The sequence below is a fragment of the Marinobacterium marisflavi genome (assembly GCF_982447095.1).
The window spans coordinates 801,130-914,379 of the sequence record NZ_OZ457898.1; the positions used below are offsets into that span (position 1 = coordinate 801,130).

A 113,250-nucleotide genomic window follows, 5' to 3' on the forward strand; every position below is an offset into this window, starting at 1 on the left:
CGGTTATGGACCCAACGATCAATCATGAAGGCGGCTCCATGTCGATTGAGGCGCGTACTGCGGTGCAGGTTATCCATCGATTTGGTGGGCTGTTCCTGGCGCTGGTATCGTTGGCGGTAATCTTTAAATATTGGTCGCAGGCAAATGCTAGACCGGCACTATTGGCCTTGGCGGCAACACTCAGCCTACAGATCGTGTTGGGCTTTATGAATGTCATTTACATGGTTCCGCTGAATTTGGCTACTGCGCACCATGGTGTTGCGATACTCGTGCTATTGAGCGCACTGAAAGTAAACGGAAAACTCAGAACTGAATCTAAAGAGGTCTACCATGGCAATGTCGCAACCGCATGAGTCATTGAATGCTCGCCCGACATGGAAGGACTTCGTCGGTCTATGTAAGTTAAACGTTGTTGCTGTAATGGTGCTTACCCTGGTTGTGGGTGTCTGTTTGGCCGTGCCGGGTGCTCCGCCGCTTGATACGCTGATCATCGCCTCTTTGGGAGTTGGCTTAGCCTCTTCATCAGCAGCGGCGATTAACCACGTTTTAGATCGGAATATCGATCACAAAATGGCGCGTACCGCTGGCCGTCCATTCCCGCAGAGCCGAATGACGCCGCAAGCTGCGCTTACTTTCGCTGCAATAATCGGTGTGCTAGGAATCGGTATGTTGGCGATCTGGGTCAACCTGCTGACCGCTTGGCTTACGCTGTTCGCGTTGATTGGTTATGCGGTTATCTATACTGCCGTGCTGAAGCGTGCGACTCCACAGAATATTGTTATCGGTGGTGTGGCTGGTGCTGCGCCTCCGTTGCTTGGTTGGACTGCAGTCACTGATTCCGTCGGCGGACAGGGTTTGCTGTTGATGCTGATCATCTTCGCGTGGACGCCACCGCATTTCTGGGCGCTCTGTATCGCGCGCAAAGACGACTACGCCCGTGCAGGTATTCCCATGCTTCCAAACACCCATGGTTTAGCATACACACGCCTGCAGATCTTCCTTTACACGCTGATAATGATCGTCGTCACTCTATTGCCCTTTGTGACGGGTGGGAGTGGATTGATCTACCTCATTGGTGTGACCGTTTTGAATGTGCGCTTCCTCTACTGGGCTGCTAGACTGATGTTTATCAGGGATATGGCTGATTCCATGCGTATGTTCAAGTACAGCATTTATTACATCATGGCACTATTTGTTGTGCTGCTAGTTGATCACTACTGGAGGGTAATGGCCTAAGACTTGGAGAGCGAGGGCAAGGAAAGCTTCATCAAACCGTAAAACAACAATAACAAACCAAAAGTCGACTAAACTTACTTCAAGGCTAGTTGAGGGGAGAGAACAATGTTCCTACAGCATCTAATGGGTGTGATATACAACCCACGTAAAGAGTGGCGAGCAATCGAAAGTGAGAATTACACAAGTAAGCGCATTTTCTTCTCGCAAATTGCGCTTCTGGCGCTCATTCCATGTATCTCGTTCTTCATCGGAACGACGCAGATCGGCTGGAGCATATCCGGTGGAGAGTACGTTAAACTCTCAACCGATAGTGCGCTGGCAGCTGCGGTTGGTTTCTATTTTGCAATTTGGGTGGGTGTTGCTTTCATCGCTGCCACCATCCATTGGATGGAGAGCACCTATGGCGGTAAGGCCGACTTGAACGCCTGTGTTGCGTTGACCACCTTTACTGCAGCTCCACTTTTCCTTGCCGGCCTCTCAGGTCTCTATCCAGTTCTGTGGTTCAACGTGATCGTTGGTCTGATCGCTGTCTGCTATTCGGTTTACTTGCTCTACTCAGGTGTGCCAGAGATCATGCACATTCCTGAAGATCGAGCTTTCTTCTTCTCGACGTCGATTCTCACAGTAGGCCTCTGTGTTCTAGTTGGCGTGATTGCAACCTCTGTAATCGTATGGGTTGAAGTGGCACCGCTGACTTACACTGGCTAAATCTCAAACTCGATCTATACTGAAAACCCCGTTGGCGATCGAGTATCGTTAGCGGGGTTTCTTTTTTCTGTTGTCAGTATTTATTGGCAAGCGTCAAAAGAATTTTTTATCGATGTGTTGACACTCGTTGAGATTGGCGTATTATTCGCGCTCTCGATTCGGGGGTTAACCCAGTAAGAAGTCGAGACAAGAAAGTCTAAGTGGTTGTTTTATAACCAGAATTGGCTTATCGGAGTGCAATCGCAGGTTTTGAATTAAAGTAAAAATACTGCAAATAATGATTGACTTCAAAACTGAGCGCGGTACTATACGCGCCTCGCTTGGGGAGACAGCGGCAACGCGGTCTACCGGATACAAGCAACGCTCTTTAACAAATAGATCAAGTAATGCGTGTGGGCGCTTGTTGGGATTAGGCAACAAAGCTTAATCAAGACAAGCAACCTATATGTGAATTCATTTAGCGTAATGTTTTTCTTGAGCAGATTTAGATGGAAAGCCTTCGGGTTTGAAATCGAAAACTTTTAACTGAAGAGTTTGATCATGGCTCAGATTGAACGCTGGCGGCAGGCCTAACACATGCAAGTCGAGCGGTAACAGGGATAGCTTGCTATCTGCTGACGAGCGGCGGACGGGTGAGTAACGCGTAGGAATCTACCTAGTAGTGGGGGATAAGCCAGAGAAATTTGGTCTAATACCGCATACGTCCTAAGGGAGAAAGGAGGGGATCTTCGGACCTTTCGCTATTAGATGAGCCTGCGTAAGATTAGCTAGTTGGTGAGGTAAGAGCTCACCAAGGCGACGATCTTTAGCTGGTCTGAGAGGATGATCAGCCACACTGGGACTGAGACACGGCCCAGACTCCTACGGGAGGCAGCAGTGGGGAATATTGGACAATGGGGGCAACCCTGATCCAGCCATGCCGCGTGTGTGAAGAAGGCCTTCGGGTTGTAAAGCACTTTCAGATGTGAGGAAAGGTGAGTAGTTAATACCTGCTTACTGTGACGTTAACATCAGAAGAAGGACCGGCTAACTCCGTGCCAGCAGCCGCGGTAATACGGAGGGTCCGAGCGTTAATCGGAATTACTGGGCGTAAAGCGCGCGTAGGTGGTTTCGTCAGTCAGATGTGAAAGCCCAGGGCTCAACCTTGGAACTGCACCTGATACTGCGGAACTAGAGTACGATAGAGGGGAGTGGAATTTCCGGTGTAGCGGTGAAATGCGTAGAGATCGGAAGGAACACCAGTGGCGAAGGCGACTCCCTGGATTGATACTGACACTGAGGTGCGAAAGCGTGGGGAGCAAACAGGATTAGATACCCTGGTAGTCCACGCCGTAAACGATGTCAACTAGCCGTTGGGTAACTTGATTACTTAGTGGCGCAGCTAACGCGATAAGTTGACCGCCTGGGGAGTACGGTCGCAAGATTAAAACTCAAATGAATTGACGGGGGCCCGCACAAGCGGTGGAGCATGTGGTTTAATTCGAAGCAACGCGAAGAACCTTACCTACTCTTGACATCCAGAGAACTTTCCAGAGATGGATTGGTGCCTTCGGGAACTCTGAGACAGGTGCTGCATGGCTGTCGTCAGCTCGTGTTGTGAAATGTTGGGTTAAGTCCCGTAACGAGCGCAACCCTTGTCCTTATTTGCCAGCACTTCGGGTGGGAACTCTAAGGAGACTGCCGGTGACAAACCGGAGGAAGGTGGGGACGACGTCAAGTCATCATGGCCCTTACGAGTAGGGCTACACACGTGCTACAATGGCCGGTACAGAGGGCTGCGAACTTGCGAGAGTAAGCTAATCCCAGAAAACCGGTCGTAGTCCGGATTGCAGTCTGCAACTCGACTGCATGAAGTCGGAATCGCTAGTAATCGCGAATCAGCATGTCGCGGTGAATACGTTCCCGGGCCTTGTACACACCGCCCGTCACACCATGGGAGTGGACTTCACCAGAAGTAGCTAGCTTAACCTTCGGGAGGGCGGTTACCACGGTGGGGTTCATGACTGGGGTGAAGTCGTAACAAGGTAGCCGTTGGGGAACCAGCGGCTGGATCACCTCCTTAAACGATAGCCGAGTCCTGGCAAGCGTTCACACGCATTACTTGATACTGACCTTCTCTTTGAGAGATCAGTATTTTGTCGCTCTTTAAAAATTTGGATCTGAAAAAGTCGTGCTAATTGACCTACTCTAGCCGGGTAGGGAGTTAGCACAAGATTGTCTTGTATTGTTTGATACAAGCGCCAACCGGCGTAATCAATCGTTACGAACCATTCAGTTGATCAGACACCTTCGGGTTATATGGTCAAGTGAATAAGCGTGCACGGTGGATGCCTTGGCAGTCAGAGGCGATGAAGGACGTTGTAACCTGCGAAAAGGTTCGGGGAGCTGGTAAACAAGCTTTGATCCGGACATGTCCGAATGGGGAAACCCACCCGCTTGCGGGTATCTCTTTACTGAATATATAGGTTTAGAGAGGCGAACCTGGGGAACTGAAACATCTAAGTACCCAGAGGAAAAGAAATCAACCGAGATTCCCTTAGTAGCGGCGAGCGAACGGGGACCAGCCCTTAAGCTGTTTAAGTCTTAATAGAACACTCTGGAAAGTGTGGCCATAGTGGGTGATAGCCCCGTATATGAAAAGTCTTTTACAGTGAAATCGAGTAGGACGGGACACGTGTTATCCTGTCTGAATATGGGGGGACCATCCTCCAAGGCTAAATACTCCTGACTGACCGATAGTGAACCAGTACCGTGAGGGAAAGGCGAAAAGAACCCCTGTGAGGGGAGTGAAATAGACCCTGAAACCGTGTACGTACAAGCAGTGGGAGCCGACTTAGTTCGGTGACTGCGTACCTTTTGTATAATGGGTCAACGACTTACTTTCAGTAGCAAGCTTAACCAGTAGGGGAGGCGTAGGGAAACCGAGTCTTAATAGGGCGCATAGTTGCTGGGAGTAGACCCGAAACCGGGCGATCTATCCATGGGCAGGTTGAAGGTTGAGTAACATCAACTGGAGGACCGAACCGACTACCGTTGAAAAGTTAGCGGATGACCTGTGGATCGGAGTGAAAGGCTAATCAAGCCCGGAGATAGCTGGTTCTCCTCGAAAGCTATTTAGGTAGCGCCTCATGTCTCACCTTGGGGGGTAGAGCACTGTTTCGGCTAGGGGGTCATCCCGACTTACCAACCCGATGCAAACTCCGAATACCCAAGAGTGCAATCATGGGAGACACACGGCGGGTGCTAACGTCCGTCGTGAAAAGGGAAACAACCCAGACCGCCAGCTAAGGTCCCAAAGTTCTAGTTAAGTGGGAAACGATGTGGGAAGGCTCAGACAGCTAGGAGGTTGGCTTAGAAGCAGCCACCCTTTAAAGAAAGCGTAATAGCTCACTAGTCGAGTCGGCCTGCGCGGAAGATATAACGGGGCTCAAACTAGACACCGAAGCTGCGGATGCCTTAGGGCATGGTAGAGGAGCGTTCTGTAAGCCGTTGAAGCGGAAGCTGTAAGGCACCGTGGAGGTATCAGAAGTGCGAATGTTGACATAAGTAACGATAAAGGGAGTGAAAAACTCCCTCGCCGGAAGACCAAGGGTTCCTATCCAACGTTAATCGGGGTAGGGTGAGTCGACCCCTAAGGCGAGGCTGAAAAGCGTAGTCGATGGGAAGCAGGTTAATATTCCTGCACCTCGCATAACTGCGATGGAGAGACGGAGAAGGCTAGGCTAGCGCGGCGTTGGTTGTCCGCGTTTAAGGATGTAGGCTGAGGAGCTAGGTAAATCCGGTTCCTCTTAAGGCTGAGATCTGATGACGAGCTTCTATATGAAGTGAAGTAGTTGATGCCCGGCTTCCAGGAAAATCTTCTAAGCTTCAGGTTATGTGGGATCGTACCCCAAACCGACACAGGTGGTCAGGTTGAGAATACCAAGGCGCTTGAGAGAACTCGGGTGAAGGAACTAGGCAAAATGGCACCGTAACTTCGGGAGAAGGTGCGCCGGTTTTGGTGATGGGACTTGCTCCCTAAGCTGAGGCCGGTCGAAGATACCAGGTGGCTGCGACTGTTTATTAAAAACACAGCACTCTGCAAACACGAAAGTGGACGTATAGGGTGTGACGCCTGCCCGGTGCTTGAAGGTTAATTGATGGGGTTAGCTTAGGCGAAGCTCTTGATCGAAGCCCAAGTAAACGGCGGCCGTAACTATAACGGTCCTAAGGTAGCGAAATTCCTTGTCGGGTAAGTTCCGACCTGCACGAATGGCGTAACGATGGCCACACTGTCTCCACCCGAGACTCAGTGAAATTGAACTCGCTGTGAAGATGCAGCGTACCCGCGGCTAGACGGAAAGACCCCGTGAACCTTTACTATAGCTTCACACTGAACTTTGACCTTACTTGTGTAGGATAGCTGGGAGGCTTTGAAGTGGAGACGCCAGTCTTCATGGAGCCAATCTTGAAATACCAGCCTGGTAACGTTGAGGTTCTAACTCAGGTCCCGGAACGGGATCGAGGACAGTGTGTGGTGGGTAGTTTGACTGGGGCGGTCTCCTCCCAAAGAGTAACGGAGGAGCACGAAGGTACCCTCAGGCTGGTCGGAAATCAGCCAATGAGCGCAAGAGTATAAGGGTGCTTGACTGCGACACAGACACGTGGAGCAGGTACGAAAGTAGGTTCTAGTGATCCGGTGGTTCTGTATGGAAGGGCCATCGCTCAACGGATAAAAGGTACTCCGGGGATAACAGGCTGATACCGCCCAAGAGTTCACATCGACGGCGGTGTTTGGCACCTCGATGTCGGCTCATCACATCCTGGGGCTGAAGCCGGTCCCAAGGGTATGGCTGTTCGCCATTTAAAGTGGTACGCGAGCTGGGTTTAGAACGTCGTGAGACAGTTCGGTCCCTATCTGCCGTGGGCGTTTGAGATTTGAGAAGAGTTGCTCCTAGTACGAGAGGACCGGAGTGAACGAACCTCTGGTGTTCCGGTTGTCACGCCAGTGGCATTGCCGGGTAGCTATGTTCGGACGGGATAACCGCTGAAAGCATCTAAGCGGGAAGCCCCCTTCAAGATGAGATCTCACTGGACCTTTAAGGTCCCTAAAGAGCCGTTCAAGACTAGGACGTTGATAGGCTGGGTGTGTAAGCGTTGTGAGGCGTTGAGCTAACCAGTACTAATTGCTCGTGAGGCTTGACCATATAACGCCAAAGTTGTCTGAGGTGTGCTGATTAGAAGCGCATCAAGATGAACAACTGAGTGGTTTAAGATTGATTACGGTTGTAGCTTGTAGCAAACCAATACAACAGAAAGACAAACAGACTTTTTCACTGATCTGACTTAATAGGGTCAGACAGACAAGATCCGAATTAGCTAGTAGCAGTGCAGAGCAGCAGCGAAGCACATAGAAAGCGCAAAACTAGCAACCAGTTTTGCCTGGCAACAATAGAGCCGTGGAACCACCTGATCCCATCTCGAACTCAGTAGTGAAACGCGTCATCGCCGATGGTAGTGTGGGGTTTCCCCATGTGAGAGTAGGTCATTGCCAGGCACCTAATAAAGCAAAAACCCCATCCACGCTGTGGATGGGGTTTTCTGCTTTATAAGCCACTGCAAGCAGTGGCTACACGACAAGTTCAAGGTAGAGTCACATTGAATCTCTACCTCAGCGTACTCTGACTGGCACTCTGAAATAGCAGCCTTGCAGGCTGCAGTAGGTCACCGCTCTCGCGCATCCATGCGCTTCGCGGCATTCGGCCATCCATGGCCATCATTGCCGATCGCTGCGCGATCCCTTATCCCGATACTCCTCGTCTTCAGAAGTTACGCGCCGAGATATAAAACCCAACCGGTAGGTGTCCTGAGACTCTTGATTTACAGGGATGTAAATCACGAAGCGATACATGGACGTCTTGAGCGGGTCTTAGGACATCTGCCGGTTGGGTTACCCAGAACTAAGCTAGTTCAGTTCGTTTCCAGGTATACCACCATCGTATCCGTTCACTACGGCATCGCCTCATCGTGCATCCATGCACCCGGCGATGTAGAACCGTCCAGGTTTTAAGCGGGTCTCAGGATAACTGGTGGCTGGGTTCGTTAGTTACAACCACTCTCATACTCTGTAGGCGGCGAAAATAGTATGAAGTCGGCTACCGGTGTATCGGCGTAACTATCCGGGTAATAGGCTTTTGGATCAGGGTTGTCGTTTGCGGCTACCAGTAAAAGGGTTCGTATATTGAGCTCTTCGGTCCAGTAGGGAATACCGATGTCATAGCGGGTATGAACTGTGCCTGCCAAAAGGATGTTTACGCCACTCTCGTCGGTATTGGCGATCATTGCCTCGCGCATACTGATATCGCGCGCATATTGCACTCTGAGCATGTTAGTTAACTGTGACTTAGGCATCTGACCACAGTGTCCCTCGTACAGAAGCTCAAGCATGAAATCCGTGTAGGCTGAGTCAGCTGGTACTTCTAGATCTTCATCAGCATAAGCAGCCATCTTCGATGAACGTGTTAGGTCTGTTGCGACAACCCGCTTTGCGTGTTTAAGACCGGCTGTTACGGGGCCCTCATACCACTCCCAGGGCCAGCCTCTGTGCCATTCGAGTTGCTCTGGCGTAACCTCTGCTGGATCGTTCTGGGCGCCATCCAGTAGTGGTTGTTGTTCAACGTTTGCCATCTCTAGTGCTAGTGTACCCATTTGACCACGATCAGCGAGCTGTTCGATGAAAAGGGTTTGAATACTATGGTGATCGACGTTTTCGTGGGTTTCCCCGAGAAAAAGCCAGCTTGCGGGTTCGAGTTGTTCGAAGAGAGCAGTTGGGGTTATGAAGGCTTCGGTGTTTAGGTCCCATATTCGGCCCGAGAACGGAGCCTCTGAGAGCTGATACTCCGACAACAGATCTGCGCGGACACCTCCGGATAACAGAAGCCCGCAGAGGCTAATTACCTTTGATGCTGATCGAATCGATATAGTCGCGTTGGATGACAGTCTCCAGTGCGTTTGCCGCTGCAACCAGTTCCTCAAAAGCTTCACGTTTCTGTTTTAACTCCGCTATTCGTTCAGGTTTGGGGGCTTCGTTGCTAGCCTCGTCACCGAAGGCTATCAAGGCTTCAACATAGTCGGCACGTGCATGAGCTACGGCAGTAATGATCGGCTGAAAGCGCTCGATTGTCATGGTATCGATACGCGGTTGTAGGATCTCGCGGTTTACATCGCGGCGTAATTTATCCAGTTCGAGCAAAAAGCGGTTTTGCGGTGCTTTCATCATAAGTCACCTCCAGTGCTTGGATCTCTTTTAACACTATAGTCCATCCCCGTAATTTAACCCTGATATGGCGGTGCATCGGGCGCCCCAAGCTGGCATACTTCAGCTATAAATTGATCCATGAATACCCGTATAAGGATGTGACTCTGTGGAGACTTTGATCGACGAAGGTACCGAAAAGCTCCCTCTCAGGGACTTTACCGAGAAGGCGTACCTCGACTACTCAATGTACGTAATACTGGACCGAGCGCTGCCTCACATTGGCGACGGCATGAAGCCAGTCCAGCGTCGTATTGTCTACGCTATGTCTGAGCTTGGACTTAAGGCGTCGGCGAAATACAAGAAGTCGGCTCGTACCGTTGGTGACGTGCTCGGTAAGTTTCACCCGCATGGTGACTCCGCCTGTTACGAAGCGATGGTGCTTATGGCGCAGTCGTTCAGTTACCGCTACCCGTTGATTGATGGTCAGGGTAACTGGGGCTCGCCGGATGATCCTAAATCGTTCGCGGCGATGCGTTATACCGAGTCACGCTTATCGAAGTATGCTGAGGTGCTACTTAAAGAGGTTGGACAGGGTACCGTTAACTGGACTCCTAACTTTGATGGCACGCTAGATGAGCCTGAAGTCCTGCCGGCACGTCTGCCGAACGTTCTGCTCAACGGCTCTACCGGTATTGCTGTGGGCATGGCAACCGATATCCTGCCGCACAACTTGCGTGAAGTCGCCAGTGCTTGTGTACATCTGCTGGATAACCCCAAAGCAGAGCTTAATGATCTATATCAGTTCGTAGCTGGACCAGATTTTCCGACTGAAGCGGAGATCATCACCCCGGCTACAGACCTGCACAAAATCTATGAGACCGGTCGCGGTTCAGTCAAAGCGCGTGCTATCTACACTAAGGAAGATGGCGAGGTGATAATCACTGCTCTTCCATATCAGGTGTCGGGCGCCAAGGTTTTGGAGCAGATCGCTGCCCAGATGCAGCAGAAGAAGCTGCCCATGGTGAGCGACCTACGCGATGAGTCGGATCACGAAAATCCAACTCGCCTCGTCATCGTGCCCCGCTCGAACCGTATCGACGTTGAGCAATTGATGGCCCACCTGTTTGCCACCACTGATCTTGAGCGTAGCTACCGCGTCAACCTCAATATGATCGGTATTGATGGTCGTCCTCAGGTCAAAGACCTGCGTCAGATTCTGACTGAGTGGCTCACTTGGCGTACGCAAGTCGTTCGCCGTCGCCTTGAACATCGTCTGCAGAAGGTCATTGATCGCCTGCATATTCTTGATGGTTTGATTATCGCCTACCTCAATATTGATGAGGTGATTGCGATTATTCGAAACGAGGATGAGCCTAAAGCGGTCATGATGGAGCGGTTCGGCCTCACACCGGTGCAGGCTGACGCTATTCTCGACCTTAAACTGCGCCACCTGGCGAAGCTTGAAGAGTTCCAGATCCGCTCTGAGCAGTCTGAACTCGACGAGGAGCGCAAAAAGCTAGAAGCGACACTGGGCTCTGATCGCCTGATGCGTAAGCTGATCAAGCAAGAGATTGAAGAGACCGCTGAGGAGTTTGGTGATGAGCGTCGCTCCCCACTGGTAGAGCGCGGGGAGTCTCAGGCCTTCAGTGAGAAAGATCTTCTTACATCGGATCCCGTTACTGTTGTCCTATCCAAGCAGGGTTGGATTCGTGCCGCTAAAGGTCACGATATCGATCCAACGGCTCTGAACTATAAGGCGGGGGATGGTTATCATATCTCACATGCTGGGCGTATGAATCAGCCGACTCTGCTGTTTGATAGCACCGGACGCAGCTATACGCTTGAAACACACACCCTCCCATCTGCACGTGGTCAGGGCGAACCGGTCACCGGTAGCATCAGTTTGCAGAAAGGTACGAGCCTCGAGGCGATGGTAGCCGGTAAGGACTCCGACCAAGTGCTGCTAGCCTCGGATGCAGGTTATGGTTTTGTAACCAAGATTGCGGATCTGACCAGTAAGACGAAGAACGGTAAAGCTGTTCTGACCCTGCCGAAGGGATCTAATGTTGTGACGCCGGCCCGTATCGAAAGTGCTGAGACGGGTTTAATTGCCGCTGTGACGACTGAAGGGCGTATGCTGGTGTTCCCCGTCAGCGAACTGCCTGTGCTCGCTCGCGGTAAGGGCAATAAGATCATCAATATTCCATCTGCGCGTGCGGCGACACGAGAGGAGTTGATGGTCGCCTTGATTGTTATCGAGGAGGGGCAGACGTTGTTGGTGCACTCCGGTAAGCAGTATCTGAAGATGTCTGCTGCGGATCTAGAGCACTATCGTGGTGAGCGTGGGCGACGGGGTAATAAGTTGCCGAGAGGTTATCAGCGGGTTAGTCATCTTTCCGTTGAATAGGACTAGCTAGTTTTAGATAAGGCCCTGATAGCTTTTAGTTATTGGGGTCTTTTGGTTTAGACACCTTTGATAGCGTCCCCGCCCGCGGGGTGGTTTCGCAGACTGTCCTTTACAGCGAAAATACAACATAGGCCTTTCCACTCCAGGAACAAGCTTCAGTCACAGGAGATCGTTCATAGCTGACTACAGGTTGATGAGGGTTTGGCTTCGAGTTTGTCGAGGTCGATGGAGAGGCGTTGCCATTTGCCTAGGAGTTCTAGTAGGAGGAAGGCGCGTTGTTCGCCGTCGTAGCCTTGGAATATTGCTTGGAGGCCTTTGAACGGGCCGTCAGTTATGCTGACAGGGGTGTCCGCGGTGAATTCGGACTCGGCGCTCTGCCCTTTGAGCTGGGCGCGGATGTTGGCGATGGCGTCAGCAGGGACTATCGCTGGGGTATCGCCGAAGCGGACGACTTTGGCGACACCGCGGGTTGAGCGGATAGGGCGCCAGTTGCTCTCTTCTGTCGATAGATAGATAAATAGGTAGCCGGGGAAGAGCGGCTCTAGTTTCTCAGTGCGTTTACCACGGACGATCTTTTCGACACTGATTTCGGGTAGATAGGTGTTGAACTCCTGGTTTTCGAGCTCTTGCTGGGCCTTTTTCGCCTGCCCAGGTTTGGCTTGGATCAGATACCAGTGATACATGCTACTGCCCGGGCTGTTCACTCGAGCCAGCTTGTTTACGCTGGTTAGCGCGGTCGGCTAGCTTGGCCAGCAGGTAGCGTGCTTGCTTCTCGAGCAGTGCTTGATGTCGCCGTTCGACGCTGTTGATGAGGACCTTGTCCTCGTCCTCACGGCGCACATCCGCCTGTGTCAGCAGAGTGGATTTCAGCTCCGGCGCTTCACTCAGTGCAGTATGGCTAATCACGGCACCGCTTTTGGTTGAGCGTGTCAGGAAACGCGCTTCATCAAGCATATGGCCGAAGCGATCGAGCTGACCGCGCACCACAGCGATATGCACATTCAGTAATGGGAGGTTCTGCTTCGAGCGGCTCTGATTGTATGAGCGGTAGAGCAGGTTAAACAGCAGCGCCGAACAGAGTGCGTTCACCCCGTGTGAGTCATCGCTCTTAGGAATCTCAAACCGGATTAGCAGGTCATCACCGAGTGCCTCCACTTTGCCGTAGTAGATGCGTGCAACCGAGTTTGCCAACGTACGGTAGGTACGGCGGATCTGACTGAGCTCTTCGCTGTCCAGATTAGGTGAGTGTGCGCTGGTGGTATCGATCAGGATGAGGTAGCCCGCATTATCTGGAGAGAGTATGAGGTCCAGCTCCTGCTCGAGGCTGTACAGGTCGAGTTGCTCTTCGTTGATGATCGGCAACCTCTTCGAGCGAGGCGGCGTATTCATTGGTACGGGGATTGAAATCTCCAGCTCCTCGGACTCAGGCTCCTCAGAATCGCCCTCATTAACCGGCTGCATTTGTGAGGGTTTGAATTTTGGCATGGACTCAGCGTTATGTTCCGGTTTTAGCAGCCCAACTAGATCAACCTGGTCATCATCTTGACTCTGCGGTAGCTGTGATTTGACAACGGGAACTCTCGCCGGCTCGGGTGCTTTAAGTGTTGCAGAGACATCTAGTGGCTCGTCACCCTCATCGATACCGTCACTCATATCGAGCAAATTAAAACTCGGCTCGATCTTATCTTGCTCCGAAACTAGATCTTCAAAAGAGACAGGTGCATCAGGCTCCTCATCTGATTCAGGGCTACTGAGCTCAGCCTGTTGCGTCTGATAGGTGTGTTCGTCAGTTTCCGATTCGGTTGTGTCACCTGAGCTTAAGCCAGCACCGGACGCCTCACTCTGCGATGCATAGTCGTCGCTGTCGGTCTCCTGCTCCACAGCTTCGCTATCATAAATTGGAGCCAGCTCCTCTTCGAAGCTCGCCTCATCTTCGTCCTCGTCAAAACCAGGGGTTGCAGGCGTGTAGCGGTAGACCAGCCCAGCAACGACGAGAGCAAACAGTAGCGCGATTCCGACATAGAGCAGTTGGGTCTTGAGTAGGCTAATAGCCGGTAGTGGATCGATCCAGAGTGTTAGCTCGCCGAGAAACTCATCATTTGGGCGAATCTCGCGTGTGAGTTTCAATTCAGCAGGCTCGCCAGCAACGGCCAGAGCGAGATTCTGAGGATCCGTCAAACGAATGCCGCGCAGTGTGGGATCGTCGACTAGCTGGTTAACTATAAAGTTAAGACTGACGCGGTCGTCAGAGATCATCAGGGGTGTGACAAGCGTCTCAACCGAGTTGGCCAAACGCTGCGCCTGAACTTCAACCTGTTCTGTCGCTTGAGACTTCGCCAGAAACAGCAGTACGCCGAGGGCAGCAGCCATTAGCAGGCAGAGTGAGACAGCTGCAGCGATAACGGGGCGGGTGCGTGATCCCGCACTCAGATGATCGTTTATGGCCTGTGGGGAAAACATCCTGTCGGTCTAACTCTGCACAGCAATAAAGTAGACGCCATGATACCAGCGCCGTGCGCTACAGGCGAACCCTTTGCCCGTTAGTAACTCACGGTTTATCCGATACGTTGAACCCTGACTGTTGCTCATCCAGTTGCCGGCTTATTTGCTGCGGTGAACGGGTGTGGCGTGCCATCAGATTATAAGTCAGCGGGGTTACAATCAGCGTCAGAAACGTTGCGACAGCGATTCCTGAAAAGACCACGATACCGATTGACTGACGGCTCTCTGCACCAGCACCACTGGCCAGTATCAGTGGTAGAGCGCCGAGAATCGTTGTCAGTGCTGTCATTAAGATTGGTCGCAGACGACGCTCGGAAGCCTGAATAATGGCCTGTTCGAACTCCAGGCCCCGGTCACGCAGCTGATTAGCGAATTCGACAATCAGTATGCCATTCTTGGAGACCAACCCAATCAGCATAATCAGGGCTAGCTGGCTGTAGATGTTCAAACTGTCGCCGGTGTAGAGGATCCCCAAGAGTCCCCCAGCCAGTCCCAGAGGTACGGTCAGCATGACGATCAATGGGTTAATAAAACTCTCAAACTGCGCCGCCAAAACGAGGTATACCACAACCAAGGCAAAAATAAACACGAGTTCAATTGATCCACTGTCACGTTTGTAGTCGAGCGATTCCCCCTGATAGTCGATCACCGCTTCGGCCGGCAGAAGTTGAGCTGCGAGTGAATCGAGATAGTCTATCGCCTCACCCAGTGTATAACCTTCAGCCAATCCACCGCTGATGGTAATTGTGCGTGTGCGGTTATAGTGCGGTAGGCGCGCGGCCTCACCGACGGTGCGAAAGCTCACCAGATTCGCCAGCGGCACTAGCTCCCCGGTTGTAGATGATCGAATCAGTAAACGAGAGAGATCGTCAGGATTGGTAAGTTGCTCCTCAAGCCCTTTTATCCAGACATCATACTGGCGTCCGCGCTCCATAAACTGGCTCACGGCTTGTCCCGCTAGCATCAACTCCAACGTATCGCCGAGTGTTTGCGCTGAGACACCCAGCGCCGCTGCTTTCTCCCGATCGAAGTCCGCTTTTATCTGCGGCTGATTGCGTTCGAAGTCGATCTCTAGATCACGCAACCCCTCATTCTCCTCGGCCCGATCCATGATGAGCGCAGCCCACTCCTCCAGCTGAGCATAGTCGGCACCGCCAATGACAAATTCAACCGGTGTGCGCGAACCCGCACGTATTGCTGAGCGCAGGATAGGGATAACGTTTACGTCAGGTATGTTGGTGAAAAGCCGACGCATCCCGCCCACAAGCTCACTTGCATGCGTGTCGCGCTGATCCCAGGGCTTGAGTCCAAGAATCATAAATCCTGAGTTATCCCCTTGCGTCCCCCAGCCCGGTGAGCGAAGTAGAGTGCTTTCAACACCATTTTTCTCGAGCCAGGGCGCTAACTTACGCTCGACCTCTAGCATCGATTTCTGCATCGCTTGAGCGCTTGCACCCTCTTGGCCGCGCACCAGTACGAAGATTGAACCGCGGTCTTCTGTCGGCATAAGGGTCTTCGGTATCTGTTGCCATGCCTGCCAAATACCCCAGAAACAGGCGCCGATCAGTAGTATTGCCAGCCAACGGTGATGTAGCGCATGTCCCAGCAGCCAACCATAACCGCGTTCTACGGGATGAAGTAGGCGTGAGACGCCGCCCTCGGGGTTCGCTGAGTTGTGCTGTTTGAGGAGCTTAGAACAGAGTGCAGGTGCGAGTGTTAGCGCCACGACGCTGGAGAAGATCACTGCTGCAGTCAGAGTGATTGCGTACTCGCGGAAGAACTGCCCGACGGTGCCCGGCAGAAAAACGATGGGAACAAAGGTGGCGACGAGCACTAAGGTAGTCGCAACGACCGCGAAGCCGACCTCCCGGATTCCATCCCACGCCGCCAGAAGGGGCGGTTTGCCTTGGTCTAGATGGTGGTGAATATTTTCGACAACGACGATGGTGTCATCCACAACCAAGCCTATCGCCAAAACCATCGCCAACAGCGTGAGCAGATTGATAGAGAAGTCGAAACCAAGAATCGCCAGACACGCAGCGATAAGGGATATAGGAACAGTCACCGCTGGAATCAATGTGGCCCGGATATCACCGAGAAATATTAGTATGACCAGGATGACCAAGCCAGCAGCAATCGCGAGTGTGGTGTAGACCTCTGAAATAGCGCTCTTTATGAAGGTGGATACATCATAGGAAGTACGAAGCTCAGTGCCTTCCGGCAGGAAGGGTCGCAACGCCTCAATTTCCACTTTAACGCCGTCAATAACGGTAAGTGGATTGGCGTTCGAGATCGGCTCAATGCCTAAAGCGATGACCTCCTCACCGTCCGCCCGGAACATTTCGTCAGTGTCCAGCGCACCGGTACTGATCTCAGCGATATCACCCAGGCGCACCAGTGGGCCTGGAGCCTGACGGATAACCAGTGAGCGGAATTCGGCGACGCTGTTGTAGCTGCGTGGTATCTGAATTTGCAAAGTACGCTGCGGGCCAGTGAGTTCGCCACCGCGCAACTCAAGGTTTTCGCGCTTGATCGCACTGGCGACCTCTTGAGGCGTGATGCCAAGCGCATTGAGGCGGTCAATGTTTAGCTCGATGCGCAGCACGTAGTCCCGCGCGCCCAAAATCTGCACGGCGCTGACACCATCAACGCGCTCAAGACGCTCTTTGAGCGTGCGTTGCGCATAGTCGGTCAGCTGCACACCATCCAGGCGATCTGAACTTGCGATGATATAGAGGATCAGGTCCCCCCTGGCACCGCTCTTGGATACTGTGGGTGCTGATACCTCATCGGGCAGTGTGCGAGCAGCACGAGCCACGGCTTCACGGACATCGTTAGCCGCATCATCGATGCTGCGTGTTGTTTCAAAGGTGATAGAGATACGCGAGGTGTTGCGTGCGCTAGTGGATTCGATAAAGCGAACGCCTTGGATACCCGAGAGTCGCTCTTCGATCGGTGTGGTTACCCGTAACTCCACCACCTCGGGTGATGCGCCGATATAGCTCGTTGATATGTTTACCTGTGGGCGTGATACGTCAGGATACTCGCGTAGTGGCAAGTTCATCCAAGCGAGCAGGCCGAAAACAACCAATAGTAGACTGATTACCACCGCAAAGACCGGGCGGCGGACCGAAAGTTCACTGAGAATCATGACTTTGGTCTCTGGCGTTGGCCACCTTGGTACTCACCCCCTTGCCCCTTGGCTTTTTCGCCACCACGTGCGTTCTCTGCTGGCTCATCGCCCAAGACTTTCACAGGGCGATTGGGCTTCGCTTTAACTAGACCGCGATCAACGATACGGTCGCCAATAGTGAGCCCGTCTACGACCTCGACCCATTCACTGGTCTCTTGGCCTAGTTGGATCACAGTTGGCTTGGCTTTGGACTCTGAGTCGAGCCGCAAAACGGTTGTTCGATCTCCCTCGTGGATTAGTGTACGCGCCGGTACCACCAATTTCTCCGAGCCATCATCGACTCGCAGGCTGACGCTCACACGCATCCCAGGTAGGAGTAGGCCATTGCTGTTATCTACTAACGCCTGCACGCTGAGGGTTGCGCGCTGTGCGTTCATGCGGGCCTCGATTAATGAGATTTCCCCGATGAAACGTTGCTCAGACCAAGCTGCGCTCTCTAGCTCCACCTCTCTGCCGAGTTCAATAAAGCGCAGGAAACGCTCCGGTATATCAAAATTCACTTTTAACTTTGACGTGTCGTCTAGGGTTGTGAACGGTTCGTTGGTGGTAATCCAGCCACCCTCTACCCAATCGAAATTGCCCAGCACGCCTGAAAAGGGCGCCAACAGCTCATAGCGTTCCAGCGCCAAGCGGGCGATACGCAGGTTGGCCTCTAGTCCGCTAACCTCGGCAGACTGTATATCGACCTTCTCAGCCGCTCCAGCGGCCTTTTTCATGAGCGAGCGTTGCCGTTCCAGTTGCTGGCGCGCCAAACTCAGTTGGCTCTCTAAGCGCTGGATTTCGGCTTGGGCTGAGCGCGAATCAATACTCAGCAGTGGTGTTCCTGCCACCAGACGCTCCCCTGCGCTTACGTGTAGCTTCGAAACTCTACCGCTCACCTCAGTTCGAAGCTCTGCCTGCTGGTTAGCAACTAGGGTTCCGGTGCTGATATAGGTTTGTGGCATTTCTGCCTGTTTGACCTCATATGCAGTCACGGCTGGCGGTGGTCGTTTGGGGCGCTCAGCAGCTAGCGTTGGGGTGAGCTGAGAGGCCAAAATTAGAGCGGTAATCAGGTTGGGCGAGCGCATATTGTTACAGCACCATCTAGGAGTGTTAGTAACGCGAACTATTTCACGCTTTCAGAAAATTTCCTAGCGCATCATCTACGATGATTTCGATGAAATTAGATTTAGCTTAATTCGCATTCTCAGTGGGTTGGCGGTGGGTTATCGTGCGCGCTCAGGCTATAATGGCGCGATTAACTCCACCTTGGTGAAGAACGGATGAATATCGCTGAATACATGCAGGATTTAGGTGCCAAAGCACGCCAGGCGTCACGCGTTATGGCGGCAGCGAGCACTGAGAAAAAAAACCGCGCTCTGCTGGCTATGGCAGAGGCCATAGATACTAGCCGTGATGCGCTAGCAAAAGCCAATGCAGTTGATTTAGAGAAGGGCGCAGCCAACGGGCTAGATGCTGCAATGCTAGATCGTTTGGAGCTGACCCCTGCGCGTATCGACGGCATGATCGAAGGGCTGCGTCAGGTCGCGGCACTGCCGGATCCGGTCGGCGACGTCAGTGATATGCGATACATGCCGTCCGGTATTCAACTCGGCAAAATGCGCGTGCCTCTGGGTGTCATTGGCATCATTTACGAGTCGCGTCCAAATGTGACGGTCGAGGCGGCAAGCCTCTGTCTGAAGTCCGGTAACGCGACGATTCTTCGTGGTGGCTCGGAAGCGATTGAGTCAAACCAGGCGATTGCAGCCTGTGTCACTGCAGGGCTCAAAGCTGCAGGTCTGCCGGAAGCAGGCGTACAGGTTGTTGAGACTACCGATCGTGCCGCTGTGGGCTCGCTGATTACGATGTCTGAGTACGTAGACGTAATTGTTCCGCGTGGTGGCAAGGGGTTGATCGAGCGCATCAGCAATGAGGCACGCGTGCCGGTTATCAAGCACCTCGATGGTATCTGTCATGTTTACATCGATGCTGAGGCTGATATGGCTAAAGCGGTAAATATCGCTATTAACGCTAAGACTCATCGTTACGGCACCTGTAACACCATGGAGACTCTGTTGGTACATGAAGCCGTAGCGCAAGAGGCGCTGTCAGAGCTCTCGACGGCCTACAATAGCGCCGGTGTCGAGCTGCGCGGCTGTGATAAGACTCAGGCGATTCTTGGCGGTGTGAAAGCGGCGACTGAGGAAGATTGGGCGACTGAATACCTGGCGCCGATCCTGTCGATCAAAGTGGTCAGCGGAATCGATGAGGCGATTAGCCATATCAACACCTATGGCTCCCACCACACCGATGCAATCATTACCGAAAATTACACCTTGTCGCGCAAGTTCTTGCGTGAGGTTGATTCAAGCTCGGTGATGGTGAACGCGTCGACTCGATTCGCTGATGGGTTCGAATATGGCTTGGGTGCAGAGATTGGTATCTCCACCGACAAGATTCACGCGCGCGGTCCTGTTGGTCTTGAGGGGCTGACATCACAGAAATACATCGTCTTCGGTGAGGGGCAGGTTCGTCGTTGATTGAGCAGTTACCGGCGCGGGTGATCTTCGGTGGTACCTTTGATCCGGTGCATCACGGTCACCTGCGCTCCGCGCTGGAGCTTACCGAGGCGCTTGAGGTCAATCAGGTTGACCTAATTCCGTCGCGAGATCCTGTGCATCGATCTGGTACTGATGCTCCGGCATTTGATCGCTTGCAGATGCTTGAGCGGGCGACGGCTTCTGAGCCGCGCTTAGTGATTAACCGGATCGAATTGGACGCGGAGCGTGAGAGTTACACCCTCTTTACGTTGCAGGAGCTGCGTGCTCAGATCGGAGCTGACACTGCATTGATTCTGGTGGTCGGTATGGATGCTTTTCAGAGCCTCGAGAGCTGGAAAGGCTGGCAGTCGCTACTTGATTACGCCCATCTACTGGTGCTCAAACGGCCCGGTTATCAGCCCCATTTTAGCGACCGACTTCACGGCCTCTATCAGCAGCACTCAGTACCTCTGCTTGAGGAGTTACGTCAGAGTCCTGCCGGAAAAATTTGCCTATTTGAGCAGACGCCTGTCGAGGTCTCGGCAACGCAGGTGCGTAAACTAATTGCGGCGGGGGCGAGCCCCCGCTATCTGATTCCAGACTCAGTCTGGGATTACATTCAGGAAAAAGAGCTTTATGGATTCCAAAGAACAGAAACAGACTGAACAGCAAGACCAGCAGTTGATCGCCCTAATTGAGGGTGCGCTGGAGGATATGAAAGCAAAAGATATGATCACTATTGATGTGCGTGGCCGTTCGACGGTAACCGACTACATGATGGTTGCGAGCGGTACATCAAAGCGCCACGTCGCTTCTGTTGCTCAGGAGGTTCTGGATAAACTCAAAGCCCAGGGCATTCTGCCCATCGGGGTCGAAGGGCAGGATGTGGGTGAATGGGTACTCGTGGATGTGGGTTCGGTTATCGTCCACGTGATGATGCCGGATGCGCGAGACTTCTACGATATCGAACGTCTCTGGTCGGTTGCTAGTGAGAACCGCAACGACTAATGCGTATTCGTCTTCTCGCCGTCGGCACTAAGATGCCCGCTTGGGTAACCAGCGGCTATCAGGAGTATGCCAAACGCCTACCGCAAGACTTCCAGCTCGAACTGGTTGAGCTTGCGGTTGGTCACCGCGGGAAGGGTGCTGATATGGCGCGCGCAATTCGCTCTGAGGGTGATGCGATGTTGGCAGCGATCCCTAAGGGAGACAAAGTGATCGCGCTCTGTGTCGACGGCAAAAACTGGTCAACCGAGAAGCTGTCGCAGCAGGCGGAAGAGTGGCGTATGGATGGCCACAATCTCACGCTGCTAGTTGGCGGTCCTGACGGTCTTGATCCACGTTGTGTTGCTGTGGCGGATCAACGCTGGTCCCTGTCAGCGTTAACCTTGCCTCATCCGCTGGTTCGTATAGTCTTGGCAGAACAGCTCTACCGTGCGTGGACGCTGCTGCAGGGACACCCATATCATAAGTGAGACCGATGGAATCGAAGCGTTTTAACGACTACTCCAAAGAGAATAGCTTCTTCGCGAGTCGTGCTGTTATCGCCTTTGTTTTCGTGTTGGTTTTGATGGTCGTACTGGTCAGTCGAATCTACTTCCTTCAGGTAGTGGAGCACGAGCGTTTCACCGCAATATCTGAGCGCAACCGTATACAGCTTCAACCTGTGGCACCGCGTCGCGGCCTGATTTACGACCGCAACGGCCAGCTCCTGGCAGATAACCGCCCCAACTTCAGCTTAACGCTTCTAAAAGAGGAGCTAGGGGACCTCGATCAGACGCTGTCTCAGCTCGGTGAGATTGTTGAGTTGAGTGAAGATGAGATCAAACGTTTTAAGCGCCGCCTCAACCAACGTCGACGTCCATTTGAAACGGTGCCACTCAAATTTCGCCTAACCCAAGAGGAGATCGCCAAGATCTCGATTGAGTTCCATCGTCTCTCAGGAGTTCAAGTTGAAGCAGATCTAGTGCGTGCCTACCCGCAGGGACCTGCTTTAGCCCACGCGCTGGGCTATGTCGGTCGAATCAACGAGCGTGAACTGCAACAGGTTGATGCGAACCAATACGCGGCCACACACTACATCGGCAAACTTGGGGTCGAGCGTTACTACGAGTCGCTGCTGCATGGTGAAGTGGGTTGGCGCAAGGTAGAGACCGATGTGCGTGGCCGAGTGCTGCAGACATTGGAGCAGCAGGATCCGGCTCCCGGTGTCGATATCCAGGTGAGTTTGGATGTGAATTTGCAAAAGTTCACGGCCGAGCTGATTGATGGCAAGCGCGCCGCCGTTGTTGCGATTGAACCGAGCACTGGTGAGATCCTTGCGCTAGTTAGCAATCCCGCCTACGACCCTAACGAATTTGTCACCGGTATATCGGTTGCCGACTATAACGCGCTGCGTGAAGATCGTGATCTGCCACTCTATAACCGAGCCATTCGCGGGCTGTATCCACCCGGCTCGACGCTCAAGCCGTTCACGGCGTTGGCGGCGATCGATTCGGGCAGTGTGCCTCTCGACCACAAGGTCTGGGATCCTGGTTTCTACCAGTTGAGTGTCGGCGGCCGCAAGTATCGTGACTGGAAACGTGGCGGCCACGGCCGCGTTGATCTTAACCATGCCCTCGCTGAGTCCTGCGACGTCTGGTTCTACGATATTGCCACTAAAACCGATATCGATATCTTCTCTGACTATCTCGGTCGATTTGGTTTCGGCGCAGTGACCAGCCTCGACCTGCCGGAGGCGGGTGCTGCGATCTTGCCATCTGATGAGTGGAAACGTGGTCGCGAAAAACAGCCCTGGTACCCCGGCGACTCTCTTAATCTGAGTATTGGTCAGGGCTTTATGATCGCGACACCGCTGCAACTGGCGACTGCTACTGCGGTATTGGCCAATCGCGGAAAGTGGGTGCGCCCACAGATGCTCAAACGAGTGGTTGCTGAGAACGGTCTAGATGAGGTGCAACAGGAGCTGCTGGCGCAGTTAGAAGCCAAACCAACCCCGGCAGATGTAAAGCTCAATCGCGAAGCGAACTGGGGCGAAGTGATTCAGGGGATGATTGATGTAGTTCATTCGAGCTACGGTACGGCGAAGAGGGCCGGTGCAGATGCAGAGTATCTGATGGCGGGTAAGACGGGTACAGCGCAGGTAGTCGGTATCGCTCAGGAAGAGGAGTACGATTCAGAAGCACTCTCAGAGCGTAATCGTGACCACGCACTTTTTGTCGCTTTTGCACCGGCTGATGATCCTAAGATTGCTGTCGCCGTTGTCGTTGAAAATGGTGAGGGTGGCTCACGCGCTGCGGCACCAGTTGCACGCGAGGTGATCGATGCCTGGCTGCTGAATGATTACGATAACGGGCTGAGGGATGACTAATGGTACGCGGTGATTTTCAACGCTCGATGGATGCCCAAACGTTGCGCCGTCCCGCGGGATTGTGGAGCTACACACACCTGGATGCGCCACTACTGCTGTTATTGCTGGCGCTCTGTGGGTACGGCCTTTTTGTGTTGTACAGTGCCTCTGGTCAGGATATGGCCTACGTCACGCGCCAGGCGATTCGCATGGGCGCGGGTTTTCTGGCGCTGCTTTTACTCGCACAGGTGCCTCCGCGTGTCCTGATGCGGCTAGGTCCTTGGATCTATCTGGCGGGTGTGGCGTTACTTGTGGCGGTATTGCTTTTCGGTGTGGGTGCAAAAGGTGCCCAGCGCTGGATTGCACTCCCCGGATTCCGATTCCAGCCCTCTGAACTGATGAAGTTGGCACTACCGATCATGATCGCAGGTTATCTCGCGCGTCATCCGCTACCGCCGAGTTTTCGCTCCATCTTCACATCCCTGGTGCTTATCGGTGTCCCCTTTGCACTGATTATGAAACAGCCCGATCTGGGAACCTCGCTGTTGATTGGCGCCTCCGGTATCTTCGTTCTACTTTTCTCCGGTATCTACTGGCGCTGGATTTTTCTAGCTTTCGGTATCGGTGCCGCCTCGCTACCGGGGCTGTGGATGATCATGAAGGATTACCAAAAACAGCGCGTGCTAACCTTCCTAGATCCAGAGAGCGATCCGCTGGGCGCGGGCTGGAATATTATTCAATCCAAGACGGCGATCGGATCGGGCGGCCTTTCGGGTAAGGGGTATCTCGAGGGTACTCAGTCGCAACTTAACTTCCTGCCAGAGTCGCACACCGATTTCATCATCGCGGTGATTGGCGAAGAGCTCGGAATGACTGGCGTGCTAGTGCTGCTGGCGCTGTATATGCTGATTATCGGGCGCGGATTGATTATCGCAGTGCAGGCACAGGACTCCTTCTCGCGTCTGCTTGCCGGCAGTATCACCCTGACCTTTTTTGTCTATGTCTTCGTAAATATCGGTATGGTGACTGGGCTACTGCCAGTGGTTGGCGTACCGCTACCGATGGTAAGTTATGGTGGTACTTCAATAGTGACGTTGATGGTCGGATTTGGCATGCTGATGTCTATTCAGACTCACCGACAGATGGTTCGACGTTAGCGAACTTATAGGGACTCAATAATGGCAAGGTTGGCAAAGCTGTTTACTCTGGTACAAGGCGCAATTCTGACGAGTGCTGCAGCGCTGGCGCTCCCTGCTCAGGCCGGTTACGAGGATCATCCTGATGCCGGAAAACTGATCTCTGAGCTTGAAGCTGATGGCTTCGAACCCGCCTACGTGCGCTCTGTATTGGCGAAAGCTGAGCGTAAGCAGTCCATTCTTGATGCTATCAGCCGTCCAGCAGAAAAACGTCTGGACTGGGGCGAGTACAGGGCCATTTTTATCGAGCCCAAACGTATTGCTCAGGGCGTTGAATTCTGGAAAGAGCATCGTACGACGCTGGAGCGCGCCCAACAGACCTATGGTGTGCCCCCCGAGATCATACTTGCGATCATGGGCGTTGAGACACGCTTTGGGCGGATCACCGGTAATTACCGAGTGCTAGATGCGCTGGCGACCTTAGGGTTTGATTTCCCGCGTCGTGCAGAATTCTTCCGCGGACAGTTAGCTGATTATTTCCGCCTGGTGCGTGCTGAGGGCGTTGACCCTGAATCACTAAAGGGCTCCTACGCGGGTGCTATGGGTTACGGGCAGTTCATCCCCTCGAGCTTCCTCGCTTACGCAGTCGACTTTGACGGCGATGGTCACAAAGATATTTGGGATAACCCGACGGATGCGATCGGTAGTATCGCCAACTACTTCGCCAAGCATAATTGGCGTGAGGGCGAGCCGGTGATTGCCAGCCCCGTTTTTGATGACGCCAATGTCGAGGATCTGGTCAATCAAGATCTTAAGCCTGAACTGACCCTGTTAGAGTGGAGCGAGAAGGGCGTGACCCCACGCGAGGCCCTCAATGGCGAGATGAAAGCGACGCTAATGCGCCTGAGCAGTGGTGAGAAAAATGAGTACGTTCTGGGTCTCCACAACTTCTACGTCATTACCCGTTACAATCACAGCCGCCTTTATGCTGGCGCGGTCTATGAACTGAGTCAGCTCTACGCTGAACAAATTAGATAGAACCAGAGGTGTCGACTACTGTTATGCGTATGTTAATCAATTCTCTGGTTTGTGCCCTCCTTCTGGCAGGCTGCTCCTCCGGGCCTGAGCCTAAATACGAGAGTGACCCGCGCTACACGATGAAACAGGATAAGGCGCCAGTTAATCCGCCTGATGTATCCAACGTGCCAGATGCTGTGCCAGTTGATGTCGCCTATAGTCGGGGCGGTAACAAACCGGAGTATCAGGTCTGGGGTAAAACCTACCGCGTGCTTGATACCCATATCGGCTACAAGGAGCAGGGTATCGCCTCCTGGTACGGTCTGAAGTTCCACGGTCACAAAACCTCGAATGGCGAGATCTACGATATCTATAAAATGTCGGCGGCACATAAAAGCTTGCCTATCCCAAGTTATGCTCGGGTTACCAATCTTGATAACGGCAAGAGTGTCATCGTCCGCGTCAATGACCGCGGGCCATTCCACGAGGATCGCTTGATTGATCTGAGCTACTCAGCTGCTTCACGCCTGGAGATCACTCAAAAAGGAACGGGGCGTGTGCTTGTTGAGGCAATTGATGCTCGCGGTTCTCAAGCACCGCAGGTTGCACAGCAACCGGTGGCCGAGCCCGTTGCTGAACCGAGCTTTCGTGAGGCGGCTGGCAAATTCCTGCAAGTTGGGGCTTTCGGTAATGCCGATAATGCCGAGCGGGCGCAGCTGCGGTTGGCGAGCCTTAGTGGCGAAAACGTGACGGTGGTGCCGATAGAGCGCGGTGGTCGGCAGTTGCATCGGGTTTTGGTGGGGCCGTTGAGTGCCGGTATCTCGGTCGATGGCCTCATTGATCGCTTAGTAGATGCAGGTTATTCATCGCCGATCCTGATAAACTCTCCTCAGAACTGAGTAGGAACCGACTAGAAATCGATTAACTGAATCAACCTTGCTCAAAGCTTGACGACAGGACACCCATGTTTGCCTCTTTACGTACACTGTTTTTTGCCTTTTTCGCGCTGGTCTCACTGCAACTCCATGCCGCACTGGTCCCAGCACCACCGCAGCTTGCTGCAACCGCTTATCTGGCGATGGATGCCGTAACTGGCGATATTCTGGTTGAGTCGGGTGCCGATGGTCGTTTTGCACCGGCAAGTCTGACCAAAATGATGACCAGCTACATTGTTGAGCACGAGATCGCAGAGGGTAACGTCGCCGAGACGGATCTAGTACCGATCAGCGTTAAAGCTTGGAAGACTCCGGGCTCACGTATGTTTGTGCGTGAAGGTACACAGGTATTGCTGGGTGACCTGCTGCGTGGAGTGATCATTCAGTCGGGTAATGATGCTTCGGTTGCCTTAGCCGAGTACATTGCAGGTAGTGAAGAGGCCTTTGCCGATCTGATGAACCAACATGCGCGGCGGTTGGGTCTGAAGAATACCAACTTTGAGAACGCGACGGGCCTGCCTGCTGATAATCACTACTCATCGCCACGAGATCTGGCATTGATCGCCCGTGCACTGATTCAGGATTTTCCTGATCAGTACGCAATCTACGCGGAGAAGTACTTCACCTACAACGATATCAAACAGCCTAACCGTAACCGCCTGTTATGGCGTGACTCCACCGTTGATGGGGTAAAGACGGGGCACACCGAAGAGGCGGGCTTCTGTCTGGTTGCTTCAGCGCTGCGTGATGATATGCGCGTGATTTCGGTTGTGCTTGGAACAACCAGTGATGAGGCCCGTGCCGCAGAGAGTCAGAAGCTGCTCTCGTACGCATTCCGTTTCTTCCGAACCTTTCCGCTCTATAAAGCAGGCGATGCGCTGAACACGGCTGAAATCTGGAAAGGCTCCACTGACCAGGTCGGTTTGGGGCTAGCAGAAGATTTGGCCGTCACCATTCCCCGAGGCAAAGAGGACCAGCTCGCGGCGGTACTTGATCTACCGAATATAATCGAAGCGCCGTTAGCTCAGGGTCAGCAGGTAGGTAGCTTGAAAGTGAGCTTGGCTGGCGAAATGCTGCGGGAAGTGCCGCTGGTTAGCTTGCAGCCTGTCGCCGAAGCCGATTTCGTCACTAAGATTTGGCATTCAATTGTGCTCTTCTTCAAAGGCCTGTTTGACTAGCAGCGTTACTGGTTGAAGTTGCGGTCACCAGAACCCATATAGAGTTCTCATAAAGACGTTGAGGTGAGTATGAGCGAGCCACAAGCTCCAAAAATCGAGTTCCCATGTCCTGATTACAAGATCACCGTGGTGGGAAATAATGCTGACGACTTTCGCAGCTACGTAATTCAGACCGTGCAGAAATATGATCACGATCTTGATCTGACTAAAGTTAACGAGCAGCCCAGCCGTACCGGTAAGTACCTCTCTGTGCGCCTGTTTATCACCGCAACAGGTGAAGAGCAGCTCGATAGAATGCACAAAGACCTGAAATCCTCAGGCCGCGTGCACACCGTTCTCTAATGCCAACTCCGATCGTTCGCTTTCTCGGCAGCCAGCCCTACCAATCGACGTTTGAGCGTATGCAAGCGTTCACCAATGAGCGCACAGCCGACACACCTGATGAGGTCTGGGTGCTCGAGCATGAGCCCGTCTTTACTCAGGGACAAGCAGGGAAAGAGGAGCACCTTCTAAATCCCGGCGATATTCCTGTTGTACAGGTCGACCGAGGTGGTCAGGTTACCTATCACGGACCGGGCCAATTAGTGATCTACTTGCTGTTGGATCTCAAGCGCAACAGTCTGGGTGTTCGCGATCTAGTCACCCTGATGGAGGAGGCTGTGGTGGAGCTGTTAGCCTCTCAAGGCGTTGAAGCCGCTCCTAAGCCTGATGCCCCAGGTGTCTATGTTGAGGGTCGCAAGATCTGCTCGCTGGGGCTGCGCGTACGTCGTGGATGTAGCTTTCACGGGCTGGCGCTCAATATCGATATGGACCTTGAGCCGTTCTTGCGCATAAACCCTTGTGGCTACGCTGGGCTTGAGATGACGCAGTTAGCGCAACTCACCGATAAGGTCGAAATTTCTCAAGTAGCGAAACAGCTTGTGGCGATTCTGAGTCGCAGAATTGGGTATAATGGCGCCCAAGAATTGAATGGATGGGAATAACCAATGGCAGAACACAGCAGTAAACCGGTCGGTGTAGCAGAGCAGGGCGTCAAGTTACGTGGCGCAGAGAAGCTTGCACGTATTCCGGTTAAGGTTATTCCGACTGCCAAAGAGGATATGCCACGTAAGCCTGACTGGCTGCGCGTGCGCATGGGCAACAACGCGGAAGTTAAACGCATCAAAGAGAAGCTGCGTCATCACAAATTGGCCAGTGTCTGTGAAGAGGCTAGCTGCCCTAACCTAGGTGAGTGTTTTAGTCACGGTACTGCCACCTTCATGATTATGGGTGATATCTGCACCCGTCGCTGCCCATTCTGTGATGTCGCCCACGGTCGCCCGAATGCGCTCTCCCCTGACGAGCCGCGCGAACTAGCCGAAGCGATCACCGATATGGGGCTTAAATATGTCGTTATCACATCGGTAGACCGTGACGATCTGCGTGATGGCGGTGCCCAACACTTCGCTGACTGTATTCGTGAGACACGCGAGCGTAGCGACACTATTCAGATTGAAACACTGGTGCCTGACTTCCGTGGTCGCATGGATATCGCACTGGAGATTCTCACGCAGACTCCGCCTGATGTGTTTAACCACAATATGGAGACAGTACCGCGTCTCTACAAGCAGGTGCGCCCGGGCGCTGATTACGCGTGGTCACTTGAGTTGCTCAAACGCTTCAAAGCAGCACGCCCTGAGATTCGCACCAAATCCGGACTAATGGTGGGTTGTGGCGAGACCAACGAAGAGATTATCGAAGTGATGCACGATATGCGTGCGCACGATATCGATATGATCACCATTGGCCAGTACCTGCAGCCCAGCCGTGATCACCTGCCGGTAGATCGCTTTGTCACTCCGGAGGAGTTCAAAGAGTTCGAAACCATCGCCAAAAAGCTAGGCTTTAGCCACGTAGCCAGCGGCCCGCTGGTTCGCTCCTCTTACCACGCAGACCTGCAAGCTAAAGGCGAGAAGGTCGGCTAATGTTGTTCGGGCCGCAGTTCCAACTCTCTCAAGTTGAGACTAGCGGCGCTCGTATTAACTACCGTCAAGGCGGCGAAGGGCCTCCGCTGCTGCTGATTCACGGCTACCCGCAGTCACATGTGATGTGGCACTTAGTCGCTCCAACCCTGGCGCAGCACTTTCATGTTATCTGTCCCGACCTGCGCGGCTACGGCGATAGCTCTAAGCCGGACGGCGTAGAGGACCACTCAAACTACTCTAAGCGTGCGATGGCGCAAGACTTGGTTGAGCTGATGCAGTCGCTCGGCTATAGCCAGTTCAATGTCGCGGGTCATGATCGCGGCGCTCGTGTAACGCATCGTATGATGCTGGACCATCCGCAAGCTGTCCTTAAAGGGTGCGTGATGGATATAGCACCCACTCACCATATGTTCAGCCACACCGATCAAGCCTTTGCTACAGGCTATTACCATTGGTTCTTTCTGATTCAGCCTGGTGGTTTACCGGAGCGCATGATTAGCCAAGATCCAGAGTACTTTCTCAAAGAGAAGTTGCGCCGCTGGGCAGCGGCGGGTGCGCGGTTTAGTTATGAAGCCGTGGATGAGTATCTGCGCTGCTTTGAGGACCCCGATACAATCCACGCCTCGTGTGAAGATTACCGCGCGGCTGCGTCGATCGATATGCAGCATGATGAAGCCGATATGGACGTTAAAGTGCAGGCGCCGCTGCTGGTTTTGTGGGGTTCGAAGGGGTTTGTGAATCGCACCTACGATGTGCTGGATGTATGGCGCGAGCGCGCAGAGAACGTGACTGGCCGAGCCGTTGAATCAGGCCATTTCCTGCCCGAAGAGACGCCCGCAGAAGTCACCGACGAACTCCTAAAATTCTTTCTGTAGGTCGTGTCTCGACACGGCGATTCATATCAAAATGTTATGACGCTTTTTGATGGCGTGAGCTTAGGACCACGACAGCGACAATCAGCAAAGCACCCACAATGTTTGCGACCCAGTGCAGCGGCCAGAAAGAGCCAATAACGCCCCCTATAATCAGCGGCCAGTACCAGAGTTTCAAAGGTCCCTCGGCGTAGTTCTGAATTGTTACATTTAATCCATAGATACCAAAGAGCGCAAAGAATCCGAGCTGACAGATCTCCATCCAGTTCCCGCTAATTAACGGTGTGTAGGCAAACATCAGGGGCACTATGTAGAGGCCTTTAGCCAGTTTCCAAGCCTGAAAACCGGTCGCCATTGGGGGGGATTTCGCGATACCCGCTGCCGTGAATGCCGCTAGACAGACAGGCGGTGTGACGTTTGAGTCCTGACTGAGCCAAAAGATAATCAGGTGCGCGATCAGTAGGAAGGTGGTCAGCGTCTCGGTATCGACCAGCAGTGGGCGTAGAGTGACGGCGACTTCGAACGGAATCGCTGCCATAAGTTGCACCGCCTCGTCATAGGTTAAACCGCTACTGAGCTTGGCCACCAGTGGACTGTCCACCAGTGAGAACATCGCTAATTGCATCGGGTCGCTAATACCTGCAACCAGAAGATCAATAATGACGGTGTCTGCCAGAATACCTGCCAGTGCAGGCGCACAAAGAATTGCCAGAATGATGTAAGCCGCAGTCACCGGGAGCCCCATACCGAGCACCAGTGAAGCCAAAGCGATTAAGAGAATGGCAATAACGACTGAGCCCTGAGACCACTGCGCAATCATGAGGGAAAACCCATTACCAATACCGCTAGTAACGATGGCGTTGTTCATGATACCGATCGCGACTAAGAGCACACCGGTCATAATGGAGGCGGCCATACCCAGCATGAAGGCATTCGCGATTCGCTTGGGTGTCATTACATTGGTTGCCAGCTGTTTTATACCAGTCACTTTAGCGGCGATGTAGGAGCCCCAGGAGACGAGTATCAGAGTCGCAATTGCCCAGCAGGCGGCAAAGCTCGGGGTAACGCCAGACAAGAGCAGCACGATCATAACGGTCAACGGCAGAATAAAGACCAGCCCGCCCGAAACAATTTTGGCTTTGTCGATGGTCATATCGACCCCCTCGCCTACATTGTATTTAATCGCTTCAATACGCACGATGAAGGCGACAGAGAGGAAGTATAGAATCGCCGGTATCACTGAGACGGCAACAATATCTGCATAAGGTATGGCCGTGTAGCTCGCCATTACAAAGGCGCCGGCTCCCATGATGGGTGGCATAATTTGGCCACCCGTTGAGGCAGCTGCTTCAACACCTCCAGCAAAGCGGCCGCGGAAGCCGTTGGATTTCATCAGTGGGATGGTAATAACACCGGTTGAGGCGGTGTTGGCAATCGCGGATCCGCTAATCGTGCCAGTCAGTGCAGAGGAGATCACCGCGACAAAACCGGTCCCACCGCGAATACGTCCAGCAACGACTTTGGAAACCTCTATGACGAAGTCGCTGGCGCCTGAAGCGACGAGGAAACCCCCAAAGACCATAAATAGCGTTATGCTAGATGAAGAGATCAAGGCCAAGATGCCAAACATCCCCTCATCGTTGTATAGGGAGCGGAAGAGTACATCACTGAGTGGCAAGCTTGCAGCGCGGAAAACTCCAGGCAGATGCTCACCCAAGAACAGAATATACGCCAGAGAAAGCAGAATTAGGATCGGTATGACCCATCCCGAGACTCGACGAGAGAGGTCGATTGCTGCGAATAGCAGAAAGAGTCCGGCAATCCAATCGCCCAAGTTAAACTGCCATGATTGGCCGGTTACTGAGAGCGTCTCTTCATAAATACGATCAACAGAGCTGGCGACCCATATACACGCGGCAACTATCAGTAGGCCGTAAACTAGGTCAGCGATGAGCGCGGACTGACTTCTAGACTGTCGCTGAAAACCGGTGTGTACCACACTGGCTAGCAGCGCGAAGCCGCCAAAGTGAATTGCGTTTTGCCAGATGGTCTGTTCGTTGATAAACAGACTGGTAGCGATGTGCCATAAGCCGAAAAGAACAGCGAACACTGCAACCGACCACTCGACTGGTGTTCGTTCAGATCCGTCTAGATCCAGCAGATACTCACGTGTAACTCTGGAGTTAACTACAGGCTTATCCAGTTCGCTCATCGCTGGCTCCTTAGCGCGAGAAATATACAAACAAGGGTCGATCCGTCTGAACGGACCGACCCCGGACTAGAGCGGCTTAGTTACTTCGCGATCAGACGATCAGGAATATTTAGGCCCATCTCTTTGTAGTAGCGCGCTGCACCTGGGTGCAGTGGAGCTGGCAGACCCGCAATTGCGGAATCAATATTCATCGCCTTAGTAGCAGGGTGAATCGCCTGCAGGAAGCCGAGGTTTTCGTACATAGTTTTAGTCAGTTTGTAGACATCTTCCTCAGGTACGGATGCGTTAACCGCTAGGAAGTTTGGCTGCGCTACGGTGCTGATATCGGCAGTCTGGCCTGGGTAAGTGCCAGCTTTGATGGTGTACGGCGTCCACAGATCACGACCGCCATCCATCTTAGCCTGCTCGTCGGTAGTCACATTCAGGATAGTGAATTTGCCTTCGTTAGAGGCCATCAGCTTGGTTACTGCACCTGTAGGAATACCCGAAGGGATACCTGCACCTACGATTTGACCGTTTGCTAGCGCGTCAGCGGTTGGACCGTAGCCACCATACATCAACTCGTAATCCGCCTCTGCATCAACGCCCAGTCCAGAGAGCAGCACTTTATTGGAACCCAAGGTGCCTGAGTTCTTCGCGCCCATACCCATGCCGGAACCCTTAGCTGCAACCATATCCGCCATGGTGCCGCTGCTCACTTTGTCATTCGCGAGGATGAACTGCTCCACGTTCTGCCATAGCATGGTTACCGAACGCAGGTTCTCTTGTGGTGCTGTGACTGGGCCTGTCCCAGTTACCGCGTATGAACCATACAGACCCTGTAAGATGGCGAAGTCTGCAGTACCAGCGCCGAGTGCCTGTACGTTAGCGCCAGAGCCGGCAGAGTTCACTGCTGTCAGGCTGAACTTCTCTTTGGGTAGCAGTTTGATTTTAGAGAGTGTTGAGATCGCTGTACCAACCGGGTGGTAAGTACCGCCGGTAGAGGCGGTGTTGAGGACGTAGTCGCGATCTTCTGCTTGCACGCCGAAGGCCGCGGCCGCGAGCATCATTCCACTTACGAGTTTGGTGATTTTTTTCATTAGTAGGACACCTCTGTATCGTGTTTTTTGTAGTTGTAATGGTCCGGCTAGGCCGGGTTTTGCAATACAATTTGGTTACGCCAGTTCGAACCGATTAGATTCGTACTGGTTTTGTAGCACAGCCAAAGATCAGATCAAACAGAAACCGTCCCGCATACTGATAACGGTGATCTGTGAGTCTGTGGGTGTTGAGTTTGCGATAGCGAGCCTAATTCTCAATAATCAACTCAAGCTTCGGGTCTGGTATGTGCAACTGTGAGAGCCAATAACGATGTGCGGTCGTACCAAAGCGGACCAATGTGTTTAGTAAGTATGTTTTACGAGGAGTAGAGAATGGATCTTGGATTGAAAGGCCGCATTGCCGTGGTGATGGGCGCTTCACAAGGCCTGGGTAAAGCGAGTGCTGTGCAACTCGCCGCTGAAGGGGCGCACGTTGTGTTGGTGTCTCGCTCGGCTGAGAAGTTGGAAGCCGTAAAAAGCGAGATTGAGGCGGCAGGTGGTTCGGCACAGGTGCATACCTGTGATCTATTTGACGCCGGCTCCCGCGCTGAGTTCGTTGAGTTTCTCGGTTCCATGGAACAGCTTGATGTCCTCGTTGCCAACTCAGGCGGTCCAGCGCCGGGTATGGCTCCGGGAATCTCCTCCGATGTCTGGACAAAAGAGTTTGACGCGATGGTTCTGGGCCTGATTCAGATCATTGATGCCTCAGTGGCGCAGATGAAGAGCAAAGGCTTCGGTCGTGTGGTTGTAATCGCCTCTTCCGGGATTGTCGTGCCAATTCCAAAACTGGCGGTCTCTAATACGTTGCGCTCAGCCGTTGCAGGCTATGTGAAAACACTGGCGGAGCAGATGGCACCGCACGGCGTGACCTGCAACCTAGTGCTGCCAGGTCGTATAGAAACTCCGCGTACCCAGGCGATCGACAAGGGTACTGCCGCCAATATGGGGATTAGTGTTGAGGAGGCGCGTGCCGCGTCGGCTGCGACTATTCCGATGGGTCGCTACGGCACGCCGGAGGAGTTTGGTGCGGTTGTTACCTTCCTAGCTAGCGAACCGGCTGCTTACATTACCGGCAGCCAGGTGCGTTGTGATGGTGGAGCGATCAAGTCTATCAACGCCTAGCGGTTGCCGCTCACGTCGCCGGTCGGGGAGCGACGGCGACGTTGGCGCTGAGCCTTAGGTTTGCTTGTAGGGGCGCTTGACGCCCCTGTGCTGTTTTTTGGGCGCGAATTTGAACTAGCGCGAGTCTTTTTATTGCCATCGCGATGTTCACCGTGCCTTTTGTCACGTTGAGTTCTTCGTTCGGGGTTGCCTCGACTCTTCTGTTCGCCTTCAGGTTTAGGCTGTTTCGGTTTTTTCGGTTTGCGCGGCGCCTTAATGGCCACATCAGGCAGCGGATTATTCGGTACGAAACCCTCCATCTCCCTGCGCTCAATCTTCGCTTGGGTCAGGCGCTCTATTTCGATCAGAAGATCGAGCTCGTCCAGCGATACTAGTGATACCGCTTCACCCACGCTACCGGCACGGCCTGTTCGGCCGATGCGGTGTACGTAGTCCTCGGCAATGTTAGGTAGGTCAAAGTTGATTACGTGCGGTAGCTCTTTGATATCGATACCGCGCGCCGCGATATCCGTCGCCACCAGCACCTGAATATCGCCATCCTTGAACTCCTGCAGCGCACGCGTGCGCGCCCCTTGGCTCTTATTTCCGTGGATCGCTGCCGCCTTGATACCGGCTTTATCTAACTGAGCGACTAAGCGGTTCGCACCATGTTTAGTGCGGCTGAAAACGAGCACCTGATACCAGGCGTTACGCTTAATCAGTTCAATCAGTGCGCGAGTCTTAGCACTCTTATCGACAGGAATAATCCACTGCTCAACCGTGTGGGCCGTGGCGTTCTCGGGCGAGACGGAGACCTCAACTGGATTGTGAACTAGATCTTTCGCCAGTGCTTTGATCTCGGCTGAGAAGGTCGCAGAGAAGAGCAGGTTTTGACGCTTTGCGGGTAAGAGGTTCAAGATTTTGCGAATATCGCGAATAAAGCCCATATCCAACATGCGATCCGCTTCATCCAGTACCAAGATCTCCAGCTGATCAAAGCGCACAGCATTTTGGCTATGTAGGTCTAGCAGGCGTCCAGGCGTTGCTACCAGTAGGTCCACACCGCCACGCAGTCGCTGCATCTGCGGATTAATTTTAACGCCACCAAAGACTACCTCGGTCTTCAGTGTGGTGTGGCGCCCGTAATACTCGGCGTTGTCCTCTACCTGGGCAGCGAGTTCGCGCGTCGGTGTCAGCACTAGAGCGCGTACCGAGTTGGCTCGCACTTTCGGACCCTGAGCAAGACGCTGCAACATGGGCAGAACAAAGCCGGCTGTTTTACCGGTGCCGGTCTGTGCTGCGGCCATTACATCGCGCCCCTCAAGCACAGCGGGGATTGCTGCTGCCTGTATTGGCGTCGGTTCTTGGTAGCCCTTTTCTGAGAGAGCTTGGAGGAGGTGGTCGTTAAGACCGAGTTCGGCAAATGACATTCGTGTATGCTCGATTGAGGCGCTACAGCGCCCCTTGAATAAGATGAGCCTCAGCGGAGGCTCTGTGTAAAAAATGTTTCAGTGGCTTATCGCAGCAGCAGAAGCGGAGTGTTACTGCGGCGTACCAGTGTTGAAGTGGTGCTACCAACCAACAGCTGACGGATTCGACTGTGACCATAAGCGCCCATAACGAGGAGATCTGCCTGTTGGGTAGCCAACTGCTCGAGTATCACCTCATCGACCTCTCCGGCGAGCAGCTCTGCGTTCACCTCAAAACCTGCTTCGGCTAACTGCTGCTCGGCACTTTCAAGTTCCTTTCGGGTATCGAAAGTTGAGGGTCCTACCATCACAAGTGAGCATGCAGCTCCTTTGAGCAGTGGGCTGTCGGCTACCATCTGTAGGGCTTTGCGTGAGGTGGCACTGCCATCGAAGGCAAGCAAGAAACGCTTGGGGCTTACCAGTGGTTTGTCGGTCAGCAGGATAGGGCGGTGCAGCGCGCGAATAGTGGGTTCGATATGTACGCCCAGTGCATCGCCGTGCGAACCTTTGCCCAACACCAGTAGGCGTGTTTCGCCTTGCAGCTCCTGTAGACTGGTGACGAAGTCGTCGTGTCGCTGCATTGTGCTCGGTTCGAAAGCACCATCTTGTTGTGCGCGCTCGAGCGCTGCGGCAAGCATGACACGGCCCTGCTCGCGAGCCAGCTTGGCCCGTTTCGCATCAAGTTCCGCCAGCTCTTCCAGTAGTGCTTCACGCGCGCCCAAACCGATTGTACCGCTCAGTGGTGCTTCGTCCTCGGTTGGAAATTCACGACGATCGAGTACATGCAGCAGCGACAAGGGCGCCTGCAGTTGCGAACTAGCCCAAGCAGCGGTATCGCAGACTGCTTCGGATAACGCTCCCATGCCGTCGATACAGGCAACTACCTTACTCATAACTTTCTCCTCAGAGCGTCCAGGCCTTAGTGACCCATCAATTCATCGATCGCATCAGGCTTATCGTGCACGGCAAAGCGGTCAACAATCGTTGCGCTTGCTTCGTTCATACCGATTACCTCGACCTCTATACCTTCACGACGGAACTTCAGCACCACCTTATCGAGCGCGCTGACCGCAGTGATATCCCAAAAATGGGCGCGAGATAGGTCAATGACGACTCGGTCCAGATCCGCTTTAAAGTCGAACGCGCCGATAAACTTATCGCTGGAGCTGAAGAAGACCTGACCTACGACAGTGTAGGTCATTTCGTTCTCAGCAGTATCGCTCTTGCCGATGAAGAGGAACTGTCCAATCTTATTGGCAAAGAAGAGCGCAGCGAGCAGTACGCCGGCGAATACGCCGAACGCGAGGTTGTGTGTCGCAACCACCACGGCAACAGTCACTAACATGACTATGTTGGTAGAGAGCGGGTATTTGCGCATATTGATCAGGGATTCCCAGCTAAATGTGCCGATCGATACCATGATCATCACGGCTACCAGTGCGGCCATCGGAATCTGCGAAACCCACTCGTCTAAGAAGACGACGAGAATCAGCAGCACGACACCTGCAATTAGCGTCGACAGGCGAGTACGGCCACCGGACTTAACGTTGATAACCGACTGGCCGATCATTGCACAGCCCGCCATACCGCCGAAAAGGCCTGCACCTATGTTTGCTAGGCCCTGACCCTTACACTCGCGGTTTTTGTCGCTGGGAGTATCGGTGAGTTCATCAACAATGGTCGCTGTCATCAGCGACTCCAGCAGACCCACAACGGCCAGGGGCAGCGAATAGGGCAGGATGATCCAAAGCGTCTCCAGGTTTAGCGGTACTTCTGGCCAGAGAAATATAGGTAGGTCATCGGGCAGCTCACCCATATCACCAACCGTACGGATATCCAGACCCAGTGCCATCGCAACCGCGGTCAGCACCAGAATACAGACAAGCGGTGACGGGATCTTCTTAGTCAGCAGTGGGAATGTATAGATGATAAGAAGCCCTGCAGCCGTCATGGCATAGACGTGCCAAGTAACATCGATCAGCTCGGGTAACTGCGCCATGAATATGAGTATCGCCAGCGCATTCACGAAGCCGGTGACAACAGAGCGTGATACGAAGCGCATCAGCGAGCCGAGACGCAGGTAACCCGCGAGGATCTGAAACACACCGGTCAGCAGTGTCGCTGCTAGCAGATATTGCAAGCCGTGCTCTTTTACCAGGGTCACCATCAGCAGCGCCATCGCGCCAGTAGCAGCCGAGATCATGCCGGGTCGGCCACCGGCGAATGCAGTGATCACAGCGATACAGAAGGAGGCGTAAAGGCCGACCTTGGGGTCGACGCCGGCAATGATCGAGAAGGCGATCGCTTCAGGGATAAGTGCCAAGGCTACGACCAATCCGGAGAGGATGTCGCCGCGTACGTTGGAGAACCAGTTGTAGTGAAGAGAGGGGCTCATAGCTGTCTGCCTTGAATTAGCGCAAGAAAGCGCGCGATTCTATCAGAAAAAGCGCCGAACCACCTCTAAAGTGACCGTTAAAGTTAGGTTTTCTTGGGCTCTTTCGGTGGGATGTAGCTCTGAAAGAAGCTGATATGGGTGTTGAAACCGCGCGACAAGCTGAGCGCCCGCATATGGTTCATTGGTAGTTCGCCGCGTAGAATAGCCTGAAACTCGTCGAGCGGCATTTTACACAGTTGGGCTGCCTCCTCATCAGACATCCCCGTTGGGTTCAGATAGAGTTCGCGAACAAGGGTGCCAATTCCGGCATTGGGGTCGAGTTGTAGCATGGTTAATACAATAGCTAATTCACGTAATTTACTGAGTTTTTGAATGAGTACCGAACTAACATACACACTGATATTGGTTGGCATCGCTATTATCATCGCTCTAGCTGCGCTGATCTACAAGCAGTTACGCCACGCGCGCGAGTTTCGCGAGCAGCAGGAGGCAAGCCTAGCGCGTCATGCTGAAGAGGCTGCCAAGAACCGCGCTTATCTGCTCGAGAGCTCCAAAGCGATCGCCAATGCTATTTTGAACGACGATAAGATCACGCTGACAGAGGGGTGTATTCGCCTTAAAGTGATGATTGATAACCTCAACCCTCAGTTGCATCAGCATCCGCACTACTCAGTTTTCGAAGAGGTCTACAACCGCACGTCACATATTCCCATTTTGACGGACTGGCGTGAGTTAGAACGCAAGCAGCAACGTGCTTTTGAGAAAGAGATGCGTCAGGTTGAGCAGGAGTGTGAGTCACGGATTAATGAGGCGGCCAAGGCGTTGCTGCAGGACCCGATTTTACAGGCTCACTGATAGGCTAAGTGATGGAGCTGTTACCGGTCTTCCTTATCACACTGCTATTCTCGCTGGGCTTAGTGCTGGCGCTCACCTTCGGTAAAGCGCCAACTTATCGTCCCAGTCGTGATCAGATCGTCGCGCTATTGGAGTCGGTGCTCGCGGGCACGGCTCGCCCGAGCCATTGGGATCTGTTCATCGGAATGCCGATACAGCATGATGAGGCGCTTGAGGCGGTCCGCGTGCAGTGCGTCATCCTGCATGAGGGGTTAGACGGTTCTAATCCCGCGCAGGAGGGTTTAGATGGCTATATTTATGACCGCGCGGGGCGAGAACGTATCGCATCCATTCTGCAAAATCTGCGTGATGTCATTGAGAAGTCGCCAGTCATCCGAGAGTTCTAATCAATGAAATACCCGCAAACTAAACTGCCGAATGTCGGCCTGACGATTTTTTCAAAAATGTCTGCACTGGCGGCAGAAAAGGGTGCTATCAATCTCTCCCAGGGTTTTCCGGACTATCAGGGACCCCAGGCACTGCTCGACTCGGTGGCGAAACAGGTGGCCGCGGGTATGAATCAGTATGCGCCTATGAATGGCATGCCGGCACTACGCCGCTTGATTGCGGACAAGGTGGAGCGTCTTTATGGGCGCAGTTTGAATCCGGACACCGAGATCTGTGTCACACCCGGTGCAACCGAGGCTCTGTTCAGTGCTATCGCTTCCACCGTGCGCGCTGGCGATGAGGTGATCATCTTTGATCCCGCTTACGACAGCTATCGACCGGCTGTAGAGCTCAATGGTGGTGTGCCGATTTCCCTACCTCTGTTGCCGCCCACATTCGCAATTGACTGGGAAACGCTTCGAGCGGCAATTTCGCCACGTACGCGAATGATTATTGTCAACACGCCGCACAACCCTACCGGTCAGGCTTGGAGCCCTGAGGACCTCGATGCGCTGGAAGCGGCGGTGAGGGATACCGATATCCTGATCCTGTCTGATGAGGTGTATGAGCATCTGATATTCGATGGGCTGGAGCACCAGAGCATGAATCGACGCCCAGCTTTGGCAGAGCGCAGCTTTATCGTCTCTTCGTTCGGCAAGACCTATCATGTTACGGGTTGGCGCGTGGGATACTGCGTAGCGCCGGCGGTTTTGATGTCAGAGCTTCAAAAGGTGCATCAGTATGTCACCTTTAATACGCATACTCCGCTGCAGTGCGCGATTGCTGATTTTATGCAGCAGGAGCCAGACTACCCACTGGGCCTCGGTGAGTTTTTCAGCAGCAAGCGTGACCGGCTAGCTAGGGGGCTAGCCGCTAGCCGCTTTAAACTGTTGAACTCATCCGGCACCTACTTCCAATTGGTCGATTACACGGCGATCAGTGACCTGCCCGATGATGAATTTGTGCTTTGGTTATTGGAGGCAGCCGGCGTCGCAGCAATTCCACTCTCACCCTTCTATCAAAATGGATTGCAGACCGGTTGTGTGCGTCTATGCTTCGCTAAGCAGGATGAGACCATCGATCGAGCACTTGAAGGACTCTGTCGAGTCTAATTTTTACAGCATCTGGCCGGTAATTTTCACTGCCGGTTCAGTTTTCTTGAACTACATTTACTCTAGACTGTCATTCAGCAACCGGCTCAGGACTTGTATGCAGCAGATGAATGTAAAAACTATCCAGACAGACCTCACTTGGCACGATGCACCCGCCAATCAGCGCATGTTTGAAACGCTGATTCGTGATGCAGCTGATGCTGACCTGATTGTTCTGCCGGAGATGTTTTTAACCGGATTCACCATGGAGCCAGAGGCTCTTGCCGAAACTCAGACCGGCTCGCAGGTACGCTGGTTGATGGAGCTAGCGCGCGAGACCGATACCGCTATCTGTGGCAGCTTGGTGATAGAGTCTGATGAGGGTTATCGCAACCGCTTCCTATTTGTGACGCCTGATGGGCGTATCACCCGGTACGACAAACGCCACCTCTTCCGGATGGGTAAAGAGAACGAACACTACGAAGTCGGTACTGATCGCGTTGTGATTCACTATCGTGGATGGCGTATTCTACCCATCATCTGCTACGACCTGCGGTTCCCCGTCTGGTGTCGTAATCAAAACGACTATGACCTGTTGCTCTGTGTGGCGAACTGGCCAGCTCCGCGCCGACTCCACTGGCGCTTGTTGTTGCAGGCCCGCGCGGTAGAGAATCAGGCGTATGTGATTGGCGTTAATCGCATCGGTCGTGATGGTAAAGGGTTGGAGTATGCCGGCGATTCGATGGTGGTGAGCTACAAAGGCGATGTCTTAGTCGACTCCGCGCCCAGCGAACCCTATATTGGGCACGCGCATCTGAATATCGACGAACTGCGTCAGTTCCGCGATACATTCCCAGCCTGGGCTGACGCCGATCACTTCGAAATTTCGCGTACGCAGAAACGCGTGGTTGAGCTTCAGGACGAGGGCGAGAGCTGCAACGCTCTGTAGATCTTTGCTCGCTCTGACAGGATGGTAAAGTGAGAGCGCTGGCCGCTCGTGCTCTCGCTCCGACCTAGCATCAACAGGCCGCCAGGTTTTAGACTGCGGTGCAAATTCTCGAGCTGTCTAAGCTGCGTTTCAGGCGTGAAGTAGATAAAGACGTTACGGCAGACAATGAGGTCTAGGTCGCGGTGAGACGAAGGCTGCAACAGGTCGTGCTGCTCGAATAAAACATCAGTCTCAATAAAGTTTTTCAGATCGAATCGCCCCTCCGTCCTACCGATTGGGCGCGGCAGGTATTCGGCAGGGATGTCTTCAATCTCCTCGCGGCGGTAGAGCCCGGCCTCAGCAACTTTAAGTGCGCCTTGGTGATTATCGGTCGCGTAGATATGCACCCTCAGCTCGGGCGCGTACTCTCTGCGGATCAAATCAGCGATCAGTGCCAGAGTATACGCTTCAGCACCTGTGCTGCAGCCAGCACTCCAAATGTCCAAGCGGGTGGTGCCTGTTTTTTCGATATAGCTAATCAACTGCTTTTGCAGCTCAACAAAAACGGACGTATCACGAAAAAAACGTGTCATGCCAATTAGCAAACTGTTGTGTAAAGACTCTAACTCTTGAGAATCGACTCTCAAGCGATCGGCATACTGCTCTAAATTGTAGAATCTGAGTCTGCGCATACGGCGCTCTATCTGAGCGATAAGCGAAGCCTCTTTGTATTGGCTAAAGTCGGTCGAGCGGTACGATTTGAGTAGGTCAACGATCTGCTCAAACCCCGGTCGTTGTGATGTGCGGAGCGTTGCAGCGCTCGCAGCGCTTTTTAGGGGCGCTTTAGATTGAGTAAATAGTTCCTCATCAGATGTGCAGAGTTGAAGGTCGTAGATTGTAGCCAATCGCTTGAACAGCTCCGCCGCCATATCTGCAAGCGCCTTCAAAGAGATCAAGTGGGGTTTAAGCTTCGATGTGGCGGGCAGCTTTCCAAGCTCTGACGTAAAGGCCGTACTCAACAGGATAATGCGTGCTTTGGTGAGGTAGCGTTCTCGCAGACTCGCCAGTAGCGCACCGTTAACGCTATTCGCCGTAGTGGGGTGTAGTTGATCTGCACCGGTTAGTTCATACTGTAGTTGAGAGTTAATCAGATAAACTCGACCTCTCACTAAACTGACACGACCAGCTACTCGCCTCACAGCCAGTTCAGTCGACGCTCTGAGTCTCGACTCAAGCTTAGAGAGTGTCTCCTCAGTGCCGGTTTGTGCGAGGATCACTGCCCCGGAAAAGTCCGCCGGCAACTCTTTGACCAATTTAACAACCAAGTCCGTCTGATTGGATGCCGCGAGAATTAGCGTGATCTGATTAGGACGTTGGCGAGTCGCGTAACCACCCAGGTTATTCATTGGAGGTCTGTCTCAAGGGCCTCATGCACTCTGTCGTTGGCAGTGCACCTCCGGAGGGTACCCGGCCTTTTAGCCTCAGCACCGACTCTAAATTCGCAGCGAAATCCATCGGGCGTTTGTCCGTAAACGGGTCCTTGCTGTTAAAAAAAGTAATAAGGCGGTTAGTACGCATAAATCTAACTTGAGCACCTTGCACCAGTTCACAGATATTCTCTGCCTGCAGCTTAGATCGCTCACGGTCTGGGGCCGCATCGACGGTGGTCTCTAGTACCAGCACCATACTGGTATCCTGTCCTACAGTGATGTAAGTGCGCGTATGAATTCTATCGGGCAGGATGTTTAGAAATCGGGCTAATTCGGGGCGCAGTTCGCTCTCCAATGCGAGATCTAAGCGGTAGAGTCCAAGATCGAGATGGCTGACCGGCGTATCCGACAGAATGTAAAGTGTGCGTGACGAGTTATCGGATGCCCAGCTCAGAGGGATCAAGCAGATCGATAGTACGGCGAGCAGCGCTCTAAGCTGAGTAAGTGTTCGGGTGAGCGGCTTCATCTCTGCCTCTAAACGAGTTAAAGTTATAAGCTAAGAGTATCAAAAAATATCGCTCAGGGCTCTTGAGTGAGATCTAGGAGATACGGCGATGAATCGCTCAAAGTTAGTAGTGGCCATTGTGGGGGCTGGCAGCTTGGCTGCAGCCGTGGCGTTCGCAGCGATGGATCACTCCAAACATGACGCATCAATGCATGGCAAAGATGCGGGCATGATGAAACATAAAGCGACTGAGGATACGAGGGAGCTGGTTCTCTACCCCCGCCCAGTGTACGAATCGACGCTGCGCAATATGCGTGAGCACCTACGCGGTATCTCTGAAGTCCAGCGCCTGGTCGGCGAGGGTCGCTACTCGGATGCAGCTGAAGCCGCTGAACGCGGTATGGGTATGGGGCATAACCACGGTGCCGATGGCAATGCTTCAGAACATCAGTTTATGCCCAAGGGTATGATGGCTCTGGGGAGTGGCATGCATATGGCAGCAGCAGAACTTGCGACCACCCTGCGCGATGCTGAGGTAACCGACGATCTGCAGGCCGTGTTTGTTGCGATGGGTAAGGTAACGGCTAATTGTGTAGCCTGCCATGACGCTTATCGTCTGCAGCCGATGGAATAAGCTGTTTGGCGCCCAAATTAATCGCTGTTGTGGGTGCATCGGGTTCCGGTAAAACTACCGTTGCCCGCCAGTTGCACGCTGCGCTCGATCAGATCGGAAAGCGTACCGATCTAATCAGCATGGATAGCTACTACAAAGCGGTTGGGCATCCGCTCAATAACTATGATCGGCCAGCTGCATTCGACTTCGACCTAATGGTTGAAGACCTCGCGCAGCTCAAATCGGGTCGAGCGATCGATGTCCCCACGTACGATTTCGTCACTCACCGCCGCCAATCAGCGGTTGTGCGCGTTGAACCCGTTGATGTCGTCGTTGTAGAAGGGCTGTTTCTTTATGCCTTGGATGAGCTATTGCAGCACTTTGATGTGCGAATCTATTTAGATGTCGATCCTGACCTCTGTTTTCAGCGGCGTTTTGAGCGGGATCAGGTTGAGCGCGGCAGAGAGCCTGATGATATCAAACGGCAGTACTTTGATCAGGTTTATCCGGGATATCAGCAGTATATTCACCCGTCTAGGGTGCATGCGACGCATACGATTGAGGCGTTACCGGATGATCGAGTGAAGTGGCTTAACGAGTTGTTGGAATTTGGGAAATAAGAAGAATGAATCTATATTTCGCGCTACATGTTGTGCTGGGACTATTAGCCGGGGCGACCCTTGCGGCCTTGCGTTGGGGGCGTTCGGGCGATGCGGATTGCCCGCAGGCGCTGACAAATACCCCAGTGGCGAAGATCAGCGCTGGCGCGGCGCTTATCTTCGTGATCCTGGCGCTCTGGGGCGATTACGCCTACCTTGGCGCAGAGATGGCGCTCTATGGTGCGGGTTTGACGCTAGTTGGCTTGCTGCTGCAAGGCTTCGTGATTCACCGTAAGCTAGGTTATTACCTAACGCTGCTTGGATTACCCCTGTTCATAGCCTGCGTTGGGGTAATCTCTAAGCTCTGGCTGCTGATTGTTTAGCTCGAACGGTAGAGCGTCTTAATCAAGTGATAACCAAAACGGGTCTTAATGGGTCCGTGCACCTTGTAGAGTGGACGCTTAAACACTACATCATCAAAGGCTTTAACCATCTCACCACGGCGAAACTCACCTAAATCACCACCGCGCTTACCCGACGGGCAGGTTGAGTAACGCTTGGCTAGCTTTGCAAAATCGCCACCTTTTTTAAGCTGGTCGAGAATATCCAGAGCCTCTTTCTCGGTTTTAACGAGAATGTGTACGGCAGATGCAGTGGCCATAAATTAGAGCTCACCCTCAACGGTGGTCAAACCATGAATGGTCCAGTCTTGGTAGCCGCCGCGGTAGTAGTAGATCAGCTCAGCCGGATAGCCCTCGCGAATCATCGCGCGAATGCCGTTCGGGCTCTGCGGACAGGTGCTAGAGTTGCAGAAGGCGTAGACCTTAGCTGTCGCGCCATCACAATTCCAAGCTTCACTACTCTTTTCACAGCCGAAGCGATCCATATTGATCGCCACCTCAGTGTAGGGGATGTTGATGGAGCCAGGAATCGTACCGAGCTGCAAAACGTGATCCTGCTGGCGCATATCTACAATCAGTGTGTCCGGCTTACCCATTGCCTCAATCATATCGATCTCACCAACTGGCGTTACGCCTTCAGCGGGCACCATTGGCTGCAGGTATCCTTTGATGATTGCTGGTGGTGTCTTGATGCGTGTAATGGTGAAGGGACCATCCTCCAATTCGACGGTATACTCCTTCATCTTGTCCCAAAGCTGGATATTTTCATCGGCGGCAAAAGCAGCAGGAGTAATCAGTCCACCCGTTAGGGCAGTTGCAAAAAGGCGTGCGACTAGGTTTTTCATCTCTGTCCAATCCTCGAATCTTTTATATCTGTATCACAGATCGTTATAGCCATTATCCTCTGTTTATTGCTCGAATTCTGCACTTTTTTCTATCCCTGGTATCAACTTTGGTCGGGCGATGGGGTTGAAACCAACCCCACCATCGGCGTTAATACGGCACCTCATCTTTTAAGCACGTAGGCGATTTATGTTTAAGCGGTTTGTTTTCGTTCTTGTTTTTTGGATCCCAACTTTTTCAAACGCGACCGAGCTCAAAGAGCTTCAATCGAGCACCATAGCAGCGCAGATTGAGGCGAGTCCATTTATGGCCAACCTTGTCCAGCAGGGGTTGGCAGGTTGTGCCAGTGGTGGAGATAGCGCTGAGGAACGCGCTGCGTTTGTTGGGTGTATGAACAGCTTTGTGTTTGCACAGGTTGGCCGCTGGGGTATCTGTGCTAAACGCTTTCCAACGCTTGATGCGCGAATATTAGAGCCTTGCATTGATGATCAGGAACGGGCACACAAACTAGCCATGGCAGCGGTAACTCACGTAGAACCCCAAAAGTACAACCGCTGTGCCGCTGTCTCGCTGTATGAACCAGCGCACGAGGTGATCAGCGCCTTTTATATTGAACTGGGCAAGCAGATTATCCAATCCAATTTCAAAACGAATGCGGCCAACAGCTTTGTGCTCTCCTTAGGGCCCTTTGATGCCGAGAAGATGTTGAGCTGTGTGGCGAATTGATCGGGTCAAAGTAGGGACGCTCGATGGAGCGCCCCCAGAGGCGTGCTAACCTAGGCCTCGCTAGGGATACAGGTGTCGCACTTCTCCTTGAAGATCCCGACCTTCACCAACAGTGAGTGTACCCAGCAACCTGCGCACCAACCTGCTGCCGCTTCCAGCCACATGAAGGTTAGGCAGAGCGGGATGGTTGCCAGAGGCGTCCAGCGCGGCATCCAGTTCTCGGTAGTTGAGAGCAGCTCCATTCCAGTAACACCATTTACAAACTCGGCAGTAGGTACTGGATTGAAGAAGCAAAGACATGCGCCGACCAGTAGGGTACCGATCTTCCAAGCAAACTTCTTCGGTTGGTAGGGGCGGTAGATCGGTTTGTGATGGCGGTTGAGTAGCCCAGCCACCCAAACCATTGGGCTCAGCCACGCAGTTTTAGCGCTCTGGGTAATAATCATTTCCCAAAGAACATAGAGCAGAACATAGGTCTGCGGCGTCCAGTCATAGACCTGACGCACCATCTCTGCCTGATAAATAATCTGACCGGCGAAGTTGGTCTCCCAAGTGTCTTCAAGCGTCGCCGTATCCACGACCCAAGCTGAGCCATTAATCGTGTTGTAGAAGATGACCAGAATCCAGACTGGAACCAGAAAAAGCATCGCAGCGCGGGTTCGCACGACGTTTTCGTTGACCATATCAAAGGTCATCGGGTGGTGTAGAGGGCTTCTCATTTTAATTTCCCCATCATTGTTCTCCCCCATTCAATGCGTGAATAGGCACACTTAAGTTTATGAGTGAACGCTGATGTAGGCCAAGTAGCCCATTAGAGCGAATGGGAGCTAAAACACCTTGGTATATATTAGCGGGTGCTTAAGGAGAGTGGTGAGCGGGGTTTTGTTGAACTTGATACTGAGGATTTCAGACATAAAAAAACACGATATCGACAATATCGTGTTTTTTTGACGCTTTTGGCTACATTTTATTGGTACCGATGGTCGGACTCGAACCGACACGCATTGCTGCAACGGATTTTGAATTGCGGGTTGTCTAATAAATTCTATTATTTTCAATAACTTATGTTTTGTATGTATTGGTGCGCTAAATAGTGTGCGATAACTTTTTTCAAATACTGTGTTGCAACCTACACTTTTAACTCGTCTGTTTCCAAATCAGATGAGCTCAGCAGCATTGCGCTTTAGCTCATCATTTACTGTTACATATCTCTGTGTTGTCTGAATGCTTTGGTGACCAGCCATTTCAGCGAGCACAAATACACTCACTCCTTTTTGACTCAATTGAGTTAACCAAGTTCTTCGGCCCGAGTGGCTTGTAGCTCCGTGCATTCCTGCTCGCTCGTATAAGCGTTGTGGCAAGGCCCTAGTTTCCTAGACAGCTGCCAGCTTTTGTAAATACTGCTCTTCATATTGAGCTGGAGACATCCCATTATTGTTGCCGTGACGGCGCGATGAGTTGTAGAACAGCTCGATGTAATTAAAGATATCCGCTCTTGCTTCATTCCGTGTTGGGTAGATTTTGCGCTTGATCCGCTCGGTTTTGAGGTTCGAGAAGAAGCTCTCGGCGACGGCGTTATCGTGACAGTTCCCGCGTCGACTCATGCTGGCTTCTAAACCGTGGTCCTTTAAGAAGGTACGCCAGTCGCTGCTAGTGTATTGAACACCTTGGTCGGAGTGGATCAGAACAGTTCCTTTGGGTTGCCGACGCCAAAGAGCCATCATAAGCGCATCGATGACCAGCTCTGCCCGAGGATTGTTCTTCATACTCCAGCCGATGACTTGACGGTTAAATAGGTCAATGACAACAGCCAGATATAGCCAACCCTCGTGAGTTCGGATGTAAGTAAAGTCGGTCACCCAAGCCTCATCGGGAGCGTCAACATCAAACGCTCGAGCAAGCGTATTCGGCACCACTAGACTAAGATCCCCGCCACTGAAGCCTCTGTGTTTCTTATAACCCCGGTGAGATGAGATGTCGTTCTGCCGCATAATACGATGCACTCGGTTTTTCCCGACCTGCTCGTTATCATCCTTCAGATCTTTTGTTATATTTCGGTAGCCGTACACAAATCCACTCTCAGCCCAAAACTGCCTGATCTTCGTTAATAAGCGCTTATCTTCCTGTGCGCGTTTCGACTCCGGGTTCCTACGCCAGGCGTAAAAACCGCTGCGTTCAACATCGAGCACTCTGCACATCGCTGCGATTGGGAACTGATCAAGTCGTGACTTTATGAACGCGTACTTCTCTTTGACTCGGCTGCAAAGTACGCTGCGGCCTCCTTTAATATGTCTCGTTCTTCAGTGACACGTCTAAGCTCAGCCTTGAGTTTACGGAGCTCTTCCTGCTGATCATTAATCGTATGATGTTGAGAGCTCGCGGAGCCATATTTCTTAACCCAGTTGCGAAGAGTCGGCTCTGAAACTCCTAATCTCGTAGCTACTTCGCTGAGCCTGTAGTTGCGTTCCGTGACTTGCTTGGTTGCTTCGATTTTGAACTCTTCAGTGTAACGTTTCGCACTCATTTGTGATCACCTCATGTTAGGCGTTAGTGTAACGCTAACAGGTGTCTACAATACTAGGGCCTTGCCATTGTAAGTGCTGTGTGGCAGTATTTGCGCTAAAGCGTGACGACTTCTGTGTTGAAAATAGATAGCCGTGTGCTGGACGTCGTTTAAGTCCTGAAAGGTATTCGCGTAGCTGGCGCATCATCTTTTTCGGTAGGAATATTTTTCTAGAGCGCTTACTTTTAGTACGTTCTTTGTCGAGTGTTAACTCAGAGAGTAGGGTGCCATCATTGCTGGTGATGTCTTCAAAACGGAGAGCTGCTACTTCTCCAACTCGAAGGCCACAATAATGAGTAAGCATTAGCATCGTAATGTCACGTTCTGGATAGCGACTACATGCTCGTGTAACGTCGAAAACCTGCTTTAGTTCCGACTTAGAAAGTGTTTTTGCTTGTGCCATAAACTTCACCAAAAATGTAACTTTTTCGTGTGTATAGCTTATTTTCTGAGGTTTGTTTTGGGCAACCGAAAAGGCAGTTTGCCAGACCTTTTGCGATTCAATGACTTAGTGTGAAATGTAAGAAATTCCGAGTTTTCTTACATTTCGTAGGGGGCTCTTAACGACCCATTTGAGACACTCAAGTTAAATTTACACTCCACGTTTCAAAGGTCATTTCAGCATTATCGTGACATGTTTTCAGTGAATAAGATTTTGGTATAGGCAAACACAAAAATCAAAAAGCCTATACTCCAAAGTAGAGCTGATGACGCTATAACTATTGAATATTCCATGCCGAGTAATGACCCTGTGACGCGGTCAATCGCAGCAAAACTAAGGGCTAATAAGGAACAAGTAACCCAAACATTAGCCTTAATAAGTCGTCCAGTATGCCCTAATGAAACTCTCGATATCATCGATAAGATCATAAGTCCCATCCCGCCAACCGTGATCGAATGAAAACCAAATGAAACACTTGGTATCAAATTCATTTTCGCCAAGGCGAGTAGAAAAAAACCTAGACTCATAGCTAAGTAACTAAGATGTAAGGACCATACTAGTGGGACCTGCAACGTCACCCATAGCCTCCATCGCAAAGCCCTAAATAGATTTGAAATCCCTGCCACGAATAGAACAGCAATGCTAAGAGTGGTCGGTACAAAGTTTTGAGCCAAAGTTGTAATAAACACAATCACAATGCTTAGAATCGAAAGTTGCTCTAACCACCCAATCGAGTTAACCCGAGGTGTCTTTGTTCCGTTGGCTGTGAACATGGGAAAGACTCGCCCCCCCATTATGCTCATTACTAGCGCTGCAAGGATGACCATGGCGTGCGAAATAGTGGTGATATCAACGATAGACTCACTCGACAATGAAAAATGAAAGACAGCATTCATCATCGCCATCACAAGTAGGATAGGTACAAAAAAGAGATTCCTCCACATCTTGGCTTGCAGTATCGGGCGCGCTAAAAAGCCAGCACAGGCTGGCAAGAAGAGAAGATCTATAACGATTGTGTAATCACGAAAAAAGGCGGGTTGAAAGGCAAGTGTTATACGACCTAGAAGCCATGTCAGTACAAGAGCAGCTAACCACCATCCTTCAATGCATTTTCGCTTTGTCCAGGTTTGCACAGCAGTTAGGAGAAACCCAACCATGATTGCTGGAAAAAATCCGAATAGCATCTCATGAAGGTGCCACGCATAGGCACCGCCATAGAAATCAAACTTAATCAAACCGAGAAAACTAAGAGCCCAAGCGGGTATGCTTAATGCACCAAACGCAGCACCAAGCAAGAAGAATGGCCTGAATGCTGCGTTTAGAAAAGCAGGGTGATGCCTCTTCGTATTGTTTTCTTCTGTAACGGATCCATCAATTTGTAATAGAGCCACAAATAGTCTCTTAGTTTGTCGGTGACTTAGATTTCAGGTCATTAACAATTGCATATAGTGAAGGAACAACAATCATGACCAATACTGTCGATGCTAGCAAACCAAACACAACAGAAATCACCAGTGGTTTGAGGGTTTGTGCTTGAGTCGATGTTTCCGTGAGTAATGGCGCCATTCCCATTATGGTCGTTGAAACTGAAACAAAAATAGGACGAAATCTTGAGCGAACGGCTTCGCTAGCAGCATCTATTACCGACTTGGTATCAGAAACTCTCTCTTTGATGACGCCTATTAACAGTATTGCATTGTTTACAACGATACCTGATAGCGATGCTGCCCCAACAAGTGATGGCATAGATATATTGTACCCCATCAAATAGTGACCCCATACAACGCCAAGAAATGCCATTGGGATAGTTAGGAGCACTATCAAGGGTTCAACATAGCTCCTAAATTGGAATGAAAGAATTAGATATACCCCTACTATTCCAATCAAGAACCCACGAAGAATAGAGGCAACAGTTTCAGCCGAATTCGCTGCTTGTCCAGCAACCTCAAAAGCAATACCTGAGTAATTTGATTGGATATTTGGAAGCAAGGTTTTCTTGATGTCTGCAGTAATAGCATCAGCATTGGCTATTCGGCCATCCACATCCGCTTGAATTGTTACAGATCTTGCTCCATTTCGTTGTGTAACTGAACTCCACTCTCTAGTTTCATAAAGCTTTACAACATTAGGTAAGAGAACAGTTGATCCATCATTCAGCTGAAGCTCAAACGCCAACAGATCGTTGATGTCTTGCGTGCTGTCATCCGCAAACTTAACTTCAATCGCGTATTGAAGTTCACCAACGCGAATATCATCAAGGGTTTCGCCAAGAAATGCTCCGCGCAACTGATTAGCAATAGCTAATGGCGTTAAGCCTAAAGCTTGTCCGTCAGAAGTTATCTGCATACCAAGTTGAGGCTTGCCAACATTTAAATCATGTTTGGCGTTTAATACACCTTGGTACTTTTCTACTTCACTTAATAGATCTTGCGAAGCCCTAAAAAGCAAATCTAAATCCTCATGGAATAGTCTTAGCTCAACAGCTATACCCTGTGGACCGATACCTGGCTCTGTAAGAATTAAAGATGTGATTCCTGGTAATACACCAATTTCACGCTTCCATATTTCTATGAGTTCATCGAGCGTTGTATTTCGGATCTCTGCAGATAAGAGGTCAGCTGAAACCGTTGCCACATGACTTCCGCTCTCTCCGACAGATAAATTTCTTCCGAATCGAGTTATCACACGTTTAACAAGGTCCTGTTGTTGCGGTTGTTTAGACTTCAGCTCGATATTCACACGTGCAAGGGCGTCTTCCACCTGGCGGACAGCTTCTTCAGTTCTAGCGAGCGATACACCCATGGGTAGCAAAATTCGTGCTTCAATTACATCGCCATCAATTTCAGGCATTGCTTCACGCTTTACTACGCCAGAACCTAAGGCTCCAATAGTAATGATCAATAATCCAACAGCGACTCCAACAACTAGCCAGCGATGATTAATAGCCCAGTCTGCTAGCCTGCCAATGCCCCGCTCTTTAAATGAATTAAAGATCTCTTCGAAGCGGACTTTGAATTTGTTGGGCGAATAATTCGATTTAGTTAGGCTTTGTTTAAGGTGATGAGGAAGTATGAAAAAAGCCTCAACTAGGCTTGCTGTTAACGCAGCTAAAAGAACGACTGGAAGTACCTCAAGCACAGCGCCAAGCTCACCCGCTAAAAAGGATAACGGCAAAAATACTGATACAGTTGTAAGGAATGAAGAGACTACACCTGGAGCAACCGCTACAACGCCCTGAACTACAGAAGGCAAAGTAACGTTGCCGTGTGAGTGCACTGCTATGGAGTCGGACAACACAATGGAATCGTCCATGACAATCCCTATGGCCATAAGTAACGCAACTACGGTGATCATATTTAAACTTTCACCTGTCAATGACATCCAAGCAAAGGCGCCTAGAAACGCTACAGGCAATCCCATTGCTGCCCATGCAGCATAAGCAGGTCTGAAGAATAGGCTCATTACAAGTACAACTAGTACAAGACCAACGACACCGTTTTGAACAAGCATTGTTAATCGATCACGTATTATTGAAGTTACATCTTGAACGACTTCAAGGTGAATCGAACCAATTCCTCTGCTTTGCTCGGCTTTCACCGTATTTGTTAAGTTGTCGAGAGATCTTAAAGCGTCAGCATCTAGGGGTTTGTGTACTTCAAGTAGAATGACGGGAAGACCATCTAAAAAAGCTGCATTACTCGATGGCTCATATTTTTCATCTACCCTAGCGATATCACTCAGATTGATCACGGCACCATTGGTTAAAGTGACAATGGGCAGATTTAATAGTGCATTCTTTGATAGCGCTTCGGTGTCAAATCTGATGTTGTACTCACCGCTTTCTCCTTCAAGCGTACCAGCTGGAAGATTGATGCTTTGTTGCTTAAGCGCATTAGCAATAGAGGAAGTTGTTAAACCGTACTCTTTCAAAACACGAGGATCAGCCTGTACTGACCAGGTTCTCTCCCCAACACCAGAACGAATAACTTTAGCTACAGTATCGAGTGAAGCTAATTGGTCTTGTAGATTCTTTGAGTAGTGATCAAGTTGTTCCAGTGGTAGCTCACCAGATACAGCGACAGAGGCCACTAAATCAGTGCGATGAAGTTCACGAATAACAGGAGCTTCAGCTAATGTTGGAAATGAATCTATTGCCGAGATTTCAGTTTTTAGATTGCTAACAAACCTAACAGCATCACCACTTGGCTGCATAGTCGCTACAGCGTGAGCTAAATTGTTTTGTGCTGTACAGACAAAATCACTCAGTGATTCAACTGATTGAACGGCATCCCATAGGGGCTCACATATTTTCTTTTCAACATCTGAAGGTGTTGCGCCACGATAAACGACCGATACCTCTGCCTCGACAGGGCGAAAGTCTGGAAATGTCTCTCGTAGAAGAGTTGGTGCTGAAAACGATCCAACGGCTATAAACACTAAAAGAAGTAAGTTTGCTGCAGTGGGATGAGATGTAAACCATCTAATCATTTCGCTACCTCAATCCCAGTAAACTTTTGTCCTGGTATTGCTGTTATCAGAGAGTCGAGTATCAATTTGTCACCCGCATTAAGCCCGCTCATGATTTTCACTTGGTTCTCTTGCATGAGGCCAAGCTGCACTTCTCGAAACTCAATTTCATTCTCTTCATTTAGCAATAGAACTTGATCTTGGTGGACTGCAGATAATGGAATCGTAATTACACTTGTGGGCTGAATCGTTCTAAATACCAACTCAATGGGTTGATTTGGTAACAGCGGGAAGTTCTGTGCGGCTGAATGGCTCGAATATGGATCATCTACCCTTACTACGATTTGAAGTGTTCTTGCTCGGTTATCTAGCTCAGTGCGAACAGATATCACCTCTGCCTTCCAAGATTCGCTTACGCTCCCAACTGTTCGCACTTCAGCGGAAACCAGTTTATTTAATGTATCTGTTACAAATTCATTATTCAGCGTGGAAGGTGGCGTATTTAGACCGATTAAATCTCTGAACTTATCGATGTTTACTTGTGCAGTAACATCGGCTGATTTAATGCCTATCCCTTCAATTAACGGCTGTCCAACATTAACAGCCTGATAGTCTTCAACAAGCAGTTTAGAAATCCTAAGTGGGTAAGGCGCGATAATATCTGTTCTAGCTAAATCCCTATGTGCACGGTCTAGTGAGATACTTAACGCTTGCTTTTGAGCTAACAGCTTCTGCTTCTTAGGTTCTACAAGTAACAAGCCATTATTAATGTCTGTAACTATTTTCTCCGAAGTCAGAGTGGCCCTTTGGACATCATCCAATTGCTTACGTGTTGCGGATCCGCTGGCATATAGCTTTTGGATTCGATCTAGATCTGCTTTTGCGAAGGTAAGCTGTCGCTGCTCTAAATCTAAGATCCGTTGAGTGTTTTCAGCCTCGGCATTAAGAAGTGAAAGCTCGTACTCAATACCAGACAACTCAGCACTAATTTGAGAAATAGCAAGCTCATAGTCCAAAGGATCTATCTTGAGAATGACATCACCAGCGTCAACCCAAAGCCCTTCAACGATTGAGTCATTTGATCGGTAAATTTCCCCTTTAACCTGTGCAACAGCCGACCATTTGTCGCTTGCCTCAATTGTTCCCGAAATCGACATCTCTGAGAATGCTTCCTCGGGCTGAACAACTAGGTATTTAACCGCTTTGATTTCTATTAACGATGCGCTCTTTTCTGGTGGTTTGACGCCGTTGAGTAGTAATGCAGTTCCAGCAATTCCCACAACAATAGGAATTCCAAACTTTAAGTAACGAGTCCACTGCATCTTGTTACTTCCTTGCAAGAAACATTCGATTCAATAAACCATCTTTCATTATGAAATGATGGTAAAGAGCAGCTAAAACATGCCCAAGAACTGTTATTAAAAGTAATACCTTAAAAAGGTTGTGTGCATTGGCCGCAGCGTCAATATTGAAGAACCATGCCATTCCACCGCTAAGTACCATCATCAGTAAAATTGCATAGAGAAGCTTATGCGCTATGTTTGATAATCTGTTGCCGAGTAAGTCTTTTGTTTCATGGGTGCTTATTGACCTCAAACGCAATCGTATGAGTACAATTACTGCTATAAAGATACCGCCAGCTACGTGTGATAGCACCAGCGGATCAAATGAAACAGACTTGCCTGATTGGATGAGTTCCCAAGCGTTTACAATAGAGTCATGAAGCACGTATTGAGCTATAACAAGGGCTACTGTACTCCAATGGAGTACGATTTGAGTTTTGCTATACCAGCGTAATTGATCGGACATGGTTTTGGGTCCTTAAACTATTAATTAGATAGTTCTAATGTTATGTTAGTATTTAATTACTTACAAGAGAAAACGTTTTGCTAAAAAGAATGTCCGCATCAAAGCGCAAAGATGAACTTATCAATGCACTTCTAGAGTTGGCTTATGAAATAGGACCAGACCGCCTTACTGCCAGTGATATCGCAGCGCGAATTGGAGTCACTCAGGGAACGGTTTTCCGCCATTTCAAAAATAAAGATGAGTTGTGGGTAGCAGCAATACGCAAAGTCACTGATGGACTGAAGAGCGCATGGGCTGAAAATTTACTCCTATCCAAGGAGGTGGATGCCAAACAGCGAGTTGCTCGATTAGTCCATTGCCAGCTTGAACTTATTCAAAATACACCAGCTTTGCCCTTGATTCTCTTTTCACGTGAGTTAAACACAGAGAATGAAGAGCTGCGAACGATTATCAGAGAAACACTGTTTGTGTTTGATAGCCATCTCTCCTCTCTGATTGAAGAGGCGCTCATTGGTCGTGACCAATCGGGAATTACAGTGCCTGATGTAGCCAAATATTTAACATCATTAATACAGGGGCAGGCTGTACGATGGGGATTGAGTGATAAGAGCTTCGATTTAGTAGCTAGTGGCAATCAATTATCCCTCAAATTGATTGATATCTTAATTAGCTAGCCCATCAACTGTGAACGGCGGCTATGTGCCGTTAAGAGACATCCGTTCGAGAATGCTTATCCAAAATTTAAGTTCAGTTGAGTTACATTAGTAGGTAATTAACTGTCTTACCTTAGGCTTATCGACATGATCACTGTGAAGCATAAGATATCCGTATGCGGACTGCTCCGCTGCTAACTCTTTGAGCCGAGCCCTGAGTTCTCCGTCATCGCGAGGCATTGCTTTATAACGGAAACTTCATCGGCGAATACCCGCCAATCGACAAGCCGCTCGTTCCGATAGTTTGTGCTCTTGCATCAGATGTATGACCACCTGCTTTCGCTGAGTGGTCTTTACCACTTTTTTGAGAGCACATCCTTCATGGCATCGACTTCAAGTAACTTCTCAGCCAAGAGCTTCTTCAGCTTGTTATTCTCGGCTTCGAGTTCGCGTAACCGCTTAGCTTCGTTTACTTCCAGTCCAGCATACTTGCTACGCCAGTTGTAGAACGTGCCTGACGAGATACCTAATTGTCGACAGATGTCGTCAACCTTGGCGCCCGCCTCGTGTTCTTTGATCGCTTTGATGATCTGTTCTTCGCTGTAACGCTTCTTCATATCGAGATCTCCATCCCTTTAGGTTAAATGGAAATCTCATCGAGGTCATGGTCTAGTTTATCGGGGAGAGGTCACAGGCCCTGAGCGTCTGCTAGAAGCTCATTCAGATCGTTACCTGAAAACGTATAGGTCGCACCCAGAAGTGCCGCTGTAAGGCCGCTCAGCGGCTCTGATGGATCTACGTAAGACAGGATGAATATAAGCTTGGGTCTGTCAGGGCTTATGCGAGACTCCAGTGACTCTAAACGCCTGCTAAGCCTTGCCAGTCAACAGGTTGACTTTCAGGCTTGTTACGGATGCCGCGGCAGGGATTGTGTTCGCTTCCGTATTGCTCGTCCGCGTATCGGAATACTGCGCTCAGGGCTGCTTTATAACGGTTGTGTGTTGCGTTACTTCGGCCGTTACTAAGTAAGCGTTGAAGAACTGTCCGAACACTTACCTTTGTCACTTTGGCTATTGGTAAGTGTCCAAGCTCGTCAGACCAAAACGAAACTCGCTGCTGTCTGCTCGTATCTTTACCTCGATAGTTGTTCAGATAGTCAGCGATAAGTTCGCTAAGGGTAGTAGTTTGAGAAAATCTATAGTTAAGCCCAGAGGCTGTCTCAGACTCTATAATCAGTATGGCAGCGTGTTTCTCTGCTTCAGATTTCTTTTTGAAAGTCTTGCTGTGACGAAAGCCATCTATCATCGCTTCAACACGATAAGTAGTGCCTTTTTTGCCTTTGATTGCTTGTATCGATGCCATTGTAATCACTCCATTACGCTTAATTACGTTAAAAAGTGACAACCAATAGTCTAAGGAAGGTTACGCTGCTGCCTAAACAAGCTCTAACTCGTTGTCCAGACGAGCTTTTTTGCTTGGTACCGATGGTCGGACTCGAACCGACACGCATTGCTGCAACGGATTTTGAATCCGTCGTGTCTACCAATTCCACCACACCGGCGTAGGAAGCGTGGGGCGCATTATAGACAGGTTAAATTTGGCGTCAATCTTACCTGACCTAATTATTTATATTTGGTAGAATTTGCGCCCCGAAATTGAGAACCCTCGGCGAAGATTCAAAAGCCATGCAACTAAACGACTTCTACTTTGATTTACCGGAAGAGCTGATCGCGAACTATCCGCTTGAGCAGCGCTCGAGTAGCCGTCTATTGTGCCTCAACGGAAATACTGGTGCTTTGGAACATCGCATCTTCAGCGACCTGATCGATCTGGTTGAACCGGGTGATCTGTTGGTGTTCAACGATACCCGTGTGATTCCTGCGCGTTTGCATGGCCAGAAAGAGAGCGGTGGCAAAGTTGAGATGCTGGTCGAGCGCGTCACCGGTGAGAAGCGGGCGCTGGTGCATCTGCGTGCCAGCCGCACGCCGAAAGAGGGCGCCAAACTGAGTTTTGAAGGTGGCATCAACGCCGAGGTGGTTGGCCGAAAAGATGGTCTCTTCGATCTCGAGTTTGATATACCTAACACCTTGATTGAAGCGCTAGAACAGCACGGGCACATGCCGCTGCCACCTTACATCAAACGCGAAGATCAGCAGTCTGACCGCGAACGTTATCAGACGGTTTATAACCGCAAGCCGGGCGCTGTTGCTGCACCGACTGCCGGTTTACATTTTGATGAGGCGCTCTTCGCTAAGCTCGATGCCAAGGGAGTGAACCGTGCATTCGTAACCTTACATGTAGGCGCGGGCACTTTCCGTCCGGTGAAGGTGGAAAATATCGAAGAGCATCAGATGCATGCTGAGTACATTGAGGTGAGCGAAGAGGCGTGCGCCGCTGTGGCGGCTACTAAGGCCGCGGGCAAGCGTGTCATTGCGGTGGGCACCACCAGCGTACGCTGCCTAGAGACAGCCGGTGCTGACGGCGAACTCAAGCCCTTCTTTGGTGATACACAGATCTTTATCTACCCGGGCTACCAGTACCAGCAGGTCGATGCCTTGATCACCAATTTCCACCTACCAGAATCTACCCTGATGATGCTAGTCAGCGCCTTTGCAGGCTACCAGAACACCATGCAGGCCTACTCGGTTGCAGTTCAGGATAGATACAGATTTTTTAGCTACGGTGATGCGATGTTTATCACTCGCCGCGACGCCGATGATGAGGTTCTTTAATGACGCGCGAATGTTTTATGTCTTTCGAGACGATCACCACTGAGGGTAAAGCTCGTCGTGGTCGGCTCACTTTCCCCCGCGGCGTTGTTGAGACCCCTGCCTTTATGCCGGTGGGCACTTACGGCACCGTTAAAGGCATGCTGCCGCGTGATGTTGAAGCGACCGGTGCTCAGATACTGCTGGGCAATACCTTCCACCTTATGCTGCGCCCCGGTACCGATATTGTTGAGCTCCACGGTGATCTGCATGACTTTATGCAGTGGGATAAGCCCATCCTGACAGATTCAGGCGGCTTCCAGGTATTCAGCCTCGGCAAGATGCGCAAGATCACCGAAGAGGGCGTGTCGTTTCAGTCTCCAGTCAATGGTGACAAGGTTTTTGTCAGCCCTGAAGTGTCGATGGAGGTACAGCGCAAGCTGGGCTCCGATATCGTCATGATCTTTGATGAGTGCACCCCGTACCCGGCAACTGAGAAAGAGGCGGCGGACTCGATGCGCATGTCGCTACGCTGGGCCAAACGCTCCAAGGATGCTCACGGCGACAGCCCGTCGGCACTCTTTGGTATCGTGCAGGGTGGTATGTATGAAGATCTGCGTGATGAGTCTCTTGAGGGACTTACCGAGCTGGGCTTTGATGGCTACGCCATCGGTGGACTCTCTGTCGGCGAGCCGAAAGAGGAGATGATTAAGGTTCTCGACCACTTGGCCTGGAAGATGCCGGAAGATAAGCCGCGCTACCTAATGGGCGTGGGTAAGCCAGAGGACCTGGTTGAGGGGGTACGCCGCGGAGTCGACATGTTCGACTGCGTCATTCCCACACGTAACGCGCGTAACTGCTTCCTTTTTACCCGCAATGGCGTGGTGAAACTGCGTAACTCTTCGAATAAAACGGATACTAATCCGATCGACAGCGAGTGTAGTTGTTACACCTGTCAGAATTTCAGTCGCTCTTATCTGCACCACCTGGATAAGTGTGGCGAGATCCTCGGATCTCAACTGAATACCATCCATAACCTCCACTATTACCAGGAGCTAATGGCTGGTTTGCGCACCGCCCTTGAACAGGGTAAATTGGGCGCCTTTGTTGACGAGTTCTACCGTTTGCGAGGCAAGGAAACGCCTCCTCTCAAGGGTGAAACTGCGGAATAATTTGATTTACTAATAACAGTACTTAGGAGAGCTTGATGAGCTTCTTTATTTCACCAGCATACGCTGAAGCTGGTGCACCTGCTGGCATGGATCCAGGCATGTTTAACCTGATCTTCCTCGTTGGTTTTGGTCTGATTTTCTACTTCTTCATGTGGCGCCCACAGGCAAAACGTCAGAAGGAGCACAAAAACTTGATCGGCGGGTTGGCCAAGGGTGATGAAGTGATCACCGCTGGCGGCATTATCGGTAAAGTGGCACGTCTGACTGATGACTACGTGGTACTGGAAGTGAGCGAAGGTACTGAGCTGAAATTCCAGAAAGTACACGTTGCTGCTGAGCTGCCAAAAGGCACAATCAAAAGCATCTAATCTGCGGATGCTGTTCCCGGCGCCTGATTTCGGTCTGGCGCCTTTTGTTGTTTTTAGATAGGGCGCAAAAATGCTCAATCGTTTTCCTATGTGGAAATCTGCACTGATCATCTTCGTGTTGTTCTTTGCGGGTCTCTATGCACTGCCAAACCTCTACCCAGATGACTTTGCAGTACAGTTAACCGGTAACAACCAGAGCACTCAGGTGGATGAACAGACGTTAGCTCGCGTTGAAGCCATCCTCAAATCTTCTGGTGTTGAATTCAAAAGCTCAGAGTTACAAGAGCGCGGCGGTCTGATCCGCTTCAACGATGGCGAAGCGCAGTTGCGCGGCCGTGAAGCGCTGGCGGAGGCTCTGGGTCAAGCCTATGTGGTTGCACTGAACCTGGCGCCGACTACACCCGAATGGCTGACCAGCATCGGCGCGGGCCCAATGAAACTGGGTCTGGACCTGCGCGGTGGCGTGCACTTCCTCTTGGAGGTGGACATGGTGCAGGCTGTTAGTCAGCGCCTAGACGTGTATGTCAGCGATATCAAAGGCAATCTGCGTAAAGAGCGCCTGCGTTACCGTGAAGTAGAGCACCTCGAAGATGGTAGCCTGTCGGTGCGCTTTGCTGACGCGGCGACACGTGATGAGGCTTCAAGCCTCCTTGCCCGTACTTTCCCTGAGTTTCTGATTACCGACGGTGAAGTTGAGGGTAACGCTTACCTCTACATTACGTTGAGCGAAGCGACGCTGCGTGAGATTGAGGACTATGCGATTAAGCAGAACCTCACTACCTTGCGTAACCGCGTAAACGAGCTGGGTGTGGCTGAGCCGCTGGTACAGCGCCAAGGTCGTAACCGCATCGTTGTGCAACTGCCAGGTATTCAGGATGCCGCTGCGGCTAAGCGTATTATCGGTAAAACGGCGAACCTCGAGTTCCGCCTAGAAGCCAAGCCAGATGCATCACGCGCGACCACTGAAACCTATGAGTTCCGCTCACAGCCTGGCCGCACAGCCGCGTTGGAGAAAGACATCATCATCACCGGCTCGAGCGTAGCGAATGCGCAGTCGAACTTCGATGAGAACGGTCAGCCACAGGTGTCGATTACCCTCGACAGCAAAGGCGGTCAGTTGATGGGCCGTGTAACGCGCGATGCGATTCAGCGTCGTATGGCGGTGCTCTTTGTTGAGCACAAAGCACGCACGGTTACCGAGACTGTTGAAGGCGAGAAGGTTGAGAAGCGTATCCCATACGTTGAGAAAGGCATTATCTCTCTAGCGACTATTCAGAGTGCACTGGGTTCTAGCTTCCGTATTACAGGCTTGGAGAACCCTCAAGAATCGTCCGAGCTGGCACTGCTGCTGCGTGCGGGTGCTCTGGCTGCGCCAATCTACTTTGTCGAGGAGCGCACCGTTGGACCAAGCATGGGTGCGGAGAACATCGAGCTAGGTACGCTGTCGGTACAGATCGGCTTCGCGCTGGTACTGCTGTTCATGCTGGTTTACTACAAGGTCTTTGGTCTGGTAGCGAATATCGCGCTAACGCTTAATCTGGTGTTGCTGGTTGCAGTGATGTCGATACTCTCGGCCACACTGACGCTGCCGGGTATTGCCGGTATCGTATTGACCGTCGGTATGGCGGTGGACGCGAACGTGCTGATTTTCGAGCGCATCAAAGAGGAGCTGAAGATCGGTATGCCAGTACAGTCGGCAATTCACTCCGGCTTTGCGCGCGCCTTTACCACCATCCTTGATGCCAACGTAACAACCCTGCTTGCTGCAGTGATTCTGTTTGCGATGGGTACAGGCCCGGTGAAAGGCTTTGCGATTACGCTATCGGTCGGCATTTTGACCTCAATGTTCACGGCGATTTTGGTGACCCGCATGATGATTAACTTCATCTATGGCGGTAAGCAGATCAAGTCGGTGAAAATCTAGGAGCGGGTCATGGCTGAAAAAGAAAGAATCATTAATTTCATGGGCCCGCGTAAATTGCTGGCTATTATCTCTGCAATCCTACTGCTTGCATCGGTTGCGTCGCTATCGATCAACGGTCTGCGATTCGGTCTAGATTTCACTGGCGGTAGCTTGGTGGAAGTGGGCTACGAGCAGGCGGCGGATCTAAATGCGATTCGTGGTCAGTTGACGGATGCGGGCTTCGACGATGCGGTGGTACAGACCTTTGGTGCTAGTACCGATGTGCTGATTCGCCTGGGTGAAACCCACGATCCGAAGCTCGGTGACAAAGTCGTTGAAGCGCTGACGGTTGGCGGTGAGTCTGTAGAGTTGCGTCGTAGCGAGTATGTGGGTGCGCAGGTTGGTGAAGAGCTGCGTGAGCAGGGCGGCCTTGGCATGCTGCTGGCGTTGGCGATGATCATGCTCTACCTAGCGTTCCGCTTCCAGTTCAAGTTCTCGCTCGGTGCGGTACTGGCGCTGGTACATGACGTAACACTGGTTCTCGGCATCTTCTCGATCCTCCAGCTCGACTTCGACCTCACGGTGCTGGCGGCGGTGTTGGCAGTTATCGGTTACTCGCTCAACGATACCATCGTTGTGTTTGACCGTATTCGCGAAAACTTCCGCATTATGCGTGTCGCCGATACCGTTGAGATCATGAATGCGTCGCTGTCACAAACGCTTAGCAGAACCTTGGTAACCTCGTTGACCACGGTGCTGGTGTTGATAGCGCTATTCATTTTTGGTGGCGAGAGTATCCATGGGTTTGCCACGGCGCTGCTAGTCGGTATTGGTGTGGGTACCTACTCATCGATCTATGTGGCTGCCAATCTGCTCCTGGCGATGAATATCACCAAAGAGGATCTCATTCCTCCACCGAAAGAAGAAACCGAAGTGGACGAGATGCCTTAAATTTCGACTTCAAAGCCGGCTTTCTAGCCGGCTTTTTGTTTCTGGGGTCGCGACATCCGCTTAGCGGATATCCCTCCTACAGAGGCGACAAGACACTGGCAACTCAATCGCAAAAGATCCAAACTAAGACTATTGATTAAAAGAGAGAATATAGAGACCCGCATGGCAAAGAATTGGCGCGATAACGACCCTCAAGCAAAAGATGAAGCCCAGAAGTACGATCGGCCAGTGCCGAGCCGTGACTTTATTCTGGAGTTTCTGCGTAAGTGGGGGGCTCCAATTAGTCACGCGCACCTCTGTGACGAGCTAAAACTCAACCATGAGGATGACCGTGAAGCGGTGCGCCGTCGTCTTATAGCGATGTGCCGTGACGGACAGCTCATTACTGACCGTCGGAATCAGTTCTGTCTGATTGAGAAGATGGATCTGATAGCTGGACGCGTCATCGGTCACCGCGACGGCTTCGGATTCGTGAAACCTGAAGCGGGTGGAGACGACCTCTATATCCACGCACGTCAGATGAAAGAGGTTTTTGACGGCGATAAGGTGCTGGTACAGCAGGTTGGTTTAGACCAGCGAGGGCGTCCAGAAGGGCGCATTATCGAAGTGATCGAGCGCTCTACCCGTAAGCTAGTGGGGCGCTTTGATGGCCAGAACGGTTTCGGCACGCTGATCCCTGAGAACCAGCGCATCACTAACCAGGTGATGATTATTCCTGATCCTACATCTGGGCTGACTTACGAAGATGGTCAACTGGTTGTGGTTGAGATTATTCAGCAGCCGGGTAAGCGTCAGCCTGCTCGTGCGCAGGTGGTCGAAGTACTGGGTGATCACCTAGCAGCGGGGATGGAGATCCAGGTCGCGATTCACAACCACGATATTCCCAACGAGTGGAGTGACAAAGTTCATCAAGAGATTGGTGAGCTGACGCCGGAGGTGCGCGAAGAGGATAAACTCAACCGTATCGATCTGCGTCATCTGCCCTTTGTAACTATTGATGGCGAAGACGCGCGTGACTTTGACGACGCCGTCTATGCAGAGAAGAAGCGTCTTGGCGGCTGGCGCCTCTGGGTCGCAATTGCCGATGTCTCCTATTATGTCCGCCCCGGCACTGCGCTGGACGAGGAGGCGATCAATCGCGGTAACTCGGTCTACTTCCCCGGTTTTGTTGTGCCGATGTTACCAGAGCTGCTCTCCAACGGTCTCTGCTCATTAAACCCGAAAGTCGACCGTCTCGCGATGGTCTGTCAGATGACGATCAAGCGCGACGGTTCTCTGGGGGACTACAAGTTCTATGAGGGTGTAATTAACTCCAAGGCACGCCTCACCTACACCAAAGTGGCGAGCATGCTGACTGAGCCCGATTCTGACGAGGGTAAAGCGCTGCGCCAAGAGTATGCCGATGTGGTAAAACCGGTTGAGACACTCTATGGCCTCTATCATCGTTTGCGCTCGGCTCGTGATAGCCGCGGAGCGATCGACTTCGATACCACCGAGACGCGCATCATCTTCAGCGAGGATCGCAAGATAGAACGTATCACGCCGATCCAGCGCAACGACGCGCACAAGCTGATTGAGGAGTGCATGCTGGCGGCTAACGTTGCCACTGCTCACTTCCTGGAGAAGAACAAAAAACCAGGCATCTACCGTATTCACCAGGGTCCGAAAGAGCAGAAGCTAACTAACCTGCGTGCCTTCCTAGGTGAACTGGGCTTGAATCTGCCGGGCGGCGAGACGCCAGAGCCGAAGGATTACCTGCGCCTCGCTGAGGTTATCGAAGAGCGTCCTGACCGTCATATCATTCAGACGATGATGCTGCGCTCCATGCAGCAGGCGGTCTACAGCCCTGATAACGAGGGTCACTTCGGTCTGGCTTATGATGCGTACACCCACTTCACTTCTCCGATTCGTCGCTACCCCGATCTGTTGGTGCATCGGCTGATTCGCTCCGCTATTCACTCCAACAAGCGCAGCTCAATGATCGATCGTCCTGATAAGTTTACAGCTAACTCGGCGTTCACCGTTGATTATGGTATGGAGCAGATGCTGCAGTTCGGTGAGCACTGTTCGATGACCGAACGCCGTGCCGATGAGGCTACACGGGATGTCACCTCCTGGCTCAAATGTGAGTACATGTCGGGCCAGATTGGCGAGGAGTTTGAGGGTGTCGTTTCGGCGGTTACGAACTTCGGTGTATTCGTTGAGTTGAACGACCTCTATGTCGATGGCCTGGTGCATATCACCAGTCTGCCGAGTGACTACTACCACTTTGAGGCTGACAAACAGCGCTTAGTTGGTGAGCGTACACGCCGAGTCTTTAAACTGGGCGACCCGCTCAAAGTTCGCGTGGCCGCGGTGACACTGGACGAGCGCAAGATCGACTTTGAACTGTTGGAGAGTGAGCAGAAGCCGCAGAAAAAACCCTCAGTGCGTGAACGCATGGCGATGGGTCTGTTCGATCAGAAGAAGGGCGGCAAAGGTGGTAAGCCCGGCGGTTCCGGTGGACGCGGGGGGCGCGACTCTGCCGGCAAATCTGGAGGTAAATCGGGTAGCCGCTCTGGCGGAAAGCCTGGTGGAAAATCAGGCGCTCGATCCTCTTCAAAGAGTGGGAAAGGGCGCGGCAAACGATAGCCGAGCCCGCCTTGCCTAGGTATACTGCGCCGCAAATTCGTCTGTTAAGAGTTGAGTGATGAGCGAACTGATACTTCTAACCCTATCGGGTACCGATAAGCCGGGTGTGACCTCGGCGGTTACAGCCATTCTGGCAGAGTATCAGATTGATATTTTGGATATCGGCCAGGCGGTTATTCACGATAATCTCTCACTCGGCCTACTGATCAATGTGCCTGAAGCAGCAGAGTCCTCTCCGCTTCTGCGCGATCTACTATTCAAAGCGCACGAACTGGACATGGTAGTACGGTTTGAGCCGATCACTAAAGAAGAGTACCAGCGCTGGGTATCTGCGCAGGGTAAGTCGCGTCATATCATTACGTTGCTGGCGCGTCGTATCCGCGCCGAGCACATTGCCGGCGTCACTAATGTGGCCGCCAGTCACAATCTCAATATCGATAATATAAGTCGTCTCTCGGGCCGTATTCCGGTGGATGATGTCGATTCTGGGCACAGCAAGGCCTGTGTTGAGTTCTCTGTGCGCGATATGCCTCAGGATGAGGCCTCGCTGCGTGAGTCGCTGATGAAGCTCTCATCTGAGTTGGATGTGGATATCGCTTTCCAGCGTGATGATATCTATCGTCGTAACCGCCGTCTGGTGGTCTTCGATATGGACTCTACGCTAATTGAAGCTGAAGTAATTGATGAGCTGGCAAAAGAGGCGGGTGTAGGCGATCAGGTAGTCGCAATCACCGAAGCCGCGATGCGCGGTGAGCTCGATTTCAACGAGAGTTTCCGGCGCCGTGTTGGGCTGCTAAAAGGTCTTGATGAGTCCGTACTGCAGCAGATCGCAGAGCGCCTTCCAGTGACCGAAGGTCTTCCAGAACTGATGACGCAGTTGAAGCTGACAGGCTACAAAACCGCGATCCTCTCCGGCGGTTTCACCTACTTTGCCCGCCATCTGCAAGAGAAGTTTGGCTTTGATTACATTCATGCCAATGAGCTGGATATTGTTGACGGTAAGGTGACCGGTGAAGTGACCGGCCGCATCGTAAATGGCGAGCGTAAGGCTGAACTGCTGCGCGAAATTGCAAAGCGTGAGGGTATTCACCTCGAGCAGACTATTGCGGTGGGCGATGGTGCCAACGACCTGCCGATGTTGTCGATAGCCGGCTTAGGTATTGCTTTTCGTGCCAAGCCGCTGGTGCGTGAGAGTGCCAAGCAGTCGATCAGCAATCTTGGTCTGGATGGCATCCTCTACCTAATCGGTTTCCGCGACCGCGACGTCGGTTAACCGCTAAGTGTCGCCTCAATGGGCGACCTACTCGAAGTATTCGTAGCGCATCTCTTCCTGAGGCGGTTGCAGGTAGTAGCCCTGCACCAGATCGAATCCCATACGGTAGAGCTCGGGCAGCATAGCGGCATCCTCAATAAGCGGGGCGATCACTTTGGTTCTGCCTCTCTCAATCGGTTCAAGCAGGCGCCTGATCGCCCTAGGGCCGCGATCCGGATACTCCAGCTCTTCAATAAAAGCGCCATCGATCTTAATAAAGTCGGGTTTAATCTTAGCGTAGACTTTGCCTGAACTGGTCGAACACCCAAAGTGCTTGATGCAGATCCCGATGCCTTTGAGGCGAAGCTGTTCAACCAGCCGCAGTGCATTCTCCATATCAGCAGCAACGTCAGATTCGCTCAGTTCCACGGTAATGAAGTTACCGCTCAGGCTCAGTTCATCGAGCTGCGTTGCGAACCAGGTGGCGAATGAGCTGCTCTTCAGCGTGCGCCGCGCAAGGTTAATGAAGATCGACAGCTCCCGGTCAGGGCCAATCTGACGCTGCAGAGCAAGCAGGCTCTGTTCCACCACCCAGCGATCGAGCTTCACCATGACTCGAGCATGCTCAAGACTGGAGAGGAATTGCGCCGGTAGCTTATCCTGGTTAGGTCCATCACTCATGCGCACCAATATTTCGTAACTGCGCTCTACGCTCTCCTCACTCAAGCTGACGAGAGGTTGATAGAGCAGCTTGAGCTTGTGATCAGCAATTGCCTCCTCTAGCTCTTTAGTTGCTCCATCAACTTGAATTTGGTGCTGCACTGGGTTGGTGAACGCTGCATGAGCGCTCTCTTGATCCCCGAGTGTGCGAACAGAGCTCTCGGCACGCAGCAGCAGTTCGCTCGCGGCTGGAGAGTTGTCATTGATTGGGCTGATACCTATTCCCAGCGATAGCGAAGTGACTCCTGCAGGGCACTGGAACTGACTTCGACTGAGTTTACTTTGAATCGTCTGCGCAAAACTCTTCGCGATAGTTCGGTCAGGGTTATTGATCAGTACCGCAATATCCAGATTATTGAGAATCGCTAGGGTATGGAACTGCTTTAGCGGTGTTAGCTGCTTTATCAACGCCGACCGTATCTGCTGAAGCAGAGAAGAATCGGTCGTTGAGGGTAGGGTTTCAACGCGAAAGTAGAGCAGAAATGCGTCGTGCCCGCCGGCGGATGCCTGATGTAGTTGGGCCTCAAGATGCTGAACAAACTCTGCTTCAGTAACTAGGCTGTGCTCACCTGGCTCGCTAGCGCTTGTCTTCGCGCTGAGCGCCATCGGATCGATGTAGAGTGGTCTGAGCTTTGGCCGATCCGGTGTGGCTGGATAGATCTCAACGCTGGCACTGAACTCGGTACCCTGAGAGTCTCGCAGTGTCAGCGTCTCGTGCAGTGACGCGGTCGCACTTTTCAGGGTAGCTTCGACAGTTTTTAGACTCTCTGAGGTAAAGAGTCGGGTGAGTGGCGTTTCAGCCAAGCTACGTGTGCTGAGCTGGAAGAGAGACACAAAGGTGCTGTTGGGCTCAACGATACTGTGCTCTTGAATGGCGGCAATAGCTAGAGTGGACTCTTCGCTGAGGCGTCGATTGAGCTTGGCCATATGCTCTAAACCCAGCTCCAATGTGTGCAGGCGACGATTTTGTTTCTGCCGTTCAAACAGCTGGGTCGCACGCGTGATGATTAGGTCGTGAGCCTGCTCTGGCAGGAGAAACGCAACGCCCCTCTGAATGGCGGCCTGCTGATCACTATAGTTGGGCTCTTCGGCGAGTTGAATAACAGGGATCTCTCGGCTCTCGTTCAGTAGCGTTTGGCAGATCTCCACAGGCTTTAACGCGCAGTTGTCTGCGGTCCGCGCAAACAGCATATCCCAACTGCGATCACCGAGGGCTTCGATTAGTTCAAGTTTGTTGTGAACCACGCGACCGCGAGGGGATAGCCCAGCACTGCGCAGAAGAGATAGGAGTCCATCGCTAACTGATGAGTCAAATCCGGAAAACAGTATGTCAACATAGCTGCGGCGCTCGGCTTGAGAGCGCGACATCTGGTCCAGCAACGAGAAGGTGGAGTGGGCTTGTGACATAGTTTCCCGACAGGCGTAATTCTGTCTATTAAGACTAGTCGCAGATTAGCAATCATGAAAGTTTGGTGCGAAGCTACTTCGTCGGTTTGACGGTAGAAATGGCAGGGGTAGCAGGATTATTCGCCGCTGCACGGCTCACCCCTTCGGGGGCCAACGGCTTCGCCGTTGTTTGTCGCGCACAAGTGCGCTCGGTGCGAACCTACTTCGTAGGTTCTCGTCTAGAGTTCGTAGCGAAATTCTAGTTTTAGACGCTGTCGTTATTAACGTCAGAAATGGCAGGGGTAGCAGGACTCGAACCTACGAATGCTGGAATCAGAATCCAGTGCCTTACCAACTTGGCTATACCCCTGTAGTGGTGGCAATGACGGGATTCGAACCTGTGACCCACGCATTATGAATGCGTTGCTCTAACCAACTGAGCTACATTGCCGGTTTGAAAGCTTCTCTCATATCCTCTCCAAGTAGGAGGAGGATGGCAGGGGTAGCAGGACTCGAACCTGCGCATGGGAGGATCAAAACCTCCTGCCTTACCACTTGGCTATACCCCTAGTGAGAAAGTGGTGGCAATGACGGGATTCGAACCTGTGACCCACGCATTATGAATGCGTTGCTCTAACCAACTGAGCTACATTGCCGTGCTTTCAAGGCCGCAAATTATTCCTTTTGGGGCTATCTATGTCAATAGAATCCAAAGGAAAAATTGAGGTTCTGAGAGCAAAAACCCCGATAAAAGCGAGGTGCTCGATCGGGCTTTTTATTTACACCAGAAACTGCTCAATTAATGATCAGTTTCTGCCTGTTTAAGCGAGCTAAACGTTAAAGCGGAAGTGAATCACATCGCCATCTTGAACGATGTACTCTTTACCTTCCAGGCGCGCACGGCCGGCCGCTTTGGCACCCTGTTCACCCTTGTGCTCAATGTAATCATCGTAGCTGATAGTTTCAGCTCGGATGAAGCCCTTTTCGAAGTCAGTGTGGATCACGCCCGCTGCCTGAGGCGCCGTTGCGCCGATCTTAACTGTCCAGGCACGCACCTCTTTGACACCTGCGGTGAAGTAGGTCTGCAGACCCAGCAGCTGGTAGCCAGCACGGATCACCCGGTCCAGGCCTGGCTCTTCCATGCCCATCTCCTGCAGAAACTCGAGCTTCTCATCATCTTCTAGTTCAGAAATTTCAGACTCGAGCTTGTTACAGATCGCGACAACTTCTGCACCCTCTTTAGCCGCGTATTCACGCACAGCATCTAGGTGTGGGTTATCTTCAAAACCATCTTCCGCAACGTTGGCGATATACATGGTGGGTTTGGTGGTGAGTAGGTGGAAACCTTTCGCCGTCTTCTGCTCATCCTCGTTCAACTCGAGGCCGCGTACGGCATGACCTTCTGAGAGATGAGGAATCAGCTTCTCGAGCAGCTCTTTCTGCTTGATGGAGTCTTTGTCGCCACCCTTGGCAGTGCGCTGCACGCGCTGGAGCTGCTTCTCGCACGACTCAAGGTCGGCCATCGCCAATTCAAGATCGATTGTCTCGATATCTTCCAGTGGGTGGATACGGTTGGCTACGTGGATAACGTTCTCATCTTCAAAACAACGCACTACGTGCGCGATCGCGTCAGTCTCGCGGATGTTTGCCAAGAATTTGTTGCCCAGGCCTTCGCCGCGTGATGCACCGGCAACCAGACCTGCAATATCCACGAACTCCATGGTGGTTGGCATAATGCGTTCAGGCTTAACAATCTCTGCAAGCGCATTCAGACGTGGGTCGGGCATAGGTACGATGCCGGAGTTTGGTTCGATGGTACAGAACGGGAAGTTCTCAGCATCGATACCCGCCTTAGTCAGCGCGTTGAAGAGTGTTGATTTACCTACGTTGGGCAGGCCAACAATACCGCATTTAAAACCCATGGGTCTGTCCTATTAAGCTATCTATTAAACGGGTTATCAAACCGTCGCTTTGAAAGTGTGTAAGTGATTCATCGCGCGCGGCCAGTCGCCTTTAACAGCGGTTGGTAGGTGGCGTAACGACTCATCAATTGCCTGCTGCGTCTGGTCGCGCTCTGACAGCGGTGCACGCTGGAGCACAAAATTAGCGACCTCTTTGGCACTGCCTGGATGGCCGATACCTAGACGCAGACGATAAAAATCTTTGTTGTTGCCCAGCTGGGCAATGATGTCCCGCAGGCCGTTGTGTCCACCATGGCCGCCGCCTTTTTTCAGGCGCGCAACACCGGGTGGGATATCGAGCTCATCATGAGCAACCAATATCGCTTGGGGTTCAATCTTGAAAAAATTCGCCAGCGCTGCGACTGATTTGCCGCTGCGATTCATAAACGTGGTTGGAACCAACAGATGGACGGGGTGACCGTCGAAATGAATCTTGGCGTGTAGTCCGAAGTGTTTGCTCTCGGCCTTCAGTGAGGTGCTGTGTTGAGCAGCAAGCTGCTCAACCAGCTCAGCGCCTGCGTTATGGCGGGTCTTCTCATACTGGGCCCCGGGGTTACCGAGGCCAACTATCAGACTAATCCGATCCATAACGCCAGCGCCTATTTACGCGGGCTTACTTAGCTGCGCGTGCGCCACGTGGAGCGTAGCAGTAGCCGATACCCTGGTCGTGGTCTTCGCCGCGACGCAGTGCAACGATCTCAACACCTTCTGGCAGAGTGATGTCAGACAAGTGAGCGATCTGGCCCATTTCGATCTTAGACAGGTCACACTGAACTGCTTCTGGCAGATCTTTTGGCAGACAAGTTACTTCAACAACTGCAGCTTCAGCAGCGAACTTACCAGATGCTTTAGAAGCAGCTGATTTTTCGAAGTTAACGAACTGCAGAGGAACGCGGATCTTGATCTTCTTGCTCTCATCGATGCGCTGGAAGTCAGCGTGCAGGATGATTGGCTTAGCTGGGTGACGCTGCAGATCTTTGATGATTACAGTCTGGCCTTCGCCGGCACCGCTCAGAGTGATTGGTGACGAGAAGAAAGCGTCGTTGTTCAGCGCTTTGGTCAATTCGCGTGCTTCCAGAGAGATGTTCAGTGGCTCAGCAGAACCGTAAACAATTGCTGGAACCTGGCCAGCTTTGCGCAGGCGGCGGCTCGCACCTTTCCCCTGATCTTCGCGGGCTACAGCATTAAGAGTAAAATTAGACATTTTGTTACCTATATAAAGTTAAAAACTGCATACACCCGCGACCAGATGCATACAGCCTTGGTTTCCCTTACGGGACCGGTTTGCTGGTTCACACCAGCCTACAGCGGATGTTCTTAACGGAACATTGCGCTGATAGATTCTTCGTTACAAACGCGGCGAACCGCTTCAGCCAACATGGGCGCCAACGAAAGCTGGCGGATTTTAGCACATTTTGCGGCTGCGTCACTCAGTGGAATCGTATCGGTTACAACCAGTTCATCCAGCTCTGAGTTGGTGATGTTGTCGATCGCAGGACCTGAAAGAACAGGGTGCGTCACGTAAGAGACAACGCGCTTCGCGCCATTCTCTTTCAGTGCCTTTGCTGCCTTACATAGAGTGCCTGCTGTATCACACATGTCATCGACCAGCAGACAGGTACGGCCTTCAACGTCACCGATCAGGTTCATCACCTGAGATTCGTTAGCGCGCTCACGACGCTTGTCGATGATTGCTAGGTCAGTATCCAGCTGTTTTGCCACTGCTCGCGCACGTACCACACCGCCCACGTCTGGAGAGACTACAACGATATCGTCGTAGTTCTGATCAACGATATCGTCTAGCAGTACCGGTGAGCCGTAAACGTTATCAACCGGGATATCAAAGAAACCCTGAATCTGGTCGGCGTGCAGATCAACTGTGAGTACGCGGTCTACACCACAGGTAGCCAGCATAGTCGCAACAACTTTCGCGCTGATCGCTACACGAGCTGAGCGCGGACGGCGATCCTGGCGGGCGTAACCGAAGTACGGGATAACGGCAGTGATACGGGTTGCCGACGCGCGGCGCATCGCATCAACGAATACAACCAGTTCCATCAGGTTGTCGTTGGTTGGCGCGCAGGTCGACTGAATAATAAAGACGTCCTTGCCGCGGACGTTCTCCTGAATCTCAACGCTCACTTCACCGTCGCTAAAGCGGGTACAGTTTGCTTTACCCATCGGAATGTCGAGACGCTCGACAACCTTTTCGGCTAGTTCCGGATTCGCGTTTCCGGTAAACACCATCATCTTGGACACAGACAGTACCTTCTCGTGTTCGTCAGTCGGGATTAGTGAAGCTTGTGGTCGGCGGTTTGTCATAATAAATGGCAGGGGTAGCAGGACTCGAACCTACGAATGCTGGAATCAGAATCCAGTGCCTTACCAACTTGGCTATACCCCTGTATCAAAGTGTGGCATCCCACCTTGTGTCAGGAGGCGCGTATTTTAAAGTAGAGAGCGTTAAAAACAACCCTTGGCTGGTTGTTTTTTGTTCACTTTTACGGATTGTTGCAGTTTTAGTGAGGATATTGGTTTGTCGAGTATTCATCCGACTAAACGCTTTTCGGGAAATACGCCTTTGGCGTACATCCCTCGTACGAGCGGTCCGCCAGAGGCATGTTCGCCACTAGCATATGTCGCCTCTAGAGGCGACCTACGAAGAATTGGGCCAGAGTAGGTCGGGTCTTGGCCTGACAAACTTAGATAGCCGGATTAAACTGCCAATTGCTGATAATCAGCGTCAGACGCAGGTCCTCATGGCTCAGTCGTACTTTGCGCGGCAGCGATAGCCCCGCTGGGGTCTGCTGCAAGGTAAGTATATCGATCTGCCAACCGAGCTGATTAAACTGGTTCAGCCCTGCCGTTTCGAACGCTATGCCCGGAGCGGGGTGTCCCTGTATCCAGTAGCGCGCAGGCGCAACAGGCACTTGCCAACCTAGCAGTTGTTGCATCAGCTCCTCGGGGGTGCGGGCAACCTGTGGTTGGGGCTGATTGGTTGAGCGCAGAACCACCTGACCGGTCTCACCAACCAAATCCATCACCTGACGACCAAAGGGGTCTAACAGCTCAATTTCGTAATCGTTACCCTGCTGGATCCAGTTGAAGCGTGCTGATTCATTCACCTCATCACTTCGAATGCCTAGCTTGCCACTGGCGGTGAACTCATTCGATGGCGCACCATTAACACCGGTATTCGGCGGTGCTTGCATATAGGTTGAACAGCCCGTCAAAAAGAGCGTGAAAATGAGGATTAACGCTCTAGCCATCGACGCGCCTCCGCCAAGTCTTCATTGCCGGGGTGAAGCTCCTCTTGCTCAACGAGTAGCTCTTGCGCACGCTCTAACTCACCTAACTGCGTCAGCACGATAATCAGGTGCGACGTGACCTCAGGGTCGGGCATCTGTTCAAACGCACGCTCCAAGTAGGGCAGAGCCTCGCTATTACGCTCAAGTTTGTGCAGCGCCCAGCCCATCGAATCGAGGTAAGCTGGATCATCTGGACTTTCAGAGAGAGCACTCTCGATTAACTCATAAGCACGCTGATAATCATCAGAGTGCTCCAGCAGCGAGTAGCCCAGGGCGTTCTGCGTGCCCGCATTGTCAGGGTTTAACGCGTAAGCGCGCTCGAGATCATCAAGCATCTGCTGATGATCAATCGGTTCGACCATCAACGCGCGTGAGTAGAGTAAGCTAACGTCATTAGGATCCTCTTTAAGCCGCTCGTTGAGGTACTCCAGTCCGCGCTCAAGCTCGCCGTTGTCGCCAGCCCAGCGGGCGAAGATTACGGCGAGTTGAGAGGCTCGCTCTACATCACTCTCGCGTGCATTTTTCACCAGCGTCTCAGCACGCTCATATTCGCTTTCAATCTCGAACAGCTCCAGTGCGCGGCTAACCGCATTGAACAGCAGGTCGCCGCTCTCCACCTTACCAAAGGCCTCGATTGCAGCTTCGCGATTGCCTAACGCCGCTTGATTGACGCCTATATAGAGATTTAAGTCAGTTCGTGCAGGGTCTCGGCTAATCAGTTCGTCAAGTAGCACAAGGCTCTGCTGGGGCTGCTCGTTTTCGAGCAGCAGCAGTGCGTAGTAGTAGATCAGCTGCGGGTCGCGATCAGCCTGATCAATCGCACGCTCTACTGCCATCTGAACCGAGTCGGGTTTGAGCTCCAGTAGCAGTTGAACATGCACCGCCCGCAGTTGGCGGTGATCACGGTTGCTCGACAGCGCTGACTCCACGAGTGCCAACGCCTGTTCAGAGTCTGAGAAGACGTTGCGTAACAGTTGAGCCTTCTCAACGATCAGGTCGGGTTGCTCGGGTTCTACCGCTAATCCACGGTTGAGCAGGTTGAGAGCCGCGGTCTCCTCTTGGCGCAGAAGCTGAACGCGCGCCAGTACCAGCAGTAGATCGAGTTGTTCCGGGGATGCATCCAGACGCTGCTGTAAAAGCTCGGCCAGTTCGGTGGCACTCTCTTCATCGAAGGTATCGAGCAGAGACTCGATCACGAGCAGTATCTCGGCACCGAAGCTAGGTTGGGAGCGCAGCAGCTCAAATGCCTCGGCAAAGCGTGCCTCGTGTAGCAGGATATTAATCAGAATTTGTGGCGGTTCGGCGGCTTCGGGCTCGATCTCTTGCCACAGACGCGCGGCTGTTAACACGCCTTGTGGATCGCGATTGAACTGCGCGATGCGCGTGGCGCGCTCTGCTAGCTCGGAAGAGCGGTTTAGCTGAGCCTGTCGTAGGTAGAGCTCATAGGCGGTATTGAAGTCACGCTGCTGGCCCGCTAGCTCAGCGGTCAAGAGGTCTAGCAGTGACTCTTCATTCAGCTCACCCGGCACGTATTCGACGCTAACCTCAGTCGCATCGGACGGATCCGTATTGGGATTGCTCTGCGTCTGAACAGGTGCGCAACCGCATAGGAGCGCAATAGTGAGGCCGAGGCTGGGTCGAATACCGGTGAACAATCCGGTCACTCCTTAGGTTTTTTTCTCACTATAGAAAAACTGTGAGACGTTGTCATTGCGTAACTGTTCGCTACTGACTAGCTACGTCACTTTATGCTGCTAATGATCACATTGTGGGGACTTATTCAAAAGCGCTATAAAGTGTATGATATGCGCCACATTTTCTATGACCTGTTCCAACGGACTCTGAATCGTTAATGGCACTGCTTGCACTCGGCATCAATCACAAAACCGCACCGGTCGATATTCGCGAACGGGTGGCGTTTGCGCCTGAGCATCTGGCCGAGGCCGTTGCTAAGGCGTGCGATGAGGCGAAGTTGAGTGAAGTGGCGATTCTCTCCACCTGTAACCGCACCGAACTCTACTGCAGCTTAGAGGGCGAGCAGTCGGCGCAACTACTGCAGTGGCTGGCGGATTATCACCAGGTGGACCCACAGCAACTCAAAGAGTGCTCGTACGAACATTGGGACCAGTCGGCCGCACAGCACATGATGCGCGTCGCCGCGGGGCTGGACTCGCTCGTGCTGGGCGAGCCACAGATTCTTGGTCAGTTGAAGAACGCTTTCTCTGTTTCACAAGACGCCGGTCGTCTGCATGCGGAACTGGGTCGCCTGTTCCGCCACACCTTCTCTGTTGCCAAACAGGTGCGCACCGAAACGAGCATAGGGCAAAACCCAGTGTCAGTTGCCTATGCGGCAGTGAGTTTGGCGCAACATATCTTCGCTGATCTCGGCGAGAGCCGCGCGCTATTGATCGGCGCGGGTGAGACGATAGAGCTGGTTGCCCGTCACCTCAAACAGGCAGGTGTTCGCTCCATTACCATCGCTAACCGAACATTGGGCCGAGCACTTACGCTGGCCGAAGAGGTGGGGGGAAAGGCGATTGAGTTCTCTCAGATACCTGAAGAGCTGGCTAACGCGGATATTCTGATCTCCTCTACCGCATCCCAGCTGCCGATACTGGGCAAAGGCAGCGTTGAAACGGCACTGAAAAAACGCCGCCATGCACCGATGTTTATGGTGGATATCGCGGTACCTCGTGATATCGAGCCGCAAGTGGGCGAGCTAGAAGATGTCTACCTCTACACAGTTGATGACCTGACCGAGGTGATCGAAGAGAACCAGCGCTCCCGCCAGGATGCTGCGCAAGAGGCTGAACAGCTGATTGAGCAGGGTGCGGGGCAGTTCATGCGTCAGCTGCGCGAGCTTGAAGCGGTGGATACCCTTACACAGCTGCGCGCCAAGCATACCCAGCTCGCTGAAGAGGAGTTGGCGCGCGCGCTGCGTCAACTAGAGCAAGGAAAGCCGGCCGAAGAGGTGATGAAACGCCTTGCACACGGTCTCACCAACAAGTTTTTGCACCAACCGAGTGTGCAGCTGCGCCAGGCCTCTGCCGATGGGCGTGATGATCTGCAGGCTCTAGCTGCTGAGCTATTCAAGCTCGACGCTCAGTCGCGCGATTAGCGCCGCTAACCTATTAATCTAGAGCCCTTAAAAAAGCTAAGTGTAAGCATCTTATGAAAGAGTCAATAAAGCTGCGACTGGAGTCGCTCGTTGATCGGTTTGAAGAGCTCGCCGCGCTGCTCAGCGACGGCGATGTGATCAGCGACCAAAAGAAGTTCCGCGAGTACTCGATGGAGTACTCGGAGCTCGAGCCCGTCGTTGAAGCGTTTAAACAGTGGCAGCAGGCGGTAGAAGACCAAGAGACCGCTAACCTGATGTTGCAAGAGGATGACGCCGATCTGCGTGAGATGGCGAAAGAGGAGCTGCAGGAGGCCAAGGCCACCGAAGAGCGCCTGGAAGCCGAGCTGCAGATCTTGCTACTGCCTAAAGATCCCAACGATCATCGCAACGTCTTTCTTGAGATCCGTGCAGGAACCGGTGGCGATGAGGCAGCAATCTTCTCGGGTGACCTGTTCCGCATGTATTCGCGTTATGCGGAGCGTTCTGGCTGGCGTGTTGAGATCGTTAGCGCCAACGAAGGCGAACATGGTGGCTTTAAAGAGGTGATCGCACGCGTCAGTGGCGACAACGTCTATTCACGCTTGAAGTTTGAATCCGGCGCACACCGCGTACAGCGTGTCCCCGAGACGGAGTCCCAGGGGCGTATTCACACCTCGGCCTGTACCGTTGCGGTAATGCCAGAGCTGGACGAGTCCGCAGCGATCGAGATCAATAAGGCGGACCTACGTGTCGATACCTTCCGCGCCTCGGGTGCCGGTGGTCAGCACGTCAACAAGACCGACTCAGCTATCCGTATTACTCACATCCCAACCGGTGTGGTGGTGGAGTGCCAGGAGGAGCGCTCGCAGCACAAGAACCGTGCTAAGGCGATGGGTCTGCTCGCTTCACGCCTACAACAGGCGCAGATAGAGAAAGAGCAGGCGGCTCAGGCCAGCACACGTAAGAGTCTGGTCGGCAGCGGTGATCGCTCGGAGCGTATTCGCACCTATAACTACCCTCAAGGTCGTATCACCGATCACCGTATCAACCTGACGCTCTATAAGCTCAATGAGGTGATGCAGGGCGACCTGGACGAAGTGCTCAATTCGCTGTTGCAGGAGTACCAGACGGAGCAGCTTAGCGCTCTGTCTGACGCTGGCTAATGCGTATCGACGCGGCGCTGCAGCTTGCTAGCACGCTTGAGGGCGAGGACGCCAAGGTGGATGTTGAACATCTGCTGTGCGATGTCTTGCAACAGAACCGTACCTATCTGTACACCTGGCCCGAACGTGAACTGAGTGACGAGCAGCAGGCGCGTTTCTCTGACCTACTCAAACAGCGCCGTGCCGGTGTGCCAATTGCGCATCTACTCGGTACACGGGCCTTCTGGACCTTTGAGCTGGAAGTGAATCCCAGCACCCTAATTCCTCGCGCCGATACCGAAGTGTTGGTGGAGCAGGCGTTGGAGCTTTGTAGCGACGATGCTAAACGTGTTGTTGATTTGGGAACAGGCACCGGCGCTATTGCCCTGGCTCTAGCGAGTGAACACCCCGATTGGGAGGTTTGGGCTTGTGATCGAATCGGCGAAGCGGTGGAGCTGGCACAGCGTAATGCAAGGCGTCTTGAGCTCTCCAATGTTCAAATTGTGCAGGGGAGTTGGTTTGAGCCGCTGAGCGGCCAGTTTGATCTAATTGTCTCCAATCCCCCTTACATAGATCCAATCGATCCGCATTTATCGCAGGGCGATTTGCGGTTTGAGCCGCGCTCGGCGCTGACTGCAGAAGCTAAAGGCTTAGCGGATATTGAATCGATCATCGACACCGCGCCGAGTTACCTCAACAGTGAGGGATGGCTGGCGCTGGAGCACGGTTACGACCAAGCCGAAGCGGTTGCTGAACTGATGCGCCAACGCGGATTCGACGATATTCGACAGCGCCGTGATTTTGGTGGCAACATGCGAGTCACCGCGGGACGGTGGCCGGGCTAACAACAAGCCTGTAGATCTAGAATGAAAACAGTAGCGAAGGATAAGGGGACCCCAGTGAACGACCAGCAGCTTCTGCAGTACAGTCGTCATCTACTTCTGCCAGAGATCGATATGCACGGCCAGCAGGCTTGGCTAGATGCCAGCGTGTTGATTCTTGGCCTGGGTGGTTTGGGCTCTCCTGTAGCGCTCTATCTCGCGAGTGCTGGGGTGGGTAAGCTCGTTCTCGTTGATGATGATGCGGTTGAACTGAGCAATCTGCAGCGCCAAGTCATTCATACCACTGAGAGCATCGGTGAACCCAAAGCGGAATCCGCTGCAGCGCAAATTAAGCGTATCAACCCAAATATTGAAGTGGATGTGCGCGTCGAGCGTTTAGAAGAGGCCACCATGGTCGAGCTGGTCAGCAGTGTTGACCTGGTAGTGGATTGCACTGATAACTTTTCCACCCGTCACGCGCTGAATCGCGCCTGTTACGCCGCTAAAGTGCCGCTCGTGTCCGGTGCGGCGATTCGTTTTGAGGGTCAGGTGACCGTCTACGACCCCCGCAGCGAGGGCAGTCCTTGTTACCGCTGCCTCTACCCAGAGAGTGCGGAGCTTGACCTGAACTGCTCAACCTCAGGCGTGTTTGCGCCGCTGGTGGGTATGGTCGGGACGGTGCAGGCGGCTGAAGCGCTCAAAGTGCTCGCGAATATCGGTCAGCCCTTGGTAGGACGCTTGCTAATGGTTGATGCGCTCACAATGGACTGGCGCACCTTTAAATTGAGAGCCGACGCGAGCTGTCCGGTCTGTGGTGAAATCCATGAATGAGCAGTATCTAATCGACTCCCTCAAAACCAACGTTGAGACCATTGCGCTGGTGGGGGCGAGTCCTAAAACGCACCGCGATAGCTACCGCGTTATGCAGCTCCTACAGCAGTGGGGTAAACGCGTGATTCCTGTTAATCCGCGTGCCGCTGGAACTGAAATTTTGGGCGAGACGGTGGTAGCCGATCTGGCTGATCTGCCGGTAGCTGTCGATATGGTCGATGTCTTCCTTAACTCCGAAGCAGCGGCCGCTGTCGTTGATCAGGTTGTGCAGCTAGAGATCCCAGCGGTCTGGCTGCAGATCGGCGTAATGCCAATCTCCGCTGCTGAACGTGCCGAAGCGGCCGGCGTTCAAGTGGTGATGAATCGCTGCCCAGCCATCGAGTGGCGATAGGTTAATCCCACGGGTCGCCTATGTAGGAAATGTGATGGACCCACCCACTCTGTGCCAAGATTGGTTTTGAAAGATCAATCAAGTACGGCATCCAAGAAGGGGGTCCACATGAATAAGACTAGCATTATTGGTATCGATCTGGCGAAGAGTGTTTTTCAAGCTCACGGTATGACGAGCAGTGGTAAACAGACGTTTTCGCGTCAGCTCAAGCGCGCAGAGGTCGCTAAGTTTATAGCTAAACAACCCAAATGCATTATTGGTATTGAGGCGTGCGGTGGTGCTCACTATTGGGCCAAGTTGTTCGAGCAGTATGGCCATCATGTGAAGATCATCCCGCCTGGCTACGTAAAGGCGTACGTGCGGGTTAATAAAAATGATAAACGGGATGCCGCAGCGATTGCGGAGGCAGCGTCCCGAGAGCAGGCACCGGTAGTAGCCGTCAAAACAACTGAACAGCTTGACCTACAGGCTTTGCACCGAGTCCGCGAAGACTCGGTTAACAACCGAACCCGCACCGGCAACCGGATAAGAGGACTGCTTGCAGAACAGGGCATCGTAGTAAAGCGCGGACATGCTGCAACTCGCTACGAGGTCGCGTTGATACTTGAGGACGCTTCAAACGGGTTAAGTTATAGCTTAAGAGAGATCATTGCTGATCTGAGAGAGGAGTGGCTACGCTGTGATGATCGAGTTGATTACTACACCTCACGGATCGAAAAGATCGCTAGGTCTGATGCGCGCTGTAAACGGTTGATGACGATACCTGGTGTAGGCCCAGTCATATCGACCTTGCTGGTTGCGTATGCGGGGAATGGTCAATCATACCGGGGCAGTCGCGACCTAGCCGCCTCGTTAGGCTTGGTGCCCGCCCAGCACTCAAGCGGTGGTAAAGACGTGTTACTGGGGATCAGTAAACGAGGAAATCGACAGTTGCGCAAGCAACTGGTACACGGCGCGAGGGCTGCATACCGCTCACTAGAGAAATGCCCCGAAAGCAGCCGACTTGGCTTGTGGGCACAAGGCTTGAGGGCTTCAGGCAAGCACGTAAACAAGATCGTGGTAGCGATCGCAAACAAGCTAGCCCGTATCGCCTGGAGCTGCTTAGTAAACGAAAGAGATTACAAAGCGTTGTAACCAACGTAGTACGGAGCCTGCCCAAGGCAGGATAAATAGAGTTAAACCCAACCAAAGAGTTGCGCAGAACGTTAAGACACGACAGATAAGATCGACTTGCTGAAAATCTGAAGATCCCTGTGGCTCACCAAGAAGCCGGGTAGGAGATAAGAACAGCAAGAGCACATCTCATAATGGCCCGGGTGGATACGCCCAAACTGAGAGGCCGGATATAAGCGTGCAATCTACTTCTATCGAGTCAAAACGGTCTTGCAACAAACGGGTGGGTCCATATAAGGGATGTGCGGCAAAGCCGCATTTCCCGACCCCAAATATCAAGCCCACATATCCCGAATCTTCTTGTCGTCTATCGCGCGCTGAGCAAATGCAACGAGTTCTGGGTCGAGTCCGTCAACTCCCTCAACCACCAGCGGCGCACCCGAATCGGCCAGAAACTTCACCAACGGCTGATGCCCTGAGCGAATAGCGTGGATTAGGAGCTTAGGAGTATCGAGACTAGCGCCGTGCTGCGCTAAGCGGTTGATAAGCAGCATCGCCTGCTCCGGTGGATGCTGGAGTGCAAGCTCAACCAGCGTCTTGCCAGCGACCTCAGTGTCAGGTCCTAACCCCTGAGATAGCATGGCACTGAGCAGCAATAACGCCTGCTTGGATGCCAGAACCGCCGCAACAATTGGCTGGCCACTACTTAGCTGAGACTCATTGAGTTCGGGGAATCGATGTAGAATCTCACCCAGGAGTTTCGCCTGACCCTGCTCGATACAGAGCTCAAGCGCAGAGGCGTGGCCATCAAGTGGGGCTGTTAGATCTTCGACTGTTAGCCCATCCCGAACTTTCGGCCAGAGCTGCAGGTCGCCGCTCTTAGCCAGCTCCAATAGCTTTGACCTTAGGCGCCGCTGCTTAAGGTTTTTCAGCATCGTCGCTTTCCATCTCTACCGGTGGCTCAGGATCTCGAATGAGCTCCTCCAGCGGCACATCGTCGATGTCCTCAGTACGCGGGTCAAACTCGGAGGCAACCTGTGATTCCGGAACCGCCACCACGAAGTGCTCCTGCTCCTCCACCGGAACCGGAGCCTGCTGGCCACGACGATAGAGGGTGTATCCACCAAGCAGCAGGAGTAGTGCGCCATATCCGAAGAAGAGCGCGCTAGGCGCCAGTGCCTGCATCAGCCAAGCTCCCGCCGCTGGGCCGATGATGCTGCCTAAGCCGTAACTCAGCATCAGCGTCGAGCTAGCGGCGATACGGTCTTTAGGGTCAACCAAATCGTTGGTTATAGCGACTGCAATCGAATAGATGCTGGCAATAATCGCCATAATAATTGCCAGGAATAGAACACGTAGCGCGTAGTCCCACTCTGAGCCTAGGGCTGCTAGCAGGGCTGCAATACCCGCCACTAAGGCGATGATAAGCAGGACCCGACTGCGCTCGACACGGTCACAGAGCCAGCCGATAGGCCAGGCAAGTATCATGGCGCTGATAACTGCAATGGACATCAGATTACCGATCTCGTCCGTCGCGACACCGGTTAGTGTTGCGTAGAGCGGTACCAGTGCGTAGAAGCCACTAATCAGGATGCCTGCAGCGAGAGCGGTTAGCAGACCCAGCGACGTGATGTTCCACAGACGCTTCAGACTCATGCTAGCGGAGTCTTCAAGCGGTGGTGAATGCAGTCGAGAGATCGATAGCGGTATTACCGCCGCCATCAACAGCAGCGCGCCAAGGCTGTAGGCAACATTAGGGCCAGCCGCCAGGCCGGGCTCGAGAATAAGCTGGCCACCCGCTGCGGCACTGTAGGTAGCAATTTGATACAAGGCGAAGAGTCGAGCACGGTTATCATTGCTCGCCACAGCACTCAACCAGCTCTCTATGGCTACAAACAGAGCCGCGACAGCAAAGCCGCCCAGCGCGCGCAGAACACCCCAGAACCAGAGCGTATCGATAAGCGGATAGGTGATGGAGGCCATCGCAGCGAGTGCAGCAAGGGCTGCGAAGCTGCGAATGTGACCCACGCGCAGAAGCAGTTTGGGCGCAAAAAATGCGCCGGCGACGAAACCGACTGAGTAGCAGACCATAATAAGACCGACGATTGTCGGCTCAGTGCCTGTCTGGCCCAACTGCACACCGATCAAGGTCAGCAGATACGCGTTTCCCGTCACCACGAGCACGAGGCTAAAGAATAGCGAGAAGAGCGAAACCATCAGCAGTCGCATCGGCAGTGACCTCCGTAGGTATGCTAGAGCAATTAAGAGAACGCGATACTCTATCAGTATGAACTATGAGTCAAAGAAAAGCGTACACAGATCAACAAACATAGAGTGTCCGCAAAAAATGTCTCAGCCCCAATCGTCGTCCCAGCCCGCAACAGAGTCTCAAACAACCCATAGCATGCCCTGTCGTGGCTGCCTGCCTGACTGCCCGAATCGTGCGACCTGTCAGGGTAAACCCTGGCGCCAAGACGTTGAGCAGAGTACTAAGAAGCACTAATGCAGGCATTTGAGCGAATTCAGACTCCGGTCTGGATAGGCGGACTGGCTGGGCTCATTCCCTTCTACGCAAGTATCTACGGTATTGGCGCAATCAACTGGCCGCTCTGGTCGTTTCTGAGCTACGCCTGGATCATTCTCGCTTTTCTGTGCGGATCGGTCTGGCGTACAGCGATGGAGGATGGTGCCGCAGAGGGTGTGATGGCGGGTGTTGCTATCGCGCTGGGTGTTCCGGCACTGCTCTGGCTGAGCTACTGGGTTTCGCCTGCGCTGCAGTTGGGGCTGACAGCGTTCGGCTTCATTGCGGTCTATCTGTGGGAGCGAGTCTACAGCTGGGAGCGTTTCCCGGCGGGGTATCGAGTGCTCAGAACCACGCTAACAACACTGGTGCTGCTAGCGCATCTGATCTTGGTATTTACGGCCCTCTAAGCGGCGTAGCCGATGGCTAACCTAGACTCGCTGAAGGCTCTTTAATGGTGGCTGAAGGCTCTTTATTGGTAGCTGAAGGCTCTACTCTTTAGAGTCTGAAGCGGGTTTGCGCTTGCCAAATGGCATCGAACCATCGCCCAAACTCGGTGCTGCTGCGGCCGGGCGACGTTTACCAATCACCTTCTTATCGCGCTCGCGCGTTTTCGCCTTTGTTTTAGCGCCCTTAGAATCGCTCTTCTTCTTCGGTCGTTTCTTACCGACCGCTTTGCCGTTGCTCTTAAGCTTTTCTGGCCCTTTGTAGTGGCCAGTTAAACCGGGCAGCGTGCGCTGTTCGAACTTGATCTTCAGATAGCGCTGAATACTCGCCATCAGGTTCCACTCGTTCTGCTGGATCAGACAGATAGCCAGACCATCACGGCCTTGGCGGCCGGTACGACCGATACGGTGCACATGCTCGTCACCTTTGCGCGCCATATCGAAGTTAACAACCAGGTCGATACCCTCGATATCCAAGCCGCGTGCAGCCACATCGGTCGCCACTAGAATATTGATCTTACCTTCACGCAGCAGCTTCATGATGCGGTTACGCTCGGGCTGGTCGAGCTCGCCGTGGAGCAGGCCGGTGCGTAGCTCAGTGCGATTGAGCTTGTCAGCGAGCTGCTCGGCGTAGGCGCGGGTGTTACAGAAAACCACCGCCTTGTCGTAGGTCTCATTCTCCAGCAGGTAGCCGAGCAGCTTCTCTTTATGGCCGGGGTGGTCGGCCAAGATGATCTGCTGTTTGATGCTCTGAACAGCATCCTGAGCGGTGCTCAGTTGTAGCTTTTCAGGATCTTTGAGTACGGTTTTGATCAGGCTACCGATATTGGCGTTAGATAGCGTTGCTGATAGCAGCAAAGTCTGGCGCTCGGTGTTACAGCGCTCTGTGATAAAGGTCACCTCATCGCGAAAGCCCATATCGAGCATGCGGTCGGCTTCATCGAGTACCAGGTACTCAAGGTCATTGAAGTCGAGAGTATTGCGCTCTAAGTGCTCTTTCAGGCGACCGGGCGTCCCGACAAGGATCTCAGGGTTCTTACGCAGGCGCGCAGACTGGTTGCTCCAGTTTTCACCGCCACAAACGGTCTGCACCTTTATCTGCGTGAAGGCCGCTAGCCCTTCGCACATCTTAGCCACCTGTTCAGCCAGTTCACGTGTTGGCGTGAGAATCAGGCCGCGCGTGCCCGCACTGGGTTTGCTCTGGTCGATACAGCGCTGCAATAGAGGAACTAAGAAGGCTAGTGTTTTACCACTACCGGTCTCGGCTGCGACCAGAAGGTCTTTACCCTCGAGCGCTGGCGGCAAGGTTGCTGCCTGTACCTCGGTAGGGGTGGTGATAGAGAGCTGGTCCAAAGCCTTGAGCAGGCGATCGCTAAGAGGGTATTCGCTAAACACTAAGATGTCCGATATGAGTTTCAACCCGCGCATAGTAGCAGAAAGGCAGGCAGTCGCGACATCCGCTGCGCGGATATCCCTCCCACAAAATTCCTGTAGGAGGCTTCTTGGCGAAGCCAAGGAGGCGACCTAGGATGTCCGATATGAGTTTCAACCCGCGCTTAGTAGCAGAAAGGCAGCCGGTCGCGACATCTGCTGCGCGGATATCCCTTATATGGACCCACCCGTTTGTTGCAAGACCGTTTTGACTCGATAGAAGTAGATTGCACGCTTATATCCGGCCTCTCAGTTTGGGCGTATCCACCCGGGCCATTATGAGATGTGCTCTTGCTGTTCTTATCTCCTACCCGGCTTCTTGGTGAGCCACAGGGATCTTCAGATTTTCAGCAAGTCGATCTTATCTGTCGTGTCTTAACGTTCTGCGCAACTCTTTGGTTGGGTTTAACTCTATTTATCCTGCCTTGGGCAGGCTCCGTACTACGTTGGTTACAACGCTTTGTAATCTCTTTCGTTTACTAAGCAGCTCCAGGCGATACGGGCTAGCTTGTTTGCGATCGCTACCACGATCTTGTTTACGTGCTTGCCTGAAGCCCTCAAGCCTTGTGCCCACAAGCCAAGTCGGCTGCTTTCGGGGCATTTCTCTAGTGAGCGGTATGCAGCCCTCGCGCCGTGTACCAGTTGCTTGCGCAACTGTCGATTTCCTCGTTTACTGATCCCCAGTAACACGTCTTTACCACCGCTTGAGTGCTGGGCGGGCACCAAGCCTAACGAGGCGGCTAGGTCGCGACTGCCCCGGTATGATTGACCATTCCCCGCATACGCAACCAGCAAGGTCGATATGACTGGGCCTACACCAGGTATCGTCATCAACCGTTTACAGCGCGCATCAGACCTAGCGATCTTTTCGATCCGTGAGGTGTAGTAATCAACTCGATCATCACAGCGTAGCCACTCCTCTCTCAGATCAGCAATGATCTCTCTTAAGCTATAACTTAACCCGTTTGAAGCGTCCTCAAGTATCAACGCGACCTCGTAGCGAGTTGCAGCATGTCCGCGCTTTACTACGATGCCCTGTTCTGCAAGCAGTCCTCTTATCCGGTTGCCGGTGCGGGTTCGGTTGTTAACCGAGTCTTCGCGGACTCGGTGCAAAGCCTGTAGGTCAAGCTGTTCAGTTGTTTTGACGGCTACTACCGGTGCCTGCTCTCGGGACGCTGCCTCCGCAATCGCTGCGGCATCCCGTTTATCATTTTTATTAACCCGCACGTACGCCTTTACGTAGCCAGGCGGGATGATCTTCACATGATGGCCATACTGCTCGAACAACTTGGCCCAATAGTGAGCACCACCGCACGCCTCAATACCAATAATGCATTTGGGTTGTTTAGCTATAAACTTAGCGACCTCTGCGCGCTTGAGCTGACGCGAAAACGTCTGTTTACCACTGCTCGTCATACCGTGAGCTTGAAAAACACTCTTCGCCAGATCGATACCAATAATGCTAGTCTTATTCATGTGGACCCCCTTCTTGGATGCCGTACTTGATTGATCTTTCAAAACCAATCTTGGCACAGAGTGGGTGGGTCCATCACATTTCCTACAAAATTCCTGTAGGAGGCTTCTTGGCGAAGCTAAGGAGGCGACCTTTTACTTTAATCATTTAAAAAACTAATCAGGCGTCTAGTTTTAATTAACTTTATTAAAATACGATCAACTCATAGACTGAACCTATCAATTTTAGAAGCGCAAATTTAAACGAGGCGAAACGCCCCAGGAGTAGAAGATGTTTGAGAATCGCGAAGGTCAGTCAGTCCCTAATGTGACATTCCCAATCCGTAAAGATAACGATTGGTCGCAGGTCACCAGCGAACAGCTGTTTGCCGGCAAAACCGTGATTGTTTTTAGCCTGCCAGGTGCATTTACACCGACCTGTTCAAGCACACACTTGCCGCGCTACAACGAATTGGCAGACACGTTCAAAGCCCAGGGCGTGGATGACATTATCTGTCTGTCGGTGAATGACCCGTTCGTAATGGATGCTTGGGCAGCTGATCAGCACGCAGAGAACATCCGCATGCTTCCAGACGGTAACTGCGAGTTTACCGATGGCATGGGCATGCTGGTTGAGAAGGCTGATCTGGGCTTTGGTACGCGCAGTTGGCGCTACTCAATGCTGGTTAGAGATGGTGTGATCGAGAAGATGTTTATCGAGCCAAACAAACCAGGCGACCCGTTTGAGGTGTCTGATGCGGATACTATGCTCAACTACATCAATGCGAATGCAGAGCTGCCAAAGCGTGTCAGCATGATCACTAAACCTGGCTGCCCACATTGTGCTCGCGCGAAAGCAGCACTGAGCGCAAAAGGTATGCGCTTTGAGGTGATCGAACTGGGGCAGCAGGGCATCAGCTACTCAACGTTGCAGGCGATCTCCGGCCGCGGCACCGTGCCACAGATCTTTATTGATGGTGAGCACATTGGTGGTGCGGATGCTCTGGAAGCTTGGTTGGGCGGCGACAAATTCGCCGCAGCCTAACCAAATAAGACAGGGGAGCTAATCAGCTCCCCTTTTTTGTCCCATGTACAAGCGTTGTTAGCAAAGCATATTGCGCGACTTACGAGTGAGTCGGCAAACGGTCCTAACTTGACTATCTAACCCCGTGGGTAACAAGATTGCTAGGTACCCGAAAAGGTATATGGTCCGTAACAGTGAATGGAAACTGGCGCGTTACATTCAGATTCAATGGTAAAGACGCCGTAATAGTTAATTATGAGGATTATCACTAATGACTATGCATAATCCTGCTCACCCAGGAGAAATTTTAAGAGAGCTAGTAATCGAGCCTCTCGAACTCACGATTACTGAAGTGGCTGAACACTTAGGCGTCAGCCGCAAGACACTGTCTAAAGTGTTGAACGCGAGGGGTGCGATCACACCTGAAATGGCGGTTCGTTTAGAGATCGCCTTTAAAAAGCCATCGGCTGATCATTGGTTGAGGCTGCAGAGTGCATATGATCTTTGGGAGTTACGCAACCAGCAGGCTGAGCTGCATGTAACTCCATATAGCTTTCAGGTTGCTTAGTTCAGGATTATATCCAACCCATTATTGCCAACAAAGTCGTCTAGCGCGTGACCGCCTTTGAAAAAGGCGCTCAAGAACTGGTCACCTTTGGTCTCCTCGAACAGGCAGACCTGCAGTGCAGCCACTTTGGGGTTGGTTGTCTCCATGACCAAGTAGAGATCGCCGAATACGTAGGGCAGGGTAGAGCTGCAGGTTTTTAGCGCCTTCTCCCAGATTCTTAAGCTCGGCTTTAGGCGTTCAGAATCACCGCCTTTGTTCAGGTGCGCCACTATCATGCTGCTGCGGTCAGTGAGCACGCCAAAGTCGATTGAGCGCAATCGAGCCTTGATGTCCCAGCGATTAAACTTGCCCTCAACTTCCAGCTTGTAACCGCCGCCACCGGGGATGTTTAGGTCTTCGCGACTGCCTAAGGCCTTGCCACTGAACTCACCGAATCGGTACTTCCAGTTGAACACCCCATCCTGCTCTTTATAGTGCAGAGCCGCGCGAGCGGTGTCGCTAGCGAGGGCCTTGTTACGTTCGATGTTGCGCGCAGTCGCTGCCGCCTCTTTTGCTGCAGCCGCCTCGGCCATATTCATCTTCGGCTTCTTTAGGTCGGCACTCACTTCGTAGCGCTTGATACCAGCGGGATAGGCACCATCCACTCTCTTTGCTGCTGCAGAATCCGAACCACCCGAACTGGTTGGATTCGCCTGACAGGCGGCCAGTAGCAGGGCCAGGCCTGCGATCATTAGCGCTCTCATAGGTAGATCCTATCGGTCAGGCGTGGGAGATTCGGCGTGAAGAAGACGCGCTCGGCAATCTCTGCATGCTCCAGGCCGAAGGTGTGCTCGAGCACAGCAGCGCAGATAGAGCGCGAATCGATGGTGGCCATCAGGTCACGACGCTCAAACTGATCGCTCTTCGCCAGTCCCGGCCAGTCCGCTAGGACCGCACCACCATTAACAGCACCGCCGCCCACCAGCATAGCTGTGCCGTAGCCGTGTTCGGTACCGCTCGAGCCGTTCACTTTAACGGTACGGCCAAACTCCGTGAGGGTAATGAAAGTGGTATTGTCCCACGCACCGCCGAGGTTTTTACGCAGGGTACTGATACAGGTGTCGAGCTCGCCTGTTAGGCTAAAGAGACGCCCGGGATTCTTACCGCCTTGGCCAGCATGGGTGTCGTAGCCACCTAAGCGAATCATCGCGGCAACAGGGCCGTCTGGTCGTGCCAGGGCTTTACCCGCCTCCTCTGATAGACCTCTCGGACTGCGATCGCGCGAGTTGAACACGCGCCCATTCAAGCGCGCCATCAGCTTGTCATTCTCAGTCTGCCACTCGGGAGACAAGCCACCATGCAGCATCTCAAGGAGTCGGGTTGTTGGGTTTGAACTGCCGTTTACATGTGCTGGAAAGTAGTTGTCTACGCCCGTGGCACCGCGCAGTAGCAGCGGTGTATCCAGACTCATTGCGCGGCCACCATTGCTGGCGATATCCAGCGCGCGTCCAACCCAGCCGGTTGACTCTGAGAAGGGCGCCAAGCCGCCACCCTGGATCAGGTTCTGGCCCTCAAAGTGTGAGCGCTTGGTGTACGGGAAGCTAGTGGCGTGAATACCTAAAACATCCTGCTGCAACATCAACTGATGCGTCGCACGCATCGCTGGGTGCAGTGCCCAGTGGCTACTCAAATCCAGCAAGTTGTCGGGCATCAACTCTTCACGGAAACTCTCTAAGCGGCCCTCTAGTTTGGGCACGATTGTAGAGAGACCATCCAAGCCCCCCTCAAGGAAGAAGATAACCAGGCGACGTTCTGGATTAGCGATATTAGCCCAGCCTGGCAGGCTGGCGAGAGCGAGGCCCGCGGCCCCCATCTTTAAAAAGTCGCGACGGTTCATGCCTGCACCTCCATTGCCCACTGGTTAACAACAAGCGCCGTGAATTGGTCGGTCGTTGAGCCCGCGTTGCGTATCTGTGTCTGCATCTCTGCAGGAATGCCGAGATTATTCATAATCTGTTGTGGCGTGAGTCGCCCGGATCCGGTGCCGTACACGGCACTGGCGAAGCGGATGCGACGGTCTAGGTGCTCCAGACTGATCCACTCCTTGGACTCTAATGGATAGCCGTTAGGCTGGCGGTCCTCCCAGAAACTGATGCCGAGCTCGCGCATCGGGCGCATGGCTCGCTGACCCGATTTGCGGTTAAACACATCTTTATGGCCCATAAAGTAGTTAGAGCCAGAGATGCGCACCGTATTGTAGAGCCAGTGACTTGGCCACAGCAGTTTGCGACCGCCATCGGTCCACGCGATTTCAAGCAGTTTCTCGTGCACTTTGCCGAGGTTGCCGTTGCTCTGCATCCAAGCAGTCTCAAGCGCATCAGTCACGCGCTTTGAGGGTTCGTCGCTGATAAAGTGCAGCGCTAGCCTGTAGCAGATGAATTTACGTGTCTGCGGCAGTGCGGCGAGGTCTGCCGTGAACTCTTTAAGTGCGGTGTATCCGGAGCCGTAGGTTTTACCCAGTACGGTTTTTTTACCGGGTTCGGCTTTATTGCGAATGTAGGGGCGCTCGGCGCTCAACCAGTCTCGCTCGTTCTTAGGGTTCAAAGCCCAGTCGCCCCAGCCCGCGAGAATACGCGCGGCTTCACTAATATCTGTCTCTGTATACCCCTGCGCCGGAGAGCAGCTGTGAAGCTCCATTATTTCCCGCGCCAGGTTGTCATTAAAGCCGACCTGCTTCCCATCCATACGGCGCCACTGGCCAGCTTTACTGCGCGGAGAGATATTAGAAACGTTGTCCAGATACCGCAGCATCGAATAGTGCGTTGTGGCCTCATAGAGGAGGTTGGCAAAGTCGCCATTCATATGCGGCAGAATACGGTGCTCATACATATCACCAGCGGTGTAGAAGGCGTCGTAGTTACCCACGGTAAAGTGGTTAAACCAGAAGTGGCCAAATCGCTGGCGTACTGAGTCTTCACCAAAGCTACCACGGGCGTCCATGCGTGCGGCATCATGCCAACGCAGGTCGTATTTAAACTGGGCTTCGTCCAGTTTCGACTGCCGCTCTCTCTCGGGCGCGTTCTTCAGTTTTTCTCGAATCGAGTCACGCGATTCATCCCAGCGCCAAAGGTTAATTAATCGTCTGCGTATGCCTGGATCGAACTCTTCCGGCCAAGGTTGTAGGTTGGTGGGGTCATCCCGGTCAGAGGGTGGCGAGAGTGTTGGGTCATCGCGATACAAATTTGCGATAGCCCAATTAACTGGATCACTAGGAACCTCGTGCTCGGGCCGCGGTAACAGGCCCACTCGCATCATATAGTTCAGGGTAGGTGATTTAGGGGAGTTTGTTGTTTTCATATCAGCCTCCTGCGATAGTAAAAACATACCCAATATTGGGGCTAAATCCAATTGAAGATATTTATAGAGTTTCGGTTATTGAAGGCTGTAGAGGGAGACAGATGTGTTGATTCGTTGGGTTGCCTGTTTAGTGTTTGCCTTGATGGTGAGTGGGTGCAGCGTTCAACCGCGACTAGAGGGCTCGGCCTGGAGCGCTAACTCCGAAGCCATCGATAGCTACTATCGCGACTGGCAGGGCACGCCTTATCGGCTCGGTGGAACGGGGCGCGGCGGCATGGACTGCTCAGCCTTTGTGCAGAATCTCTACGCTGAGGTGTTTAATCAGCGTCTGGCGCGAACTACCGAGCGCCAGGCTGAGCAGGGGTTCCAGATCTTACCGGGTGAGCTAGAGCCGGGTGATCTGATCTTCTTCAAAACGGGCTGGAAAGCGCGGCATGTTGGGGTGTATATCGGTGATAACCAGTTTGTGCACGCCTCCACCTCTGTGGGTGTGACGCGTTCAAATCTGAGTAATGACTACTGGCGGGATGCGTTTTGGCAGGCGCGTCGGGTTTCAAACTTCTAGGTTATTGGGTCGCGTAATACGCTTTGCGTACAACGCTCGTACAGCCTTTGTAAAGCGGACGCGCCTCAGTGCATCGCTTTGATCTGCTCCCACAGGCGGCTGATATCCTCGCCGCTGAAACTCTGTGGTAACTGCCGGCTGACAATTGGCTCAAAACTCTCGCTTGGTTTGCTCGCCACCGCATGGTTGAAGACATAGCTTCCCTCCACACCCATGCGCAGGTCCGTAATTACCAGATAGTCCTCGCGCATACTGCCCTTGATAAACCCGTGCGAGAACCATTGCAGTCGGTCGACAGCGGCGAGGTGATCGGCCGCTTTGATCAGGGCGAGGTTCTTATCGTGCTCGGTAAACTCAATCGGGCGATTGGGCGCTAGCACGGAGAAGTAGCCCTCTTTGTAGGTGTCATCCTTAACGACCAGGATACGCCAAACCAGAGTGTTAAATGGCGCCGGTGTTGTCAGTACCCGCCCGCCCGAGCCGTTGAGCGCGCTAGCCACCTTGTTTTCAACAATTGCTTTAGCGGTCCAGCTCCAGCCCAGATAGAGCGTGCTGAATACCAGACCGGTAGAGAGTGCGCGTGCGGCAAAACGCCCGGTAGGCCGAGCCAGAATAGCGATCATTCCAACCAGCAAAGGCAGCGTGTAGAGCGGGTCGATAATAAACAGTGTGCTCCACATTACCGGAGGCGTGGGTATGGGCCAGAGCAGCTGCGTGCCGTAGACGGTGTGTGCGTCCAACAACGGATGGGTAGCCAACGCCAGAAGCACCGCATAGAACCAGGGACGCGGTGCCGCTTTGACCGGTTCCCAGAACTGCTTCAACAACCACCAGACTCCAACCGCGAAGGGTATCAGCACAAACAGAGAGTGACTGAATCCGCGGTGGTAGGTGAAATTCGATACCGCGTCACCGTAATCGATCAGCACATCCAGATCGGGGAGAGTGCCCAGTGCAGCGCCTACTAGCGCGGCTTTGCGGCGATGCTCGGGCTTTACACAGACGGCAGCGACTGACGCGCCAAGTACTATTTGGGTTAATGAGTCCATTAGCGATAAACTGCAAAAAAATTCAGTGATAAGTGTACGTCATAATGCCGCAGTCGGGTTAGGTGACATTTATCCCAAAAAGGGGTCTGACCCCATTAAGGAATGCCATGGGTACCTTAGTAGGCCGCGGCCACTGCCTAACCTGTCCAATTCGACCACAGAGCCTGTTCGGCTGCCTAGAAAAGTCTGAGCTGAGCCTCATTGAGGACTTTCAGACTCGAGTTGTTACCTACGACTCGGGCGAGGTTGTCTACTCTGAGGGCGAACGCCTTAACCTCATCTACACCCTGCGCCAGGGCTTTGTGAAGCTGACGTGCTTCAACTCCGAGGGTGAGGCGCAGATAGTGCGTATTGTGAAGCCCGGTGATCTGTTCGGCTACGAGAAACTGGTTGTCGACTCTAACTATCGCCATACAGCTGAAGCGCTTGGCCATGTGGAGCTGTGTCAACTCTCGGTTGAGCGACTCAAAGAGCTGCGTGACCAGAGTCCTGCAATTAATCAGGCGATTATCGAGCGCGCGCTACAGCAGGTGATGAAAACCGAAGAGCATCTAACGCATGTCAGCCTGCTCAAATCCAAAGCACGGGTGGCCTGGTTTGTGCTGGACTGGGTGGCAGAGCAAGACTCTGCGCCCATGCCTCTAAGTCGGCGTGAATTGGGCCAATACCTTGGGCTAACTGTCGAGACCGTGTCGCGTCATTTCGCCGAGTTAAAACGACTTAATCAGATCTCTGAGAAACAGGGTGTGCTCTCGGTGCTGGATAGAGATGCGCTACAAGAGTTAGCGGGTGTCCTCTGAGAAGTTGTACATAAACTGTCCAGTGTTGATGAATTATTCGCCAGAGTTGCTGCAAATCTGATCAGTTGGCGGATTAATTGTAAAAAAGATCCAACCAACTGTTGACGGAAAAAAATATCACGGTAGAATCTGCGCCCATCCTAACGGAGGGATGGCTGAGTGGTCGAAAGCACCGGTCTTGAAAACCGACGAGTCGAGAGGCTCCCAGGGTTCGAATCCCTGTCCCTCCGCCATTAGGATACACAAAGGGTTTTTCCTCGATAGCTCAGTTGGTAGAGCAGTAGACTGTTAATCTATTGGTCGCTGGTTCGAGTCCAGCTCGAGGAGCCAAACCCGAGATCGGTGGGGGTCGTTAGCTCAGTTGGTAGAGCAGTTGGCTTTTAACCAATTGGTCATAGGTTCGAATCCTATACGACCCACCATTCTCACCGACCTCGCCCCCGGGTCGTTAGCTCAGTTGGTAGAGCAGTTGGCTTTTAACCAATTGGTCATAGGTTCGAATCCTATACGACCCACCATTTTTCTTCTCATTATCTAAATCAGCATCTAATTTCCGTTCGATTGCATTTATTCTGTTTCGATTGAATTCGTTTACGCTCGGGTACATAGGTCTACGTTAGTCGTATAGTCTTTCATGTCAGATCGCAGATAATTACGGGTCGAAACATGCGCCCGCGAGCTGACTCAATGCTCGCCCCGCAAACCAATAAATAGAACGTACAGAGGAAGTTCGCATGTCCGTTATTCTCAAACAGAAAGTTGAGATTCCAGCTGCCTGGAAAGGTAAAGATATCAAAGACGATGGATCGTGGATCTTCCACTGGACAGATGAGCATATCGCTATTCTGGAAAAGGGTCTGGCAGCGGTTAAAGCTAAGGGGCTGACGTGCCCAGACTTCACCAAAGAAGACTTCCCCATTACTGAACTGGCTGAAGAGATCAACTACTTCAACACCGAGCTGGAAGATGGCAAAGGCTTTATCTTAATTCGTGGTCTGCCGATCGAGCGCTACACCGACGAAGAGGCAGCGATCATCTACTACGGCCTGGGTCTGCATATGGGTACACCGGTATCGCAGAACATCAAAGGCGATATGCTGGGCCACGTGCGTGATGTTGGCGCAGCCGATCCTAAATCGGTACGTGTCTACGAGACGAGCGAATACCTGCCATACCACGCGGATTTGGCTGATGTCGTTGGTCTACTGAGCCTGCGTAAAGCGAAATCAGGTGGCATGAGCAGCCTCTCAAGTGCGACTACGCTATTCAATGAGATTCTAGAGAAGCACACCGAGTATCTCGGCCTGCTGCATCGTCACTTCCTGATGGAGCACATCAACAACGGCGTTGCCGGTCCTGTGCCGATCTTCAGTTATTACAAAGGCAAGCTAAGCGCGATGCACTTGCGCCAGTACATCGAGATTGCGCAGGACAAAATCGGTCTGCCGCTCTCACCCGTGGAGATAGAGGCGTTCGACCTGGTTGATTCAATCTTGAACGATCCAGACATCCGTCTGGATATGATGATGGAGCCGGGTGATATCCAGTTCTGTAACAACTACACCATCTTCCACTCGCGCACTGGCTTTGAAGATTACGAGGAGCCAGAGCGTAAGCGCCACCTCTACCGCCTCTGGCTGAAAATGCCAAATGCGCGTGAGTGTGCCCCTGACTTCCCAGGTAAGGAAGGCATCGCTAAGCGCGAGATCGCTTAGCATCGCCCGTCTGTAGGAGGGATATTCGCAAAGCGAATGTCGCGACCAATCCAGTCGCGTCGTTCGCTCCGCTCACAACCCTCACACAGGATGCTGTAGGTCGCCCCTCGAGGCGACAACCATCACCCGTAACGAACCTTTATAATTTCATACCACCGCTGCTCACCATCAGGCGTAGTAAACTCAATCTCATCGCCCACCTCTTTCTTCAGCAGCAACTTTGCTATTGGAGAATCCACGCTGATATACCCCAGCTTGGGGTCAATCTCATCCGCACCAACAATGCGATAGACCCGCTCAGCGTCCTCTTCGTCAACCAGAGCGACCCAAGCCCCAAAAAAGATCCGACTCTGATCAGACGGCAAATGCTCCACCACCTTGATGCCGTCTAGACGCTTTGAGAGATAACGCACCCGACGGTCGATCTCGCGCAGCTCCTTCTTGCGATAGATATACTCGGCATTCTCCGAACGATCGCCCTCAGCAGCGGCCTCACTAAGCGCCTGAGTCACCTCCGGGCGTTTGGTCTTCCATAGGTACTTAAGCTCCTCATTAAGGCGCTCATAGCCCTCTTTGGTGATATAGGGTGAACTCTCCTCGGCAGGTGGACGCCAACGGCCCATGGTGTTGCTCCTTTTGAAATGTTTGCTACTCAGTTTAAACGCTAAAGTGTTTGTGTTCGTTGCCGCTAAACTAGCACGATGCTGGGGATTGAAGTTAGATGGTAAACGAGATCGTTGCTAATCGCATTGAGCGTGCACAGGCTGGGCTGGCCCAATCAGTTCAGGCGACCGACGGCGCGCACTTTCGGATGCTGCTGAGTCTTATCTCTTCGAACGAGTCCTATGGCTACCAGCGAGGCCAGTCAGCGGCCGCTCAGGGCGAGTTTCCTGCTATTCCCTCTACTGATGCACTTTCTACTTATGTCCCTCCTGATCAGCTCTATAGCGCCGATACTGTCGAACGGATCAATGGTGGTCTGCATCGCGGGGAGTTGGGTGAGATGGCTTATGCTTTAGCTTGGGTGGATACTCAGGCGAATATCCCGCGCCGTTCCGCTAGCTATTCTGCTTTGCCTGACCCGCAGACTACGTTGTCGATGATCGCATAACGGCAAATTCTTTTTGTCAGCCGCTAGGCTTCGCCAGATGCCATCTACATCAGTTTTACACGCCCTAAAGGGGTGACATTTATCCCATAAAGGGGTCTGACCCCTTTAGGGACAAGTTTGCGGTGGTCCAGATGATTTTGTCGGGGCCGTCGGCGGTTACGCGCCACCATTCGTCGGGTTCGTCGCCTTCGGTCCAGCCGTTAACGATGCAGCGGGTCTGGACGTCCAGGGCTTGAGTGATCGCCGTGGCGCACTCTAGGTCGACTGCCCAGGGGGTTTGGTCTGAGTTGAACCAGATGCTGATCCAGGGTTTACCGACAACTCGCTCCTCTATGAGTACCGGGATCTCTACGCCATTGATAGTGCAATTGAACTCGTGGCTGAGGCCGCGGGTTTTGACTTCTGTAACGGCCTCACTGATCTCTGTTACCCAAGCGATAAGCCCGCGGGCAGAGGAGTTCTTCACGTAGACTTCGATATCGGGGTGGCGCTCGCTCATTCTGAATCCTTGCTCAGTATCTGGCGTAATCGGGCATAGATTAACATCACAAAGGCGATGATGCCGACTGTCATTGCTGGAATCGCAATTGCTACGCCTGCTAGGGCCATTATCTCGGCAACCATTCCCTCTTTAAGTACGACACCCGCAACAGCTATCAGACCTAGCGCCAGCAGCAGCGTGCCGAGCGCGAACAGCAGCCAGCGTAGGTGGCGTGCCCAAGCGGGTTGTTCATCGTCACTCACCCCTGTTCTCCGGCTGGTAGCGGAATAGCCCTAAGCGGATATCAACCTGCGTGCGCAGTTGCTGGCGCTGCAATATCTCTTCGCGTTTGGCGCTCTGCATGCGCTGACCGTGCGGCGTCATCGCCAACAGGTCAGAGATCTGCTGGTTACCCTCTAACTCAATCTCAAAGGGCTCCCCTAGGGTTTGCTCCAGTTTGAATGCTGCGGAGAGCTGCTTGGCCGGGTCTGAGTCGTTGTCGCGCACTTCGTCATAAATCAGCTCGCGCAGGCTCATTAGGTGCATAGGACCGGGGTAAGCGATAAGCAACAATGCACCGGGCTTAAGCGCCCGCTCGAGTGGCTCGGGTAGCACTTTACTGAAGATAATCAGCGCCAGATCCAGGCTGGCATCCGGTACGGGGATTCGTGCAGAGGAGCCTACTGACCAGGTGATCGCCTTGTCGCGCTTTGCTGCTGATTTGACCGCGTGCTTGGAGATGTCCAGGCCTAGAATCTGATCTTCAAGGCCCTGCGCTAGTCGGTGCTGGCGCAGACCGGTGGTGTAGTAACCCTCGCCGCAGCCAAGGTCGGCGATATTGGCGGATTGAGGCAGTGTCTCGTCTAGGGTTTGGCAGATTCGCTCTAGAACCGAACGATAGAACTGCCCATCCAAAAAGCGGGTGCGTGACTGCACCATCTCCGGGTTATCGCCCGGATCTTTGGAGCGCTTAGACTGGACAAGCAGCAGGTTCCAGTAGCCCTGTTTGGCGCGATCAAAGCTGTGTCCCGCAGCGCAGCGCAGTGTGCGTGTCTCATTGGTCAGCTCAAGCAGGTCGCTGCAGACAGGGCAAGCCAATTGCATCTGCGACATGCTAGTTCGCCAGCAGTTTGATCAGCATCTGTTCGTAAATGGTTGAGAGGGTATCCAAATCTTCTGCTTTAACGCACTCATCGATCTTGTGGATGGTGGCATTAACCGGCCCCAGTTCTACAACCTGTGCACCTGTAGGCGCGATAAAGCGACCATCTGAGGTGCCCCCTGAGGTCGACAGCTCGGTCTCACGGCCGGTCACTTCCTGAATCGCGCTGCGCGCAGCATCAACGAGGTCGCCCTCTGCCGTTAGGAAGGGCTGACCTGACAAATTCCACTTAATCTCGTACTCAACGTTGTGCTTGGCCAGAATAGCCTCAACACGACTACGAAGATCTGCGTCGGTCACTTCTGTAGAGAAGCGGAAGTTGAACAGCACTTCGACTTCGCCCGGAACCACGTTAGTGGCACCGGTACCGGCATTGATGTTTGATACCTGGAAACTGGTCGGCGGGAAGAAGTCGTTACCCTGATCCCACTCGGTTGCAGCAAGTTCGGCCAGTGCTGGCGCGAGTTCATGAATCGGGTTGCGCACCAGGTGAGGGTAGGCGACATGGCCCTGCACGCCCTTTACGCGCAGGGTTGCGCCCAGTGAACCACGGCGACCGTTCTTGATCACATCACCGACCAGTGCGGTGCTTGAAGGCTCGCCGACGATGGCCCAGGTGATTTTCTCGTTGCGCGCTTCCAGGGTGTCGATAACGCGGGTTGTGCCGTTGATGTACGGCCCCTCTTCATCACTGGTGATCAGCAGCGCGATAGAGCCTTTGTGGTCAGGGTGCGCTTTTACAAAGCGATCCAGTGCCGTCATGAAGGCGGCGATACTGCCTTTCATATCCGCCGCGCCACGGCCGTAGAGCATGCCGTCTTTCAGCGTTGGCTCGAACGGTGGCGATGACCACTTCTCCACTGGACCGGTGGGTACCACATCAGTGTGGCCGGCAAAGCAGAGCACTGGGCCTTCGGTACCGCGGCGGGCCCAAAAGTTGGTCACCTCTTCGAAGGGCATCCCCTCAATCTTGAAACCGAGTGCTTTAAGGCGCTCGGCCATCATCGCCTGACAGCCCGCATCTTCGGGTGTCACCGACTGGCGGCTGATCAGGTCGCAGGTGAGTGCAAATGTTTCGCTCTGATGTGCCATGAGAAGAGTTCCCTTTCTTGCCTGTGTAAATCGCTAAATAATGCGTAAACCGAGTAAACAGAAGAGCCGCGATACCGCGGCTCTCTTGATGCTGAACTAGCTTCGCTTAGTTGTGCGAGTGAAGTTCTGCATTGAGCTCGATAGCTGACTTGTTGGTCTTAACTTCGATACGGCCGTTCTGTGAGTTACGACGGAACAGCAGATCAGATTTACCTGCCAGTTCAGACGCTTTAACTGTAGCCACTTCGTTGTTCTGGTCATCCAGAATAGTCACTTTAGAGCCGCCTGTTACGTAGAGGCCAGCTTCCAGTGTACAACGGTCACCCAGTGGGATACCCAGGCCAGCGTTCGCACCCAGCAGCGCGTTTTCGCCCACAGAGATGATGACGTTGTTACCGCCAGAGAGTGTACCCATCGTTGAACAGCCACCTCCCAGGTCAGAGCCGTTACCGACTACAACACCTGCAGAGATACGGCCTTCAACCATGCTCACGCCCAGTGTGCCGGCGTTGAAGTTGATAAAGCCTTCGTGCATTACAGTGGTGCCTTCGCCCACGTGCGCGCCCAGACGGATACGTGATGCGTCACCGACACGGATACCCGCTGGTACGACGTAGTTGGTCATCTGTGGGAACTTGTCGACAGAGGTTACCTGCAGAATGCGGCCCTGTGCGCGTGCAGCTAGCTGGCGGCTTGGTAGTTCGTCCAGCGCGATTGCGCCTTCGTTGGTCCAAGCAACGTTTGGCAGCAGGCCGAAGATGCCAGTCAGGTTCTGGCCGTGGGGCTTAACCAGACGGTGCGAGATCAGGCTCAGTTTGAGGTAGACCTCAGCCGTTGTGGTGGGAGCATCGTCAGTTTCGAGGATACAGATAACCAGTGGCTGTGAAGTGCCTTCGAGGATCTCTGTGATCTCAGCCTGATCTTCTGCTCCAACGCTCAGAAATGCTGCTTCCAGGGCTTTGAGCTGCGCCGCATCGATCTCGATAGAGGCGTTGCCATCGGTGTAGCCAACAGCACCTGCAACGGCTTCAACCAGCTTGGCGTCAGCGTTCAGGATCGGTGCGTTGTAGTAAACCTCTAGCAGGTCGCCAGCGGCTGATTTGGTGCCTACACCCAGGCCCAGTGCAAAGTTAGTCATGTGAATCCTCGTTCTTTCTTAACTTAAAGACTGTTCAAAATTCGGTCTGCATCGAATCCGACCAGCAAGCCTTTGCCTGTCTCAATCACAGGGCGCTTGATCAGTGATGGCTGCTCGGCCATCAGAGCGATCAGCTTGTTGCTGTCGGTTTCAGCTTTTTGCGCATCATCCAGCTTGCGCCAGGTGGTGCCGCGCTTGTTCAGGACCACCTCAATACCGGCTTGATCGACCCAGCTCTGGATCATCTCGGTGCTCGGTGGCGCCTTTTTAAAGTCGATAAACTCGTAGCCAGCGCCTTGCTCTTCAAGCAGTAGACGCGCTTTTTTAACGCTGCCGCAGTTAGGGATACCGTAAACTTTCATGGTGTTCTCCTCAGAGCGATTCTATATAGCGGCGAATACGCCAAGCAGCTTCAACACACTCATCCACGGTAGCGACCAGTGCCATGCGCACATAGCCGGCGCCTGGGTAGAGGCCATCGGTGGTTTCGCGTGACAGGTAGCGGCCTGGTAGTACGGTCAGGTTCTGCTGCTCGTAGAGACCGGCTGTGAATTTGTCATCATCAATCGGTGTTTTCGCCCAGAGGTAGAAACTGGCATCGGGCATCTTCACATCCATCACTGGCTGAAGAATTTCGAGTACTGCGGCAAATTTCAGACGGTACAGCTCGCGGTTCTCTTCAACGTGCTTCTCATCGTTCCACGCAGCTACCGAGCCTTTCTGTACCTGCAGCGGCATGGCACAGCCATGGTAGGTGCGGTAGAGCAGAAAGGGTTTCATCAGTGTGGCGTCACCGGCGATAAAGCCAGAGCGCAGACCCGGTAGGTTCGAGCGCTTTGAGAGGCTGTGGAACACTACGCAGTTTTTATAGTCGTTGCGGCCAATTTCAGCACAGACCTGCAGCAGGCCAACAGGTGGCTTGGACTCATCAAGGTAGATCTCTGAGTAGCACTCGTCAGAGGCAAGGATGAAGTCGTACCTGTCGGCCAGTTCGATCAGCTTGATGATCGTCTCTTTCGAGTGCACCGCACCGCTTGGGTTGTTGGGCGAGCAGATAAACAGCAGTTCACACCGCTCCCAAGCTTCTGTAGGAATTGCGTCGTAGTCGGGGATGAAGCCGTTCTCCTCCAGCGTTGGCAGGAAGTAGGGCTCAGCGCCTGCTAGGTAAGCAGCACCTTCGTAGATCTGATAAAACGGGTCTGGCGAGAAGACCAGTGCGCCGGGTTTGCGCTCTACGGCGCACTGTGTGAAGGCGAAGATCGCCTCACGCGTACCCATCACTGGCAGGACGTTGTTGTCGCCGGTGAGCGAGCCCGCTTGGAGGTTGAAGCGACGGGTACACCAGGCCGCGATAGTATCGCGCAGTTCGGCGCTACCCTTGGTTGTTGGGTAGTTGGCAACCAGGTCGACTGTCTGATTCATTACCGAAGTCACCACGGCTGGCGCCGGGTGTTTAGGTTCACCAATGCCAAGCGAGATATGCTCAAGTTCTGGGTTTGGCGTAACCGTGCCAAGTAGGACGTTGAGCTTTTCAAAAGGGTAGGGCTGCAGTAGTGCCAGATCTGCGTTCATATACTCATCCAGTGAAGGGTGAAAACGATCAAAAACAGAGCGCCGAAGTATACCTGATCGTGGTGCTCGGATAAATGGCGCTGGGCCTCGCGAGGGTCGGGAAATGCGCCTTTGGCGCACATCCCTCCTACGCGGTGGCTGACTGGGTGACCGGTTTGAGGCCGAGCTTAGCGCGCCCGCCCTCAACGATGGTCAGCAGCGATGGAACCACGACTAGGATCAACAGGGTACCGTAGGCGAGACCGAAGACGATTGAGGTCGCCATCGGGATCAAGAACTGCGCCTGTAGTGAGGTCTCAAACAGGATCGGTGTGAGGCCTCCAATTGTGGTCAGGGATGTCAGCAGTACCGCACGCAGGCGCTGACAGGCCGCTTCCACCACCGCCTCATGAATACCCATACCCTGTTCACGCAGCTTTTTGTAGAAGGTCACCAGGACGATCGAGTCGTTGATTACAATACCTGAGAGGCCGAAGAAGCCAAATAGCGACAGGATGGTGAGATCCAGCCCGGTCACATAGTGCCCCAGCACCGCACCGGTCAGACCCAGCGGAATCGCCAGCATTACGGTGATTGGCCAGCTGTAAGACGCGAACACCCACGCCAAGATCACGTAGATCAGTACCAGTGCAATCACCAAACCTGTACCCATGTCAGCCAGCGTTTCACGCTGGTCACGGCTCTTGCCTTCAAAGCTCGCTTCGATGCCGTATTGCCCCAGCAGACTTGGCATCACCTCGGCTCTAAGGTCGGCTATGATCTCGTTGGCGTTAGCGACAGACTCATCGAGATCTGCCGAGACATTGATAGATAGACGCCCATCAATGCGCTGTAGAGAGTCGAAGCCCTGGCGTGGCGTAAAGTTGAGCACGTTGCTCACCGGTGTAGTGGACCCGTCGGGCAAGACGATCGGTAGTGCTGTCAGCGTGCTCAGACGGTTACGCTGCTCATCGGTCATCATCAGACGCACGCTGATCTCATCCCGCCCCTCAAAGAAGGTCTGGACTTCGATACCATCGAAGGCGGCACGCAGTTGGCGCCCGACCTGCTCGAGTGACAGGCCAGCAGTCTCACCTGCCGGTGTCAGCGTGTAGATCAACTGCGACTTACCAAAGGGTAGGTCGTCATCAATGTTACTCAGACCCGCGTAGCGTTTAAGCGCGTCTTGCAGCTCCAGCGATGCTGCTTTGAGCACCGTTATATCGCTACCAGTCAGCTTAACCTCAACAGGTTTGCCCGGCGGGCCACCCTGATCGACATCGATAGAGAACTTCTCCATGCCGGCTGGCAGGATAATGTTGTTGCGCCAAGCTTTAATGAACTCGCCGGTACCCACTTCACGGTGGTCGCCCGGTTCGAGTTCGACTGATAGCGAACCATACTCCTCGCCGCGCGAACCGCTCCCATTGCGGCTGAAACGTGCGGTGTGCAAGCGCTGCAGGCTCATCTTGAGGATATCGCCACCGAGTTCAGCATCGGTTTGACGCAGTGTCAGGTCCAAGTGATCGAGGAAGTCCATGACGTAGCGCGAGTCGGTGCCCGAAGCGAACTGGAAGTTGGCATTCATCGTGTCCTGCTCAACGGCAGGGAAGAAGTTGAACTTGATACGTCCGCCGGCTAATAGGCCGATACTGAAGATCAGTATGCCGATCGCCATCGCTATTGAGCTCCAGCGGAAGGAGATCGCCGTCTCAACAAAGGGGCGGAACAGCCGATCGCGGAAGTAGTCGAAGCCGCGGTCGAGGGATTGGCGCAAACGCGATGGATTAACCGCATCCACTTTGGCCAGCGTGTGATGCAGGTGTCCTGGCAGAACGAAGAAACTCTCCACCAGCGATGCCAGAATGACACAGATAACGATGGTTGGGATATCGATCAAAATATTACCGATGATACCGCCTACCAACATCAGCGGCAGGAAGGCCGCGATGGTTGTCATCGACGAGGCGGTAACCGGTGCAAGCATGCGCAGGGCGCCGCCAATCGATGCCCGGCGCGCACTCTCGCCCACTTGGGCGTGCGAAAGGGTATCCTCACCCACCACTATGGCATCATCCACGATAATACCCAGCGCCATAATCAAGCCGAAGAGCGAGATCATGTTGATGGTGCCGCCAATCATGTAGAGCACTGCCAGCGTCGCCAAGAACGAAACAGGGATACCCATGGTGACCCAGAACGCCACGCGACCGTTGAGGAATAGGAACAGGATCGCCACTACTAGTATCAAACCGCTGATACCGTTTTCAACCAGCAGGTTGATACGGTCGCGAATCAACGTCCATGACTCGTTGTAGGTATGAATCTCAATGCCTGCAGGCAGGGTTGGACGCGTCTGTTCCAGCCAGGTATTCATGATCTTGGCTGCTTTCAAACTGTCTTCAGACTCGGTGCGTTTGAGCTGTAGCATGACAGCCGGTTGCCCGTTGAAGAAGAGTCGAACCTGATTCTCTTGGTCGCGGCGTTCTATCTGAGTGATATCGCCCAGTCGTACAATGTCGCCCTTGCCGCGGGTCTGCAACGGTAGGCTCTCAAAGCCCTCTTCGTCACGTTGCTGACCGAGGCTGCGGATCTGACGAGCACCATCATTTTTCGCTGCAGTGCCAGCTGGCAGGTCGACTGAACGGGTGCGTATAGCCGATGCGATCTCCGGCAGTGTCATGCCCAATTGATCGAGAGAATCTGGCGTGAGCTGCAGGGCAATCTCCTGCTTGGGCATACCCTCAAAGTCGATTTTGCGCACGCCCTTGGAGAGCAGTTGCTGCTCAAATTCACGCGCGAGGTGGCGTAGCTCTTCAAGGTCAGCGCGGTCGCTGGTTACGATCAGGTCAGCGATGTTGTCGTAACGGGTCACCACCTGCACGATGGGTGCCTCGGCATCGCTTGGCAGGCTGCTCTGCACACCATCCATCTTCTGCTTGGTCTCTGACAGCACGTAGTCTCTATCGGCACTCTCCTCGAGCTCTAATCGAAAAGAGGCGCTGCCGTCGCGGGCGGTGGCATAGATGCGTTTGATACCGTCGAGCGAGCGGAGCTCCTCTTCGACTGGCAGTATTACCGAGGTTTGTACGTCTTCCGCACTGGCACCGCTCCAGGGCACGCTGACGGTAACGATATCGAGCTCGAAGGTCGGGAAGAACTGCACGTTGAGACGTTTGATGCCGAGAACACCGGCAACAATCATCAGCAACATCAATAGATTAGCGGCAACCCTGTGGGTCGCAAAGAGGCCAATAAGCCCCTTCAGACCGGTATCCTGGTTCACTGGCGCACCTCAACCAGCATTCCGCTGACTGCGTTTGGTAGTTGAGTGGTAATGATCTCATCACCCGCCGCCAATGCAGCGCTTCTCACCAGCACTTGAGGCTCACCCACCTCAGAGAGGCGATCGCCATAGTGCTCTACTTTAACCGCTTCCAAGCGCGAGTCGTTGACGCGATAGACGCGGTCTGTGCCGTACAGAGCAACCGGTGGTAGCGGAATGAGTTGATCAATCACTGGCAGGTTGAGTTTCAGGCTCAGTGTGCGGCCAGGCTCTGGCGCGTAGCTGGTATCAACAAAGCGGAACATCGCATCGACGCCGGCACTGCCGGCTGCAACCTCAGCGCTGAGGCGGTCGAGTTCAAGTTGCATCGCGCGGCCATCGAGCTCAACATTGGCGGTAAGCTGTGGGATTTCGTCGCTGGTTTTGATTAGCGGCAAGATACGCGTCGGTAACTGGGCGCGAACTTCCAGCGCTGACGTAGGATAGATACGGGCTAGCGCATCGCCGTTACGTACGCGATCGGCAACCGAGATGCTGAGCGCACTGACACGCCCATCAAAGGGTGCCCGCACCTCAGCGCGACTGCGATCCAGCTCTAAGCTCGCGAGCTGAGCCTCAGCCTGCGCAATTGTGGCTTTTAGCTGGTTAACCTGGTTGGGGTGATTGGCAATCGCCTGTTCGCGGCTGACAAGATTAAGACGGCGCTGAGCCAGGTTCATTTCGGCACTGTCTTGCTGTTCGCGGCTGCCTAAGTTGCGGCTAGATAGGTCTGTTTGACGTTCGAGCGAGCGCTGGGCGATGCGGTACATCTCACGCTCGACCTCTAAGGCCTTTTTGTTGGTCTCATATTGCAGCAGCTGTGCGTCGAGCTGCGCTTTCAATGAGTCTAGCTGCGCGCGCTGCTGCGCGAGTTGGAAATCAATCTCTCGGGTATCGAGGCGAATCAGCAGATCACCCTGTTTAAAACGGCTGCCCTCAAGCATTTCTACCGCTTCTACGTCAGCCGCAAGGTTGGCGCGCAGGGTCACCTGACGCGGGCTCTCAATCTCTGCATACAGCTCTACCTGCGGCGACAGCGCCTGAGGCATGGCCTGAGTGGCCAATACCGTCCATGAACGCTCCTCGGGGGTACGAGGCGGAATTTCCGGCTTGCTCGCCTTGAGTTTTACAAAGCCGAAACCAGCACCACCGAGAATGAGCAGTGGCAAAATCCATTTGAGTAGACGCACGAAACTTTAATCTCCAAGCTTACACGGCAGTTACTTATCAAACTGTCGGATAAATTATGACTCGCTAATATTACCCGAAGCACGGCGTCAGTGTCGTGCAAAAAGAGGTAAACTTATGTAAAGCAGCGGGTTTTAGCCTAAAACGCAATCTATTGCTAAAGCGATCACTTGAGATGGAGTCTATGAAACTTAACCACATCACTTTCTCAACCTCCTCAGGCGATAAGCGTCTGGCCTATTGGAGCGCAGGTTCTCCAGATAGCGAGCGGGCATTGGTCTGTGTTCACGGGTTGATGCGTCACAGTCGTGACTTCGATGAGATCGCGCTTGCTCTGGCAGGCACCCATTACGTTGTTTGTCCTGATCTGCCGGGCCGAGGCCTGAGTGACTGGTTTGATGACCCTGCTGACTATGACCCGCTGCGCTATATCGAAGTGCTAATGCCGTTACTACAGCGTTTGCACGGCAAACAGGTGGACTGGGTGGGAACCTCCTTAGGCGGGCTGCTGGGCATGGCGTTGGCGTCCCAGCCAAAAACTATGATTTCGCGGCTGGTGATCAATGACATAGGTCCTGAGTTGCCGATTGAGGCGCTCCAGCGTATCGCTAATTACGTGGATGCGCCTGAGTTTGAGACGCTCTCAGAGGTAGAAGAGTATCTGAGAACCCATTATCAGAGTTTCCAAGGGCTCAGTGATTCGCAGTGGGCGCGTTTGGCGAGCTACGGTAGCCGCGCGAAACCTGAGGGTGGGTATCATCTGCATTACGATCCGAAAATCTCCAATAACACCAAATCGGCAGCTCAAGCGCCCGAAGCGATAGTACTTTGGGATCTCTGGCACGCGATCGAGCAACCTTGCTTGCTGGTGCATGGGCTAGAGTCCGACCTACTGACTCACGATATCCGCCAGCGTATGCACGATACTCGGCCAGATCTGGTCTGTCTTGAGTTGCCAGGGCTGGGTCACGCGCCACCGCTGATGACCGAGCTTGAGGTAGACGCTATAGTGAACTTTTTGCAGTCTTAAGCTGCTTTAACTATTTCGACAGAGAGAGATGGCACTTTTAACTCAATGGCCGAGCAATCGGCTTCCGCTAGATAGAGCAAAGCGTGAACATGCCCTCAAGGCCGTAAACGAGGCCTTTGCGAGCGCAATTGCCAATTTGCAGGTTGACCTGGGCCTGGAAGAGCTGTTCGAGAAGATCTATGTCCCCATCGCCTGTTGGGTCTATGAGCAGCATCAACCGGGCACACCCCTAGTCGTCGGGATAAACGGTGCTCAGGGTGCCGGTAAAGCGCGCCTGTTCAATCTTCTCGAGGTGGTCTTGTCTGAGGCTTTTGGACTGCGAGTCGCTAATCTCTCGATCGACGATATTTACCTGACGCGTGCGGAGCGGGAGAAATTAGCCGACACAGTTCATCCGATGCTGGCAACGCGCGGCGTTCCTGGTACCCACGACGTAGAGCTCGGTTTGCGCTTGTTGCAGCAGCTGAAGCAGGCGCAACTCGGCGATGTGGTGCGCATTCCGATGTTCGATAAATCGACCGATGAGCGTATGCCCGAGGAGAGCTGGCAGGAGTTTGTCGGTCCGGTCGATGTAATTGTGTTCGACGGCTGGTGTATCGGTGCCGCTCCCGAGCCCGAGGCGCGCCTTAGCCGGCCCATTAACGATCTAGAGATCGAGGAAGATAGCGACGGGAGCTGGCGCCGCTATGTTAACGAACAACTGGCGGGCCCCTATCAAAGACTGTTTGACGAGGTTGATCTTCTGATCTGTCTGCAAGTACCGAACATGCAAGCGGTGTACAACTGGCGTGCGGCGCAAGAGGTGAAACTCAGTGAGCGTGCCGCCCTACTATATGAGGACCGTACTCCGAGCGACCCGCTGAGGATTATGGGGTCAGAGGAGATCCGCCGCTTTATCGCCCACTACGAACGCCTAACACGCTGGATGATTGAAGACATTCCTCGGCGTGCTGACCTGACGCTAGAGCTCAACGATAACCACAAGATTGCCGCGATTAATATCCGCGCTTAGATGGGCAGGAAAGGGGCAGTCGCGACTCCCTGAACAATGCGGTTGATCGATCGGTCGGTCGACGTGGCTACAATCTCGGCCATCATATCCTGGGTGGCAATTAGCTTACCGAAGATACGCTCGTAGCTGAGATTGGTCAGTTCGGGACTGATACTATCGCTCAGAATCAAAAGCTCACCATTCGAGCGTTTAACGTTGTGCATATACCAGGCGATCTTCTCGAGGTTTCTCGCTGAGTTGTAGAGCTTCTGCTGATCAATCTCATCGAGCATAAAAAACTCATCGCGGTAGTTATAACTGGCGTGAAGCATACCCGTTATCGCAATCATCAACGCGAACACGCGATCCCCTTGAAAGCTTTCATCGAATGCTAAAGGTAGGGCATCGAGGCCATAGAGATTATTCAGTTCAGGGTGGCGAATCGGGCGCGGAGTTCCGAGCAGCTGCTCTAAACGGGTGTTAATCGTCGTACCGGGGGCAGCCTTGCGCAGCTCAGCAGGGTTGCGTTTGTAAAGTTTGATGGTAAGTTCACGCGCCAGTTTACGCCCCGCATTGATGTGTTGGTCGATAATCATATCGACCTCGGATTTGGCGAGGTTCTGCAGACGCAGCTCTTTATTTGCGATAGGTGCACAGCCGGTAAAGAGTAAAACGCTGAGCAGCATCAATAGGGCAGAGCGAAACTTCATCTAATATCTCAATATCGAGCGAATCCTATTACCGCTAGTATATAGTGAGTCGTAGCAAAAGATAGAAACCGACACGAGGTTGTACCAAATATGAGTAACATCCAAGATGTAAGCGCAGTACGCCGCGAATATGAACTCGCTGGGCTGGAGCGCTCGGCTTTGGCGTCTGATCCGGTCATTCAATTTAGTCACTGGATGGATGAGGCGTTGGTGGCGGATCCCAACGACGCCACGTCGATGACTTTAGCAACCGCAGACCTCTCAGGTTATCCAAGTGCCCGTATCGTGCTGTTGAAAGGGTTCGATGCGCGAGGCTTCACCTGGTTTACTAACTACAAGAGTGAAAAGGGGCACCAGCTTGATGACAACCCGCAAGCGGAGTTGCTGTTTTACTGGAAGGCGCTCGAGCGGCAGGTACGTATTCGTGGTAAGGTTGCGCGCGTTTCGCGTGAGGAGAGCGTTGAGTACTTCAAATCCCGTCCTCTGGGCTCGCAGATTGGCGCGGTCGCGTCGGAACAGAGCCATCCGATTGCGGGGCGTGAACTGTTGGAGCAGCGCGTCGAAAAGTTGGGCGAGCAGGGCGTAGTTGAGTGTCCCGAACACTGGGGCGGATTCCGCTTGGTGCCTGAGCGTTTTGAGTTCTGGCAGGGGCGCGCGAGCCGCCTGCATGATCGTTTCCGTTTCACTGCGACTGATACAGGTTGGCATATTGAACGCCTACAGCCGTGATGCTTGGTTGCGTTTAGAAAGCAGAAAGTAAGAGATTTGAGTTAATGAAGATCGAAAAAGATATCTATGTCGAGTTTCACTACGCCCTCGTTGAAGGCGCAGAGGTGCGTGACGGTTCGCGCTCATCGGATGAGCCGCTCTCCTATATCCATGGCCACAACATGCTGGTTCCCGGCTTAGAGCAGGCTCTTGAAGGGCGTGTTGAGGGTGACCACTTTCAGGTAGAGGTTCCGCCTGAGCTGGGTTATGGCGAGCGTGATGAAGAGCTGTTCGAGGTTATCGAGCGTGAGGCCTTTGCTGACCTGCCGGGTCTGAAGAAGGGGATGTTGGTGAATCTGGAAGATGGCGAGGGTGAGCCGCAGTTGGGTCGCGTTGTTGAGCTGGATAATCGTGAAGTGAAGATCGATTTGAACCACCCCTTTGCCGGTCAGACGCTGATGTTTGATGTGGAAGTGCTGAACGTGCGAAAGCCTACCGAAGCTGAGGTAGCTGAGTTAGGGTGATTTTTTAGTCGCCACCTCGGCTGTGCCGAGATGCCTCCTACAGGTTGGAAAGGACTAGCGATACCTCTATTGAGATAGGTCAATTAAGCAACTCCTAATATGCGTTATCGTTAATTCAACGAAATAACTGACATAGCAGGTGATCATCATGTTTGGTATCGACATCTACGTATTAGAAACTCTTATTCCTAGCGTTCTTGGCGTTCTGGCAATGGCGGGTGTTATGACTTGGGCATTCCTCAAAGCTAAGGATCTGATGGAGCACGAACCGCACAAATAAGCCATTCGTAACCCAATGCCGAAGGACTCTGGTACTGGTACCCGGTGCCAGAGTTCGTTAGTCTAGCCGCCATTCAAACTCTTCAGCGGCACTGACCGCAGGTGCCGTGTCTCAATAGCCGTGTCTCAATACTTGCGCCCCACCACTTCCACCATCAACGAGATCGAGATAAAACGCAGCCGTTTTATCGCGCAGGCGATTCCGTTAACGGATACCGCTGAACTGCAACGCTTACAGGCTCAGCTTCAAGTTGAGCACAATAAAGCGAGCCATCACTGCCTTGCCTATATATTGGGTGGCCCACAGCAGCCGCGTGCCGCTGGCAGCTCGGATGATGGCGAGCCGACTGGCACCGCCGGCAAACCGATGCTTAATGTGCTGCTGCAGCAGCAGATTGGCGATGTGGGTGTGGTGGTGACGCGCTATTTTGGCGGTAC

Annotated in this window: 105 protein-coding genes, 10 tRNA genes, 3 rRNA genes and 1 pseudogene (2 of these 119 cut by a window edge); 61 read left to right on the top strand and 58 right to left on the bottom strand. The window is 52.8% G+C overall.

Annotated elements, in window-relative coordinates:
- From AC1WNR_RS03885 to rrf, 6 genes are all read left to right on the top strand, one after another.
- A protein-coding gene (locus AC1WNR_RS03885; RefSeq protein ID WP_481643229.1) for a COX15/CtaA family protein crosses the window boundary here: on the top strand, positions 1 to 353 show its 3' end. Its footprint begins 652 nt before the window's first position; only the last 353 of its 1,005 coding nucleotides appear in the window; the start codon falls outside the window, past its left edge; it ends in the stop codon at positions 351 to 353.
- Positions 337 to 1,236, top strand: a complete 900-nt coding sequence (cyoE, locus tag AC1WNR_RS03890; RefSeq protein ID WP_481645358.1) for a heme o synthase — start codon at positions 337 to 339, stop codon at positions 1,234 to 1,236. Before AC1WNR_RS03885 ends, cyoE begins: the two co-directional genes overlap by 17 nt.
- A gap of 105 nt (positions 1,237 to 1,341) precedes the next feature.
- Positions 1,342 to 1,944: a Yip1 family protein gene (locus tag AC1WNR_RS03895; protein ID WP_481643230.1), complete on the top strand. Its 603-nt coding sequence runs from the start codon at positions 1,342 to 1,344 to the stop codon at positions 1,942 to 1,944.
- Positions 1,945 to 2,466: 522 nt separating this feature from the next.
- Positions 2,467 to 4,006: ribosomal RNA gene (locus tag AC1WNR_RS03900) — 16S ribosomal RNA — on the top strand.
- Between the two features lie 238 nt (positions 4,007 to 4,244).
- A 23S ribosomal RNA gene (locus tag AC1WNR_RS03905) occupies positions 4,245 to 7,130 on the top strand.
- Positions 7,131 to 7,364: 234 nt separating this feature from the next.
- Positions 7,365 to 7,480: ribosomal RNA gene (rrf, locus tag AC1WNR_RS03910) — 5S ribosomal RNA — on the top strand.
- Together the 16S, 23S and 5S rRNA genes form the textbook arrangement of a ribosomal RNA operon.
- A 545-nt stretch (positions 7,481 to 8,025) precedes the next feature.
- On the opposite strand, the gene AC1WNR_RS03915 is transcribed toward rrf, so the two are convergent.
- Together AC1WNR_RS03915 and AC1WNR_RS03920 are read right to left on the bottom strand one after the other, a co-directional pair.
- Positions 8,026 to 8,829, bottom strand: a complete 804-nt coding sequence (locus tag AC1WNR_RS03915) for a ChaN family lipoprotein (RefSeq protein ID WP_481643231.1) — start codon at positions 8,827 to 8,829, stop codon at positions 8,026 to 8,028.
- A gap of 43 nt (positions 8,830 to 8,872) precedes the next feature.
- Positions 8,873 to 9,202, bottom strand: coding sequence for a hypothetical protein (locus AC1WNR_RS03920; RefSeq protein WP_481643232.1), 330 nt, complete (start codon positions 9,200 to 9,202; stop codon positions 8,873 to 8,875).
- 145 nt (positions 9,203 to 9,347) lie between these two features.
- Between AC1WNR_RS03920 and parC the strand changes: the two genes are divergently transcribed.
- Entirely contained in the window at positions 9,348 to 11,588 is a 2,241-nt protein-coding gene (gene parC, locus AC1WNR_RS03925; protein WP_481643233.1) for a DNA topoisomerase IV subunit A, read from the top strand.
- A 173-nt stretch (positions 11,589 to 11,761) separates the two neighbouring features.
- Here the strand turns inward: parC and rfaH are convergent, their stop codons facing one another.
- The 4 genes from rfaH to AC1WNR_RS03945 form a co-directional block, all read right to left on the bottom strand.
- Complete coding sequence (gene rfaH / locus AC1WNR_RS03930; protein WP_481643234.1) at positions 11,762 to 12,271, bottom strand: transcription/translation regulatory transformer protein RfaH; 510 nt, start codon at positions 12,269 to 12,271, stop codon at positions 11,762 to 11,764.
- A 1-nt stretch (position 12,272) separates the two neighbouring features.
- Complete coding sequence (locus AC1WNR_RS03935) at positions 12,273 to 14,048, bottom strand: hypothetical protein (protein ID WP_481643235.1); 1,776 nt, start codon at positions 14,046 to 14,048, stop codon at positions 12,273 to 12,275.
- 88 nt (positions 14,049 to 14,136) lie between these two features.
- Positions 14,137 to 17,241 (bottom strand): efflux RND transporter permease subunit, encoded by a 3,105-nt coding sequence (locus AC1WNR_RS03940; protein ID WP_481643236.1) that lies wholly within the window; start codon positions 17,239 to 17,241, stop codon positions 14,137 to 14,139.
- Positions 17,238 to 18,350, bottom strand: coding sequence for an efflux RND transporter periplasmic adaptor subunit (locus AC1WNR_RS03945; protein WP_481643237.1), 1,113 nt, complete (start codon positions 18,348 to 18,350; stop codon positions 17,238 to 17,240). The genes AC1WNR_RS03940 and AC1WNR_RS03945 overlap by 4 nt, the downstream gene beginning before the upstream one ends.
- Before the next feature lie 195 nt (positions 18,351 to 18,545).
- Between AC1WNR_RS03945 and AC1WNR_RS03950 the strand changes: the two genes are divergently transcribed.
- The 13 genes from AC1WNR_RS03950 to AC1WNR_RS04010 all read left to right on the top strand — a co-directional run bounded on the left by AC1WNR_RS03950 (position 18,546) and on the right by AC1WNR_RS04010 (position 30,256).
- Positions 18,546 to 19,802, top strand: a complete 1,257-nt coding sequence (locus AC1WNR_RS03950; RefSeq protein ID WP_481643238.1) for a glutamate-5-semialdehyde dehydrogenase — start codon at positions 18,546 to 18,548, stop codon at positions 19,800 to 19,802.
- Complete coding sequence (nadD, locus tag AC1WNR_RS03955) at positions 19,799 to 20,467, top strand: nicotinate-nucleotide adenylyltransferase (protein WP_481643239.1); 669 nt, start codon at positions 19,799 to 19,801, stop codon at positions 20,465 to 20,467. The genes AC1WNR_RS03950 and nadD overlap by 4 nt, the downstream gene beginning before the upstream one ends.
- Positions 20,439 to 20,810, top strand: a complete 372-nt coding sequence (gene rsfS, locus AC1WNR_RS03960; protein WP_481643240.1) for a ribosome silencing factor — start codon at positions 20,439 to 20,441, stop codon at positions 20,808 to 20,810. Before nadD ends, rsfS begins: the two co-directional genes overlap by 29 nt.
- On the top strand, positions 20,810 to 21,277 hold the full coding sequence (rlmH, locus tag AC1WNR_RS03965; RefSeq protein ID WP_481643241.1) for a 23S rRNA (pseudouridine(1915)-N(3))-methyltransferase RlmH: 468 nt from the start codon (positions 20,810 to 20,812) through the stop codon (positions 21,275 to 21,277). The genes rsfS and rlmH overlap by 1 nt, the downstream gene beginning before the upstream one ends.
- 5 nt (positions 21,278 to 21,282) lie before the next feature.
- Positions 21,283 to 23,172, top strand: a complete 1,890-nt coding sequence (gene mrdA, locus AC1WNR_RS03970; protein WP_481643242.1) for a penicillin-binding protein 2 — start codon at positions 21,283 to 21,285, stop codon at positions 23,170 to 23,172.
- Complete coding sequence (gene rodA, locus AC1WNR_RS03975; protein WP_481643243.1) at positions 23,172 to 24,308, top strand: rod shape-determining protein RodA; 1,137 nt, start codon at positions 23,172 to 23,174, stop codon at positions 24,306 to 24,308. Before mrdA ends, rodA begins: the two co-directional genes overlap by 1 nt.
- 21 nt (positions 24,309 to 24,329) lie before the next feature.
- A complete protein-coding gene (gene mltB, locus AC1WNR_RS03980; protein ID WP_481643244.1) occupies positions 24,330 to 25,325 on the top strand; it encodes a lytic murein transglycosylase B in 996 nt (331 codons plus the stop codon).
- 23 nt (positions 25,326 to 25,348) lie between these two features.
- On the top strand, positions 25,349 to 26,203 hold the full coding sequence (locus AC1WNR_RS03985; protein ID WP_481643245.1) for a septal ring lytic transglycosylase RlpA family protein: 855 nt from the start codon (positions 25,349 to 25,351) through the stop codon (positions 26,201 to 26,203).
- 65 nt (positions 26,204 to 26,268) lie between these two features.
- Positions 26,269 to 27,417: a D-alanyl-D-alanine carboxypeptidase family protein gene (locus AC1WNR_RS03990; RefSeq protein ID WP_481643246.1), complete on the top strand. Its 1,149-nt coding sequence runs from the start codon at positions 26,269 to 26,271 to the stop codon at positions 27,415 to 27,417.
- A gap of 69 nt (positions 27,418 to 27,486) precedes the next feature.
- Complete coding sequence (locus AC1WNR_RS03995; protein ID WP_481643247.1) at positions 27,487 to 27,759, top strand: YbeD family protein; 273 nt, start codon at positions 27,487 to 27,489, stop codon at positions 27,757 to 27,759.
- Positions 27,759 to 28,400: a lipoyl(octanoyl) transferase LipB gene (gene lipB / locus AC1WNR_RS04000; protein ID WP_481643248.1), complete on the top strand. Its 642-nt coding sequence runs from the start codon at positions 27,759 to 27,761 to the stop codon at positions 28,398 to 28,400. Before AC1WNR_RS03995 ends, lipB begins: the two co-directional genes overlap by 1 nt.
- 3 nt (positions 28,401 to 28,403) lie before the next feature.
- Positions 28,404 to 29,381: a lipoyl synthase gene (lipA, locus tag AC1WNR_RS04005; protein ID WP_481643249.1), complete on the top strand. Its 978-nt coding sequence runs from the start codon at positions 28,404 to 28,406 to the stop codon at positions 29,379 to 29,381.
- Positions 29,381 to 30,256 carry an alpha/beta fold hydrolase gene (locus AC1WNR_RS04010; protein ID WP_481643250.1) on the top strand — a complete coding sequence of 292 codons (876 nt, stop codon included), beginning with the start codon at positions 29,381 to 29,383 and terminating at the stop codon, positions 30,254 to 30,256. Before lipA ends, AC1WNR_RS04010 begins: the two co-directional genes overlap by 1 nt.
- Before the next feature lie 34 nt (positions 30,257 to 30,290).
- Here the strand turns inward: AC1WNR_RS04010 and AC1WNR_RS04015 are convergent, their stop codons facing one another.
- Complete coding sequence (locus AC1WNR_RS04015) at positions 30,291 to 32,465, bottom strand: TRAP transporter permease (protein ID WP_481643251.1); 2,175 nt, start codon at positions 32,463 to 32,465, stop codon at positions 30,291 to 30,293.
- 80 nt (positions 32,466 to 32,545) lie between these two features.
- Positions 32,546 to 33,544, bottom strand: a complete 999-nt coding sequence (locus tag AC1WNR_RS04020; RefSeq protein ID WP_481643252.1) for a TAXI family TRAP transporter solute-binding subunit — start codon at positions 33,542 to 33,544, stop codon at positions 32,546 to 32,548.
- A 333-nt stretch (positions 33,545 to 33,877) separates the two neighbouring features.
- Here AC1WNR_RS04020 and AC1WNR_RS04025 point away from each other — a divergent pair, with 333 nt between their 5' ends.
- Complete coding sequence (locus AC1WNR_RS04025; protein ID WP_481643253.1) at positions 33,878 to 34,666, top strand: SDR family oxidoreductase; 789 nt, start codon at positions 33,878 to 33,880, stop codon at positions 34,664 to 34,666.
- On the opposite strand, the gene AC1WNR_RS04030 is transcribed toward AC1WNR_RS04025, so the two are convergent.
- The 4 genes from AC1WNR_RS04030 to AC1WNR_RS04045 form a co-directional block, all read right to left on the bottom strand.
- Entirely contained in the window at positions 34,663 to 36,075 is a 1,413-nt protein-coding gene (locus tag AC1WNR_RS04030; RefSeq protein WP_481643254.1) for a DEAD/DEAH box helicase, read from the bottom strand. The two genes, AC1WNR_RS04025 and AC1WNR_RS04030, sit on opposite strands and share 4 nt — an antisense overlap.
- Before the next feature lie 86 nt (positions 36,076 to 36,161).
- Positions 36,162 to 37,007, bottom strand: a complete 846-nt coding sequence (locus tag AC1WNR_RS04035; RefSeq protein ID WP_481643255.1) for a universal stress protein — start codon at positions 37,005 to 37,007, stop codon at positions 36,162 to 36,164.
- Positions 37,008 to 37,033: 26 nt separating this feature from the next.
- Positions 37,034 to 38,509: a SulP family inorganic anion transporter gene (locus tag AC1WNR_RS04040; protein WP_481643256.1), complete on the bottom strand. Its 1,476-nt coding sequence runs from the start codon at positions 38,507 to 38,509 to the stop codon at positions 37,034 to 37,036.
- Between the two features lie 83 nt (positions 38,510 to 38,592).
- Positions 38,593 to 38,838, bottom strand: a complete 246-nt coding sequence (locus AC1WNR_RS04045; protein ID WP_481643257.1) for a hypothetical protein — start codon at positions 38,836 to 38,838, stop codon at positions 38,593 to 38,595.
- Between the two features lie 43 nt (positions 38,839 to 38,881).
- On the opposite strand from AC1WNR_RS04045, the gene AC1WNR_RS04050 reads away from it, so the two are divergent.
- The 4 genes from AC1WNR_RS04050 (at position 38,882) to AC1WNR_RS04065 (ending at position 41,830) form a co-directional block, all read left to right on the top strand.
- On the top strand, positions 38,882 to 39,364 hold the full coding sequence (locus tag AC1WNR_RS04050) for a DUF2489 domain-containing protein (RefSeq protein ID WP_481643258.1): 483 nt from the start codon (positions 38,882 to 38,884) through the stop codon (positions 39,362 to 39,364).
- An 11-nt stretch (positions 39,365 to 39,375) separates the two neighbouring features.
- Positions 39,376 to 39,750, top strand: a complete 375-nt coding sequence (locus tag AC1WNR_RS04055; RefSeq protein ID WP_481643259.1) for a hypothetical protein — start codon at positions 39,376 to 39,378, stop codon at positions 39,748 to 39,750.
- A 3-nt stretch (positions 39,751 to 39,753) separates the two neighbouring features.
- Entirely contained in the window at positions 39,754 to 40,902 is a 1,149-nt protein-coding gene (locus AC1WNR_RS04060; protein ID WP_481643260.1) for a methionine aminotransferase, read from the top strand.
- A gap of 106 nt (positions 40,903 to 41,008) precedes the next feature.
- Positions 41,009 to 41,830 carry an amidohydrolase gene (locus AC1WNR_RS04065; RefSeq protein WP_481643261.1) on the top strand — a complete coding sequence of 274 codons (822 nt, stop codon included), beginning with the start codon at positions 41,009 to 41,011 and terminating at the stop codon, positions 41,828 to 41,830.
- Here the strand turns inward: AC1WNR_RS04065 and AC1WNR_RS04070 are convergent.
- Together AC1WNR_RS04070 and AC1WNR_RS04075 are read right to left on the bottom strand one after the other, a co-directional pair.
- Entirely contained in the window at positions 41,797 to 43,215 is a 1,419-nt protein-coding gene (locus AC1WNR_RS04070; protein ID WP_481643262.1) for a CheR family methyltransferase, read from the bottom strand. The genes AC1WNR_RS04065 and AC1WNR_RS04070 overlap by 34 nt on opposite strands.
- Entirely contained in the window at positions 43,208 to 43,765 is a 558-nt protein-coding gene (locus AC1WNR_RS04075) for a hypothetical protein (protein WP_481643263.1), read from the bottom strand. The genes AC1WNR_RS04070 and AC1WNR_RS04075 overlap by 8 nt, the downstream gene beginning before the upstream one ends.
- 88 nt (positions 43,766 to 43,853) lie before the next feature.
- Here AC1WNR_RS04075 and AC1WNR_RS04080 point away from each other — a divergent pair, with 88 nt between their 5' ends.
- The 3 genes from AC1WNR_RS04080 to AC1WNR_RS04090 are packed head-to-tail and all read left to right on the top strand — an operon-like array spanning position 43,854 to position 45,339.
- Positions 43,854 to 44,378 carry a cytochrome c gene (locus tag AC1WNR_RS04080; protein WP_481643264.1) on the top strand — a complete coding sequence of 175 codons (525 nt, stop codon included), beginning with the start codon at positions 43,854 to 43,856 and terminating at the stop codon, positions 44,376 to 44,378.
- Between the two features lie 5 nt (positions 44,379 to 44,383).
- On the top strand, positions 44,384 to 44,977 hold the full coding sequence (locus AC1WNR_RS04085; protein ID WP_481643265.1) for an AAA family ATPase: 594 nt from the start codon (positions 44,384 to 44,386) through the stop codon (positions 44,975 to 44,977).
- Positions 44,978 to 44,982: 5 nt separating this feature from the next.
- Complete coding sequence (locus tag AC1WNR_RS04090) at positions 44,983 to 45,339, top strand: hypothetical protein (RefSeq protein WP_481643266.1); 357 nt, start codon at positions 44,983 to 44,985, stop codon at positions 45,337 to 45,339.
- Here the strand turns inward: AC1WNR_RS04090 and ppiC are convergent.
- Positions 45,336 to 45,617, bottom strand: coding sequence for a peptidylprolyl isomerase PpiC (gene ppiC, locus AC1WNR_RS04095; protein ID WP_481643267.1), 282 nt, complete (start codon positions 45,615 to 45,617; stop codon positions 45,336 to 45,338). The two genes, AC1WNR_RS04090 and ppiC, sit on opposite strands and share 4 nt — an antisense overlap.
- 3 nt (positions 45,618 to 45,620) lie before the next feature.
- Positions 45,621 to 46,202 (bottom strand): rhodanese-like domain-containing protein, encoded by a 582-nt coding sequence (locus AC1WNR_RS04100; RefSeq protein ID WP_481643268.1) that lies wholly within the window; start codon positions 46,200 to 46,202, stop codon positions 45,621 to 45,623.
- A 187-nt stretch (positions 46,203 to 46,389) separates the two neighbouring features.
- Here AC1WNR_RS04100 and AC1WNR_RS04105 point away from each other — a divergent pair, with 187 nt between their 5' ends.
- Positions 46,390 to 46,926 carry a hypothetical protein gene (locus AC1WNR_RS04105; RefSeq protein WP_481643269.1) on the top strand — a complete coding sequence of 179 codons (537 nt, stop codon included), beginning with the start codon at positions 46,390 to 46,392 and terminating at the stop codon, positions 46,924 to 46,926.
- 50 nt (positions 46,927 to 46,976) lie between these two features.
- Here AC1WNR_RS04105 and AC1WNR_RS04110 read toward each other — a convergent pair whose 3' ends face one another.
- The 8 genes from AC1WNR_RS04110 to AC1WNR_RS04145 form a co-directional block, all read right to left on the bottom strand.
- Entirely contained in the window at positions 46,977 to 47,645 is a 669-nt protein-coding gene (locus AC1WNR_RS04110) for a DUF4395 family protein (protein WP_481643270.1), read from the bottom strand.
- Positions 47,646 to 48,083: 438 nt separating this feature from the next.
- Entirely contained in the window at positions 48,084 to 48,287 is a 204-nt protein-coding gene (locus tag AC1WNR_RS04115; RefSeq protein WP_481643271.1) for a tyrosine-type recombinase/integrase, read from the bottom strand.
- Positions 48,288 to 48,299: 12 nt separating this feature from the next.
- Positions 48,300 to 49,450, bottom strand: a protein-coding gene (locus AC1WNR_RS04120) for an IS3 family transposase (RefSeq protein ID WP_481642738.1) whose coding sequence is annotated in 2 segments (ribosomal slippage) — positions 48,300 to 49,213 and positions 49,213 to 49,450 — 1,152 coding nt in all. Because the reading frame shifts where the segments join, the coding sequence is not laid out codon by codon here.
- Positions 49,451 to 49,484: 34 nt separating this feature from the next.
- A complete protein-coding gene (locus AC1WNR_RS04125; RefSeq protein ID WP_481643272.1) occupies positions 49,485 to 49,892 on the bottom strand; it encodes a tyrosine-type recombinase/integrase in 408 nt (135 codons plus the stop codon).
- A gap of 221 nt (positions 49,893 to 50,113) precedes the next feature.
- Complete coding sequence (locus tag AC1WNR_RS04130; RefSeq protein WP_481643273.1) at positions 50,114 to 51,322, bottom strand: NnrS family protein; 1,209 nt, start codon at positions 51,320 to 51,322, stop codon at positions 50,114 to 50,116.
- Positions 51,323 to 51,332: 10 nt separating this feature from the next.
- Positions 51,333 to 54,419, bottom strand: coding sequence for an efflux RND transporter permease subunit (locus tag AC1WNR_RS04135; protein WP_481643274.1), 3,087 nt, complete (start codon positions 54,417 to 54,419; stop codon positions 51,333 to 51,335).
- Entirely contained in the window at positions 54,416 to 55,720 is a 1,305-nt protein-coding gene (locus AC1WNR_RS04140) for an efflux RND transporter periplasmic adaptor subunit (RefSeq protein ID WP_481643275.1), read from the bottom strand. The genes AC1WNR_RS04135 and AC1WNR_RS04140 overlap by 4 nt, the downstream gene beginning before the upstream one ends.
- Before the next feature lie 4 nt (positions 55,721 to 55,724).
- Positions 55,725 to 56,207 carry a cytochrome b gene (locus tag AC1WNR_RS04145; RefSeq protein ID WP_481643276.1) on the bottom strand — a complete coding sequence of 161 codons (483 nt, stop codon included), beginning with the start codon at positions 56,205 to 56,207 and terminating at the stop codon, positions 55,725 to 55,727.
- An 89-nt stretch (positions 56,208 to 56,296) separates the two neighbouring features.
- Here AC1WNR_RS04145 and AC1WNR_RS04150 point away from each other — a divergent pair, with 89 nt between their 5' ends.
- Positions 56,297 to 56,881 carry a TetR/AcrR family transcriptional regulator gene (locus AC1WNR_RS04150; RefSeq protein WP_481643277.1) on the top strand — a complete coding sequence of 195 codons (585 nt, stop codon included), beginning with the start codon at positions 56,297 to 56,299 and terminating at the stop codon, positions 56,879 to 56,881.
- A gap of 135 nt (positions 56,882 to 57,016) precedes the next feature.
- Here AC1WNR_RS04150 and AC1WNR_RS04155 read toward each other — a convergent pair.
- From AC1WNR_RS04155 to AC1WNR_RS04165, 3 genes and pseudogenes are all read right to left on the bottom strand, one after another.
- A pseudogene (locus tag AC1WNR_RS04155) lies at positions 57,017 to 57,477 on the bottom strand (transposase); the annotation flags it as partial.
- Between the two features lie 241 nt (positions 57,478 to 57,718).
- Complete coding sequence (locus tag AC1WNR_RS04160; protein WP_481643278.1) at positions 57,719 to 58,222, bottom strand: phage integrase central domain-containing protein; 504 nt, start codon at positions 58,220 to 58,222, stop codon at positions 57,719 to 57,721.
- Between the two features lie 114 nt (positions 58,223 to 58,336).
- A tRNA-Leu gene (locus AC1WNR_RS04165) sits at positions 58,337 to 58,421 on the bottom strand.
- A gap of 124 nt (positions 58,422 to 58,545) precedes the next feature.
- On the opposite strand from AC1WNR_RS04165, the gene queA reads away from it, so the two are divergent.
- The 7 genes from queA (at position 58,546) to serB (ending at position 67,866) form a co-directional block, all read left to right on the top strand.
- Positions 58,546 to 59,592: a tRNA preQ1(34) S-adenosylmethionine ribosyltransferase-isomerase QueA gene (gene queA / locus AC1WNR_RS04170; protein WP_481643279.1), complete on the top strand. Its 1,047-nt coding sequence runs from the start codon at positions 58,546 to 58,548 to the stop codon at positions 59,590 to 59,592.
- A gap of 17 nt (positions 59,593 to 59,609) precedes the next feature.
- Entirely contained in the window at positions 59,610 to 60,740 is a 1,131-nt protein-coding gene (tgt, locus tag AC1WNR_RS04175) for a tRNA guanosine(34) transglycosylase Tgt (RefSeq protein WP_481645359.1), read from the top strand.
- Between the two features lie 35 nt (positions 60,741 to 60,775).
- Positions 60,776 to 61,108, top strand: coding sequence for a preprotein translocase subunit YajC (gene yajC, locus AC1WNR_RS04180; protein WP_481643280.1), 333 nt, complete (start codon positions 60,776 to 60,778; stop codon positions 61,106 to 61,108).
- Between the two features lie 70 nt (positions 61,109 to 61,178).
- Positions 61,179 to 63,032, top strand: coding sequence for a protein translocase subunit SecD (gene secD, locus AC1WNR_RS04185; RefSeq protein WP_481643281.1), 1,854 nt, complete (start codon positions 61,179 to 61,181; stop codon positions 63,030 to 63,032).
- A 9-nt stretch (positions 63,033 to 63,041) separates the two neighbouring features.
- Positions 63,042 to 63,962: a protein translocase subunit SecF gene (gene secF / locus AC1WNR_RS04190; protein WP_481643282.1), complete on the top strand. Its 921-nt coding sequence runs from the start codon at positions 63,042 to 63,044 to the stop codon at positions 63,960 to 63,962.
- Positions 63,963 to 64,124: 162 nt separating this feature from the next.
- Positions 64,125 to 66,593, top strand: a complete 2,469-nt coding sequence (rnr, locus tag AC1WNR_RS04195; protein WP_481643283.1) for a ribonuclease R — start codon at positions 64,125 to 64,127, stop codon at positions 66,591 to 66,593.
- 58 nt (positions 66,594 to 66,651) lie between these two features.
- Positions 66,652 to 67,866, top strand: a complete 1,215-nt coding sequence (gene serB / locus AC1WNR_RS04200) for a phosphoserine phosphatase SerB (RefSeq protein ID WP_481643284.1) — start codon at positions 66,652 to 66,654, stop codon at positions 67,864 to 67,866.
- 27 nt (positions 67,867 to 67,893) lie between these two features.
- Here the strand turns inward: serB and AC1WNR_RS04205 are convergent, their stop codons facing one another.
- The 12 genes from AC1WNR_RS04205 to AC1WNR_RS04260 form a co-directional block, all read right to left on the bottom strand.
- On the bottom strand, positions 67,894 to 69,972 hold the full coding sequence (locus AC1WNR_RS04205) for an EAL domain-containing protein (protein WP_481643285.1): 2,079 nt from the start codon (positions 69,970 to 69,972) through the stop codon (positions 67,894 to 67,896).
- Between the two features lie 273 nt (positions 69,973 to 70,245).
- Positions 70,246 to 70,321, bottom strand: a tRNA-Gln gene (locus AC1WNR_RS04210).
- 4 nt (positions 70,322 to 70,325) lie between these two features.
- Positions 70,326 to 70,402, bottom strand: a tRNA-Met gene (locus AC1WNR_RS04215).
- A 43-nt stretch (positions 70,403 to 70,445) separates the two neighbouring features.
- Positions 70,446 to 70,520: transfer RNA gene (locus AC1WNR_RS04220), tRNA-Gln, on the bottom strand.
- 10 nt (positions 70,521 to 70,530) lie between these two features.
- A tRNA-Met gene (locus tag AC1WNR_RS04225) sits at positions 70,531 to 70,607 on the bottom strand.
- Positions 70,608 to 70,781: 174 nt separating this feature from the next.
- Positions 70,782 to 71,873, bottom strand: coding sequence for a redox-regulated ATPase YchF (gene ychF, locus AC1WNR_RS04230; protein ID WP_481643286.1), 1,092 nt, complete (start codon positions 71,871 to 71,873; stop codon positions 70,782 to 70,784).
- A gap of 36 nt (positions 71,874 to 71,909) precedes the next feature.
- Complete coding sequence (pth, locus tag AC1WNR_RS04235) at positions 71,910 to 72,500, bottom strand: aminoacyl-tRNA hydrolase (RefSeq protein ID WP_481643287.1); 591 nt, start codon at positions 72,498 to 72,500, stop codon at positions 71,910 to 71,912.
- Positions 72,501 to 72,525: 25 nt separating this feature from the next.
- Positions 72,526 to 73,116 (bottom strand): 50S ribosomal protein L25/general stress protein Ctc, encoded by a 591-nt coding sequence (locus AC1WNR_RS04240; protein WP_481643288.1) that lies wholly within the window; start codon positions 73,114 to 73,116, stop codon positions 72,526 to 72,528.
- A 113-nt stretch (positions 73,117 to 73,229) separates the two neighbouring features.
- Positions 73,230 to 74,171 (bottom strand): ribose-phosphate pyrophosphokinase, encoded by a 942-nt coding sequence (locus AC1WNR_RS04245; protein ID WP_481643289.1) that lies wholly within the window; start codon positions 74,169 to 74,171, stop codon positions 73,230 to 73,232.
- Positions 74,172 to 74,240: 69 nt separating this feature from the next.
- A tRNA-Gln gene (locus tag AC1WNR_RS04250) sits at positions 74,241 to 74,316 on the bottom strand.
- A gap of 298 nt (positions 74,317 to 74,614) precedes the next feature.
- On the bottom strand, positions 74,615 to 75,181 hold the full coding sequence (gene lolB, locus AC1WNR_RS04255; RefSeq protein ID WP_481643290.1) for a lipoprotein insertase outer membrane protein LolB: 567 nt from the start codon (positions 75,179 to 75,181) through the stop codon (positions 74,615 to 74,617).
- Positions 75,166 to 76,875, bottom strand: a complete 1,710-nt coding sequence (locus AC1WNR_RS04260; RefSeq protein WP_481643291.1) for a tetratricopeptide repeat protein — start codon at positions 76,873 to 76,875, stop codon at positions 75,166 to 75,168. Before AC1WNR_RS04260 ends, lolB begins: the two co-directional genes overlap by 16 nt.
- A 197-nt stretch (positions 76,876 to 77,072) precedes the next feature.
- On the opposite strand from AC1WNR_RS04260, the gene hemA reads away from it, so the two are divergent.
- The 6 genes from hemA (at position 77,073) to AC1WNR_RS04290 (ending at position 82,636) form a co-directional block, all read left to right on the top strand.
- A complete protein-coding gene (gene hemA / locus AC1WNR_RS04265; protein ID WP_481643292.1) occupies positions 77,073 to 78,338 on the top strand; it encodes a glutamyl-tRNA reductase in 1,266 nt (421 codons plus the stop codon).
- A 53-nt stretch (positions 78,339 to 78,391) separates the two neighbouring features.
- The gene (gene prfA, locus AC1WNR_RS04270) at positions 78,392 to 79,480 is read left to right on the top strand and encodes a peptide chain release factor 1 (protein ID WP_481643293.1); all 1,089 of its coding nucleotides are present in this window, start codon (positions 78,392 to 78,394) and stop codon (positions 79,478 to 79,480) included.
- Positions 79,480 to 80,304 (top strand): peptide chain release factor N(5)-glutamine methyltransferase, encoded by an 825-nt coding sequence (gene prmC, locus AC1WNR_RS04275; protein ID WP_481643294.1) that lies wholly within the window; start codon positions 79,480 to 79,482, stop codon positions 80,302 to 80,304. The genes prfA and prmC overlap by 1 nt, the downstream gene beginning before the upstream one ends.
- 21 nt (positions 80,305 to 80,325) lie before the next feature.
- Positions 80,326 to 81,111, top strand: coding sequence for a HesA/MoeB/ThiF family protein (locus AC1WNR_RS04280; protein WP_481643295.1), 786 nt, complete (start codon positions 80,326 to 80,328; stop codon positions 81,109 to 81,111).
- Positions 81,104 to 81,502: a CoA-binding protein gene (locus AC1WNR_RS04285; protein ID WP_481643296.1), complete on the top strand. Its 399-nt coding sequence runs from the start codon at positions 81,104 to 81,106 to the stop codon at positions 81,500 to 81,502. The genes AC1WNR_RS04280 and AC1WNR_RS04285 overlap by 8 nt, the downstream gene beginning before the upstream one ends.
- Before the next feature lie 108 nt (positions 81,503 to 81,610).
- Entirely contained in the window at positions 81,611 to 82,636 is a 1,026-nt protein-coding gene (locus AC1WNR_RS04290) for an IS110 family RNA-guided transposase (protein WP_481642805.1), read from the top strand.
- 314 nt (positions 82,637 to 82,950) lie between these two features.
- Here AC1WNR_RS04290 and AC1WNR_RS04295 read toward each other — a convergent pair whose 3' ends face one another.
- Together AC1WNR_RS04295 and AC1WNR_RS04300 are read right to left on the bottom strand one after the other, a co-directional pair.
- Positions 82,951 to 83,550, bottom strand: coding sequence for a hypothetical protein (locus AC1WNR_RS04295; protein ID WP_481643297.1), 600 nt, complete (start codon positions 83,548 to 83,550; stop codon positions 82,951 to 82,953).
- The gene (locus AC1WNR_RS04300; RefSeq protein ID WP_481643298.1) at positions 83,534 to 84,844 is read right to left on the bottom strand and encodes an MFS transporter; all 1,311 of its coding nucleotides are present in this window, start codon (positions 84,842 to 84,844) and stop codon (positions 83,534 to 83,536) included. The genes AC1WNR_RS04295 and AC1WNR_RS04300 overlap by 17 nt, the downstream gene beginning before the upstream one ends.
- A gap of 273 nt (positions 84,845 to 85,117) precedes the next feature.
- Between AC1WNR_RS04300 and AC1WNR_RS04305 the strand changes: the two genes are divergently transcribed.
- Positions 85,118 to 85,546 (top strand): DUF3429 family protein, encoded by a 429-nt coding sequence (locus AC1WNR_RS04305; protein ID WP_481643299.1) that lies wholly within the window; start codon positions 85,118 to 85,120, stop codon positions 85,544 to 85,546.
- 81 nt (positions 85,547 to 85,627) lie between these two features.
- Here AC1WNR_RS04305 and AC1WNR_RS04310 read toward each other — a convergent pair whose 3' ends face one another.
- The gene (locus tag AC1WNR_RS04310; protein WP_481643300.1) at positions 85,628 to 86,977 is read right to left on the bottom strand and encodes a DEAD/DEAH box helicase; all 1,350 of its coding nucleotides are present in this window, start codon (positions 86,975 to 86,977) and stop codon (positions 85,628 to 85,630) included.
- Between the two features lie 486 nt (positions 86,978 to 87,463).
- Entirely contained in the window at positions 87,464 to 88,489 is a 1,026-nt protein-coding gene (locus AC1WNR_RS04315; RefSeq protein ID WP_481642805.1) for an IS110 family RNA-guided transposase, read from the bottom strand.
- Positions 88,490 to 88,757: 268 nt separating this feature from the next.
- Between AC1WNR_RS04315 and AC1WNR_RS04320 the strand changes: the two genes are divergently transcribed.
- From AC1WNR_RS04320 to AC1WNR_RS04330, 3 genes are all read left to right on the top strand, one after another.
- Entirely contained in the window at positions 88,758 to 89,510 is a 753-nt protein-coding gene (locus AC1WNR_RS04320; RefSeq protein ID WP_481643301.1) for a glutathione peroxidase, read from the top strand.
- 137 nt (positions 89,511 to 89,647) lie between these two features.
- On the top strand, positions 89,648 to 89,761 hold the full coding sequence (locus AC1WNR_RS04325; protein ID WP_481643302.1) for a type II toxin-antitoxin system RelE/ParE family toxin: 114 nt from the start codon (positions 89,648 to 89,650) through the stop codon (positions 89,759 to 89,761).
- Positions 89,761 to 90,057 carry a HigA family addiction module antitoxin gene (locus AC1WNR_RS04330; protein ID WP_481643303.1) on the top strand — a complete coding sequence of 99 codons (297 nt, stop codon included), beginning with the start codon at positions 89,761 to 89,763 and terminating at the stop codon, positions 90,055 to 90,057. Before AC1WNR_RS04325 ends, AC1WNR_RS04330 begins: the two co-directional genes overlap by 1 nt.
- On the opposite strand, the gene AC1WNR_RS04335 is transcribed toward AC1WNR_RS04330, so the two are convergent.
- Genes AC1WNR_RS04335 through AC1WNR_RS04345 form a run of 3 tightly spaced genes read right to left on the bottom strand, consistent with a single transcriptional unit; the run spans position 90,054 to position 93,393 of the window.
- Complete coding sequence (locus tag AC1WNR_RS04335) at positions 90,054 to 90,800, bottom strand: hypothetical protein (RefSeq protein ID WP_481643304.1); 747 nt, start codon at positions 90,798 to 90,800, stop codon at positions 90,054 to 90,056. The two genes, AC1WNR_RS04330 and AC1WNR_RS04335, sit on opposite strands and share 4 nt — an antisense overlap.
- A complete protein-coding gene (locus tag AC1WNR_RS04340) occupies positions 90,797 to 91,933 on the bottom strand; it encodes a DUF1501 domain-containing protein (RefSeq protein ID WP_481643305.1) in 1,137 nt (378 codons plus the stop codon). The genes AC1WNR_RS04335 and AC1WNR_RS04340 overlap by 4 nt, the downstream gene beginning before the upstream one ends.
- Positions 91,930 to 93,393 carry a DUF1800 family protein gene (locus AC1WNR_RS04345; protein WP_481643306.1) on the bottom strand — a complete coding sequence of 488 codons (1,464 nt, stop codon included), beginning with the start codon at positions 93,391 to 93,393 and terminating at the stop codon, positions 91,930 to 91,932. Before AC1WNR_RS04345 ends, AC1WNR_RS04340 begins: the two co-directional genes overlap by 4 nt.
- Positions 93,394 to 93,496: 103 nt before the next feature.
- On the opposite strand from AC1WNR_RS04345, the gene AC1WNR_RS04350 reads away from it, so the two are divergent.
- The gene (locus AC1WNR_RS04350; protein WP_481643307.1) at positions 93,497 to 93,958 is read left to right on the top strand and encodes an NlpC/P60 family protein; all 462 of its coding nucleotides are present in this window, start codon (positions 93,497 to 93,499) and stop codon (positions 93,956 to 93,958) included.
- A 65-nt stretch (positions 93,959 to 94,023) separates the two neighbouring features.
- On the opposite strand, the gene AC1WNR_RS04355 is transcribed toward AC1WNR_RS04350, so the two are convergent.
- Positions 94,024 to 95,007: a metal-dependent hydrolase gene (locus AC1WNR_RS04355; protein ID WP_481643308.1), complete on the bottom strand. Its 984-nt coding sequence runs from the start codon at positions 95,005 to 95,007 to the stop codon at positions 94,024 to 94,026.
- Between the two features lie 107 nt (positions 95,008 to 95,114).
- On the opposite strand from AC1WNR_RS04355, the gene AC1WNR_RS04360 reads away from it, so the two are divergent.
- The 6 genes from AC1WNR_RS04360 to AC1WNR_RS04385 all read left to right on the top strand — a co-directional run bounded on the left by AC1WNR_RS04360 (position 95,115) and on the right by AC1WNR_RS04385 (position 97,522).
- A complete protein-coding gene (locus AC1WNR_RS04360; RefSeq protein WP_481643309.1) occupies positions 95,115 to 95,807 on the top strand; it encodes a Crp/Fnr family transcriptional regulator in 693 nt (230 codons plus the stop codon).
- A gap of 145 nt (positions 95,808 to 95,952) precedes the next feature.
- Positions 95,953 to 96,040: transfer RNA gene (locus AC1WNR_RS04365), tRNA-Ser, on the top strand.
- 21 nt (positions 96,041 to 96,061) lie between these two features.
- Positions 96,062 to 96,137 (top strand) — tRNA-Asn (locus AC1WNR_RS04370).
- A 16-nt stretch (positions 96,138 to 96,153) separates the two neighbouring features.
- A tRNA-Lys gene (locus AC1WNR_RS04375) sits at positions 96,154 to 96,229 on the top strand.
- Between the two features lie 20 nt (positions 96,230 to 96,249).
- Positions 96,250 to 96,325: transfer RNA gene (locus AC1WNR_RS04380), tRNA-Lys, on the top strand.
- Between the two features lie 216 nt (positions 96,326 to 96,541).
- Positions 96,542 to 97,522, top strand: coding sequence for a TauD/TfdA family dioxygenase (locus tag AC1WNR_RS04385; RefSeq protein WP_481643310.1), 981 nt, complete (start codon positions 96,542 to 96,544; stop codon positions 97,520 to 97,522).
- Positions 97,523 to 97,644: 122 nt separating this feature from the next.
- Here the strand turns inward: AC1WNR_RS04385 and greB are convergent, their stop codons facing one another.
- Entirely contained in the window at positions 97,645 to 98,145 is a 501-nt protein-coding gene (gene greB, locus AC1WNR_RS04390) for a transcription elongation factor GreB (RefSeq protein WP_481643311.1), read from the bottom strand.
- A 98-nt stretch (positions 98,146 to 98,243) separates the two neighbouring features.
- Here greB and AC1WNR_RS04395 point away from each other — a divergent pair, with 98 nt between their 5' ends.
- Positions 98,244 to 98,633, top strand: a complete 390-nt coding sequence (locus AC1WNR_RS04395; protein ID WP_481643312.1) for a hypothetical protein — start codon at positions 98,244 to 98,246, stop codon at positions 98,631 to 98,633.
- 79 nt (positions 98,634 to 98,712) lie between these two features.
- Here AC1WNR_RS04395 and AC1WNR_RS04400 read toward each other — a convergent pair whose 3' ends face one another.
- The 9 genes from AC1WNR_RS04400 to AC1WNR_RS04440 form a co-directional block, all read right to left on the bottom strand.
- Positions 98,713 to 99,132, bottom strand: a complete 420-nt coding sequence (locus AC1WNR_RS04400; protein WP_481643313.1) for a hypothetical protein — start codon at positions 99,130 to 99,132, stop codon at positions 98,713 to 98,715.
- Positions 99,129 to 99,377 (bottom strand): hypothetical protein, encoded by a 249-nt coding sequence (locus tag AC1WNR_RS04405; RefSeq protein ID WP_481643314.1) that lies wholly within the window; start codon positions 99,375 to 99,377, stop codon positions 99,129 to 99,131. The genes AC1WNR_RS04400 and AC1WNR_RS04405 overlap by 4 nt, the downstream gene beginning before the upstream one ends.
- On the bottom strand, positions 99,370 to 100,227 hold the full coding sequence (locus AC1WNR_RS04410) for a putative RNA methyltransferase (RefSeq protein ID WP_481643315.1): 858 nt from the start codon (positions 100,225 to 100,227) through the stop codon (positions 99,370 to 99,372). Before AC1WNR_RS04410 ends, AC1WNR_RS04405 begins: the two co-directional genes overlap by 8 nt.
- A gap of 1 nt (position 100,228) precedes the next feature.
- Positions 100,229 to 101,368 (bottom strand): succinyl-diaminopimelate desuccinylase, encoded by a 1,140-nt coding sequence (gene dapE, locus AC1WNR_RS04415; protein WP_481643316.1) that lies wholly within the window; start codon positions 101,366 to 101,368, stop codon positions 100,229 to 100,231.
- Positions 101,369 to 101,474: 106 nt separating this feature from the next.
- A complete protein-coding gene (gene dapD, locus AC1WNR_RS04420) occupies positions 101,475 to 102,506 on the bottom strand; it encodes a 2,3,4,5-tetrahydropyridine-2,6-dicarboxylate N-succinyltransferase (protein ID WP_481643317.1) in 1,032 nt (343 codons plus the stop codon).
- Positions 102,507 to 102,529: 23 nt separating this feature from the next.
- Positions 102,530 to 102,868, bottom strand: coding sequence for an arsenate reductase (locus AC1WNR_RS04425; RefSeq protein ID WP_481643318.1), 339 nt, complete (start codon positions 102,866 to 102,868; stop codon positions 102,530 to 102,532).
- Positions 102,869 to 102,878: 10 nt separating this feature from the next.
- Entirely contained in the window at positions 102,879 to 104,078 is a 1,200-nt protein-coding gene (gene dapC / locus AC1WNR_RS04430) for a succinyldiaminopimelate transaminase (RefSeq protein ID WP_481643319.1), read from the bottom strand.
- Positions 104,079 to 104,205: 127 nt separating this feature from the next.
- A complete protein-coding gene (locus AC1WNR_RS04435; protein ID WP_481643320.1) occupies positions 104,206 to 107,343 on the bottom strand; it encodes an efflux RND transporter permease subunit in 3,138 nt (1,045 codons plus the stop codon).
- The gene (locus AC1WNR_RS04440) at positions 107,340 to 108,572 is read right to left on the bottom strand and encodes an efflux RND transporter periplasmic adaptor subunit (protein WP_481643321.1); all 1,233 of its coding nucleotides are present in this window, start codon (positions 108,570 to 108,572) and stop codon (positions 107,340 to 107,342) included. Before AC1WNR_RS04440 ends, AC1WNR_RS04435 begins: the two co-directional genes overlap by 4 nt.
- Positions 108,573 to 108,754: 182 nt before the next feature.
- Here AC1WNR_RS04440 and AC1WNR_RS04445 point away from each other — a divergent pair, with 182 nt between their 5' ends.
- Positions 108,755 to 109,600, top strand: a complete 846-nt coding sequence (locus tag AC1WNR_RS04445; protein ID WP_481643322.1) for an alpha/beta fold hydrolase — start codon at positions 108,755 to 108,757, stop codon at positions 109,598 to 109,600.
- A gap of 28 nt (positions 109,601 to 109,628) precedes the next feature.
- Positions 109,629 to 110,612 (top strand): hypothetical protein, encoded by a 984-nt coding sequence (locus tag AC1WNR_RS04450; protein WP_481643323.1) that lies wholly within the window; start codon positions 109,629 to 109,631, stop codon positions 110,610 to 110,612.
- Here AC1WNR_RS04450 and AC1WNR_RS04455 read toward each other — a convergent pair.
- Entirely contained in the window at positions 110,609 to 111,301 is a 693-nt protein-coding gene (locus tag AC1WNR_RS04455; protein WP_481643324.1) for a hypothetical protein, read from the bottom strand. The two genes, AC1WNR_RS04450 and AC1WNR_RS04455, sit on opposite strands and share 4 nt — an antisense overlap.
- A gap of 90 nt (positions 111,302 to 111,391) precedes the next feature.
- Here AC1WNR_RS04455 and pdxH point away from each other — a divergent pair, with 90 nt between their 5' ends.
- The 4 genes from pdxH to AC1WNR_RS04475 all read left to right on the top strand — a co-directional run.
- Entirely contained in the window at positions 111,392 to 112,030 is a 639-nt protein-coding gene (gene pdxH, locus AC1WNR_RS04460) for a pyridoxamine 5'-phosphate oxidase (protein WP_481643325.1), read from the top strand.
- A gap of 44 nt (positions 112,031 to 112,074) precedes the next feature.
- The gene (locus AC1WNR_RS04465) at positions 112,075 to 112,533 is read left to right on the top strand and encodes an FKBP-type peptidyl-prolyl cis-trans isomerase (RefSeq protein ID WP_481643326.1); all 459 of its coding nucleotides are present in this window, start codon (positions 112,075 to 112,077) and stop codon (positions 112,531 to 112,533) included.
- Between the two features lie 148 nt (positions 112,534 to 112,681).
- On the top strand, positions 112,682 to 112,813 hold the full coding sequence (locus AC1WNR_RS04470) for a hypothetical protein (RefSeq protein ID WP_481643327.1): 132 nt from the start codon (positions 112,682 to 112,684) through the stop codon (positions 112,811 to 112,813).
- 120 nt (positions 112,814 to 112,933) lie between these two features.
- Positions 112,934 to 113,250, top strand: partial view of a YigZ family protein gene (locus AC1WNR_RS04475; protein ID WP_481643328.1) — the 5' portion only. Its footprint extends 295 nt past the window's final position; the window shows 317 of its 612 coding nt (coding positions 1-317); the start codon lies at positions 112,934 to 112,936; the stop codon falls past the right edge of the window.

Bases quoted from the DNA above. Each gene is read 5' to 3' on its own strand.
- AC1WNR_RS04465 (WP_481643326.1), top strand. From the start codon at position 112,075: ATGAAGATCGAAAAAGATATCTATGTCGAGTTTCACTACGCCCTCGTT.
- AC1WNR_RS03940 (WP_481643236.1), bottom strand. From the start codon at position 17,241: ATGATTCTCAGTGAACTTTCGGTCCGCCGCCCGGTCTTTGCGGTGGTA.
- rodA (WP_481643243.1), top strand. From the start codon at position 23,172: ATGGTACGCGGTGATTTTCAACGCTCGATGGATGCCCAAACGTTGCGC.
- AC1WNR_RS04285 (WP_481643296.1), top strand. From the start codon at position 81,104: ATGAATGAGCAGTATCTAATCGACTCCCTCAAAACCAACGTTGAGACC.
- AC1WNR_RS04055 (WP_481643259.1), top strand. From the start codon at position 39,376: ATGGAGCTGTTACCGGTCTTCCTTATCACACTGCTATTCTCGCTGGGC.
- AC1WNR_RS04360 (WP_481643309.1), top strand. From the start codon at position 95,115: ATGGGTACCTTAGTAGGCCGCGGCCACTGCCTAACCTGTCCAATTCGA.
- mrdA (WP_481643242.1), top strand. From the start codon at position 21,283: ATGGAATCGAAGCGTTTTAACGACTACTCCAAAGAGAATAGCTTCTTC.
- AC1WNR_RS04290 (WP_481642805.1), top strand. From the start codon at position 81,611: ATGAATAAGACTAGCATTATTGGTATCGATCTGGCGAAGAGTGTTTTT.
- dapD (WP_481643317.1), bottom strand. From the start codon at position 102,506: ATGACTAACTTTGCACTGGGCCTGGGTGTAGGCACCAAATCAGCCGCT.
- AC1WNR_RS04020 (WP_481643252.1), bottom strand. From the start codon at position 33,544: ATGAAAAAAATCACCAAACTCGTAAGTGGAATGATGCTCGCGGCCGCG.
- rfaH (WP_481643234.1), bottom strand. From the start codon at position 12,271: ATGTATCACTGGTATCTGATCCAAGCCAAACCTGGGCAGGCGAAAAAG.
- mltB (WP_481643244.1), top strand. From the start codon at position 24,330: ATGGCAAGGTTGGCAAAGCTGTTTACTCTGGTACAAGGCGCAATTCTG.
- AC1WNR_RS04090 (WP_481643266.1), top strand. From the start codon at position 44,983: ATGAATCTATATTTCGCGCTACATGTTGTGCTGGGACTATTAGCCGGG.
- AC1WNR_RS04070 (WP_481643262.1), bottom strand. From the start codon at position 43,215: ATGAATAACCTGGGTGGTTACGCGACTCGCCAACGTCCTAATCAGATC.
- yajC (WP_481643280.1), top strand. From the start codon at position 60,776: ATGAGCTTCTTTATTTCACCAGCATACGCTGAAGCTGGTGCACCTGCT.
- AC1WNR_RS03945 (WP_481643237.1), bottom strand. From the start codon at position 18,350: ATGCGCTCGCCCAACCTGATTACCGCTCTAATTTTGGCCTCTCAGCTC.
- AC1WNR_RS03895 (WP_481643230.1), top strand. From the start codon at position 1,342: ATGTTCCTACAGCATCTAATGGGTGTGATATACAACCCACGTAAAGAG.
- AC1WNR_RS04205 (WP_481643285.1), bottom strand. From the start codon at position 69,972: ATGTCACAAGCCCACTCCACCTTCTCGTTGCTGGACCAGATGTCGCGC.
- AC1WNR_RS04150 (WP_481643277.1), top strand. From the start codon at position 56,297: ATGTCCGCATCAAAGCGCAAAGATGAACTTATCAATGCACTTCTAGAG.
- AC1WNR_RS04445 (WP_481643322.1), top strand. From the start codon at position 108,755: ATGAAACTTAACCACATCACTTTCTCAACCTCCTCAGGCGATAAGCGT.
- AC1WNR_RS04080 (WP_481643264.1), top strand. From the start codon at position 43,854: ATGAATCGCTCAAAGTTAGTAGTGGCCATTGTGGGGGCTGGCAGCTTG.
- AC1WNR_RS04060 (WP_481643260.1), top strand. From the start codon at position 39,754: ATGAAATACCCGCAAACTAAACTGCCGAATGTCGGCCTGACGATTTTT.
- tgt (WP_481645359.1), top strand. From the start codon at position 59,610: ATGTCTTTCGAGACGATCACCACTGAGGGTAAAGCTCGTCGTGGTCGG.
- lolB (WP_481643290.1), bottom strand. From the start codon at position 75,181: ATGGCTAGAGCGTTAATCCTCATTTTCACGCTCTTTTTGACGGGCTGT.
- AC1WNR_RS04320 (WP_481643301.1), top strand. From the start codon at position 88,758: ATGTTTGAGAATCGCGAAGGTCAGTCAGTCCCTAATGTGACATTCCCA.
- AC1WNR_RS04425 (WP_481643318.1), bottom strand. From the start codon at position 102,868: ATGAAAGTTTACGGTATCCCTAACTGCGGCAGCGTTAAAAAAGCGCGT.
- rlmH (WP_481643241.1), top strand. From the start codon at position 20,810: ATGCGTATTCGTCTTCTCGCCGTCGGCACTAAGATGCCCGCTTGGGTA.
- pth (WP_481643287.1), bottom strand. From the start codon at position 72,500: ATGGATCGGATTAGTCTGATAGTTGGCCTCGGTAACCCCGGGGCCCAG.
- AC1WNR_RS04280 (WP_481643295.1), top strand. From the start codon at position 80,326: ATGAAAACAGTAGCGAAGGATAAGGGGACCCCAGTGAACGACCAGCAG.
- AC1WNR_RS04315 (WP_481642805.1), bottom strand. From the start codon at position 88,489: ATGAATAAGACTAGCATTATTGGTATCGATCTGGCGAAGAGTGTTTTT.
- dapE (WP_481643316.1), bottom strand. From the start codon at position 101,368: ATGGCACATCAGAGCGAAACATTTGCACTCACCTGCGACCTGATCAGC.
- AC1WNR_RS04345 (WP_481643306.1), bottom strand. From the start codon at position 93,393: ATGAAAACAACAAACTCCCCTAAATCACCTACCCTGAACTATATGATG.
- AC1WNR_RS03950 (WP_481643238.1), top strand. From the start codon at position 18,546: ATGAATATCGCTGAATACATGCAGGATTTAGGTGCCAAAGCACGCCAG.
- lipA (WP_481643249.1), top strand. From the start codon at position 28,404: ATGGCAGAACACAGCAGTAAACCGGTCGGTGTAGCAGAGCAGGGCGTC.
- dapC (WP_481643319.1), bottom strand. From the start codon at position 104,078: ATGAACGCAGATCTGGCACTACTGCAGCCCTACCCTTTTGAAAAGCTC.
- AC1WNR_RS04295 (WP_481643297.1), bottom strand. From the start codon at position 83,550: ATGCTGAAAAACCTTAAGCAGCGGCGCCTAAGGTCAAAGCTATTGGAG.
- AC1WNR_RS04135 (WP_481643274.1), bottom strand. From the start codon at position 54,419: ATGATTAGATGGTTTACATCTCATCCCACTGCAGCAAACTTACTTCTT.
- AC1WNR_RS03935 (WP_481643235.1), bottom strand. From the start codon at position 14,048: ATGTTTTCCCCACAGGCCATAAACGATCATCTGAGTGCGGGATCACGC.
- AC1WNR_RS04240 (WP_481643288.1), bottom strand. From the start codon at position 73,116: ATGTCTAATTTTACTCTTAATGCTGTAGCCCGCGAAGATCAGGGGAAA.
- AC1WNR_RS04075 (WP_481643263.1), bottom strand. From the start codon at position 43,765: ATGAAGCCGCTCACCCGAACACTTACTCAGCTTAGAGCGCTGCTCGCC.
- rsfS (WP_481643240.1), top strand. From the start codon at position 20,439: ATGGATTCCAAAGAACAGAAACAGACTGAACAGCAAGACCAGCAGTTG.
- AC1WNR_RS04385 (WP_481643310.1), top strand. From the start codon at position 96,542: ATGTCCGTTATTCTCAAACAGAAAGTTGAGATTCCAGCTGCCTGGAAA.
- AC1WNR_RS04105 (WP_481643269.1), top strand. From the start codon at position 46,390: ATGTTTAAGCGGTTTGTTTTCGTTCTTGTTTTTTGGATCCCAACTTTT.
- ychF (WP_481643286.1), bottom strand. From the start codon at position 71,873: ATGGGTTTTAAATGCGGTATTGTTGGCCTGCCCAACGTAGGTAAATCA.
- AC1WNR_RS04010 (WP_481643250.1), top strand. From the start codon at position 29,381: ATGTTGTTCGGGCCGCAGTTCCAACTCTCTCAAGTTGAGACTAGCGGC.
- AC1WNR_RS04030 (WP_481643254.1), bottom strand. From the start codon at position 36,075: ATGTCATTTGCCGAACTCGGTCTTAACGACCACCTCCTCCAAGCTCTC.
- AC1WNR_RS04100 (WP_481643268.1), bottom strand. From the start codon at position 46,202: ATGAAAAACCTAGTCGCACGCCTTTTTGCAACTGCCCTAACGGGTGGA.
- greB (WP_481643311.1), bottom strand. From the start codon at position 98,145: ATGGGCCGTTGGCGTCCACCTGCCGAGGAGAGTTCACCCTATATCACC.
- AC1WNR_RS04330 (WP_481643303.1), top strand. From the start codon at position 89,761: ATGACTATGCATAATCCTGCTCACCCAGGAGAAATTTTAAGAGAGCTA.
- AC1WNR_RS04065 (WP_481643261.1), top strand. From the start codon at position 41,009: ATGAATGTAAAAACTATCCAGACAGACCTCACTTGGCACGATGCACCC.
- AC1WNR_RS04015 (WP_481643251.1), bottom strand. From the start codon at position 32,465: ATGAGCGAACTGGATAAGCCTGTAGTTAACTCCAGAGTTACACGTGAG.
- AC1WNR_RS04140 (WP_481643275.1), bottom strand. From the start codon at position 55,720: ATGCAGTGGACTCGTTACTTAAAGTTTGGAATTCCTATTGTTGTGGGA.
- hemA (WP_481643292.1), top strand. From the start codon at position 77,073: ATGGCACTGCTTGCACTCGGCATCAATCACAAAACCGCACCGGTCGAT.
- cyoE (WP_481645358.1), top strand. From the start codon at position 337: ATGTCGCAACCGCATGAGTCATTGAATGCTCGCCCGACATGGAAGGAC.
- secF (WP_481643282.1), top strand. From the start codon at position 63,042: ATGGCTGAAAAAGAAAGAATCATTAATTTCATGGGCCCGCGTAAATTG.
- AC1WNR_RS04355 (WP_481643308.1), bottom strand. From the start codon at position 95,007: ATGGACTCATTAACCCAAATAGTACTTGGCGCGTCAGTCGCTGCCGTC.
- AC1WNR_RS04340 (WP_481643305.1), bottom strand. From the start codon at position 91,933: ATGAACCGTCGCGACTTTTTAAAGATGGGGGCCGCGGGCCTCGCTCTC.
- pdxH (WP_481643325.1), top strand. From the start codon at position 111,392: ATGAGTAACATCCAAGATGTAAGCGCAGTACGCCGCGAATATGAACTC.
- lipB (WP_481643248.1), top strand. From the start codon at position 27,759: ATGCCAACTCCGATCGTTCGCTTTCTCGGCAGCCAGCCCTACCAATCG.
- AC1WNR_RS04045 (WP_481643257.1), bottom strand. From the start codon at position 38,838: ATGCTACAACTCGACCCCAATGCCGGAATTGGCACCCTTGTTCGCGAA.
- AC1WNR_RS04305 (WP_481643299.1), top strand. From the start codon at position 85,118: ATGCAGGCATTTGAGCGAATTCAGACTCCGGTCTGGATAGGCGGACTG.
- AC1WNR_RS04400 (WP_481643313.1), bottom strand. From the start codon at position 99,132: ATGAGCGAGCGCCACCCCGATATCGAAGTCTACGTGAAGAACTCCTCT.
- AC1WNR_RS04395 (WP_481643312.1), top strand. From the start codon at position 98,244: ATGGTAAACGAGATCGTTGCTAATCGCATTGAGCGTGCACAGGCTGGG.
- AC1WNR_RS04040 (WP_481643256.1), bottom strand. From the start codon at position 38,509: ATGAGCCCCTCTCTTCACTACAACTGGTTCTCCAACGTACGCGGCGAC.
- AC1WNR_RS03920 (WP_481643232.1), bottom strand. From the start codon at position 9,202: ATGATGAAAGCACCGCAAAACCGCTTTTTGCTCGAACTGGATAAATTA.
- AC1WNR_RS04145 (WP_481643276.1), bottom strand. From the start codon at position 56,207: ATGTCCGATCAATTACGCTGGTATAGCAAAACTCAAATCGTACTCCAT.
- AC1WNR_RS04450 (WP_481643323.1), top strand. From the start codon at position 109,629: ATGGCACTTTTAACTCAATGGCCGAGCAATCGGCTTCCGCTAGATAGA.
- AC1WNR_RS03985 (WP_481643245.1), top strand. From the start codon at position 25,349: ATGCGTATGTTAATCAATTCTCTGGTTTGTGCCCTCCTTCTGGCAGGC.
- AC1WNR_RS04335 (WP_481643304.1), bottom strand. From the start codon at position 90,800: ATGAGAGCGCTAATGATCGCAGGCCTGGCCCTGCTACTGGCCGCCTGT.
- AC1WNR_RS04125 (WP_481643272.1), bottom strand. From the start codon at position 49,892: ATGGCACAAGCAAAAACACTTTCTAAGTCGGAACTAAAGCAGGTTTTC.
- AC1WNR_RS04300 (WP_481643298.1), bottom strand. From the start codon at position 84,844: ATGCGACTGCTGATGGTTTCGCTCTTCTCGCTATTCTTTAGCCTCGTG.
- AC1WNR_RS04160 (WP_481643278.1), bottom strand. From the start codon at position 58,222: ATGGCATCGATACAAGCAATCAAAGGCAAAAAAGGCACTACTTATCGT.
- AC1WNR_RS03990 (WP_481643246.1), top strand. From the start codon at position 26,269: ATGTTTGCCTCTTTACGTACACTGTTTTTTGCCTTTTTCGCGCTGGTC.
- AC1WNR_RS03995 (WP_481643247.1), top strand. From the start codon at position 27,487: ATGAGCGAGCCACAAGCTCCAAAAATCGAGTTCCCATGTCCTGATTAC.
- AC1WNR_RS04025 (WP_481643253.1), top strand. From the start codon at position 33,878: ATGGATCTTGGATTGAAAGGCCGCATTGCCGTGGTGATGGGCGCTTCA.
- AC1WNR_RS04110 (WP_481643270.1), bottom strand. From the start codon at position 47,645: ATGAGAAGCCCTCTACACCACCCGATGACCTTTGATATGGTCAACGAA.
- queA (WP_481643279.1), top strand. From the start codon at position 58,546: ATGCAACTAAACGACTTCTACTTTGATTTACCGGAAGAGCTGATCGCG.
- prfA (WP_481643293.1), top strand. From the start codon at position 78,392: ATGAAAGAGTCAATAAAGCTGCGACTGGAGTCGCTCGTTGATCGGTTT.
- AC1WNR_RS04410 (WP_481643315.1), bottom strand. From the start codon at position 100,227: ATGTCGCAGATGCAATTGGCTTGCCCTGTCTGCAGCGACCTGCTTGAG.
- AC1WNR_RS04035 (WP_481643255.1), bottom strand. From the start codon at position 37,007: ATGAGTAAGGTAGTTGCCTGTATCGACGGCATGGGAGCGTTATCCGAA.
- AC1WNR_RS04470 (WP_481643327.1), top strand. From the start codon at position 112,682: ATGTTTGGTATCGACATCTACGTATTAGAAACTCTTATTCCTAGCGTT.
- AC1WNR_RS04050 (WP_481643258.1), top strand. From the start codon at position 38,882: ATGAGTACCGAACTAACATACACACTGATATTGGTTGGCATCGCTATT.
- serB (WP_481643284.1), top strand. From the start codon at position 66,652: ATGAGCGAACTGATACTTCTAACCCTATCGGGTACCGATAAGCCGGGT.
- rnr (WP_481643283.1), top strand. From the start codon at position 64,125: ATGGCAAAGAATTGGCGCGATAACGACCCTCAAGCAAAAGATGAAGCC.
- secD (WP_481643281.1), top strand. From the start codon at position 61,179: ATGCTCAATCGTTTTCCTATGTGGAAATCTGCACTGATCATCTTCGTG.
- ppiC (WP_481643267.1), bottom strand. From the start codon at position 45,617: ATGGCCACTGCATCTGCCGTACACATTCTCGTTAAAACCGAGAAAGAG.
- AC1WNR_RS04455 (WP_481643324.1), bottom strand. From the start codon at position 111,301: ATGAAGTTTCGCTCTGCCCTATTGATGCTGCTCAGCGTTTTACTCTTT.
- prmC (WP_481643294.1), top strand. From the start codon at position 79,480: ATGCGTATCGACGCGGCGCTGCAGCTTGCTAGCACGCTTGAGGGCGAG.